The 112,056-nt window shown below is 59.8% G+C and carries 106 protein-coding genes, 2 tRNA genes and 1 pseudogene (2 of these 109 running past the window's edge); 44 read left to right on the plus strand and 65 right to left on the minus strand.

What is annotated here, in order from left to right; translation table 11 throughout:
• From queA to coaD, 4 genes are all read right to left on the minus strand, one after another.
• Positions 1-251, minus strand: the beginning of a protein-coding gene (gene queA / locus ACSQ9D_RS07335) for a tRNA preQ1(34) S-adenosylmethionine ribosyltransferase-isomerase QueA (RefSeq protein WP_436281685.1). Its footprint begins 832 nt before the window's first position; the window shows 251 of its 1,083 coding nt (coding positions 1-251); it begins with the start codon at positions 249-251; its stop codon lies beyond the left edge, outside the window.
• Positions 252-322: 71 nt separating this feature from the next.
• A complete protein-coding gene (locus ACSQ9D_RS07340; RefSeq protein WP_037121891.1) occupies positions 323-832 on the minus strand; it encodes a peptidylprolyl isomerase in 510 nt (169 codons plus the stop codon).
• Between the two features lie 26 nt (positions 833-858).
• A complete protein-coding gene (locus tag ACSQ9D_RS07345; protein ID WP_024314875.1) occupies positions 859-1,428 on the minus strand; it encodes a peptidylprolyl isomerase in 570 nt (189 codons plus the stop codon).
• Positions 1,429-1,457: 29 nt separating this feature from the next.
• Positions 1,458-1,952: a pantetheine-phosphate adenylyltransferase gene (gene coaD, locus ACSQ9D_RS07350; RefSeq protein ID WP_436281686.1), complete on the minus strand. Its 495-nt coding sequence runs from the start codon at positions 1,950-1,952 to the stop codon at positions 1,458-1,460.
• Positions 1,953-2,127: 175 nt separating this feature from the next.
• On the opposite strand from coaD, the gene ACSQ9D_RS07355 reads away from it, so the two are divergent.
• The 3 genes from ACSQ9D_RS07355 to ACSQ9D_RS07365 all read left to right on the plus strand — a co-directional run bounded on the left by ACSQ9D_RS07355 (position 2,128) and on the right by ACSQ9D_RS07365 (position 2,760).
• Positions 2,128-2,349: a hypothetical protein gene (locus ACSQ9D_RS07355; RefSeq protein ID WP_436281687.1), complete on the plus strand. Its 222-nt coding sequence runs from the start codon at positions 2,128-2,130 to the stop codon at positions 2,347-2,349.
• Between the two features lie 87 nt (positions 2,350-2,436).
• Entirely contained in the window at positions 2,437-2,592 is a 156-nt protein-coding gene (locus ACSQ9D_RS07360; RefSeq protein WP_167371564.1) for a hypothetical protein, read from the plus strand.
• Positions 2,593-2,625: 33 nt separating this feature from the next.
• Entirely contained in the window at positions 2,626-2,760 is a 135-nt protein-coding gene (locus ACSQ9D_RS07365) for a hypothetical protein (protein ID WP_258579707.1), read from the plus strand.
• Between the two features lie 119 nt (positions 2,761-2,879).
• On the opposite strand, the gene ACSQ9D_RS07370 is transcribed toward ACSQ9D_RS07365, so the two are convergent.
• Together ACSQ9D_RS07370 and gyrA are read right to left on the minus strand one after the other, a co-directional pair.
• The gene (locus ACSQ9D_RS07370; protein ID WP_436281688.1) at positions 2,880-3,383 is read right to left on the minus strand and encodes an N-acetyltransferase family protein; all 504 of its coding nucleotides are present in this window, start codon (positions 3,381-3,383) and stop codon (positions 2,880-2,882) included.
• A gap of 111 nt (positions 3,384-3,494) precedes the next feature.
• The gene (gene gyrA, locus ACSQ9D_RS07375) at positions 3,495-6,278 is read right to left on the minus strand and encodes a DNA gyrase subunit A (RefSeq protein ID WP_436281689.1); all 2,784 of its coding nucleotides are present in this window, start codon (positions 6,276-6,278) and stop codon (positions 3,495-3,497) included.
• A 225-nt stretch (positions 6,279-6,503) separates the two neighbouring features.
• Here gyrA and ACSQ9D_RS07380 point away from each other — a divergent pair, with 225 nt between their 5' ends.
• The gene (locus ACSQ9D_RS07380) at positions 6,504-7,145 is read left to right on the plus strand and encodes a MarC family protein (protein ID WP_436281690.1); all 642 of its coding nucleotides are present in this window, start codon (positions 6,504-6,506) and stop codon (positions 7,143-7,145) included.
• A gap of 262 nt (positions 7,146-7,407) precedes the next feature.
• On the opposite strand, the gene ACSQ9D_RS07385 is transcribed toward ACSQ9D_RS07380, so the two are convergent.
• Positions 7,408-7,926, minus strand: coding sequence for a single-stranded DNA-binding protein (locus ACSQ9D_RS07385; protein WP_368516074.1), 519 nt, complete (start codon positions 7,924-7,926; stop codon positions 7,408-7,410).
• Positions 7,927-8,175: 249 nt separating this feature from the next.
• On the opposite strand from ACSQ9D_RS07385, the gene uvrA reads away from it, so the two are divergent.
• The 3 genes from uvrA to ACSQ9D_RS07400 are packed head-to-tail and all read left to right on the plus strand — an operon-like array spanning position 8,176 to position 12,383.
• Positions 8,176-11,100, plus strand: a complete 2,925-nt coding sequence (gene uvrA / locus ACSQ9D_RS07390; protein ID WP_436281691.1) for an excinuclease ABC subunit UvrA — start codon at positions 8,176-8,178, stop codon at positions 11,098-11,100.
• The gene (locus ACSQ9D_RS07395) at positions 11,097-11,561 is read left to right on the plus strand and encodes a GNAT family N-acetyltransferase (protein ID WP_436281692.1); all 465 of its coding nucleotides are present in this window, start codon (positions 11,097-11,099) and stop codon (positions 11,559-11,561) included. Before uvrA ends, ACSQ9D_RS07395 begins: the two co-directional genes overlap by 4 nt.
• 15 nt (positions 11,562-11,576) lie before the next feature.
• Positions 11,577-12,383, plus strand: coding sequence for a DUF72 domain-containing protein (locus ACSQ9D_RS07400; protein ID WP_436281693.1), 807 nt, complete (start codon positions 11,577-11,579; stop codon positions 12,381-12,383).
• A gap of 8 nt (positions 12,384-12,391) precedes the next feature.
• Here the strand turns inward: ACSQ9D_RS07400 and ACSQ9D_RS07405 are convergent, their stop codons facing one another.
• Entirely contained in the window at positions 12,392-13,867 is a 1,476-nt protein-coding gene (locus ACSQ9D_RS07405) for an NAD(P)H-hydrate dehydratase (protein ID WP_436281694.1), read from the minus strand.
• 342 nt (positions 13,868-14,209) lie between these two features.
• On the opposite strand from ACSQ9D_RS07405, the gene ACSQ9D_RS07410 reads away from it, so the two are divergent.
• From ACSQ9D_RS07410 to hspQ, 3 genes are all read left to right on the plus strand, one after another.
• Positions 14,210-14,548, plus strand: a complete 339-nt coding sequence (locus ACSQ9D_RS07410; protein WP_003579240.1) for a P-II family nitrogen regulator — start codon at positions 14,210-14,212, stop codon at positions 14,546-14,548.
• A 57-nt stretch (positions 14,549-14,605) separates the two neighbouring features.
• Positions 14,606-16,015, plus strand: coding sequence for a type I glutamate--ammonia ligase (gene glnA / locus ACSQ9D_RS07415; RefSeq protein ID WP_436281695.1), 1,410 nt, complete (start codon positions 14,606-14,608; stop codon positions 16,013-16,015).
• A 155-nt stretch (positions 16,016-16,170) separates the two neighbouring features.
• Positions 16,171-16,500 (plus strand): heat shock protein HspQ, encoded by a 330-nt coding sequence (gene hspQ / locus ACSQ9D_RS07420; protein ID WP_037121913.1) that lies wholly within the window; start codon positions 16,171-16,173, stop codon positions 16,498-16,500.
• 112 nt (positions 16,501-16,612) lie between these two features.
• On the opposite strand, the gene ACSQ9D_RS07425 is transcribed toward hspQ, so the two are convergent.
• The gene (locus ACSQ9D_RS07425) at positions 16,613-17,272 is read right to left on the minus strand and encodes an invasion associated locus B family protein (protein WP_436281696.1); all 660 of its coding nucleotides are present in this window, start codon (positions 17,270-17,272) and stop codon (positions 16,613-16,615) included.
• 267 nt (positions 17,273-17,539) lie between these two features.
• Between ACSQ9D_RS07425 and ACSQ9D_RS07430 the strand changes: the two genes are divergently transcribed.
• Both ACSQ9D_RS07430 and ACSQ9D_RS07435 read left to right on the plus strand, forming a co-directional pair.
• The gene (locus ACSQ9D_RS07430) at positions 17,540-19,345 is read left to right on the plus strand and encodes an extracellular solute-binding protein (protein WP_436281697.1); all 1,806 of its coding nucleotides are present in this window, start codon (positions 17,540-17,542) and stop codon (positions 19,343-19,345) included.
• 87 nt (positions 19,346-19,432) lie between these two features.
• Entirely contained in the window at positions 19,433-20,104 is a 672-nt protein-coding gene (locus tag ACSQ9D_RS07435) for a DsbA family oxidoreductase (protein ID WP_436281698.1), read from the plus strand.
• Positions 20,105-20,110: 6 nt separating this feature from the next.
• Here ACSQ9D_RS07435 and mfd read toward each other — a convergent pair whose 3' ends face one another.
• The gene (gene mfd / locus ACSQ9D_RS07440) at positions 20,111-23,617 is read right to left on the minus strand and encodes a transcription-repair coupling factor (RefSeq protein ID WP_436281699.1); all 3,507 of its coding nucleotides are present in this window, start codon (positions 23,615-23,617) and stop codon (positions 20,111-20,113) included.
• Complete coding sequence (locus ACSQ9D_RS07445; RefSeq protein ID WP_436281700.1) at positions 23,617-23,931, minus strand: succinate dehydrogenase assembly factor 2; 315 nt, start codon at positions 23,929-23,931, stop codon at positions 23,617-23,619. Before ACSQ9D_RS07445 ends, mfd begins: the two co-directional genes overlap by 1 nt.
• A gap of 92 nt (positions 23,932-24,023) precedes the next feature.
• Here ACSQ9D_RS07445 and recG point away from each other — a divergent pair, with 92 nt between their 5' ends.
• Positions 24,024-26,129: an ATP-dependent DNA helicase RecG gene (recG, locus tag ACSQ9D_RS07450; RefSeq protein WP_436281701.1), complete on the plus strand. Its 2,106-nt coding sequence runs from the start codon at positions 24,024-24,026 to the stop codon at positions 26,127-26,129.
• 15 nt (positions 26,130-26,144) lie between these two features.
• Here the strand turns inward: recG and ACSQ9D_RS07455 are convergent, their stop codons facing one another.
• The 14 genes from ACSQ9D_RS07455 to pcsA form a co-directional block, all read right to left on the minus strand.
• A complete protein-coding gene (locus ACSQ9D_RS07455; RefSeq protein ID WP_436281702.1) occupies positions 26,145-26,849 on the minus strand; it encodes a DUF502 domain-containing protein in 705 nt (234 codons plus the stop codon).
• A gap of 122 nt (positions 26,850-26,971) precedes the next feature.
• The gene (gene glmS / locus ACSQ9D_RS07460) at positions 26,972-28,798 is read right to left on the minus strand and encodes a glutamine--fructose-6-phosphate transaminase (isomerizing) (protein WP_436281703.1); all 1,827 of its coding nucleotides are present in this window, start codon (positions 28,796-28,798) and stop codon (positions 26,972-26,974) included.
• A gap of 105 nt (positions 28,799-28,903) precedes the next feature.
• Entirely contained in the window at positions 28,904-30,265 is a 1,362-nt protein-coding gene (gene glmU / locus ACSQ9D_RS07465; protein ID WP_436281704.1) for a bifunctional UDP-N-acetylglucosamine diphosphorylase/glucosamine-1-phosphate N-acetyltransferase GlmU, read from the minus strand.
• Positions 30,266-30,345: 80 nt separating this feature from the next.
• Positions 30,346-31,098 (minus strand): FadR/GntR family transcriptional regulator, encoded by a 753-nt coding sequence (locus ACSQ9D_RS07470; protein ID WP_436281705.1) that lies wholly within the window; start codon positions 31,096-31,098, stop codon positions 30,346-30,348.
• Between the two features lie 15 nt (positions 31,099-31,113).
• Positions 31,114-32,082, minus strand: coding sequence for a galactofuranose ABC transporter, permease protein YjfF (gene yjfF / locus ACSQ9D_RS07475; protein ID WP_024314853.1), 969 nt, complete (start codon positions 32,080-32,082; stop codon positions 31,114-31,116).
• The gene (locus tag ACSQ9D_RS07480; protein ID WP_436281706.1) at positions 32,079-33,098 is read right to left on the minus strand and encodes an ABC transporter permease; all 1,020 of its coding nucleotides are present in this window, start codon (positions 33,096-33,098) and stop codon (positions 32,079-32,081) included. The genes yjfF and ACSQ9D_RS07480 overlap by 4 nt, the downstream gene beginning before the upstream one ends.
• Positions 33,095-34,618, minus strand: a complete 1,524-nt coding sequence (gene ytfR, locus ACSQ9D_RS07485) for a galactofuranose ABC transporter, ATP-binding protein YtfR (RefSeq protein ID WP_436281707.1) — start codon at positions 34,616-34,618, stop codon at positions 33,095-33,097. Before ytfR ends, ACSQ9D_RS07480 begins: the two co-directional genes overlap by 4 nt.
• 121 nt (positions 34,619-34,739) lie before the next feature.
• Entirely contained in the window at positions 34,740-35,702 is a 963-nt protein-coding gene (gene ytfQ, locus ACSQ9D_RS07490) for a galactofuranose ABC transporter, galactofuranose-binding protein YtfQ (protein ID WP_436281708.1), read from the minus strand.
• Positions 35,703-35,848: 146 nt separating this feature from the next.
• Positions 35,849-36,922: a BMP family ABC transporter substrate-binding protein gene (locus ACSQ9D_RS07495; protein WP_436281709.1), complete on the minus strand. Its 1,074-nt coding sequence runs from the start codon at positions 36,920-36,922 to the stop codon at positions 35,849-35,851.
• A gap of 50 nt (positions 36,923-36,972) precedes the next feature.
• On the minus strand, positions 36,973-37,893 hold the full coding sequence (locus ACSQ9D_RS07500; protein WP_037121942.1) for an ABC transporter permease: 921 nt from the start codon (positions 37,891-37,893) through the stop codon (positions 36,973-36,975).
• Positions 37,890-38,975 (minus strand): ABC transporter permease, encoded by a 1,086-nt coding sequence (locus ACSQ9D_RS07505; protein WP_436281710.1) that lies wholly within the window; start codon positions 38,973-38,975, stop codon positions 37,890-37,892. The genes ACSQ9D_RS07500 and ACSQ9D_RS07505 overlap by 4 nt, the downstream gene beginning before the upstream one ends.
• On the minus strand, positions 38,965-40,539 hold the full coding sequence (locus tag ACSQ9D_RS07510; protein ID WP_436281711.1) for an ABC transporter ATP-binding protein: 1,575 nt from the start codon (positions 40,537-40,539) through the stop codon (positions 38,965-38,967). The genes ACSQ9D_RS07505 and ACSQ9D_RS07510 overlap by 11 nt, the downstream gene beginning before the upstream one ends.
• Positions 40,540-40,581: 42 nt before the next feature.
• Entirely contained in the window at positions 40,582-41,562 is a 981-nt protein-coding gene (locus tag ACSQ9D_RS07515; protein ID WP_436281712.1) for a quinone oxidoreductase family protein, read from the minus strand.
• Positions 41,563-41,571: 9 nt separating this feature from the next.
• Positions 41,572-42,300 carry a phosphatidylcholine synthase gene (pcsA, locus tag ACSQ9D_RS07520; RefSeq protein ID WP_436281713.1) on the minus strand — a complete coding sequence of 243 codons (729 nt, stop codon included), beginning with the start codon at positions 42,298-42,300 and terminating at the stop codon, positions 41,572-41,574.
• Between the two features lie 246 nt (positions 42,301-42,546).
• Here pcsA and ACSQ9D_RS07525 point away from each other — a divergent pair, with 246 nt between their 5' ends.
• A complete protein-coding gene (locus tag ACSQ9D_RS07525; RefSeq protein ID WP_436281714.1) occupies positions 42,547-43,359 on the plus strand; it encodes a ferredoxin--NADP reductase in 813 nt (270 codons plus the stop codon).
• 46 nt (positions 43,360-43,405) lie between these two features.
• On the opposite strand, the gene ACSQ9D_RS07530 is transcribed toward ACSQ9D_RS07525, so the two are convergent.
• The 7 genes from ACSQ9D_RS07530 to ACSQ9D_RS07560 form a co-directional block, all read right to left on the minus strand.
• Positions 43,406-44,023 carry a GntR family transcriptional regulator gene (locus ACSQ9D_RS07530; protein ID WP_436281715.1) on the minus strand — a complete coding sequence of 206 codons (618 nt, stop codon included), beginning with the start codon at positions 44,021-44,023 and terminating at the stop codon, positions 43,406-43,408.
• Between the two features lie 217 nt (positions 44,024-44,240).
• A complete protein-coding gene (locus ACSQ9D_RS07535) occupies positions 44,241-45,596 on the minus strand; it encodes an IS110 family transposase (RefSeq protein ID WP_436281716.1) in 1,356 nt (451 codons plus the stop codon).
• 570 nt (positions 45,597-46,166) lie between these two features.
• Complete coding sequence (locus ACSQ9D_RS07540) at positions 46,167-47,375, minus strand: ABC transporter permease (RefSeq protein WP_436281717.1); 1,209 nt, start codon at positions 47,373-47,375, stop codon at positions 46,167-46,169.
• Positions 47,365-48,081, minus strand: coding sequence for an ABC transporter ATP-binding protein (locus ACSQ9D_RS07545; RefSeq protein WP_436281718.1), 717 nt, complete (start codon positions 48,079-48,081; stop codon positions 47,365-47,367). Before ACSQ9D_RS07545 ends, ACSQ9D_RS07540 begins: the two co-directional genes overlap by 11 nt.
• Before the next feature lie 12 nt (positions 48,082-48,093).
• Positions 48,094-49,389 (minus strand): efflux RND transporter periplasmic adaptor subunit, encoded by a 1,296-nt coding sequence (locus tag ACSQ9D_RS07550; RefSeq protein ID WP_436281719.1) that lies wholly within the window; start codon positions 49,387-49,389, stop codon positions 48,094-48,096.
• Between the two features lie 69 nt (positions 49,390-49,458).
• The gene (locus ACSQ9D_RS07555; RefSeq protein ID WP_436281720.1) at positions 49,459-49,935 is read right to left on the minus strand and encodes a GFA family protein; all 477 of its coding nucleotides are present in this window, start codon (positions 49,933-49,935) and stop codon (positions 49,459-49,461) included.
• Positions 49,935-50,126, minus strand: a complete 192-nt coding sequence (locus ACSQ9D_RS07560; RefSeq protein WP_024314839.1) for a hypothetical protein — start codon at positions 50,124-50,126, stop codon at positions 49,935-49,937. Before ACSQ9D_RS07560 ends, ACSQ9D_RS07555 begins: the two co-directional genes overlap by 1 nt.
• Positions 50,127-50,640: 514 nt before the next feature.
• Here ACSQ9D_RS07560 and ACSQ9D_RS07565 point away from each other — a divergent pair.
• Positions 50,641-50,716, plus strand: a tRNA-Lys gene (locus ACSQ9D_RS07565).
• 353 nt (positions 50,717-51,069) lie between these two features.
• On the opposite strand, the gene ACSQ9D_RS07570 is transcribed toward ACSQ9D_RS07565, so the two are convergent.
• Positions 51,070-51,861, minus strand: coding sequence for a putative nucleotide-diphospho-sugar transferase (locus ACSQ9D_RS07570; protein WP_436281721.1), 792 nt, complete (start codon positions 51,859-51,861; stop codon positions 51,070-51,072).
• Between the two features lie 482 nt (positions 51,862-52,343).
• Entirely contained in the window at positions 52,344-52,550 is a 207-nt protein-coding gene (locus tag ACSQ9D_RS07575; RefSeq protein ID WP_024314837.1) for a hypothetical protein, read from the minus strand.
• A gap of 825 nt (positions 52,551-53,375) precedes the next feature.
• On the opposite strand from ACSQ9D_RS07575, the gene ACSQ9D_RS07580 reads away from it, so the two are divergent.
• A complete protein-coding gene (locus ACSQ9D_RS07580; protein WP_037121968.1) occupies positions 53,376-53,627 on the plus strand; it encodes a GlsB/YeaQ/YmgE family stress response membrane protein in 252 nt (83 codons plus the stop codon).
• Between the two features lie 69 nt (positions 53,628-53,696).
• Here the strand turns inward: ACSQ9D_RS07580 and ACSQ9D_RS07585 are convergent, their stop codons facing one another.
• Positions 53,697-53,978, minus strand: a complete 282-nt coding sequence (locus tag ACSQ9D_RS07585) for a hypothetical protein (RefSeq protein WP_007793703.1) — start codon at positions 53,976-53,978, stop codon at positions 53,697-53,699.
• 217 nt (positions 53,979-54,195) lie between these two features.
• Between ACSQ9D_RS07585 and ACSQ9D_RS07590 the strand changes: the two genes are divergently transcribed.
• Genes ACSQ9D_RS07590 through ACSQ9D_RS07615 form a run of 6 tightly spaced genes read left to right on the plus strand, consistent with a single transcriptional unit; the run spans position 54,196 to position 60,149 of the window.
• Entirely contained in the window at positions 54,196-56,088 is a 1,893-nt protein-coding gene (locus ACSQ9D_RS07590) for a SurA N-terminal domain-containing protein (RefSeq protein ID WP_436281722.1), read from the plus strand.
• A gap of 16 nt (positions 56,089-56,104) precedes the next feature.
• Positions 56,105-57,121, plus strand: a complete 1,017-nt coding sequence (gene trpD / locus ACSQ9D_RS07595; protein WP_436281723.1) for an anthranilate phosphoribosyltransferase — start codon at positions 56,105-56,107, stop codon at positions 57,119-57,121.
• 9 nt (positions 57,122-57,130) lie between these two features.
• Positions 57,131-57,943 (plus strand): indole-3-glycerol phosphate synthase TrpC, encoded by an 813-nt coding sequence (trpC, locus tag ACSQ9D_RS07600; protein ID WP_047517018.1) that lies wholly within the window; start codon positions 57,131-57,133, stop codon positions 57,941-57,943.
• A 1-nt stretch (position 57,944) separates the two neighbouring features.
• Entirely contained in the window at positions 57,945-58,445 is a 501-nt protein-coding gene (gene moaC, locus ACSQ9D_RS07605; RefSeq protein WP_037121975.1) for a cyclic pyranopterin monophosphate synthase MoaC, read from the plus strand.
• A complete protein-coding gene (locus ACSQ9D_RS07610; RefSeq protein WP_436281724.1) occupies positions 58,442-59,674 on the plus strand; it encodes a molybdopterin molybdotransferase MoeA in 1,233 nt (410 codons plus the stop codon). The genes moaC and ACSQ9D_RS07610 overlap by 4 nt, the downstream gene beginning before the upstream one ends.
• 58 nt (positions 59,675-59,732) lie before the next feature.
• Positions 59,733-60,149: an ACT domain-containing protein gene (locus ACSQ9D_RS07615; RefSeq protein WP_436281725.1), complete on the plus strand. Its 417-nt coding sequence runs from the start codon at positions 59,733-59,735 to the stop codon at positions 60,147-60,149.
• Positions 60,150-60,162: 13 nt separating this feature from the next.
• On the opposite strand, the gene ACSQ9D_RS07620 is transcribed toward ACSQ9D_RS07615, so the two are convergent.
• The 6 genes from ACSQ9D_RS07620 to ACSQ9D_RS07645 all read right to left on the minus strand — a co-directional run bounded on the left by ACSQ9D_RS07620 (position 60,163) and on the right by ACSQ9D_RS07645 (position 66,980).
• Positions 60,163-60,858 carry a class I SAM-dependent methyltransferase gene (locus tag ACSQ9D_RS07620; RefSeq protein ID WP_436281726.1) on the minus strand — a complete coding sequence of 232 codons (696 nt, stop codon included), beginning with the start codon at positions 60,856-60,858 and terminating at the stop codon, positions 60,163-60,165.
• Positions 60,859-60,877: 19 nt separating this feature from the next.
• A complete protein-coding gene (locus ACSQ9D_RS07625) occupies positions 60,878-61,309 on the minus strand; it encodes a GNAT family N-acetyltransferase (protein ID WP_436281727.1) in 432 nt (143 codons plus the stop codon).
• A 54-nt stretch (positions 61,310-61,363) separates the two neighbouring features.
• Entirely contained in the window at positions 61,364-63,229 is a 1,866-nt protein-coding gene (locus tag ACSQ9D_RS07630; protein WP_436281728.1) for a DEAD/DEAH box helicase, read from the minus strand.
• A 98-nt stretch (positions 63,230-63,327) separates the two neighbouring features.
• Positions 63,328-65,187 (minus strand): CHASE2 domain-containing protein, encoded by a 1,860-nt coding sequence (locus ACSQ9D_RS07635; protein WP_436281729.1) that lies wholly within the window; start codon positions 65,185-65,187, stop codon positions 63,328-63,330.
• 5 nt (positions 65,188-65,192) lie between these two features.
• On the minus strand, positions 65,193-65,726 hold the full coding sequence (locus ACSQ9D_RS07640) for a FecR domain-containing protein (RefSeq protein WP_436281730.1): 534 nt from the start codon (positions 65,724-65,726) through the stop codon (positions 65,193-65,195).
• A 108-nt stretch (positions 65,727-65,834) separates the two neighbouring features.
• Positions 65,835-66,980 carry a citrate synthase family protein gene (locus ACSQ9D_RS07645; protein WP_436281731.1) on the minus strand — a complete coding sequence of 382 codons (1,146 nt, stop codon included), beginning with the start codon at positions 66,978-66,980 and terminating at the stop codon, positions 65,835-65,837.
• 213 nt (positions 66,981-67,193) lie between these two features.
• On the opposite strand from ACSQ9D_RS07645, the gene ACSQ9D_RS07650 reads away from it, so the two are divergent.
• Positions 67,194-68,261 carry an IS110 family transposase gene (locus ACSQ9D_RS07650; RefSeq protein ID WP_436283783.1) on the plus strand — a complete coding sequence of 356 codons (1,068 nt, stop codon included), beginning with the start codon at positions 67,194-67,196 and terminating at the stop codon, positions 68,259-68,261.
• A gap of 270 nt (positions 68,262-68,531) precedes the next feature.
• Positions 68,532-69,620 carry a citrate synthase/methylcitrate synthase gene (locus ACSQ9D_RS07655; RefSeq protein ID WP_436281732.1) on the plus strand — a complete coding sequence of 363 codons (1,089 nt, stop codon included), beginning with the start codon at positions 68,532-68,534 and terminating at the stop codon, positions 69,618-69,620.
• 44 nt (positions 69,621-69,664) lie between these two features.
• Here ACSQ9D_RS07655 and ACSQ9D_RS07660 read toward each other — a convergent pair whose 3' ends face one another.
• The 6 genes and pseudogenes from ACSQ9D_RS07660 to ACSQ9D_RS07685 form a co-directional block, all read right to left on the minus strand.
• Complete coding sequence (locus ACSQ9D_RS07660; RefSeq protein ID WP_436281733.1) at positions 69,665-71,503, minus strand: ABC transporter ATP-binding protein; 1,839 nt, start codon at positions 71,501-71,503, stop codon at positions 69,665-69,667.
• Positions 71,504-71,736: 233 nt separating this feature from the next.
• Positions 71,737-72,194: pseudogene (locus ACSQ9D_RS07665) on the minus strand (SRPBCC domain-containing protein).
• 73 nt (positions 72,195-72,267) lie between these two features.
• Complete coding sequence (locus ACSQ9D_RS07670; RefSeq protein ID WP_037121996.1) at positions 72,268-73,896, minus strand: CTP synthase; 1,629 nt, start codon at positions 73,894-73,896, stop codon at positions 72,268-72,270.
• Between the two features lie 140 nt (positions 73,897-74,036).
• Positions 74,037-74,549 carry a preprotein translocase subunit SecG gene (secG, locus tag ACSQ9D_RS07675; RefSeq protein ID WP_436281734.1) on the minus strand — a complete coding sequence of 171 codons (513 nt, stop codon included), beginning with the start codon at positions 74,547-74,549 and terminating at the stop codon, positions 74,037-74,039.
• A gap of 107 nt (positions 74,550-74,656) precedes the next feature.
• Entirely contained in the window at positions 74,657-75,427 is a 771-nt protein-coding gene (gene tpiA, locus ACSQ9D_RS07680) for a triose-phosphate isomerase (RefSeq protein WP_436281735.1), read from the minus strand.
• 192 nt (positions 75,428-75,619) lie between these two features.
• Entirely contained in the window at positions 75,620-76,504 is an 885-nt protein-coding gene (locus ACSQ9D_RS07685) for an alpha/beta hydrolase (RefSeq protein ID WP_436281736.1), read from the minus strand.
• Positions 76,505-76,721: 217 nt separating this feature from the next.
• On the opposite strand from ACSQ9D_RS07685, the gene parE reads away from it, so the two are divergent.
• Positions 76,722-78,794, plus strand: coding sequence for a DNA topoisomerase IV subunit B (gene parE, locus ACSQ9D_RS07690; RefSeq protein ID WP_436281737.1), 2,073 nt, complete (start codon positions 76,722-76,724; stop codon positions 78,792-78,794).
• A 5-nt stretch (positions 78,795-78,799) separates the two neighbouring features.
• Here the strand turns inward: parE and ACSQ9D_RS07695 are convergent, their stop codons facing one another.
• Both ACSQ9D_RS07695 and ACSQ9D_RS07700 read right to left on the minus strand, forming a co-directional pair.
• The gene (locus tag ACSQ9D_RS07695) at positions 78,800-79,255 is read right to left on the minus strand and encodes an OsmC family protein (protein ID WP_436281738.1); all 456 of its coding nucleotides are present in this window, start codon (positions 79,253-79,255) and stop codon (positions 78,800-78,802) included.
• Between the two features lie 4 nt (positions 79,256-79,259).
• Positions 79,260-79,877, minus strand: coding sequence for a GntR family transcriptional regulator (locus ACSQ9D_RS07700; protein ID WP_436281739.1), 618 nt, complete (start codon positions 79,875-79,877; stop codon positions 79,260-79,262).
• A 204-nt stretch (positions 79,878-80,081) separates the two neighbouring features.
• Here ACSQ9D_RS07700 and ACSQ9D_RS07705 point away from each other — a divergent pair, with 204 nt between their 5' ends.
• Positions 80,082-81,260 carry an AI-2E family transporter gene (locus tag ACSQ9D_RS07705; protein ID WP_436281740.1) on the plus strand — a complete coding sequence of 393 codons (1,179 nt, stop codon included), beginning with the start codon at positions 80,082-80,084 and terminating at the stop codon, positions 81,258-81,260.
• Here ACSQ9D_RS07705 and ACSQ9D_RS07710 read toward each other — a convergent pair whose 3' ends face one another.
• Positions 81,261-81,719, minus strand: coding sequence for a GNAT family N-acetyltransferase (locus tag ACSQ9D_RS07710; protein ID WP_436281741.1), 459 nt, complete (start codon positions 81,717-81,719; stop codon positions 81,261-81,263).
• Between the two features lie 119 nt (positions 81,720-81,838).
• Here ACSQ9D_RS07710 and ACSQ9D_RS07715 point away from each other — a divergent pair, with 119 nt between their 5' ends.
• Positions 81,839-82,249: a hypothetical protein gene (locus ACSQ9D_RS07715; RefSeq protein ID WP_436281742.1), complete on the plus strand. Its 411-nt coding sequence runs from the start codon at positions 81,839-81,841 to the stop codon at positions 82,247-82,249.
• Here the strand turns inward: ACSQ9D_RS07715 and ACSQ9D_RS07720 are convergent.
• From ACSQ9D_RS07720 to ACSQ9D_RS07730, 3 genes are all read right to left on the minus strand, one after another.
• Complete coding sequence (locus ACSQ9D_RS07720; protein ID WP_436281743.1) at positions 82,246-83,418, minus strand: DUF2336 domain-containing protein; 1,173 nt, start codon at positions 83,416-83,418, stop codon at positions 82,246-82,248. The genes ACSQ9D_RS07715 and ACSQ9D_RS07720 overlap by 4 nt on opposite strands.
• Positions 83,419-83,496: 78 nt before the next feature.
• Entirely contained in the window at positions 83,497-84,099 is a 603-nt protein-coding gene (locus ACSQ9D_RS07725; RefSeq protein WP_436281744.1) for a flavin reductase family protein, read from the minus strand.
• Positions 84,099-84,683: a nitroreductase family protein gene (locus tag ACSQ9D_RS07730; RefSeq protein WP_436281745.1), complete on the minus strand. Its 585-nt coding sequence runs from the start codon at positions 84,681-84,683 to the stop codon at positions 84,099-84,101. Before ACSQ9D_RS07730 ends, ACSQ9D_RS07725 begins: the two co-directional genes overlap by 1 nt.
• Positions 84,684-84,797: 114 nt before the next feature.
• Here ACSQ9D_RS07730 and ACSQ9D_RS07735 point away from each other — a divergent pair, with 114 nt between their 5' ends.
• Positions 84,798-85,889 (plus strand): hypothetical protein, encoded by a 1,092-nt coding sequence (locus ACSQ9D_RS07735; protein WP_436281746.1) that lies wholly within the window; start codon positions 84,798-84,800, stop codon positions 85,887-85,889.
• A gap of 85 nt (positions 85,890-85,974) precedes the next feature.
• Here the strand turns inward: ACSQ9D_RS07735 and thrS are convergent, their stop codons facing one another.
• The 4 genes from thrS to ACSQ9D_RS07755 form a co-directional block, all read right to left on the minus strand.
• Positions 85,975-87,960 (minus strand): threonine--tRNA ligase, encoded by a 1,986-nt coding sequence (thrS, locus tag ACSQ9D_RS07740; protein ID WP_436281747.1) that lies wholly within the window; start codon positions 87,958-87,960, stop codon positions 85,975-85,977.
• Between the two features lie 123 nt (positions 87,961-88,083).
• On the minus strand, positions 88,084-88,608 hold the full coding sequence (locus ACSQ9D_RS07745; protein WP_436281748.1) for a DUF1697 domain-containing protein: 525 nt from the start codon (positions 88,606-88,608) through the stop codon (positions 88,084-88,086).
• A gap of 130 nt (positions 88,609-88,738) precedes the next feature.
• Positions 88,739-89,143 (minus strand): membrane protein insertion efficiency factor YidD, encoded by a 405-nt coding sequence (gene yidD / locus ACSQ9D_RS07750; RefSeq protein WP_436281749.1) that lies wholly within the window; start codon positions 89,141-89,143, stop codon positions 88,739-88,741.
• Positions 89,144-89,155: 12 nt separating this feature from the next.
• A complete protein-coding gene (locus tag ACSQ9D_RS07755; RefSeq protein ID WP_436281750.1) occupies positions 89,156-89,602 on the minus strand; it encodes an iron-sulfur cluster assembly scaffold protein in 447 nt (148 codons plus the stop codon).
• A 307-nt stretch (positions 89,603-89,909) separates the two neighbouring features.
• Here ACSQ9D_RS07755 and folE point away from each other — a divergent pair, with 307 nt between their 5' ends.
• From folE to ACSQ9D_RS07770, 3 genes are all read left to right on the plus strand, one after another.
• Positions 89,910-90,530 (plus strand): GTP cyclohydrolase I FolE, encoded by a 621-nt coding sequence (gene folE / locus ACSQ9D_RS07760; RefSeq protein WP_436281751.1) that lies wholly within the window; start codon positions 89,910-89,912, stop codon positions 90,528-90,530.
• A gap of 26 nt (positions 90,531-90,556) precedes the next feature.
• Complete coding sequence (gene hisI / locus ACSQ9D_RS07765; RefSeq protein WP_436281752.1) at positions 90,557-91,015, plus strand: phosphoribosyl-AMP cyclohydrolase; 459 nt, start codon at positions 90,557-90,559, stop codon at positions 91,013-91,015.
• A 111-nt stretch (positions 91,016-91,126) separates the two neighbouring features.
• The gene (locus ACSQ9D_RS07770; protein ID WP_436281753.1) at positions 91,127-92,098 is read left to right on the plus strand and encodes a patatin-like phospholipase family protein; all 972 of its coding nucleotides are present in this window, start codon (positions 91,127-91,129) and stop codon (positions 92,096-92,098) included.
• A gap of 15 nt (positions 92,099-92,113) precedes the next feature.
• On the opposite strand, the gene ACSQ9D_RS07775 is transcribed toward ACSQ9D_RS07770, so the two are convergent.
• A complete protein-coding gene (locus ACSQ9D_RS07775) occupies positions 92,114-92,548 on the minus strand; it encodes a CBS domain-containing protein (protein WP_436281754.1) in 435 nt (144 codons plus the stop codon).
• Positions 92,549-92,651: 103 nt separating this feature from the next.
• Positions 92,652-93,419 (minus strand): rhomboid family intramembrane serine protease, encoded by a 768-nt coding sequence (locus ACSQ9D_RS07780; RefSeq protein ID WP_436281755.1) that lies wholly within the window; start codon positions 93,417-93,419, stop codon positions 92,652-92,654.
• A gap of 296 nt (positions 93,420-93,715) precedes the next feature.
• Here ACSQ9D_RS07780 and ACSQ9D_RS07785 point away from each other — a divergent pair, with 296 nt between their 5' ends.
• From ACSQ9D_RS07785 to ACSQ9D_RS07815, 7 genes are all read left to right on the plus strand, one after another.
• Complete coding sequence (locus ACSQ9D_RS07785) at positions 93,716-94,411, plus strand: PAS domain-containing protein (RefSeq protein WP_436281756.1); 696 nt, start codon at positions 93,716-93,718, stop codon at positions 94,409-94,411.
• Between the two features lie 36 nt (positions 94,412-94,447).
• Positions 94,448-95,059, plus strand: coding sequence for a PilZ domain-containing protein (locus ACSQ9D_RS07790; RefSeq protein WP_072376243.1), 612 nt, complete (start codon positions 94,448-94,450; stop codon positions 95,057-95,059).
• Between the two features lie 57 nt (positions 95,060-95,116).
• Positions 95,117-96,085, plus strand: a complete 969-nt coding sequence (gene pip, locus ACSQ9D_RS07795; RefSeq protein WP_436281757.1) for a prolyl aminopeptidase — start codon at positions 95,117-95,119, stop codon at positions 96,083-96,085.
• A 375-nt stretch (positions 96,086-96,460) separates the two neighbouring features.
• Positions 96,461-97,066 carry a transglutaminase-like cysteine peptidase gene (locus tag ACSQ9D_RS07800; protein ID WP_436281758.1) on the plus strand — a complete coding sequence of 202 codons (606 nt, stop codon included), beginning with the start codon at positions 96,461-96,463 and terminating at the stop codon, positions 97,064-97,066.
• 233 nt (positions 97,067-97,299) lie between these two features.
• A complete protein-coding gene (locus ACSQ9D_RS07805; RefSeq protein WP_436281759.1) occupies positions 97,300-98,052 on the plus strand; it encodes a hypothetical protein in 753 nt (250 codons plus the stop codon).
• A 119-nt stretch (positions 98,053-98,171) separates the two neighbouring features.
• Positions 98,172-99,641 carry a D-alanyl-D-alanine carboxypeptidase gene (locus tag ACSQ9D_RS07810; RefSeq protein WP_436283789.1) on the plus strand — a complete coding sequence of 490 codons (1,470 nt, stop codon included), beginning with the start codon at positions 98,172-98,174 and terminating at the stop codon, positions 99,639-99,641.
• 112 nt (positions 99,642-99,753) lie between these two features.
• The gene (locus tag ACSQ9D_RS07815) at positions 99,754-100,032 is read left to right on the plus strand and encodes a hypothetical protein (protein ID WP_436281760.1); all 279 of its coding nucleotides are present in this window, start codon (positions 99,754-99,756) and stop codon (positions 100,030-100,032) included.
• Here ACSQ9D_RS07815 and ACSQ9D_RS07820 read toward each other — a convergent pair whose 3' ends face one another.
• Entirely contained in the window at positions 100,033-100,470 is a 438-nt protein-coding gene (locus ACSQ9D_RS07820; protein WP_037122045.1) for a DUF1489 family protein, read from the minus strand.
• 59 nt (positions 100,471-100,529) lie between these two features.
• Positions 100,530-101,936: an L-serine ammonia-lyase gene (locus ACSQ9D_RS07825; RefSeq protein ID WP_436281761.1), complete on the minus strand. Its 1,407-nt coding sequence runs from the start codon at positions 101,934-101,936 to the stop codon at positions 100,530-100,532.
• 185 nt (positions 101,937-102,121) lie between these two features.
• Here ACSQ9D_RS07825 and ACSQ9D_RS07830 point away from each other — a divergent pair, with 185 nt between their 5' ends.
• Positions 102,122-102,886: a DUF599 domain-containing protein gene (locus ACSQ9D_RS07830; protein WP_072376404.1), complete on the plus strand. Its 765-nt coding sequence runs from the start codon at positions 102,122-102,124 to the stop codon at positions 102,884-102,886.
• A complete protein-coding gene (locus ACSQ9D_RS07835) occupies positions 102,887-103,873 on the plus strand; it encodes a heparan-alpha-glucosaminide N-acetyltransferase (protein ID WP_436281762.1) in 987 nt (328 codons plus the stop codon).
• Here the strand turns inward: ACSQ9D_RS07835 and ACSQ9D_RS07840 are convergent, their stop codons facing one another.
• Both ACSQ9D_RS07840 and mgtE read right to left on the minus strand, forming a co-directional pair.
• Positions 103,874-104,266, minus strand: coding sequence for a MerR family transcriptional regulator (locus ACSQ9D_RS07840; protein WP_007793852.1), 393 nt, complete (start codon positions 104,264-104,266; stop codon positions 103,874-103,876).
• A gap of 77 nt (positions 104,267-104,343) precedes the next feature.
• Positions 104,344-105,756: a magnesium transporter gene (mgtE, locus tag ACSQ9D_RS07845; protein WP_037122051.1), complete on the minus strand. Its 1,413-nt coding sequence runs from the start codon at positions 105,754-105,756 to the stop codon at positions 104,344-104,346.
• A 168-nt stretch (positions 105,757-105,924) separates the two neighbouring features.
• Between mgtE and ACSQ9D_RS07850 the strand changes: the two genes are divergently transcribed.
• Entirely contained in the window at positions 105,925-106,419 is a 495-nt protein-coding gene (locus ACSQ9D_RS07850) for a peptide deformylase (RefSeq protein ID WP_436281763.1), read from the plus strand.
• Between the two features lie 273 nt (positions 106,420-106,692).
• Positions 106,693-107,061, plus strand: a complete 369-nt coding sequence (locus ACSQ9D_RS07855) for a hypothetical protein (protein WP_436281764.1) — start codon at positions 106,693-106,695, stop codon at positions 107,059-107,061.
• 54 nt (positions 107,062-107,115) lie between these two features.
• Here ACSQ9D_RS07855 and lipB read toward each other — a convergent pair whose 3' ends face one another.
• A complete protein-coding gene (gene lipB / locus ACSQ9D_RS07860; RefSeq protein ID WP_436281765.1) occupies positions 107,116-107,835 on the minus strand; it encodes a lipoyl(octanoyl) transferase LipB in 720 nt (239 codons plus the stop codon).
• Between the two features lie 172 nt (positions 107,836-108,007).
• Here lipB and ACSQ9D_RS07865 point away from each other — a divergent pair.
• Together ACSQ9D_RS07865 and ACSQ9D_RS07870 are read left to right on the plus strand one after the other, a co-directional pair.
• Positions 108,008-108,092: transfer RNA gene (locus tag ACSQ9D_RS07865), tRNA-Leu, on the plus strand.
• A 747-nt stretch (positions 108,093-108,839) separates the two neighbouring features.
• Positions 108,840-109,391, plus strand: coding sequence for a hypothetical protein (locus ACSQ9D_RS07870; protein ID WP_436281766.1), 552 nt, complete (start codon positions 108,840-108,842; stop codon positions 109,389-109,391).
• Between the two features lie 637 nt (positions 109,392-110,028).
• On the opposite strand, the gene eutB is transcribed toward ACSQ9D_RS07870, so the two are convergent.
• Positions 110,029-112,056 carry the 3' portion of an ethanolamine ammonia-lyase subunit EutB gene (gene eutB, locus ACSQ9D_RS07875; protein ID WP_436281767.1) on the minus strand. 327 nt of this gene lie beyond the right edge of the window, so the window shows 2,028 of its 2,355 coding nt (coding positions 328-2,355); its start codon lies beyond the right edge, outside the window; its stop codon occupies positions 110,029-110,031.

The following is a 112,056-nucleotide window of genomic DNA, read 5'->3' on the forward strand; positions in this document are numbered from 1 at the left end:
GAAACCTGTTGACCGCCGGCGCCTTCGCGATGGCGGACGCCCTCGAGCTGTGCTGGGATCACCTTGGTGTCGTTGAAGACGAGCGCGTCCCCTACCCTCAGGAAATCGGGCAGATCGCTGATCCGATGGTCGGACAGCTGTACCTCGCCGGCCGGATCCACGACGAGCAGGCGCGCACTGTCGCGCGGGTCGGCAGGCCGCAGCGCAATCTGCTCATCCGGCAGGTCGAAATCAAAGAGGTCTACGCGCATCACTCAAATCCGGGCAAAGCGAAACCCGCCCCACGCTTTCGCGCAAGGGCGGGTTTCAGCAAAAATCACAATCAGACGTCAGCGGCAACCCGCATCGAGACAATCGAGTCCGGATCGACAACCGGCTCGCCCTTCTTGATCTTGTCGACGTTGTCCATGCCTTCGATCACCTGGCCCCAGACGGAGTACTGTTTGTTCAGCCACGGAGCGTCCGTGAAGCAGATGAAGAACTGCGAGTTTGCCGAGTTCGGATTCTGCGAACGTGCCATCGAGCACGTTCCGCGAACGTGGCTGACCGCCGAGAACTCCGCCTTGAGGTCGGGCTTCTCAGAACCGCCCATGCCGGCGCGGCTGGGGTTGAAGCTATCGCCGCCCTTCTTGCCGAACTTGACGTCGCCGGTCTGCGCCATGAAGTCGTTGATGACGCGATGGAAGACGACGCCGTCATAGGCCTTCTCGCGAGCGAGTTCCTTGATGCGGGCGACGTGTTCCGGTGCCACTTCCGGCAGCAGCTGGATGACAACGTTGCCCTTGGTGGTTTCCAGGATGATGGTGTTTTCGGGATCCTTGATCTCGGCCATTCTTCTTCTCCTATGTGCCTTGACGCTTATTTCTTGCCGACCGTGACCTTGATCATCCGGTCGGGATTGCTGACTTCGCCATTCTGGCCTTCGCCGCGCTTGATCTTGTCGACGTTCTCCATGCCGGAAACGACCTTACCGACGACCGTGTATTGGCCGTTGAGGAAAGAACCGTCAGCGAACATGATGAAGAACTGAGAATTTGCCGAGTTCGGATCCTGCGAACGGGCCATGCCGACCGTACCGCGAACGAAAGGCGTCTTCGAGAATTCGGCTGGCAGATCAGGCATATCGGACCCGCCGGTACCGGCGAGGCTTGCATCGAAGCCCTTTTCCATGTTGCCAAACTTCACGTCGCCGGTCTGGGCCATGAAGCCTTCGATGACGCGATGGAAGGCAACATTGTCATACTCGCCCTTCTTAGCAAGCGCCTCGATCTGGGCAACATGCTTCGGCGCGACCTCGGGCATAAGCTGGATTACGACCGGGCCATTCTTCAGCTGGATCGTCAGCGTATCGCCGGACTGTGCGAACGCGTCGCCGGCGAACGAGGCAAGATAAAGCACGCCTGCAAATGCGAGATAGAAAAGTTTCATGTTGGCTCCGTTGCGGCGACAAAGGTCGCCTAGGATTTGCGCTTGGATTGAAGGGCCTTCAAGACGGGCGCCGGCACGAATGCACTGACGTCGCCTCCCATTGCCGCGATTTGCCTGACTAATGTGGCGGTTATGGGCCGGGAGGCCGTTCCAGCCGGCAGGAAGATGGTCTGGATATCAGGCGCCATCTGCCGGTTCATGCCCGCCATCTGCATCTCGTAGTCGAGGTCGGTGCCGTCCCGCAGGCCGCGGATGAGTAGTGTCGCGCCGTGAAACCGCGCCGCGTCGACGACGAGATTGTCAAAGGCTACAACGGAGATATCGCCGGCTTTTTCAGGCAGTGCTTCCGTGAGCGAACGACGAATTAGCTCCGCCTTCTCGTCAAAGGAAAAGAGCGGCGTCTTGCCCGGATGAACGCCGATCGCAACGATAACCTTGGATGCAACGCTCAGCGCCTGAATAAGGACATCCAGATGTCCGTTGGTGATCGGATCGAAAGACCCCGGATAAAAAGCTGTCGTCATTGGCCTAGCCGTTTGTTTCGACGCCTTTTGTCATGGATAAAGCCTGCCCGCAAGTCATAGCCCATCACTGAACAGCCGATGAACGTAGCATTCAAGGCGGCTTCAGGTGAGCTCACTATAACGAAGAGCGTCAATACCGATGTCATTCCGGCATCGGCCCTCCCCGGAAACGCTCATGCTGATCATCCTCGTTGTTTTCGCTGTCCTCGTCTCGCTGCTCGCGGAATTTTTCTACGGGTACGTGCGAGATCTTCGGGATGCAAGTTGGGTTCGGCCAAGCGTGCGGGAACACTACACAATTGTGCGTGCGACAGGAAACGTGGCGTTTAAATCGATTAAGGATTCTGAACGCCAGATGAACGAGGTATTCAAAGTCGCTTCAGATCGGCCTTGGTAAACGACCGATCAATGCCCCGGAACCATTTTCGCACGCATGCGTTCACTCAACCAGCGTAACGCGATACGCCCGCACAAGGAAGAAGATATGCCCAACAAGATTACCATGATTAATGCTGTTTGGATGGTAATGATGACTGGTATGCTTGCAGCGACTGTCGCGCTCTACGATCACAAAGTGGATGCGTCCAAGGTATATGGCCCCTATGCGTCGGCACGCGCGGCGATAACGAGTCAATACTAAGGAACGTGAACGCAAAACCCAGGAGGATTGCTCATGTTCACGATATTGACTGTGCTCACCGCCCTTATCAGCATCATGTTTGTCGTGTCCGTGGCTTCCACCATCACCGCTCTTCGCCATGAAAGCGAAGAGACGAAGAAGATCGATGGAAAGCACAGCTGGTTCTAACCGCTGTCGCCCTTCTGGGATTGACATTGAAGGCCGGATGAACCGACTTCGTCCGGCCTTTTTCCTGCTCTAATGATGGTGCCAGCGATCCCCGTTCCACGATGTCCACGCGAGGCTTTCTAATCCTCGATGCGCCGCACCATGATGACGTCATCGATCTCTCTGTTGTCATGCATAAAACCGCCGGGAATACGTCCCGCCTCATGGAAGCCTTCGCGCTTATAAAACCGTATGGCCGCCATATTCTCACCGCTGACCGCGAGCTCCTGCTGTCGGATACCGTTCCCTCGCGCATAGTCCACCGTCGCATCCAACAGTGATTTGGCGCAGCCGCCGCCCCTTTCGCTGCGACACACATAGACCATGATCAGCGTTGCGCGGTGTGCCATCTTGCTGGCACGTTGCCGGCTCAGCCCCATAATGCCAACAGGATCATCATGCCTGAAGGCCACGAATACCGGCCCGTCGATCAGCCGTTTAAGCCATTCATCCTCCGTGAGCACCTCCCAGTCCTCGGCGCTGCTGGCAAAGGCCGCGGGCTCGGTCCGCAGCGCTTCCAGCCGAATACGCTGGAAAATGGCAACGTCGTCAATACCGAGAATCCGGATCAATCTGCTCTCCATTCGACTGCAGCGCTGCTAATCGAGATGGTAGCGGCAGCGCCTCCAGGGTTCAGACAAAAGAAAACCGGGCAGCGGAACTGCCCGGTTTTTCAAGGTCAGAATAACAGCACATCAAGCTTCTGTGTCAGGCGCGCTTTCCGGGGTCGCAGCGAATTCGTCACCGTTCTCGGCTACGTCTTCGGCCTCTTCTTCCGGCTCGCTGATGCGCTCGACCGATACGACCTTCTCATCCTTGGCAGTTGAGAAGATGGTAACGCCCTTCGTTGCCCGGCTCGCGACGCGGATACCGCCTACGGGAACGCGGATTAGCTGGCCGCCGTCCGATACCAGCATGATCTGGTCGCCGTCGTTGACCGGGAAGGCGGCCACAAGCTCGCCAATCTCGGTCGTCTTCGAGGTGTCGGTGGCGCGGATACCCTTGCCGCCGCGGCCGGAAATCCGGAAGTCGTAGGAGGAGGAGCGCTTTCCGAAGCCCTTTTCCGAAACTGTCAGGACGTACTGCTCGCGTGCTTTCAGTTCCTCATAGCGTTCGTCGCTCAGCTGACCTTCCTCGGTCACTTCTTCGCCGACCAGCGAGATTTCTTCGGCGTCACCTGTCGTGAGGCGTCGCTCGCTTGCGGCTCGTTTCAGATAGGCTGCGCGCTCCCAGGGCTCGGCATCCACGTGTCCGACAATCGTCATCGAGATGATGCGGTCGCTGTCACCGAGGTTGATGCCGCGAACGCCGATCGAGTTGCGGCCGGCGAAGACGCGGACGTCATCGACGGGGAAGCGAATGCACTGGCCGAGCGCGGTCGTCAGAAGGACGTCGTCATGCTCTGTGCAGGTCTCGACGGAGAGGATTTCGTCGCCCTCTTCCTCGAGCTTCATCGCGATCTTGCCGTTGCGGTTGACCTGGACGAAGTCGGAAAGCTTGTTGCGCCGAACAGTCCCGCGCGTCGTCGAGAACATGACGTCGAGCTTGTCCCAGCTGTCCTCGTCCTCCGGCAACGGCAGGATGGTGGTGATGCGCTCGCCGGACTCCAGCGGCAGCATGTTGATCAGCGCCTTGCCGCGCGAGGTCGGCGTGCCGATCGGCAAACGATAGACCTTCTCCTTGTAAACGATACCGCGCGAGGAGAAGAACAGAACCGGCGTATGCGTGTTGAGAACGAACAGCTGGCTAACAAAATCCGCATCGCGCGTTGTCATGCCGGAACGGCCCTTGCCGCCACGGCGCTGGGCGCGATAGGTCGTCAGTGGCACCCGCTTGATGTAGCCGAGATGCGAGACGGTCACGACCATGTCTTCGCGGGCGATGAGATCCTCATCGTCCATCTCAAGACCACCGTCCATGATCTCGGTGCGGCGCGGCGTGCCGAATTCGTCGCGAACGGCTGCAAGCTCGTCCTTAACGATCGTCTGGATACGGATCCGCGACGACAGAATCTCCAGGTAGTCCTTGATCTCTTCGCCGATTTTGTTGAGTTCGTCGCCGATTTCGTCGCGGCCGAGAGCGGTCAGACGGGCCAAACGCAACTCGAGGATGGCGCGCGCCTGCTCTTCCGAGAGGTTATACGTCATGTCCTCGTTGATGCGGTGACGCGGGTCATCGATCAGGCGGATCAGGCTTTCGACGTCGGATGCCGGCCAGCGGCGCGTCATCAACTGCTCGCGCGCGGTCTGCGGATCCGGCGCCTGCCGGATGACGCGGATGACTTCGTCGATGTTGGCAACGGCAATCGCCAAGCCGACCAAGACGTGGGCCCGTTCGCGCGCCTTGCGCAACAGGAACTTCGTTCTCCGGCTAACAACTTCCTCGCGGAAGGAGACGAAGGCACGCAGCATATCGAGCAGCGTCAACTGTTCGGGCTTGCCGCCGTTCAGCGCCACCACGTTGCAGCCAAACGAGGTTTGCAGCGGCGTGTAGCGGTAGAGCTGGTTCAGGATGACGTCGGCATTAGCATCGCGCTTCAGTTCGACGACGACGCGATAGCCCTGGCGGTCGGATTCATCGCGAAGGTCGGAGATGCCTTCGATGCGCTTGTCGCGCACCAGTTCGGCCATCTTCTCGATCATCGTTGACTTGTTCACCTGATACGGGATCTCGGTGATGATGATCTGTTCGCGATCGCCGCGCATCGGCTCGATCGCGGCAACGCCGCGCATGACCACCGAGCCGCGGCCAGTTTCATAAGCCGAGCGGATGCCGGCGCGGCCGAGGATCTTCGCGCCGGTCGGGAAGTCCGGACCCGGGATTATCTGCATGATCTCGGGCAGTTCAATCGCCGGATTGTCGATCAACGCGATACAGCCGTCGATGACTTCGACGAGATTGTGCGGCGGAATGTTCGTCGCCATGCCGACAGCGATGCCGCCTGCCCCGTTTACCAGAAGGTTCGGGAACTTCGCGGGAACGACAACAGGCTCGGAGAGCGTGCCGTCATAGTTGTCGCGGAAATCGACCGTTTCCTTGTCGAGGTCGTCGAGCAGCGAGTGCGCTGCCTTTTCCAGACGGCATTCGGTGTAGCGTTCGGCCGCCGGCGGATCGCCGTCGACGGAGCCGAAATTACCCTGGCCGTCGATCAACGGCAGGCGAAGAGACCAGTCCTGCGCCATGCGCGCCAGCGCGTCGTAAATCGCCGAGTTGCCGTGCGGATGGTATTTACCCATCACGTCCCCGGTAACGCGGGCGCACTTGACGTATTTCTTGTTCCAGTCGATGCCGAGTTCGGACATGCCGTAGAGGATGCGCCGGTGCACTGGCTTCAGGCCGTCGCGCACATCAGGCAGGGCGCGGCTCACGATAACGCTCATTGCGTAATCGAGATACGACCGCTGCATTTCCTCCATGATGGAGATGGGCTCGATGCCTGGCGGGAGCTTCCCGCCGCCGGGGGGTGTTTGCTCAGTCAAAACGGATCACGATCTCTTCTAGAATCACTTGAAGATTTATAGCGGAAAGGCTGTTCTTAAGCCAATTTTGGCGAGGGTTTTGAACAGACTTTTGCGGTGTTATGAGGGCAATCTGGTCTTATAACGCCGCCATTTACGCCATCCAGGCAGCGCCATTTGCCAAATTGATTTCTCCGCATCACAATCGCTCAAAACCAAGCGTTTATATGGGCTCATGGAGAGACAATGGCAAGCGCCGACCAACTGATCAACGCTTTTACGACGCTGCTTGTCACGATCGATCCGCCCGGCCTCGCACCAATCTTTCTCGGGCTCACCACCGGCATGAGCCGTACTCAGCGAAAGCAGGTGGCGCTGCGAGGCTCGATCATCGCCTTTGTCATTCTCGCCGTCTTCGCCCTGTTCGGGGCCAGCGTGCTCGGGGTGCTCGGCATATCGATCGGAGCCTTCCGCATCGCCGGTGGTCTTCTGTTGTTTTGGATCGCGTTTGAAATGGTGTTCGAGAAGCGACAGGACCGTAAGGAGAAAACGAGCACGGCGGCGATCACCGTCGATCACATCCATAATATTTCGGTCTTTCCGTTGGCGATTCCTCTGATCGCCGGACCTGGCGCCATTTCGGCAACGATCCTGATTGCCGGGTCGATGCAGGGCTCACTCGAGCGTGCGCAATTGATCATCGTCATTGCGTCGAGCTTGCTGCTGCTGTTTTTCGCGCTGCTCATCGCCGACAGGCTTGATCGCTTCCTCGGTGTTACAGGGCGCGCAATTCTGACGCGCCTTCTCGGCGTCATCCTGGCTGCGCTGGCCACGCAGTTCGTCGTCGATGGCTTGAAATCCACGCTGGGGACGATGCCTGCTGGCTAGAAAGCGGTTTGTTAGCTCATTCCGCTAAGCCGCAGAAAATGGGCCACTTTGTTGCAGCGAGCGGACGTGCAGTTGGGGCGCGGACATCTCGTTTGTGCCCGCCTAGTCCACTGCCGACAGCAATGACAATCTCTGCTGGCTTAAGCGTATCGGGCCTTCCAATGTGTGAAGAACCCGTGCGTCCCGCGGCTCTGAGATCAAAAGGCAGACGGCGCACCTTGCGGCACGTCGTCTAGCAGATGTCGTAAAGGATACTTTGCGATCAGAACGGGATATCGTCGTCGAGATCGCGCGAAAAGTTTCCACCGCTACCACCGCCGCTGCTGCGGCCAGACGATTGCGAGGGCGCACCGTAATCGTCGCCGCCGCCGAAATCGCCGCCGGCACTGCTGCCACGACCGCCGCCGAAGCCCGAGCCGCCGCCTTCACCACGACCGTCAAGCATTGTCAGGGTCGAGCCGAAGCCCTGCAGCACCACTTCCGTCGAATAACGGTCCTGGCCGTTCTGATCCTGCCACTTGCGGGTCTGCAGCGCCCCTTCGATGTAGAGCTTGGCGCCCTTCTTCACATACTGTTCGACGACCTTGCAGAGGCCCTCATTGAAGACCACGACCGTATGCCATTCCGTCTTCTCGCGGCGTTCCCCGGAGTTGCGGTCACGCCAGGTCTCGGACGTTGCGATGCGAAGGTTGGCGATCGGCCGGCCATCCTGGGTCCGCCGGATTTCGGGATCAGCGCCCACGTTTCCGATCAGAATTACCTTGTTTACGCTGCCAGCCATACTTTCACCTTACCTGCCGCCCTGCCCGGCGGCGCTTGAACCAATCGGTGCACCTTAAACCATAGAGCGCCGGCGATGGGCGTCCATCGCCGGTTCATCCACAAGGAATTTTGTTCTTTATTTGTTCTAGTTTATCCCTATGATCCTGTCAACCGAATCGAAAACCTTGCAGCGGACGGACATTCAGCCTCGACTCGCCAGCCGGCATCACTAAATAAGGGGCTTGTTCCAGCACAGAAGCAGAAGACGATGAGCGAACTGAAGACGATTTCCATCCGCGGCGCGCGTGAGCATAATTTGAAGGGGATCGATCTCGATCTTCCGCGAAACAAACTTATCGTCATGACCGGCCTTTCTGGTTCCGGCAAATCCTCCCTTGCCTTCGACACCATTTATGCCGAGGGACAGCGGCGTTATGTCGAGAGCCTTTCGGCCTATGCGCGCCAGTTCCTGGAAATGATGCAGAAGCCCGACGTCGACCAGATCGATGGCCTGTCGCCGGCGATTTCGATCGAGCAGAAGACGACCTCGCGCAATCCGCGCTCGACGGTCGGAACGGTGACCGAGATCTACGACTACATGCGCCTACTTTTTGCGCGCGTCGGCGTCCCTTACTCGCCGGCGACGGGCCTGCCGATCGAGAGCCAGACCGTCAGCCAGATGGTCGACCGCGTCCTTGATTTCGAAGAAGGCACGCGCCTTTATATTCTCGCACCGATCGTGCGCGGGCGTAAGGGCGAGTATAAGAAAGAGTTGGCAGACCTTATGAAAAAGGGCTTCCAGCGCGTCAAGGTCGATGGCCAGTTCTACGAGATCGCGGATGTGCCGGCTCTCGACAAGAAGTACAAGCACGACATCGACGTCGTGGTCGACCGCATCGTGGTGCGGCCGGATATGGCATCGCGGCTTGCCGACAGCTTCGAGACCTCCCTCAAGCTTGCCGACGGCCTGGCTGTTGCGGAATTCGCCGACAAGCCGCTGCCGCCGGAAGAAACGGCTGCCGGCGGCTCCGCCAACAAGTCGCTCAACGAAACGCATGAGCGAGTCCTCTTCTCGGAGAAGTTCGCCTGCCCGGTGTCGGGCTTCACCATTCCCGAAATCGAGCCCCGGCTCTTTTCATTCAACAATCCTGCCGGCGCCTGCCCGACCTGCGACGGTCTTGGCGCACAGCAGAAGATCGACGCCAACCTGATCGTGCCAGAGCCCGAGCGCACGCTGCGCGATGGCGCCGTCGCGCCCTGGGCCAAGTCGACGTCGCCTTACTACAACCAGACGCTCGAGGCTCTCGGCAAGCACTACGGCTTCAAGCTCGGCGCCCGTTGGAGCGATCTATCGGAAAGGGCCAAGGACGTCATTCTGAACGGCACAGACGAGAAGATCGAATTTCACTATGCCGATGGTGCTCGGTCCTACACGACGCACAAGAATTTCGAGGGCATCATCACCAATCTCGAGCGCCGCTGGAAAGAGACGGACTCCGCCTGGGCGCGCGAGGAGATCGAGCGTTATATGTCAGCAGCCCCCTGCCCGTCTTGCGGCGGTTTCCGCCTGAAGTCGGAGGCTCTCGCCGTCAAGATCAACACGCTGCATATCGGCCAGGTGACCGATATGTCGATCCGCGTCGCTCGTGACTGGTTCGAGGTCCTGCCGCAGTCGCTTAACGCCAAGCAGAATGAAATTGCTGTTCGCATTCTCAAGGAGATCCGCGACCGTCTACGCTTCCTCAATGATGTCGGCCTGGATTACCTGAGCCTGTCGCGAAACTCCGGCACTCTGTCGGGTGGCGAAAGCCAGCGTATCCGGTTGGCGTCGCAGATCGGTTCCGGGTTGACCGGTGTATTGTATGTCCTCGACGAACCGTCGATCGGTCTCCACCAGCGCGACAATGCCCGCCTGCTCGACACGCTGAAGCACCTTCGCGATATCGGCAATACCGTGATCGTGGTCGAGCATGACGAGGATGCGATCCTGACGGCCGATGACGTCGTTGACATTGGCCCGGCGGCCGGGATCCACGGCGGTCAGGTGATCGCCCACGGGACGCCGCAGGAGATCATGGCAAACCCGAAGTCGCTGACCGGTAAGTACCTTTCCGGCGAGCTTGGCGTGCCGGTTCCAGATGAACGCCGCAAGCCGAAGAAGGGCAAAGAGATCAAGGTAATCGGTGCCCGCGGCAACAATCTGAAGAACGTCACCGCCTCCATCCCGCTCGGCGTCTTTACGGCAGTCACCGGCGTGTCGGGGGGCGGAAAATCTACGTTTTTGGTCGAGACTCTCTACAAGTCGGCTGCCCGGCGCGTCATGGGTGCGCGCGAAATCCCGGCCGATCATGATCGCATCGACGGTTTCGAGCATATCGACAAGGTCATCGATATCGATCAATCGCCGATCGGCCGCACGCCGCGTTCTAACCCGGCGACTTATACGGGCGCGTTCACACCGATCCGTGACTGGTTTGCCGGTCTGCCGGAAGCGAAGGCGCGTGGCTATCAGCCCGGGCGCTTCTCGTTCAACGTCAAGGGTGGGCGCTGCGAAGCCTGCCAGGGCGACGGTGTCATCAAGATCGAGATGCATTTTCTGCCGGATGTCTATGTCACCTGCGATGTCTGCCATGGTAAGCGTTACAACAGGGAGACGCTCGACGTTACGTTCAAGCACAAGTCCATTGCCGACGTGCTCGACATGACCGTCGAGGAAGGCGTTGATTTCTTCGCCGCCGTGCCTGCTGTGCGGGACAAACTGCAGGCGTTGAAGGATGTCGGCCTCGGTTACATCAAGGTCGGTCAGCAGGCGAATACTCTGTCAGGCGGCGAGGCGCAGCGTGTCAAGCTCGCAAAGGAGCTGTCGAAACGGTCGACAGGACGCACGCTCTACATCCTGGACGAGCCGACAACCGGCCTGCATTTCCACGACGTTGCCAAGCTCTTGGAAATGCTGCAGGAACTGGTTAGTCAGGGTAATTCGGTGGTCGTCATCGAGCACAATCTCGAGGTCATCAAGACCGCGGACTGGATTCTTGATTTCGGTCCGGAAGGCGGCGATGGCGGCGGTGAGATCGTTGCCGTCGGCACGCCGGAAGCAATTGTCAAGGAGAAGCGGTCCTATACCGGACAGTTCCTGAAGGAGTTGCTTGAGCGGCGCCCTGCTCGAAAAGCCGTAGCGGCAGCCGAGTGATGCTGAGAGCGGCTTCGCTCGATGATCTGCAGGCGGTCGAAGCGCTGACCGCGGAGGCCTATGCGCCTTATACGCAGCTCCTTGGGCGTCCGCCGATCCCCGTCGACGAGGACTACGCGCCGCGCATCCGTCGTGGCGAAATCTGGCTTCGGGAGGTGCAAGGCGAGCTCGCGGGCCTCGCCGTTATCGAACGGCACCCCGACCATGTAATGCTCTTCAGCATTGCTGTCGCACCAAGATTTCAGGGGGCCGGCCATGGTCTTGCAATCCTGAGATGGATCGAGGAGACGGCGCGGGAATGGAGGCTTCCGGAAGTTCGTCTCTATACGAATGCACGGATGGAGCGGAATATTGCGCTTTATCTGGCGTTCGGTTTTCAGGAAACGGGTCGCCGCGAGCATCCGCATCGGCCAGGATGGGTGATCGTCGACATGGCAAAGCAAGTCGGCGGACAGGCATAATCAGAGGAGGAAGGAATGACGAAATCCGGCAACATTCGCGTCGGCATCGGCGGCTGGACGTTCGAGGCGTGGCGGGATCATTTCTACCCCGGAGACCTCAAGCAGAAAGATGAACTGCATTATGCAAGCCGCAAGCTGAAGGTCATTGAGGTCAACGGTACTTATTACAGCTCGCAGAAGCCGGAAACCTTCGCCAAATGGGCGGCGGACGTGCCGGATGGGTTCACATTTTCGCTCAAGGCCAGTCGGTTCGTGACCAATCGCCGGATATTGGCAGAAGCCGGCGAGTCGATGGAACGGTTTCTGACTCAGGGCCTGACAGAGCTCGGCCCTCACCTGGGTCCGATCCTCTGGCAATTCGCGCCGACGAAGAAGTTCGATGCTGACGACTTCGAAGGCTTTCTCAAGTTGTTGCCTGAGAAGCAGGATGGCTTGCCTTTGAAGCATGTTGTCGAAGTGCGCCATGACTCGTTCAAGGTGCCGGAATTCGTGGCGCTGCTTGCGAAGTATGGGGTTGCGCCTGTTTGCGCCGAGCATTTCGATTACCCGATGATCGCGGATGTGACGGCCGACTTCGTCTATGCCCGCCTCCAAAAGGGTTCGGACGACATCAGGACATGTTATTCGCCAAGCGATCTGAAGGCTTGGGCCAAGCGCCTCGAGACCTGGGCGGAGGGCAAGATGCCCGACGATCTGCCCTTGATCGACGGCAGTCGCAAGGTAGCAACCGAGCCGCGCGACGTCTTTGCCTTCATGATCCACGAAGGCAAGGTCAATGCGCCCTTCGGTGCAATGGCATTACAGGAAGAGATGGCACGATAGGGTAGTTTTCAGAGCGGGCGGACATGGGTTGCCAATTCTTCCGCCGTCAGCCCTTTGCCCGCCCGCACGCCAGCCTCTCCATGCATGTAGACGCCGGCAGCAGCCGCTTCGAAAGCCGGAAAGCCTTGGGCCAGCAGGGCTCCGATGATCCCGGCGAGGACATCACCGGAGCCGGCTGTCGCGAGCCACACCGGTGCGTTCGTGTTGATATAGGCTCTACCATCCGGCGAGGCGATGACGGTATCTGCGCCTTTGTAGACGATTGCGGCGTTGGCCCGTGCCGCCGCCGCCCGCGTCTTTTCGACCTTCCCCATGGCCGCGTCGGCGGCGATATCGGGAAACAGTCGGCCGAACTCGCCCTCATGTGGTGTCATGACTAGCCGTGGCTTGCCGGCGAACTGCGAAAAGAGCTCATCCGGAGCGTCTTTGAACGAAGTGAGCCCATCGGCGTCAAGCACCAGATGGCGCTTGGCAAGCGCTGCCACGAACCGGCGTGCCTTGACGCCGACGCCGAAGCCGGGGCCAAGAACGAATGTCTGTAACCGCTCGTCGCGCAGCCAATCGCGGAGCGCGACCTCGTCGTCGATCGCATGCAGCATGATCGCCGTAAGGTGTGCCGCATTGGTGCCCAGTGCGTCTTCCGGCGCGGCGATTGTCACAAGCCCTGCCCCGGCCTTCAAACCCGCTATCGCCGACATCCGCGCAGCGCCGGTCTTGCTCGCTTCGCCGGAGAAGACGACAAGGTGGCCACGCTTGTATTTGTGTGTTTCCAGTCCGCTCGATGGCAGCACATGGCGCCATCGTTCCGGCCTGTTCTCTGCAATCTGTTGCTTCTTCTCGGCGCGGATGATGCGGGCGGGTATGCCGATATCGAATACTTCCAGTTCGCCGCAGAGCTCTCGCCCCGGCATCAACAGGTGACCGGGTTTCCGCGTCATGAAGGTCACGGTCCGATCCGCCACAAAGGCTGCTCCTCGAACGGCTCCGGTGCGACCGTCGACGCCGGATGGCAGGTCGACGGCAATCACCGGCACCAGCGCCTCCTTCACCCGTTCAATCACGTCGCAGACGTTCTTCGGCACATCGCGGGCAAGGCCGGACCCGAACAGGGCGTCGATAACCACATCGCCGTTCCGCGGTTGATATGTCTCAAGGGGCTGTGCGGCCGTCGGCGCCAAACTGTCCCTTGCTCGGGCGGCATCTCCCTTGAGCCTCTCCGGTTCGCCCATCTGGAATATATCCACAGTAACGCCGCTCTCGGCCAGTCGACGTGCGGCAACATAGCCGTCGCCGCCGTTGTTGCCGGGTCCACACAGCACGGCCGCGCGAAGGGCGGCCGGAAAATCGCGCAGCAAAATGGCCGCTGCCGCGGCACCGGCCCGTTCCATAAGGGAATAGCTGTCGATACCCGACGCGGCTGCCGCCGCATCGACAGCTGTCATGTCTTCCGGGGTAAGGAGCAACTCGGAGATTCCGTCGGTCATCGCCGCATTCAAACAGAAATCGCCTAAATAACAACCGGCCGATTGATCATTGCGCAGATCAAAAAATATGCAATTGCACAACAGAAAGGCTGGCGCTGTACGTCGTCGGGAATTATTAGTACGGGCAAATATTCCAGAAATTGGCCCAGATTTGCCTCCAGTGCGTCGATTTTCGAATGTTTTTATCCAAAAGAACCCGAAAACTACTGATTTTGCGCACCTTTTCGCAGGGTTGGTGGTGTTTTTCGAAAAATCGGCTTCCCAACTGGCACGATAACTGCATCATGACGCAAAGCAGGTCTGAGCCTGCTTTTAACGGGAGAAGCGGAGAGTCATTTTCTCATGAAAAAGATCGAAGCGATCATTAAGCCCTTCAAGCTCGACGAAGTGAAGGAAGCCCTTCAGGAAGTTGGCCTGCAGGGTATTACAGTTACGGAAGCGAAGGGCTTCGGTCGCCAGAAGGGCCATACGGAACTCTACCGTGGCGCGGAGTATGTCGTCGACTTCCTGCCGAAGGTGAAGGTGGAAGTCGTCCTTGCGGACGAAAACGCGGAGGCCGTCATCGACGCGATCCGCAAGGCAGCCCAAACCGGCCGCATCGGCGACGGTAAGATTTTCGTGTCAAATATCGAAGAAGTCATCCGCATCCGCACCGGCGAAACCGGTATCGATGCCATCTAGTCTTTATCGCCTTCGGGCGAACCAAAGTATCGTCATCTCAAATAAAGGAACTATTTAATGGCGACCGCAAGCGAAATTCTTAAGCAAATCAAGGAAAACGACGTCAAGTTCGTCGACCTGCGCTTCACCGACCCGAAGGGCAAGCTGCAGCATGTCACGATGGACGTGGTCTGCGTCGACGAGGACATGTTCGCTGACGGCGTCATGTTCGACGGTTCCTCGATCGCTGGCTGGAAGGCCATTAACGAATCCGACATGGTACTGATGCCGGACCCGGAAACGGTTCACATGGACCCTTTCTTCGCCCAGTCCACCATGGTCATTCTCTGCGACATTCTCGATCCAGTTTCCGGCGAAGCCTACAACCGCGATCCCCGCGGCACTGCCAAGAAGGCTGAGGCTTACCTGAAGGCATCCGGCATCGGCGACACCGTCTTCGTTGGCCCGGAAGCAGAATTCTTCGTCTTCGACGACGTTCGCTACAAGGCTGATCCTTACAATACCGGTTTCAAGCTCGATTCCACGGAACTGCCGTCGAACGACGACACGGAATACGAAACCGGCAACCTCGGCCACCGTCCGCGCGTCAAGGGCGGCTACTTCCCGGTTCCGCCGATCGACAGCTGCCAGGACATGCGTTCGGAAATGCTGACGGTTCTGTCCGAAATGGGCGTCATCGTCGAGAAGCATCATCACGAAGTGGCGGCCGCCCAGCACGAGCTCGGCATCAAGTTCGATACGCTCGTGCGCAACGCCGACAAGATGCAGATCTACAAGTACGTCGTGCACCAGGTCGCCAACGCCTACGGCAAGACGGCCACCTTCATGCCGAAGCCGATCTTCGGCGACAACGGCTCGGGCATGCACGTTCACCAGTCGATCTGGAAGGGCGGCAAGCCGACCTTCGCCGGCGACGAATATGCAGGTCTTTCTGAAACATGCCTCTACTACATCGGTGGCATCATCAAGCATGCCAAGGCGATCAACGCGTTTACGAACCCGTCGACGAATTCCTACAAGCGTCTCGTCCCGGGCTATGAGGCACCGGTTCTGCTCGCCTACTCGGCTCGCAACCGCTCCGCCTCGTGCCGTATTCCGTTCGGTACCAACCCGAAGGCAAAGCGCGTCGAAGTCCGTTTCCCGGACCCAATGGCGAACCCCTACCTCGCCTTCGCCGCGATGCTGATGGCTGGTCTCGACGGCATCAAGAACAAGATCCATCCTGGCAAGGCCATGGACAAGGATCTCTACGACCTGCCGCCGAAGGAGCTGAAGAAGATCCCGACGGTCTGCGGCTCGCTGCGCGAAGCGCTCGAAAGCCTCGACAAAGACCGCAAGTTCCTGACGGCCGGCGGTGTCTTCGATGACGACCAGATCGACTCCTTCATCGAGTTGAAAATGGCCGAAGTGATGCGCTTCGAGATGACGCCGCATCCGGTCGAGTACGACATGTACTACTCGGCTTGATGATCAAGAAAGGGAAGCCCCGGCTAAGCCGGGGCTTCGCGTAGCGATGTCACGCGGCCAAGCGGTGGATGTGACACTCATGTGACGAGATCCTGCACAAATCTTGATTTGAGTAGGGCCAATCACCAAATCAGGTGATGAAAGGAAGTCGTACCATGAAAGAAAGAGTAGCAAAGTTCAGTATCGGCGAAGTGGTTCGGCACAAGGTATTTCCGTTCCGTGGCGTCATATTTGACGTAGATCCGGAATTTGCGAACACGGAAGAATGGTGGAACTCCATTCCCGCCGAAGTACGCCCCAGCAAGGACCAGCCCTTCTACCACTTGCTCGCCGAAAACGATGAAAACGAATACGTCGCCTACGTATCCGAGCAGAATCTGGTGAATGACGAAAGCGGCGTCCCGCTTCGCAACGAGCAGGTCTATCAGATTTTCGATATGGCGCCCTCGGGTCAGTTCAAGCCCAAGATGAACTTCACCCATTAAGGTTTGATGCCAACATGCGAAAGCCCCGTCCTCGACGGGGCTTTTCTTTGCGCTACAGCAACAAAAAACCCGGCTCAAGGCCGGGTTTTCGGTATTCTTTTGGCGCTCTGGCTTACTGAGCCTTTGCTGCCTTTTGTGCTTCTTCGAGCTTCTTGCGGGCTTCGTCAGCCTTCTTCTGCATGCTGTCCTGCAAGCTCTTCTGGCTTTCGGCCAACTTGGAAGCGGAAACCGGTTCGCCGTCGAATGCGCCGGTGAAGCCTTCAAGCGAGATCTTGATCGGGTTCGGCGCGCGGCGGAAGTTGATCGAGGTCAGAACCAGATCGGTGCCCTTCTTCAGGCTAGCGACCATGGCGTCGGTCAGCTGGATCTGGGCGACGCAGCGATCGGGCATACACATCAGGTAGTCGATCTTCTGGCCCTTGCCGCCGTCGATCTGCAGGGAAACGCCCGGCGGGATCAGACGAGCCGGCGGCACCGAAACCTGGAGGCTCTTGTTGTTGATCTTGCCGGAGACGGTGATAAGGCCGACGCCCGTAACGAGCTGGCCGCCGCCTGCGAGAACGACGTTCTGGACGACGCAGACGTCATTGTCTTCCTGCTTGCTGCAGGTCTTGTACCAGCCGAGACGCGGGGCGCCGGCAGCAGTGGCGGGAGCGTCGGCGGAGGCCGCTGCATCCTGCGCAAAGGACGATACCGGAGCCGCTGGAGCACCGAGCATCACTGCCAGAACGGACAGGGCTGCCCGCGTTTTGTTTTCAGCCTTGAACATCATAACGAATTCCGTCTCCTGAAATCCCTTAGGGACGACAACGTGCCATCCTCACCAACAGGGTTGTTCGCACTCCACCTCTTAAAACAATGAGGCAAATGCATGACCCCCGCCTTTCGGGTTCCCCTGTTACATTGCGTCGGGTCAGATATCCAGTATTTCTTTGACCTTTTCAGGGTCATCCGAAAGAATTCGGCGCGGATGGTGAACTGCGGTGGCTGCGTGATAGTCTTGCGCCGAATCGTGCCGTTCCCGGAAAGGACCTCAACGATGCTCCGGATCGTTCTTCCCGTCATCTTCACGCTGGTTGGCAGCGCAGCTCTCGCCGAGCCGGTGCATGGCATCGCAATGCATGGCGCACCGGCCCTGCCCGCCGATTTCAAGCATCTTCCCTACGTCAGTCCCGATGTGAAGAAGGGCGGGAAGATCAATTACGGGGTCGTCGGGACCTTTGACAGCCTCAATCCCTTTATCCTGAAAAGCATGCGCACGACGGCGCGCGGCATGTGGGATCCCGAATACGGGAACCTCGTCTTTGAGACGCTGATGCTTCGCTCACGCGACGAACCCTTCACGCTTTATGGCCTGCTTGCCCAGTCCGTCGAATGGGATGAGGATCGCACCTATATCCAGTTCAATCTCAATCCGGCCGCCAGGTGGTCGGACGGCCAGCCGGTGACGCCCGATGACGTGATCTTCACCTTCAACCTTCTGAAGGAAAAGGGCCGCGTTCCCTTCAGCACGCGACTGAACGCCGTGGCGAAGATGGAGAAGGTCGGAAACCACAGCGTTCGCTTCACCTTCAACGACAAGGCCGATCGCGAGTTTCCGCTGATTCTCGCTGGCTCCACGCCGATCCTGCCAAAGCACGCCATCGACCCCGAGACATTCGATCGGTCATCGCTCACGCCTCCTGTCGGGTCGGGTCCCTACAAGATCAAGTCGCTGAAGCCTGGCGAAAGCATCACCTTCGAACGCGATCCCAACTACTGGGGCAAGGATGTTCCTGCGAAAGTCGGCCTCGACAACTACGACCAGATCACGGTCCAGTATTTTCTGCAGGACACGACTCTCTTCGAGTCCTTCAAGAAGGGTGATATCGACATCTACCCGGACGGCAGTCCCGGCCATTGGGCGAGCGCTTACAATTTCCCGGCAGCAACATCCGGCAACGTCGTGAAGGACACGTTTGAACCAAAACTTCCGAGCGGCATGTTCGGCTTCGTCTTCAACACCCGGCGGCCGGTCTTCAACAACGCGAAGCTCCGCGAGGGGCTGTCGTTGATCTTCGATTTCGAATGGGCGAACAAGAACCTCTTCTCGAACGCCTACATCCGCACCCAGAGCTTCTGGCAGAACTCGGATCTGTCGAGCTCCGGCGTGCCTGCCGACGAGCGCGAGCTGAAGCTCCTCGGCCCCATCAAGGATCGCATCGATCCGGCGATTCTGAACGGCACTTACAAGCTTCCCGTAACGGATGGCTCAGGCCGCGATCGCAACGTCCTGAGGCAAGCGGCGGCGCTCCTCGAGGAAGCAGGCTATACGATCAAGAACGGCAAGATGAGCGACGCCAACGGCCGGCCGCTTGCCTTCGAGATCATGACGCAGAACACCGATCAGGAGAAGCTCGCAGTCTCCTACCAGCGTTCGCTACAGCTGCTCGGCATCGCCGCGACGATCCGCACGGTGGACGATTCGCAGTATCAGAGCCGCACGAATAGCTTCGACTACGATGTCATCGTGAAGTCCTACACGTCGTCTCTGTCTCCGGGCATCGAACAGCTGGGACGCTGGTCTTCCGCGGCCAAGGATCGTGAAGGCACCGACAATTTCGCCGGCGTCGCCGATGCCGATGTCGATACGCTGATCCAGCACATCCTCATGGCTCGTTCGGCCGAAGACTTTACAGCGGCGGTGCGCTCTCACGACCGTATGCTCTTGTCGGGACACTATGTTCTGCCGCTCTACCACGTCGATCAGCAATGGGTCGCGCGCAGCAAGCGGATCGGCCACCCCGAGACGGTGCCGCTCTACGGTTACCAGCTGCCGGCATGGTGGGATCAGAGCGTCCAATAGAGGGTTCCTTTTTCCTGCCTGGTTGAAGTCTCCCGCCGCAAGGCCTAGATGGCGGGAAAGTTTCGGTTTGAGGAAAAAGGAAAGCCCATGGAACGCATTACAATCGACGTTGTCTCTGACGTCGTCTGCCCGTGGTGCTATCTCGGCAAGGCGCGGCTCGAGCTTGCGATCGCAGAAGTCCAGGACGAGGTCGGTGTGGACATCAACTGGCGCCCGTACCGCCTCAACCCCGACTATCCGCCCGAAGGCGTCGACCAGAAGAAAGCGCTGGAGCAGAAGCTCGGCGGCGCCGAGCGTGTCGCTCAAGGGCACAAGATGCTGAGCGAGCTTGGTCGCGAAGTCGGCATCAACTTCGATTTCGACGCGATCAAGATCGGCCCGAACACGCTGGATGCACACCGCCTGATCCATTGGGCAATGGTCGAGGATCGCGAGAAGCAGGACCGTGTCGTCAATGCCCTCTTCAAGGCCAATTTCGAGGAAGGGCGCAACGTCGGCGACCATTCCGTTCTGCTCAATGTCGCACAGAACGCCGGTATGGACCGAGCGGTCGTCTCCTCCCTGCTTGAATCCGACGCGGACAAGGATCTCGTGATCGCCGAGATTGAGGCCGCGCAGAAGATGGGCGTCAACGGCGTGCCGTTCTTCATCTTCGACCAGCAGTATGCCGTCAGCGGCGCTCAGACACCGGATGTGTTGGCAAACGCCCTTCGCGATATCGCCAAGGCGAAGGCCGAAGCGCGCGCCGGCATGAACTGAGCGTGCTTACGCCTTCGCCATTTCCGCGAGCTGCGTCATGATAACCGCTGCACCCTGCAGCCGCTTTTCGGGGGTCGGCAGGTCGCGGGTGAGGAACACACTCTGGTCCGGCCGAATCTTCGCCATGGAGCCATGCTTGGCGATGTAGCCAACCAGGCTTGCGGGATTCGGAAACTCCTTGTTGCGGAACTGGATCACAACGCCCTTGGGGCCTGCATCCAGCTTCTCCACGTTTGCGACGCGGCAGAGCGATTTCACGTAGACGATCTTCAGGAGGTGCTGGACCTCGATCGGCATCGGGCCGAAGCGGTCGATCATTTCAGCGCCGAAGCCATCGATCTCCTTCAGTTCCGTGATCTCCCCGAGACGGCGATAGAGTGCCATGCGCAGGTGCAGATCGGGCACGTAGCCATCCGGGATCATCACCGAAGTTCCGACCGAGATCTGAGGCGACCAGCCGCTATCCTGGATCTCATCGACGCCCTTCACCTCGGCAACTGCCTCTTCCAGCATCTGCTGATAGAGCTCGAAGCCGACTTCCTTGATATGGCCGGACTGCTCCTCGCCAAGCAGATTGCCTGCTCCGCGAATGTCGAGATCGTGACTGGCAAGCTGGAAGCCCGCACCAAGCGTGTCGAGCGACTGCAGCACCTTGAGGCGACGTTCGGCCGTCGCCGTCAGCACCTTGTTGACCGGCAGCGTGAAGAGCGCAAAAGCGCGGACCTTCGAGCGTCCGACGCGGCCGCGTAGCTGATAAAGCTGAGCGAGGCCGAACATATCGGCGCGGTGGACGATCAGCGTATTGGCGGTCGGCACGTCAAGACCCGATTCCACGATCGTCGTCGACAGCAGCACGTCGTAGCGCCCGTCGTAGAAGGCATTCATGATGTCTTCGAGTTCGCCAGCCGGCATCTGACCGTGCGCGACAGCGACTTTCAGCTCCGGCACGTCGGACCGCAGGAACGCATGCACATCCTCGAGATCGGCAAGCCGCGGGCAGACATAGAAGCTTTGACCGCCGCGATAGTGCTCGCGCATCAGCGTTTCGCGGATGACGAGCGAATCGAACGGCGAAATGAAGGTGCGCACCGCCATGCGGTCGACCGGAGGCGTCGTGATCAGCGACAGCTCGCGCACACCCGTCATCGCGAGCTGGAGTGTGCGGGGGATCGGTGTTGCCGAAAGCGTCAGAACGTGTACGTCGCTCTTCAACTCCTTCAGACGCTCCTTGTGCTTGACGCCGAAGTGCTGTTCTTCGTCGATGATCAGCAGCCCGAGATTGGCGAACTGGATGCCCGCACCGAGAAGCGCGTGGGTACCGACGACGATGTCGGTCTTGCCCTCGGCCACTTCCTTCTTCGTCAGCGCCAGCTCCTTCGAACCGACGAGGCGCGAGGCCTGCTGGATGCGCACAGGCAGGCCGCGGAACCGCTCGGAGAAGGTCTTGAAGTGCTGGCGGGCCAGCAGCGTGGTCGGCACAACCACGGCAACTTGAATACCATTCATCGCCGCCACGAAGGCAGCACGAAGCGCCACCTCTGTCTTGCCGAAGCCGACGTCGCCGCAGACGAGACGATCCATCGGCCGGCCGGCCCCAAGATCGGAGCGCACGGCCTCGATGGCGTTGTCCTGGTCTTCCGTCTCGTCGTAGGGGAAGCGGGCGGAGAACTCATCATAGAGCCCTTCCGGCGTCGTCAGCACGGGCGCGTGTCGCGTCAGGCGTTCGGCGGCAATACGGATCAGCGCATCCGCCATATCGAGCAGTCGCTTCTTGAGCTTGGCCTTGCGCATCTGCCATGCGCCACCGCCGAGCTTGTCGAGCTGCGCTTCCGTCCCCTCGCCGCCGTAGCGCGACAGCAGGTCGATATTCTCGACTGGTAGGAAGAGCTTCGCATCGTCGGCATACTGCAGTTCAAGGCAGGCATGCGGCGCGCCCGCCGCTTCGATCGTGCGCAGGCCCACGAACCGGCCGATGCCGTGCTGCGCGTGGACGACGACCGAACCTTCGTCGAGACCGGCGACCTCGGAGATGAAATCCGCAGCGCGCTTGCGCCGCTTCGAGCGCCGCACCATGCGGTCGCCGAGAATGTCCTGCTCGCCGATGACCACCAGATTGCCGGCTTCAAATCCGGATTCGAGACAGAGCACAGCGGCTGCTGCCTCGCCTTTGGCAAGGCTGTCGATCTCCTTCAGGGCGCCGATCGGTTTCACGCGCTCCAGGCCGTGTTCGTTCAGCACCTGCAGCAGACGGTCCAGCGAACCTTCCGTCCAGGCGGTGATCAACACCTTGGCGCCGGATGAGCGCCGGTCTGCAATATGCTTCACGACGGCGTCGAAGACATTCACGCGTTCGGCATTGCCACCCCCCTCCGCGTTCGAGCGTGCCCACCGCTCGCCCTGTCGAGCATCGAGATTGATGACGCGCCGCGCCTCTCCCTCGTGCTCGTTGAAGGGCGAAATCCGCATCGCGTCGAACGCGTCGAGCGTGTTGGCGAAAGTCTTTCCGTCCAAATAGAGCTGGCCGGGCGTCACGGGCTTGTAGGGCGTTCCTTGCGCCATCTGACCTTTGCCGGGCTGTCCGGAATTCAGGCGCGCATCATAATAGTCGAAGACAAGCTTGGAGCGCTCCTCGGCAGCCTGGCGTACCGTGTGATCGGTCACCAGTCGGAAGCCTGTGAGATAGTCGAATACCGTCTCCAGCTTCTCGTAGAAAAGCGGCAGCCAATGCTCCATGCCCGGATAGCGCCGCCCCTCCGATATGGCGAGATAAAGCGCATCGTCGCGCGTTGCCGCGCCGAACGAGGAGAGGTAGTTCTTGCGGAAACGGCTGATGGTATCGGGGGTCAGCGTGACCTCGCTCATCGGGTTGAGGTCGAGCGAGCGGACCTGCCCTGTCGTGCGCTGGCTTGCCGGATCGAAGCTGCGGATGCTTTCCAGCGTGTCGCCGAAGAAATCGAGGCGAACAGGCTCCTCGGAACCGGGCACGAAGACATCCAGAATGCCGCCGCGCACCGCATATTCGCCGACCTCGCGCACCGTTGCGACGCGGTCGAAACCATTGCGTTCCAACCGCCCGGCAACGTTGTCCATGCGCACAGTGTTTCCCGGACGTGCGGAAAACGCCAGGCTCTCGATGACCTCCTGCGGGGCAACCTTCTGCAGCATCGCATTGACGGTCACCAGCACGATGGCCGCATGCGGTTTCTTACAATGCGCGATCAGGCCGCCCAGCGCCGCGAGCCGGCGTGCTGATGTATCCGCGCTCGGCGAAACGCGGTCGTAAGGAAGACAGTCCCAGGCCGGCAGGGTCAGAACCGGGATCTCGGGCGCAACGAAGCCGAGAATCTGCTCCAAGTCGGCCATCCGCTGGCCATCGGAAAGCACGTAAGCGACCGGCTCGCCGGCGCGTGCCAGATCGGCCAGCAACAAAGCCTCCACACCTGTGGGCACGTTGCCGATGGTCAGCGGCTCGGCGACGGCTGACAGCTTCTTTGCGTTAAAACCTGGGATCATTACGCGTTCCTGGGCAGGGCGTCGGCTGGATACTCGAAATCGGGCTTGTAGGCGGCAAGGCGCTCAAACATCGGCGTCTGAAAACGCTCGGGCACCGGCCATGTTCCCATGATCCAGCGCACAAGATCGTTGTCCTCTTCGGCCATGATGGTTTCGAACTCGCCGAGTTCGGTCTCTGACAAGGTGGCGATCTCCTTTTCGGCGAACTGCCCGAAGACCAGATCCATCTCGCGAATGCCGCGATGCCAGCAGCGAAAGAGGATTCGGCGGCGGCGCGGATCAAGATCGGCGCTCGAGAGTGACACACCCGTCATGGCGTTACCTTCCTGTTGATGCGCCTCTATAGACCCTCGAAAGCGGCTTGTCAGCCTTGCCAAGGCCGCATTGTTCATCGCATTTTGCCGCCATGCGCCCCGCTATTCTCGATCCGCTGTTTTCGCCCGTTTCCGCCCTGCCCGGCGTCGGCCCAAAGATCGCCGAGCTGCTGGTAAAGCTGCTTGGGCGCGAGACGCCTGACGATACGCGCGTCGTCGATCTGTTGTTTCATGCGCCGCATTCCCTGATCGACCGTCGAAACCAACCCGGTATCGCCCGCGCGCCGCAAGGCGCCATCGTCACCGTCACGGCTCGCGTGGATCGCCACCAGGTGCCGCCGCGCGGCAAAAGCAACATCCCTTACCGCGTTGTCCTGCATGACGAGACCGGTGAACTGACACTCGTTTTCTTCCGCGGCCAGGCGGCATGGCTGGAAAAGCAATTACCGCTCGACGAAGAGGTGACCGTCAGCGGCAAGATCGACTGGTTCAATGGCCGCGCTTCGATGGTGCATCCAGACTATATTGTGAAGGCCAGCGAGGCCGAGAATCTGCCCCTCGTCGAGCCGATTTACCCCCTCACCGCAGGTCTTTCGCCAAAGACACTGCGCAAGATCATCGAAGCCGCGCTGCCGCGCACACCCGAACTGCCGGAATGGATCGACCTGACCCTCGCGCAGAAACAGGGGCTGCCCTCGATAGCCGATGCTTTCCACGCGCTGCACGAACCATGTGATCGCGCGGATATCGATACGCAAGCCCCTGCCCGTCGCCGCCTCGCCTATGACGAATTCTTGGCGGGCCAGCTCTCCCTCAGTCTAGTGCGCCAGCGCCTGCGCAAGGTCGCCGGCCAACCGGTGCATGCCACCGGCATCATCAGCCGGCAAATCCTGCAGACCCTGCCGTTCTCTCCGACCGGCAGCCAGAACGCCGCGGTTGCAGATATCCTCAAGGATATGGCCGGCGAAGACCGCATGCTGCGGCTGCTTCAGGGCGATGTCGGCTCCGGCAAGACGCTGGTCGCACTGATAGCGATGGCCGCTGTCATCGAAAGCGGCGGCCAGGCCGTCCTGATGGCCCCCACGGAGATCCTCGCGCGTCAACACTACGCGACGATCTCGAAATTCGCCGCTTCGGCAGGTCTGCGCCTCGAAGTCCTCACAGGCCGTACCAAGGGTCGTGAGCGCGAAGACATCCTCGAAAGGATCGCGTCGGGAGAGGCGCAGATCGTTATCGGCACACACGCCCTGTTCCAGGACACCGTCAACTATCGCAACCTGATGCTGGCTGTCGTTGACGAGCAGCATCGTTTCGGCGTCCACCAGCGCCTGCGACTGACCGCCAAGGGCATCACGCCGCACATGCTTGTGATGACGGCGACGCCGATCCCGCGAACCCTGGTGCTTGCCGCCTTCGGCGACATGGACGTTTCGAAGCTGACTGAAAAGCCGGCCGGCCGAAAGCCGATCCAGACGATTACCGTGCCGACCGAACGCATTGGCGAGATCGTTGGACGGCTGAAGAGCGCAGTCGGAGAGGGCAAGAAGGCATATTGGATCTGCCCGCTCGTCGAGGAATCCGAGGAGAGCGATCTGATGTCGGTCGAAGAGCGCCATACAACGCTCGTCTCGTCGCTCGGCCCAGGAATCGGTTTGATCCACGGCCGCATGAGCGGCGCCGAAAAGGACGCCGTGATGATGGCGTTCAAGAACGGCGAAATCCGCCTGTTGGTCGCCACGACGGTGGTGGAAGTCGGCGTCGATATTCCTGATGCTACGATCATGGTGATCGAGCATGCCGAGCGCTTCGGCCTGTCGCAGTTGCATCAGCTTCGCGGCCGTGTCGGCCGCGGCGACGCGGCCTCGACCTGCATCCTGCTCTATAAGGGACCGCTTGGCGAGACCGGCCATGCGCGCCTGTCGATCATGCGTGAAACCGAGGACGGCTTCCGCATTGCAGAGGAAGACCTGAAACTGCGCGGAGAAGGTGAACTGCTCGGCACACGGCAATCGGGAACACCGGGCTTTCGTATCGCGAGCCTGGAGGCTCATGCGGATCTTCTGGAAACCGCCCGCCGCGATGCTGCGTATCTGATAGAGCGTGATCCGGACCTCATCAGCGACCGCGGCAAAGCCGTGCGCACCCTGCTCTACCTGTTCCGTCGCGATGAGGCGATTCGCTTCCTACATGCCGGCTGAGCCGCGCGGCCAAAACTACATCTCGATAGGCGCCGGCAGCGGCTTGCGCGTCCGTTCTTGTTTCGCGATGCGCCCGGCAAGCTCTTCGGGTGTGACCAGGCCGCCGGAGATCAAGAGCTTTGCGGCATCCTCCGGTGACATATCGAGCGGAACGATCTTCTCGCGCGGCGTAAAGATCAGAAATCCGGCCGTCGGCACCGGCGTCGGCGGCAGGAACACGCAGACCATGTCCTGGCCCATCGCTTTGAATTTCGACGCAATCTCCCCCTTGGCATCCGTCGAAATGAAGACGAGCGCCCAGAGACCGGGGCTGGGATATTCGATGAGGCCGACCTTCTTGAAGGAGTTGGTTTTGTCCTTCAGCACCGTCTCGAAAATCTGCTTTACGCTCTGATAGATACTGCGCACGAGCGGTACGCGCCGCACAAGCGATTCGCTGAAATGAACGATGCTCTGGCCGATCAGGTTTTTGCCGAGGAAGCCGATAAGCGTGATCGCGATAAGCGCGATCAGCAGGCCGGAACCGGGCACAGCGAAATTCAGATAGTTGTCCGGGTCATAGCGCGCCGGCAGGTACGGCTTCACCCAGCTGTCTGCCCATCGCACGACCGACCATGTCAGCCACAGCGTAATCGCAACGGGTGCGCAAATGATAAGGCCCGCCAGGAAGTTGTTCCTGATGCGAGTGGCTATCGGCAATCGAAGCAGTTTTTCCGTCATCGCGTGCTGATGAACTCCGTTGAGCAGACCGGCTATCGGCAATCAGCTCCCCCATGCTTTCCTGATTGAAAAGCTGCCAGAAATTGCCAAGTCGCACAAGTCTTCAGGGGGCGACCAGCCGGTCACTCCACCGTGACCGACTTTGCCAGATTGCGCGGCTGATCGACATCCGTGCCCATGAAGACAGCGGTGTGATACGCAAGCAGCTGGATCGGCAGTGAGAAGATCATCGGCGCTATGATTTCGTTGACATCAGGCAACACGATCGTCGCCATTGTCGGCAGCTTCGAGGCGGCCGCGCCTGCCTCGTCGGTGATAAAGATGATGCGGCCGCCACGCGCTGCAACCTCCTGCATGTTCGACACAGTCTTGTCGAAGAAACGATCAAACGGCGCGATCACGATGACAGGCATGTTTTCGTCGATCAATGCTATCGGCCCGTGCTTCAGTTCGCCCGCTGCGTAACCCTCGGCATGGATGTAAGAAATTTCCTTGAGCTTGAGGGCCCCTTCCATCGCAAGCGGGAAGCTCGTGCCACGACCGAGATAGAGAACATCGCGGCACTTCGACAATTCGCGCGACAGGCTTTCCATCTGCGGTTGGATGAGGTTCAGTACGCGGCTCATAATGCGCGGCATTTCAGCGAGATGGCGCACCAGCTCCCTTTCCTGCTCCGCGCTGATCGTTCCCCTCGCCTTGCCAGCGCCGAGTGCCAGCGATGCCAGGACGGCCAACTGGCAGGTAAATGCCTTGGTGGACGCAACGCCGATCTCTGGGCCCGCCATGATCGGGAAGATTGCATCCGACTCACGGGCGATCGTCGATTCCCTGACGTTGACCACAGCGCCGATCTTCAGCCCCTGATCCTTGCAGTAACGGAGCGACGCCAGCGTATCCGCGGTCTCCCCGGACTGCGAAATGAAAAGGGCGGCCTGCGAGGGCGACAGAGGCATTTCGCGATAGCGGAATTCGGATGCGACATCGATTTCGACAGGTAGACGCGCGTAGCGCTCGAACCAGTATTTGCCGACGAGGCCAGCGAGATATGCGGTTCCGCATGCGGAAATTGCCAGGCTGCTTGTAGCCTTGAAGTCGATCGCGTTGATGTTGTCATTGATCGTATTGCTGGCAAAGTCCATGTAGCGGCTGAGGGCATGCGAGATGACCTCCGGCTGCTCGTAAATCTCCTTTTCCATGAAGTGGCGGTGATTGCCCTTGTCCACTACATAGGCGGTCGTCTGCGATATCTGCCGAGGGCGATGCACCTCGTTGCCCGAAAAGTCGAGGATTGTCGCACCGTCTCGTGTCAGCACGGCCCAATCGCCGTCGACCAGGTAGGTGATCTCGTTGGTAAAGGGAGAAAGTGCGATGGCATCCGAGCCGAGGAACATTTCGCCCGAGCCGTAGCCCACCGCAAGTGGCGGTCCGGAGCGCGCCGCCATGATCATGCCTGGCTCGTTCTGGAGCATGATTGCAAGCGCATAGGCGCCGGTTACCCGGTTCAGCATCTTGAGCATCGCCGCACGCGGCTCGATGCCGTGACGAAGATACTTCGCCATAAGATGGGCGACGACTTCGGTATCCGTCTGCGTCTCGAAAACAGCGCCTTCGGCAATCAACTCGTCTCGCAGCTCGGAGAAGTTTTCGATGATGCCGTTGTGGACGACCGCAACCCCCTCGACAAAGTGCGGATGCGCGTTGATCTCGTTGGGAACGCCATGAGTAGCCCAGCGCGTGTGCGCAATGCCGATTGTTCCCGGCAGAGGTTCAGCGTCGAGGCGTTTTTCGAGATTGAAGAGCTTGCCCTCGGCGCGACGCCGAGCCATTTCGCCGTTATGTATCGTGGCGACTCCCGCCGAGTCATAGCCGCGGTACTCAAGCCGCTTCAGTGCGTCAACAAGACGCCCCGCAACCGGGCTGCTTCCTATGATTCCAACAATACCACACATGAAAGTCCCCAAAGCCTTCCGTTTCGAAGGCCACTCGTAACGATTCTGTCTTTTTTCTCAATGGCCTCGGCGGTCACTTTCGGTTTCCGCGCGTTACGCAGAGACCTATGCCTTGGACTTCTTTGCAGCCTTGATAGCCAGCGCGCGCTCGCGCAAGACGGCGGCTCTGCCCGGCTTCACTTCCTGGCGCGCACGGCCAAAGGCGAGCGCATCGGCGGGTACATCCGCGGTGATGACACTGCCGGAGGCAATATAGGCATTGTCGCCAATGCTGACCGGCGCTACGAGCGATGAGTTCGATCCGATGAAGGTGTTCGCCCCGATCAGCGTCTCGTGCTTGTTGACGCCGTCATAGTTGCAGGTAATCGTGCCTGCTCCAATGTTCGTCCCCGCTCCGACCTTCGCGTCGCCGATGTAGGTCAGGTGATTGACCTTGGCTCCCTCGCCGATCTTCGCGTTCTTGACCTCGCAGAAATTGCCGACTTTCGAGCCGGCGCCGAGATCGGCACCCGGCCGCAGGCGAGCAAACGGGCCGACGGCCGCGACGGTGCTGACATGCGCACCCTCAATGTGCGAGAATGCATGAATGATCGCGCCGCCATCGATTGTCGCACCGGGGCCGAACACGACGTTCGGTTCGATCAGGGCGTCCTGCCCAATCGCGGTATCGTAGGAAAGAAACACGGTCTCAGGAGCGATCATCGTGACCCCGGCGATCATCATCTCGTGGCGCCGGCGCTCTTGCCAGAGCCGCTCGATCACGGCGAGTTCTGCGCGATTGTTGCAGCCGGTCATTTCGATTTCGGGTGCGTCGACAGCCGTGACGCGGCCGCCGATGGAGCGGGCGATCTCCACTAGGTCCGTCAAATAGTACTCGCTTTTGGCATTGGCGTTGCCGATGCGCGATAGCAGATCGAGCGCCTTGCGGCCGTTGATCGCCATCAGGCCGCTGTTGCACCATTTCACGGCACGTTCGGCATCTGTCGCATCCCTTTCCTCGCGGATGGCGATCAGTTCGCCATCCTTGACGAGCAGGCGGCCGTAGCCGGTCGGCCTGTCGGTGTGGAAGCCGATGACGACCACATCGCTGCCCTCGGCAAGGCCCTGACGTGCGGCCTTGAGCGGTCCCTCGGTCTGCAACGGTACATCGCCGTAGGTCACGATGATATCGTCATATCCGCGCGCGATGGCTTCGCGTGCTGCCAGCACCGCATGACCTGTGCCAAGCCGCTCCTTCTGCAGATATGTTTCGATCTCGACGTTTCCGACTTGGGCAGCCTTCGCCACTTCGTCGGCGTCGCGCCCCACGACGAGCGCGACCGATGAAATGTCGCTCTTTGCCACGGCATCCACGACATGCGCGATCATCGGGCGGTTCGCGATCGGGTGCAGCACCTTCGATTTCGACGACTTCATTCGCGTGCTGTCCCCCGCAGCGAGAATGATGGCGAGGCAAGTCCGTTCCATGATGTGCTCCGAGAATCCATTGGGTGCAGCCTTGCTGCCTCATAGCAGCAAGACAAGGGCGGGACAAAGATCAAAATGGATCAGGCGGATGCCTTGGTTATCGCCGCATAGGCGTCGCGGACGTGATCGCGGCCATCGATGATCACGATCTCCATGGCCTTTCGGGCGCCATCGACGTCCCCGGCGACGATCGCCTCGACGATGCGCATATGCGTGTCGGCAATGTTGGAGAAGCCGTTCTGCGACGGCGGTGTACTAATGCGGAACATGCCCACCAGCGCGGCTTCGATCAGGCTGCCAAGCGTTCGCATGAAGGGGTTGTGAGATGCATCGGCTATTGCGAGATGAAAATGCAGGTCGGCCAGCGCAAGGCTTTCGCTGGTGTGGCCTAGAGCGGCCATTTCCGTTGCCAGTGCTCGCAGATGCTCGATGTCGTCGTTGCTCGCCCGCTCGGCGGCTAGGCCGGCGGCAAACGGCTCGAAGGCTAGCCGGATGTCGTAAAGCTGCAGCAGGAATTCTTCCGTCACGCCGCTGTCGAAATGCCAGGCTATGATCTCGCTGTCGAACATGTTCCAGAGGTTTTTCTCTGTCACGCGCGTGCCGACGCGGGCCTTGGCGACGATCATCCCTTTTGCGGCAAGCGTTTTCATCGTTTCGCGAAGGACGGTGCGTGAGACCTTGAAACGCTGTGCGAGGTCGGCGTCGCCCGGCAGGATGCTTCCGACAGGATAGGTTCCGGCAACAATCGCCCTGCCGAGCTCATCCACGACCTGTGCGTGGCTCGTTCGCGATTTGCGCGCTGTTTTTCCGGTCTCAAGCAATCTGTTACGCAACGAATACCTCCCCGCTCAGGCATACCTCTTATTCATACTGGAAAGGAAGAGAATAACCTTCTGCATTAGAATAAATGCAAAAAGCAACAGGCCGATCAAGATCTTCGTCCACCAACTCGAGAGCGTCCCGTCGAAGGTGATGTAGGTCTGAATGAGGCCCTGTATCAGGATACCGATGAAGGTGCCTGCCACGAATCCCGCCCCTCCGGTCAACAGCGTCCCCCCAATGACGACTGCTGCGATCGCATCCAGCTCGACGCCGACGGCTGCCAGAGAATAACCGGCCGACGTATAGAGTGAAAAAACGATTCCGGATAGACCAGCAAGAAAGCCGGATAAGGCATAGATCTGGATCGTGGTGCGCCCCACGGGAACGCCCATGAGCTGCGCCGTCTGTGGGCCGCCGCCGAGCGCGTAGACATTGGTACCGAAGCGCGTGCGATGCGCCAGGAATATGCCGGCGACAAAGACGAGAAGCATGACGCCGCCGATCAGCGTCAGCCGACCACCGCCCGGCATCCTGTAATAGAGGCTTGTCAGCGTCGTGTAGTAGTCGTGATTGATCGGAATGCTGTCGATCGACAGCACGAACGCCATTCCGCGTGCCAGGAACATGCCCGCGAGTGTCACGATGAAAGCCGGCATTTCCAGATAGTGAATGATCGCGCCCATTGCCGCACCGAAGGCGGTCGTGATGATCAGCACCAGGACAAACGCAACGAGCGGATGGATTGTGGTGTTCTGCAGGATGACGGCCAGGAAGACGCCGGTGAAAGCGATGATGGAGCCGATCGATAGGTCAATGCCGCCCGAGATGATGACAAACGTCATGCCGACCGCTGCGATGCCGAGAAAGGCATTGTCAGTCAATAGGTTGCCGATCACGCGGGTGGACAGGATGTTGGGATACTGCAACGTGCAGATTGCATAGGAGAGAACGAAGATCACGACCGTTGCCAGCAGCGGCAGATATTTCGAGTTCATTGGAACTGCCCTTCCCTGACATTGCTCGATCGCCGGCTTAGAACCACGGCTGCCGATTGAACTGCCGGCGACTGAATGACGAGGATCACGATGACGATCACCGCCTTGATGATCAGGTTGAACTCCGGCGGAAATCCTGAGAGCAGAATGCCGGTGTTCACAGCCTGGATGATCATTGCACCGATCAGTGAGCCGAGGATGCTGAAGCGTCCGCCCAGCAGAGAGTTGCCGCCCACGACGACGGCCAAAATCGCGTCGAGTTCCAACCAGAGCCCGGCATTGTTTGCATCGGCGCCCTTGATATCGGCTGCGACGATGATACCGGCGATCGAGGCGCAAAGGCTGCTCAACATATAAACGGCCATTAGCAGTACGGGCGTTCGCACGCCGGAAAGCATGCTTGCACGTCGATTAATGCCGGTTGCTTCGATCAGCATGCCAAGCGCCGTGCGCCTCACGAGCAGGATCACCAGGGTGCCCATGACCAGCCATATGATGACAGGCATGGGTAGGAATGCGAAGGAGCCGCTGCCGAGCGCGATCAGCCCTTCATCGTTGAAGGTCATGATGACACCCTCGGTGATGAGCTGAGCAATCCCGCGTCCGGCAACCATCAGCACAAGCGTGGCGATGATCGGCTGGATGTTGAGTATGGCGACCAGAAAGCCGTTCCATACGCCGCAAAGCAGCCCGACTCCCACCGTTATCAGCAGCGTCATGGCCAGCGAATGGCCGGACACGATGGATGAAGCGGCAACGGCGCCGCAGATCGCGATCACCGCGCCCACCGACAGATCGATCCCCTTGGTCGCAATCACGAGCGTCATGCCGACTGCCAATAAGGCCACCGGCGCACCGCGGTTTAGCACATCTATCAGGCTGCCATAAAACCGATCGTTCTGAACAACAACATTAAAAAACTGCGGGAACATAATAAAATTTAACGCGAGAATGACCGCAAGCGCGATGAGTTGCGGCGCCAGCCGGATCAGCAGTGCGTTGAACGACGACTTCATGCGTCCTCCGTCTTCTTTTGGGCGGCCGCGATGGCGTCGACGATGCGCGCGGTGTTGACATTGTCTCCCGTCAGTTCCGCGACATGCTCGCGATCGCGAAGGACCAAGATACGTGAGCTATAGGCGATAAGTTCTTCCAATTCCGAAGAAATAACGATCAGCGACATGCCCTTCGCGCAGAGATCTTCGATCAAGCGGATAATCTCGGCATGTGCGCCGACGTCGATCCCGCGGGTCGGCTCGTCGAGGATCAGGAAGTCCGGATTGGTGGCCAGCCAGCGCGCAAGGATCGCTTTCTGCTGATTGCCGCCTGACAGCAGACGCATCGGCTTCTCCCTGTCTGTCGTCCGGATGTCGAGCGCACTGATGTAGCGGTCGGCCAGGGCGTTTTGATCGGCGCGAGAAATCGGCCGGGCCCAGCCTCGCCGTGCTTGCAGCGCCAGGGCAATGTTCTCGCGAATGGAAAGGTCGCCGATGATCCCGTCGGTCTTGCGATCCTCCGGACAGAAACCGAAGCCGCTGCGGATGGCCGCACGCGGATTCGAGAGCGTGACCTGCTTACCGTCCACTTGTGCCGTTCCGCTGTCAGCCTGCTCGATCCCGAAAAGCAGCTCGGCAGTCTCCGTGCGGCCGGACCCGAGCAAGCCTGCAACGCCCACAACCTCGCCGACGCGGACCTCAAGGTTGAACGGCTTCACCTTGCCACGCTTGCCGTAGCCTTCGAACCTGTATTTGACCGGACCGGCTGTAACCGAATGGGCCCGCGCTGTTGCTTCGGCATTCGCCAATTCATGACCGAGCATCATCGAGATCAGACTCTGGCGAGACAGCTCGGATGTTTCGCGAGTGCCGACCAACTTGCCATTTCTCAGCACGGTGATGCGATCACTGACCTCGTAAACCTGCTCCAGGAAATGAGTAATAAAGACAATGCCAAGGCCGCGTTCTTTCAAGTCGCGAATGATGCGAAAGAGCATCGCGACCTCCTGCGTGTCAAGGCTTGCAGTCGGCTCGTCGAGAATGAGAACTTTGCCCGACAGATCGACCGCGCGCGCGATCGCCACGACCTGCTGTACTGCAACCGAAAACCGGTCGAGTTGCGCGGTCACATCGACGTCCATCCCGTATTGCTCAAGCAGTGCCCGCGCCTGCCGGTTCATCGCACGTACGTCGATCATGCCGAACCGCTTCGGCTGGCGCCCGAGGTATAGGTTCTCGGCGATGCTCAGATTGGGGAGGAGGTTGACCTCCTGATACACCGTGCCGATGCCGAGCTTCTGGGCCGCGAGCGTATCGGACGGATTGATTTCGGCGCCATCGAGAGCAAGCCTGCCCTGGTCGCGGTGATAGGCACCCGTAATGCATTTGATGAGCGTCGATTTTCCGGCACCGTTTTCGCCCAGAAGCGCATGCACTTCGCCCTTGCGCAGCGAGAAATCGACCTTGTCGAGCGCAATGGCGCCCGGGAAGAATTTCGATACCCCGGAGGCGGTTAGAACGTTCTCGAAATCGTGAATCATGAAAGCGGCTTTTCCTGATATGGACCGACAATGCCGCGCCGTGGACGGACATGACGTCCCAACTGGCATTCGGCAGTTCCGCACCGGCCCATGATGGACCGGTGCGGTTCCAGCGTCAAAATCAGTAGCCGAGGTTCTTCTTCGACTCGTAGACCTTCATCGGATCGTCAGCCGGCGTAAAGAGCTTCGATTCCGTCTGGATCCACTTCGGCGGGGCCTTCTTGTCTTTCAGGTATGCGTCGAGCACGTCGAATGCGGGACCTGCCATGTTCGGCGTCAGCTCCACGGTCGCGTTCGCCTCTCCGGCGGCCATGGCCTTGAAGATATCAGGAACCGCATCGATGGAGACGACGAGAATGTCCTTGCCCGGCTTCAGACCGGCTTCTTTGATCGCCTGAATGCCGCCCACGGCCATGTCGTCGTTGTGAGCGTACAGGGCGCAGATATCCTTGCCGCCATTCTCAGCTTTCAGGAAGCTTTCCATGACTTCCTTGCCCTTAGTGCGGGTGAAGTCGCCGGTCTGGCTGCGAACGATCTTGAAGTTTGCCTTGCCAGCGATGGCTTCCTCGAAGCCCTTCTTGCGGGCGATGGCCGGCGAAGAACCGGTCGTGCCCTGAAGCTCGACGATCTTGCAAGCCTTGTCGCCAACGGTCTTTACAAGCCAGTCGCCGGCAACCTTACCCTCATGAACCTGATCCGAGGTGACAGCGGTCAGGTAGAGGTCTTCAGGCGCCTTGATCGTTCGGTCGAGCAGGATCACCGGGATTTCGGATTCCTTTGCTTCTTTCAGAACGGCGTCCCAGCCGGTTTCTACGACCGGCGCCAGGAAGATGGCGTTGACGCCCTGCGCGATGAAGGAGCGTATCGCCTTGATCTGGTTTTCCTGCTTCTGCTGCGCGTCAGCAAACTTCAGGTCCACGCCACGCTTCTTGGCCTGTTCCTTCGTGACGGTGGTTTCGGCAGCGCGCCAGCCCGATTCGGAGCCGATCTGCGAAAAGCCCACAACGAGCTCTGCAGCCGATGCCGAGCCGAACATGCAGGCAGCCAGAACCGTGGCACCCAAGAGTGCAGTCTTCAATTTCATGATTTCCTCCCAAAGCCGCCTCTCGCGGCACACATGGGAAAAAATCATATAGTATTACTTTTGTAAATGCACTTTTTGGTATGCAATGCAGCAAAAAAGGCGCTCGAAACGAGCGCCTTTTCGCATTTGCTAATTGCTTGCCGAAATCACTTCGGCAGCTTGTCGTCTACGCCTTCGACGTAGAAGTTCATGCCAAGCAGCGTGCCGTCGTCAGCCTTCTCGCCGGCCTTGAGCCAGGGAGTACCGTCCTGCTTGTTGATCGGGCCGGTGAAGGGATGCAATTCGCCCGACTTGATCTTGGCTTCGGTTTCCTGAGCCATCTTCTTCACGTCATCAGGCATGTTGGTGTAGTCGGCCATCTTGAGGATGCCGTCCTTCAGGCCGTCCCAGCTCTGCTCGGACTTCCAAGTGCCATCAAGCAGCGCGTGAACGCGCTTGGAGTAGTAGTTGCCCCAGGTGTCGACAATTGCCGTCAGCTGAGCCTTCGGACCGGCTGCGATCATGTCGGAGGCCTGACCGAACGCATGAATGCCACGTTCCTCAGCAACCTGCATCGGAGCGGTGGTATCCGTGTGCTGCGTCAGTACGTCGACGCCCTGGTCGACCATGGCTTTGGCGGCATCGGCTTCCTTGCCCGGGTCGAACCAGGTATTCACCCAGATGACCTTCAGCTTGAAGTCGGGATCGATTGAGCGGGCGCCCTGCTCGAAGGCGTTGATGCCCATGACCACTTCCGGAATCGGGAAGGAGGCGATGTAGGCAGCGCCGTGATTTTTCGACGTCTTGGCTGCGATCTGACCGAGGATGTAACGGCCTTCATAGAAGCGCGAGTTGTAGGTCGCGAGATTCGGGCCGGATTTGTAGCCGGTACCATGCTCGAACTTCACGTTCGGGAACTTCGCTGCGACCTTTACGGTGGCGTCCATGAAGCCGAACGACGTCGTGAAGATCAGCTTGCAGCCCGAACGGGCGAGACGCTCGATGGCACGCTCAGCGTCGGGGCCTTCCGGCACGTTCTCAAGGTAAGGCGTGTCGATCTTGTCGCCGAATTCCTTCTGGATCTGCTGGCGACCGAGATCGTGAGCCTGCGAATAGCCGCCATCGGTGTGTGATCCGACATAGACGAAGCAGACTTTGGTCTTGTCCGCAGCCTGCGCCACGGAGCCGAGGCTCAGGACGGCGGCAGCCGATGCGGCAAGTGAAAGTGCTAGTTTTTTCATGATAACCCCTGTTGGTTTGAAGCTTCCGGAAACGCGTCTCATTCTTTTGTCTAGCGCTCCGGCACGAAAGGTTTCCCCAGCGACGCGGGCGTGTTGATCAACGTCGTGCGCCGATTATGAGAAATGATGACAAGAACCACAATAGTCGCTGCATAGGGCAGCATTGACAGGAACTGTGCCGGGATACCGACGCCGAAAGCCTGGGCGTGGAGCTGCAGGATCGTCACAGCGCCAAACAGATAGCCGCCGGCAAAAACCCGCCATGGACGCCAGGATGCGAAGACGACGAGTGCGAGTGTGATCCAACCGCGGCCGGAAGACATGTTCTCCACCCATTGCGGCGTATAGACGAGAGAAAGCTGCGCTCCCGCTAGTCCCGCGCAGGCGCCACCGAACATGACCGCGAGGTAGCGCGTACGGATAACACTGATTCCGAGAGCATGGGCCGAGCCGTGACTATCGCCGATTGCGCGCAGCTTCAGGCCGGTGCGGCTGCGGAACAGGAACCAGCTCACGCCAAACAGCAATGCGAGCGACAGATAAAAGGTCAGGTCCTGACGGAACAGCACAGATCCGATGAGCGGAATGTCGGAAAGGTAAGGGACGATGATTGGCGCTAGGCGAACGCCAGGTACGCTCACATAGCCTTCACCCAGCATTCCCGAAACGCCAAGTCCGAGGATGGTTAGCGCCAAGCCGGTTGCTACTTGGTTGGCAACCAGCGTCAGAGTGAGAAAGCCGAAGAGCAGCGAGAACAGCGCGCCGGCGACAATGCCGCCCAGCAGCCCGATATAGGGAGAGCCGGTCATTTGCGCGCTCGCGAAGGCTGCAACAGCCCCCATGATCATCATGCCTTCGACGCCGAGATTGAGAACGCCGGACCGCTCGGCGACGAGTTCGCCAAGCGCGGCAATGACCAGCGGCGTGGACGCAGTAATGACGGTCAGCAGAATCGCTTCGAAGATGCTCATGCGACGCCTCCCCGGACCCGCGACCAGATGATGCGGATCTTGTAATAGATGAGGGTGTCACACGAGAGCACGAAGAAGAGCAGCAATCCCTGGAAGACGCGGGTCACCTTATCGGACACGCCGAGCGACAGCTGCGCGGCCTCGCCGCCGAGGTAGGTCAGCGCGAGCACAAGGCCGGATGCGACGATACCGAGTGGATTCAGCCGTCCGAGAAACGCGACGATGATCGCCGTGAAGCCATAGCCGGGAGAAATCGCAGGCTGCAGATGTCCGATCGATCCTGAGACCTCCGAAATGCCGGCAAGTCCGGCAAGCGCCCCCGAGAATAGAAAGCTGAACCAGATCATCTTCTTCGACGAAAAGCCGGCGAAGCGTCCTGCCCGTTCGGACTGGCCGAGAACGACGATCTCGAACCCTCTCAGCGTATATTTGAGCATGAACCAAACGAGAAGCGCAGCGACAATCGCAAAAACGAAGGCCCAATGGGCGCGGCCGGATTCTTCCCAGATCGCCGGCAGCGTAGCTTCCGGCGGAAACGGCACGCTTTCTGGAAAGTTGAAGCCCTGAGGATTGCGCCAGGCGCCGCGGATCAGCCAATCGAGGAAGAGCTGTGCGATATAAACGAGCATCAGGCTCGTCAGGATTTCGTTGGTATTGAAATGCGCCTTCAGCAGCGCTGGAATGGCCGCAAACAAAGCGCCGCCGATCGCGCCCATGATGAGCATCAAGGGCAGCACCATCGGCGAATGCCACTCGGTAAACAGGATCGGCAGAACGGAGCCCGTGATCGCACCGATCGTAAACTGTCCCTCGGCGCCGATATTCCAGTTGTTGGAGCGATAGCAGACGGCCAGCCCGACGCCAATCATGATCAGCGGCGCTGCCTTCACCGCAAGTTCATGCAGCGACCAGACTTCCAGCAACGGCTCAAGGAAAAATGCGTCCAGTGCCTCGATCGGGTCCTTGCCTAGAATGGCAAACATGATCGCGCCGGCGAGCAGCGTCAGCAGCAATGCCAGCAAAGGCGACACGAAGCCATATAGCTTCGATGCTTGCGGCCGTTTTTCGAGTTCAATGCGCATTGGCGGTCTCCGACGCGGTCTTGCTTTCGTGCAGACCGCCCATCAAAAGACCAATCTTCTCACGTGACAGTTCTCCCGCCGGGAAAGGTTGTGAAAGCCGCCCCTCAGAAATCACGGCAATCTCCGTTGCGACTTCGAATATTTCGTCAAGGTCCTGGCTGATGACGACGACTGCCGAGCCGTTGCGCGCCAGATCGACTAGTGCCTGACGAATGCGGCTCGCCGCTCCCGCGTCGACGCCCCATGTCGGTTGATTGACGACGAGAACCGCCGGTTGGCGGTCAAGCTCGCGGCCAACGATGAACTTCTGCAGGTTTCCCCCGGAAAGCGAACCTGCCGCCGGGTCCTCGCCGCTCTTGCGCACATCCATCGCGTCGGCGATCCGCTTGGTCGCGGTTTTGACCGCGCCGCGGCGGATCACCTTGAGAAAAGCGCCGCCAAGAAAGGCTCTGCGGTCGGATTGGCTGCGTGCCAGCACGAGATTGTCGGAGAGCTTCATGGCCGAGACGGCCGCGTGGCCGTGGCGTTCTTCCGGCACAAAGCCGGCGCCAAGCAGGCGCCGAGCTGTGATGCCCTGGGTACCGACGGCTTTCTTGCGGATCGTGATCGCGTCCGGCGAACTCACTGGATACTCTCCCGAAAGAGCGTCGAAGAGTTCGCCCTGTCCATTACCGGCAACACCCGCGATCGCCAGGATCTCGCCGGAACGGACGGCCAGAGACACCTCCCTGAGCGGCATTGCGAAGGGAGTGCGTGCGGCAACGGAAAGATTGGTGACCGAAAGCTGCACATCGCCCTTGTTGCCGCGGTCGGGATGCGTAACCGTCGCGACGTCGCTGCCAACCATCATGCGGGCAAGAGAAGCCGGCGTCTCCTGACGCGGATCGCAGGCGCCCGTGACCCTGCCGTTGCGCAGCACGGTCGCGCGATCACAGATGCGCTGAACCTCCTCCAGCCGATGGCTGATGTAGAGGACCGATTTGCCCTCCGCCTTCAGCTTGAAAAGTGTTTCGAAAAGTCTGTCGGCCTCCTGCGGCGTCAGCACCGAAGTCGGCTCGTCAAGGATGATGAGCTTAGGATTTTGCAGCAGCGCGCGCACAATCTCGATGCGCTGGCGTTCGCCGACGGAAAGATCAGCGACGTGGGCATGGGGGTCGAGCGGCAGGCCATAGGCGTGCGAGAGCGCCCTTGCCTCTTCCGCGATCCTGCCGATCGGAATGCTGTCATCGAGCGAAAGCGCGATGTTTTCAGCGACCGTCAACGCCTCGAAGAGCGAGAAATGCTGAAAGACCATGCCGATGCCGAGCTTGCGGGCGTCGCCTGGCGAACCGATCGAAACCGGTTCGCCTTCCCACAGGATGTTGCCCTCGGTCGGCTCGAGCACGCCGAAGAGCATCTTGACGAGCGTCGATTTGCCGGCGCCGTTTTCACCAAGGAGAGCATGGATTTCGCCGGGGGCGATATCGAGGTCGATGTGGTTGCAGGCAGCAAAGCTGCCGAAGAGTTTCGTCAGTTGCTGGACCGACAGTAACGCACCGGAACCCGGCACATCAGATAACGACACGTTCCCCTCATTTCTCTCTGCCGACCGTGCCCGTTCGGGTCATTATGGGATCAGCAGCGTAGTTCCGGTAGTTTTTCTTGATTCCAGATCCATGTGAGCCCGCCCGACGTCACGTAACGGATAGGTTTGGTTGATATTGATACGCACTTTGTTGCTCGAAACAACATCAAATAACGCGTTTGCACAATTGGTTAGCTCTTCGCGTGTGGCGATGTATGTGAAAAGCGTGGGCCGCGTTGCAAAGAGCGATCCTTTCTGTGCGAGCATGGCGAGCGTGAAGTTCTCGATCGGCCCCGAGGACTGGCCGAATGAGACGAACATACCGAGCCGTCTCAGGCAATCCAGCGACTGCGGAAACGTGTCGCGGCCGATCGAGTCATAGACGACGTGGACGCCAGCGCCACCGGTGATTTCGCGCACACGCTCTGCGAAATTCTCGGTATTGTAGTTGATGACGTGATCGTAGCCATGCTCGAGTGCAAAACGCACCTTGCTGTCCGACCCCGCGGTGCCGATCACGGTTGCGCCGAGCGCTTTGGCCCATTGGCCGGCAATGAGACCGACGCCGCCGGCTGCCGCGTGGAATAGAACCGCAGTACCCGGTCCAACCTTGTACGTCCGGTTGAGCAGATATTGCGCGGTCATCCCCTTCAGCATCATCGAGGCTGCAGTTTCGAGGGGAATTCCGTCCGGGACCTTGACGAGGTGCTTCGTTTCGATGTTTCGCTCGACGCTGTAGGCGCCGTCCGAGCCCGCATAGGCGACGCGATCGCCAACCTTGAAATCTTCAACGCCAGGTCCGGCCGCGGTTACGGTGCCGGCCGCTTCCTTGCCCGTCACGAAAGGCAGATGCGGCGCCTTGTAGAGCCCGGTCCGGAAGTAGACATCGATGAAATTGAGGCCGATGGCAGCGTGTTTGATCTGGACTTCTCCTGCACCGGGCGGCGGCAGGTTGACATCGATGTATTCGAGAACTTCGGGTCCGCCGGTCTTGCTGAATGAGACCGCCTGCGTCTTTGCCATCGCCTTCTCCTAATCGCGGCGTCCAAGCGCCGGGAAGAACTGCAGCACGGCGCCGATGCAGTAGAGGTAGATACCGCTGACGATAAAGAGGGCAAGCGCCCATTGCGGGACGGCGAAATGCATCAGAAGCGCATACATTCCCAGTGCCGACCATACGAAGAAGACGCCGAGGTTGAGCGGCCGGAGGCGCTCGACCCGGACGGGGTGGAGAAAATTGATCGGAAGGAAGGTGAGGATGACGGATACGATGACGACGGCAAGTGCTGTAATCGCGCTGGCATCGATCACGAAGAGCGTAAAGACGATCATGTTCCAGACCACCGGGAAGCCCGAGAAGAAGTACTCGTCAGTCTTCATGCCGGTATCAGCGTAGTAGATTGCGCTCGATACGACGATCATGCCTGCCGCCACGAAGGACCATGGTTCGCCGATCATGCCGCTCTGATAGAGCGCAAAGGCTGGCAGTAGGACATAGGTCACATAGTCTATGATATTGTCGAGTGTATCGCCCGACCAGTTTGGCAGCACTTCCTTGACACTGACCTTGCGGGCGATCGGTCCATCAATGCCGTCAACGAGAAGTGCAAGGCCGAGCCACCAGAACATGTCGATGAAACGATGTTCGGCAGCAGCGACCACGCCGAGAAACGCTAGGAAGGAGCCGGACGCCGTCAGAATATGGACCGAAAATGCGCGCATCTCTGCATAAGGTACGCGCTTGTAATTGAAAATCTTCATGTTTCCCCGAGCAGCCTATGGCGTCCACGCCCGGCAGGCGCGGTTTTTGCCTAATATGCATCCTTTGCTTCGCTTCGCCAGCGCAAAAGCGACGAAGCGTCGCAAGGCACCGGAATCCTGATGATGACACGCATATTTCGTGCAAGTTGCTTGAGAAAGAATGGAATACCTTTAATCGCAGCGCTATTTGTAATATCGAGCTGGCATTGAAAACATTGTGCGACGAATACGGGACCCGATACCGAAATGAACGCCCCTGCAAAGACCGAAGACTTCGCCTCCCCGATTCCGGCCGGAGTCTATGCCGAAACCGTGCTTAGCGTGACGCATTATACGGATCGCTTGTTCCGGTTCACGATGACGCGCCCGCAGGGTTTCCGTTTCCGGTCCGGCGAATTCGCGATGATCGGCCTTATGGTTGAAGGTAAGCCGATTTTCCGTGCCTATTCGATCGCAAGCCCCGCCTGGGCCGAAGAGCTCGAATTCTTCTCAATCAAGGTGCCGGACGGCCCGCTGACCTCGCATCTGCAGGCGATCAAGCCTGGCGACCAGGTCCTGATGCGCAAGAAGCCCACGGGCACGCTGGTGCTCGACGCGCTCACACCCGGCCGTCGCCTCTATATGTTCTCGACCGGAACCGGAATCGCCCCCTTCGCGAGCCTGATCCGCGATCCCGAAACCTATGAGAAGTATGAGGAAGTCATCCTCACCCACACGACCCGCGACGTGGCCGAGCTGAAGTACGGCTTCGATCTCGTCGAGGAGATCAAGAGCGACGAACTTCTGCAGGAAGTCGTCGGCGACAAGCTTCGCCACTATGCGACGGTCACCCGCGAGGATTTCGATTATCGCGGCCGCATCACCGATCTTATTGCGTCAGGCAAGCTTTTCACGGATCTCGGTGTTCCGCCGCTCGATCCGTCAATCGATCGTGGCATGATCTGCGGTTCCTCTGCAATGCTGAAGGACACCAAGGATCTGTTGGAAAAAGCCGGCCTCAACGAGGGCGCAAACAGCAAGCCGGCGGAGTTCGTCATCGAACGTGCATTCGTCGGTTAAAGCCGCCACGACACACTTAATTTACGGCCCCTCAATGGGGCCGTTTTCAATTATGGCTGCTGAGATACTTGATCAGTGCGCTCATCGCTTGGCCGGCGTCCTTCGACTTGCCCTGCTGGATGGCCCGCATGACTGCCACGTGCAGCGAGATGGATTGATCCATTCGGTCGGGACTGGTGGACGCTGACCAGAGCCGACGCGAATGGGTCTGAACCGGTCCGAGGGCCGAAGTCATGAAGGCGTTGGGGCAGGCTTCTTCCAATATTTCGTCAAAGGCCTTGTCCGCGGCGAAGAATGCCGCCAGGTCGCCGGTTTCGGCGCATACTTCCATCGCCCGTGCGCATTCGCCCAGCTCCTTGCGCTGCTCTGATGTGGCAAAGTCGGCAGCCAGTGCGGCCGCGATCGGTTCGAGCTCTCGGCGAACCTGCATCACATTCTCATGGTCAGTCGACTTGATCTCGGCCACCTGCAACCCGACACGCGGCTTCACCACTATTAGCCCTTGCCACGCCAGCTTCTGGATTGCCTCGCGTACCGGCGTACGCCCGTGGCCCGCAAGGTCGATCAGGTGCTTCTCAGTGACCAAGGCGCCCGGCTGCAACGTCAGCGTCACGATCGCATGTTCCAGGGTGAGATAGGCAAGGTGACTAAGTGAATTCTGCATTCGCGTATCCGTGGCTTCGGAAAATGTCGGCGGGTCGCGAAGGCGACGGTAAAGTCGATGATATATCAGTGTGCTCTCGAACGGCAAGCTGGCGCCGAGCGTGGATCATTCGAGGGCGGTGGTTCTCCCGCTCAGGGCGTTCCAATCCTTCAGTCAACGGAAATGGTTTGGCTGCGCAGGAGCGGTCAGGCAATAACGCGCAATTCCTAAGAAACATTCAGCCGGATGTTGGCGCGGGCTGTAGGGTATACCCGAACGATTTTGCTCTTCGCTCGAGATTGGTGAGGACGCGTCGACGGTAATTCTCCTCGTAGTGGGAGGCTCCCGGATCGTTGTATTCCATACCGTGCCGCAGGGTATTGTAGAACAAGACGGCGATTTTGCGGGCCGTGGCAGTGACCGCCTTGGCCTTGCCGACGCGTGCCGACAGACGCCGATAGAATGCCCCCAACGCGGTCTGAGTGCGTCCAACCGCAACCGCGGCAAGTCGCAGTAGCGCCGCGGCCCGGCTACCAGATCGTCGGGTCCGTGACGACAACACTTTGCCGCCGGAGATTTTGTTGCTTGGGGAGAGGCACAGCCAGGAGGTGAAGTGCTTGGCATTCGGCCAGGCCGAGAGGTTGGTCCCGCACTCTCCGACCAATTTGAGCGTCAGATAAGGCCCGAGCCCGTGAATCTGAGTGACATCGCAGCCGAGCAAGCCGTACAGGGCGGCGCGAACATCGAAGGCTGGGTCATTGGATTGCTTCTGCGTTGTCCGCACGGTCGGCGGTTTTCCTACAGGGGTGGACGAGGCCTTCCGCAGCCGTTTCAACACAGCCTCGATGCGCACGTCGCAGAGCGCCACTTTGGCTTGGTAGACGTCGTACAACTCCAGCGCCTGGGTCAGGGCAAAGATGTGCTCTTCGCGATCATTGCCGACGAGCGCTTGACGGATCGTCTCCGCAGACGCATGGCAGCGTGGGTCGCGATAGGACGCCAGAACCATCGGGTCGCGCTCACCGGCCACAATCGCACGGATGATGGCCATGCCGGTGACACCGGTGATGTCTGCCACCACGTGGTGGAGCTGCAGATTCATTTGCGTCAGAGCTTTTTGCATGTGCTGGATGTGCGAGGCAGCGTAATCCAGCAAACGTTCACGCTGGCGTAGATAGGCGCGCATGACCGCAACTTCGCCCTTCAGCCGGAAGCTGGCCCTGAGCAATCCATATTCATGCAAACGCTGCAGCCATTGGGCGTCGCTAATATCGGTCTTGCGGCCTGGCACGTGCTTGGCATCACGGGCGTTGACCACTATGACCTCAAAGCCACGCTGATCGAGTATCTCGAAGACCGGAATCCAGTAGACCCCCGTGGACTCCATCGCGACCGTGCGCACGCCACACTTCGTGAGCCAGTCCGCCAACCGATGCAGATCGCCGGTGAAGGTTCCAAAACTGCGCACCGGCTCGGAAGCTTGGTCGGGGCCCACTGCGGCCACGTGCATCGTCGCCCCGATGTCGATTGCAGCAGCATTCAAGTGAGTAGGGGAAATATCCCGCTTGCTGCGAGACTTCTTTGTTCCAGCCATGGCAGGCTCTCCTATTCTCATGTCGAATGGAGAGGCTGGGCTGTGCCAAAGAATCAAATTCCTAAACGGGATCGCCGTAAACGGCGTCACCACTCTCAAGCGCGCAGCAGCCCATGGACCACGTTATGTATCGGGGTTAGACACCACCAAAATTCCGACGGCCTCTCCTCTCCAGCGCCCACTCTAGCACACCGTTTCTATCCGCCGCAGGCGGGACCCCGACCCGCGAATGGTTATGCAGCAAATTCCACCAAGTCTATTTTGATCATTCGCGAAGGTAACCTTTGCGCCACGAGCGGTCGTTACTACGAGAACGAAGAATCTTTGTTCCTGCAGCTTTTACCCGCGCATACTGAATTTCCGGGGCGTCGACAATTTGATGACGATCTCACGCGGCAAAAGTCCGCTTTGGGACACAGGGAGACCCAAGCCTAGTCTCCTTTGACCCCCCAAATTGCCATTGGTGGCGTTGCTAAATAACTCCGCAATAACGCGCCAACACCTCCCCTCCCTGCCCTACGATGCTCTTAGATCCGTTAAATGTCGGGAGCCTAGCCGCGAGGCGGCTGCTCACTCGTGTCTCAGGGCCTCGATCGGGTTGAGTTGTGCCGCGCGGCGTGCCGGGAAGTAGCCGAAGACCATACCGATCGCCGCAGAGAACGCGAACGCCACCGCGATCATCATGGGACTGACCACGAAAGGCACCTTGAGGACGGTCACTGCCCCATAGCCGAGGCCGACCCCCAGCAGGATCCCGGACACGCCACCGAATACCGATAGTGACACCGCCTCGACAAGGAACTGCATCAGGACCTGGTTTTCTAGCGCGCCGATCGCCAGGCGTATGCCGATCTCCCGGGTGCGCTCCGTCACTGACACCAGCATGATGTTCATGATCCCGATCCCGCCGACAAGCAGGCTGATCGCGGCGACCGCTCCCAGCAGGCTGGTCAGCAGCGTGGTGGTGCCCGTCATCGCCTCGGCAATCTGCGTCATGTCATTGACGCTGAAGTCATCTTCGCGGCCGGGGATGATCTTGCGCCGCTCACGGAGCAGGTTTTCGGTTTCGTCCTGAACTTTCGTCGTCGAGACACCGTCGCGCGCCGAAATCACGATCATCTGGACATTGGCGTTCGCTTTGCCGCCGACCCGGCGCTGATAAACCTTGACGGGCATGATGATGACGTCGTCCTGGTCGTTGCCCATTCCGGACTGGCCGCGCTTGGCAAGGACGCCGATGATGCTACACGAAACCTTGCCGACACGAATCTGCTGGCCGGTGGGGTCTGCGGCGCCGAAGAGATGCGAACGCACCGTCTCGCCGAGGATGCAGCGCGGGCGCCCACGTTCCTCTGCCGCGTCGAAGGTGCGACCGATTGCCATGTCCCAGTCCTGGGCGATGAAATAGTCGTTGGTCGTCCCCATCACGGTCGTCGAATGGCTTTGTCCGCCGTAGATCGCCGTTGCTGTCGTCTGATTGAGCGGCGCAGTGGCACGGAGTCCGTTAACCTGATCGCGGATGGCTTCGACGTCCTTGATTGTAAAGCGGCGCGCCTCCGAACTCGCGCGGCCGGGCCCAAACTGACCCGGACGCGCAAACAGCATGTTGGTGCCGAGCCGTGAAAGCTCCGCCGAGACCTGGGCGGTCGTGCCGTTGCCGATCGTTACCAACGCGATGACGGCCGCGACGCCGATGACGACGCCGAGCACGGTGAGGAACGACCGGAGCATGTTTCGGCTGATTGCGCGCAGCGCAAGTTTCAGCGTCTCAAAGAACATGGTCCGCCCTCCCGCGATGCTCGACTTCCGTCTCCAGCCTGCCGTCGATAAAGCGCAGCAGGCGCTGGGCACAGGCAGCAATATCAGGCTCATGCGTGACCATGACGATCGTAATGCCCTGTTCGCGATTCAATCGCGTCATCAAGTCCATGATCTCAACGCTGGTCTTGGTATCGAGATTGCCGGTTGGTTCGTCCGCCAGAAGTAGCGAGGGTTCCGTCACAATCGCCCGGGCAATGGCGACGCGTTGCTGCTGGCCGCCGGACAGCTCCTGCGTCTTGTGATGTTCGCGCCCTGAAAGACCCACAAGTCCGAGCGCCTCCTTGGCTTTGCGGTGACGCTCGCTCGCATGCATGCCGCGGTAGATCAGCGGCAGCTCGACATTTTCCAAAGCCGAGGTGCGCGACAGCAGGTTGAACCCCTGGAACACGAAACCGAGCATATGGCGGCGCAGCAACGTCAGTTGGCTGCGGTCGAAGCCCCGCGTTGACACGCCTTGGAAACTGTAATCGCCGGCGCTCGGCACATCGAGACAGCCAAGAATGTTCATCGCCGTCGATTTGCCCGAACCGGAGGGTCCCATGATGGCGACGAATTCATGCTCCCGGATCGCCAGATCAACCCGATCGAGGGCGCGGATTGCCGCCTCCCCCTGACCATAGATCTTGGAGACCTGCTTGAATTCGATGAGTGGCGGGCTCGTCATCTTGAGCCTCGCCTACTTCGCCTGCGAGGTTGCGTCGGTAATCACGGCATCGTTTTCCTTCAGGTCACCGGAAACGATCTGCGTGAATTGCCCGTCGGAGGACCCCACTTGGATGACCACCCCTGCCGGTTTGCCAGCCTTCAGCACCCATACGCGCCGCTTCGCTCCGGTCAGGGCTTCGCCCTGGTTGCCGGTCCGCGGCCCCATCCGCGGTGGTCTGAACAGGCCGAAGATGCCGCGGCCACGGGGAGATTCGGCAGCAGGGGGCGCATAGCGCAGCGCCGAATTGGGAAGCATCAGGGTATTCTTGACCGCCTCCACGGTGACATCGGCTGTGGCAGTCATGCCGGGACGCAACAACAAGTCGGCATTGTCGACGGAGAGAATCGCCTTGTAGGTTACGACGTTGTTCGTCGTCTCGGACGCAAATCGGATCTGCTTGATCTCAGCCGGAAAGGTCCGATTGGGATAGGCGTCGACCGTGAATGTCGCCTTCTGGCCGACCGCGATCTGGCCGACATCGGCCTCGTCGACGTCGACCTGTAGCTCCATCTTCCTCAAATCGCCAGCAATGACGAATAGCACCGGCGCCGAAAGCGACGCTGCGACCGTGGCGCCCGGCTCGACCGAACGCGTGAGAATCACGCCGTTGATCGGCGAGACGATCTTCGCCTTAGCGAGGTTGACCTCGGCGAGTTGTAGATCGGCTTCCGCCGAGAGCACTGCGGCGACGTTGATGTCCTTCGCGGCGACCGCGGAATCGAACTTGTAGCGCGCATCTTCGAGGCTCTGCTGCGTCGAAACGTTGCTTTGAACCAGGTTACGAAAGCGTTGGAAAGAACTCTGGGCCGACTCAAGGTCGGCCGTTGCCTTCACCACGTTCGCTTTGGCCGAATCGAGCTTCGCCCGCGAACTCTTTACGTCGGCCTCGAGCTTGTTCGTATCGAGAGCAGCAAGAACCTCGCCAGCCTTGACTTCGCTATTATAGTCGACGTTGACGTCGCGAACCGTGCCGGACAGCTCGCTTGATATATCCACCTGTTCTGTCGGCTGCACCGATCCCGTTGCCGTCACCAGCACGGTTAGATCGCCGCGCTTGATCGGCTGCGTGGCATAGCTGTAGGGGTTTTCTTCTCGCCGCGAATAAAAGTAGGCGGCAGCACCAGCGGCAAGAATCAGCAGAAGCAATACCAATAAGCGACCGCGCCAACGGCCTTTGGACTGTTTGCGTGAGGCCGCAAGAACGGCGGCCAGGTCGGCGCTCGCCTTTGTCGGCTTGGTTTCGTGCATATCCTTGAAGTCGTTCATTCCGGCCTCGACCAACATGCTGCCAATGCAGCCGTCAGCAAGATGAGCATGTCGAAGCTGAACGGCGGATTAGCATCGGCCCGGATTGGCACGAAATGGCGGTGGAATGAAATGAAATCTTGGTAATGAGAGTTCAGTTTTTCGTAGGATCCACGGCATCGAAGGCATCCGCTTCGTATTGCCCGGCGCGCCCTCTATTGGGTGCAGCCAGGTTTCGCGTCGCTTGATCCAAATCTCTTGAATCGGCTGGAGATCGCTCGGAGCGTCGTCCAGCGAACCAATTCGGACCTCTGCAAACCTATCGCTAAGGCAGAAGAGACGTCCGCCACATCGCGGACAAAAGCTGCGACCCGCGTAGGTGGATGTTTCGCCTGATTGACAGAACGATGATCTCGGCCAAACTGCAAAGGCGACGAAAACGGATCCGCTCGACTTGCGGCGGTCGCTATAGTGGCACAGTCCGACGCGGAGTGGTTCGCCTCTAACCGTGTAGCGCGCCGCGCCGCAAAGGCAGCCTCCACTGCGGATGCGCGTTGATAAAGTCATCAGTGAGCCGGCATGCGACGCTTGGCGGCCATCAGCAGATCGAGCTCTGTGGCAGATGGCCCGAATTTCTCATAGAGCCGCTTTGCTTCGGTTTCCTCCAGGCGATATTTCCTGGCAAACTCACCGAGACTATAAGGCCGCCCGCGCAACACTTTTCGGGTCGTCGGCGTCGATGTAGTCACGCTGGTCATTCGCATTCTCCTTGGTTGCACAAGGGGCTAGCTAGAGCGTCGCGTGACTTTGTGAAGTGTTGAACGGTCATCCGAAAGGCTTGATTCAATTAATTTTTTTTTGGGAACCTTCTGCCCCCTCGCGCATTTATAAAGCGAGATTGTGAGCCGCGCCAAGCGGACGCGGCGGCGTGAAAGAATGCCCGGATTTTTCCGCTTTCCCGGGTGGCCAACGAAATGGCACTCGAGCTTTCGCCCGTCCGGTTCATGATCTCGTTTCCCCCAACTTTGACAAAGCGCCTTCGGGCGCTTTTCTTTTATGGTCCTTGCAAAATGTTGGGCTCGCGCCATCAGGATGATAGCCGCAGCTTGGTCGATGGAAATGAAGCCTGCATAGGCTGGCGGGCTGCCTTTTCAGGCCCAGGCGCAAGAAATGTGCCTAATGCACAGGGAACGATGATTTTTTGGTTGACCGCAATGGGGCGCCTGCATATGTTCCGCGCACTTCCAGCCGGGCGAACAGCTCGGCAACAGGGAGAGCGTAGCTCAGCTGGTAGAGCAACTGACTTTTAATCAGTAGGTCTCGGGTTCGAACCCCGACGCTCTCACCAATAAAATCAATGGCTTATCAAATGTTTCGGGTTCGGCTTCCGTGTTGTGTCGCGACGCCGACGGTGAGATGGGTCGGTCTTTTTGCATTTGGCATTGGGTGAGAAAAGCCGCCGGAATTCGCGCCGACACCTGGCGTTAGTCCGGCGTCGAGACCCCTTCCCCTCCGCCGGGTCTGGTCCTCAGACGAAGGAAACTTTCTGCAGATTTTTGGGTTTTGTTGACGCAATCACTCTGACAGGTTGTTGCGCGTTGGCTTCATGCCCTCTCGGCGCCAGCACAAGAAGGCTCGAACGCTCCCAGCGCCGGGACCCTTTGCCATTGCTCGGTTTTTCTCGGAAACGTCCGGGGGGCATTATAGCTTCGGCCGTTCGTCGATATTCGCGTTCATCAAAGGCGCGAGGATCTTTTCGATCGTTTCGATGCGCTCCTTGCGCCGCTCGAGCCATTTATTGCGACCGCGCTTCTCGTGGGCCTTGGCCTGCCGGCTTGCCTGCAGTTGCTCGATGTAGACTGCATCGGTCTTTGCGTTTGAAAGCCGATCGAAGATCCAACAAAACGAAGGGGGAAGTTCGCCAACCTGATATTGCGGGCTCTCGCTTGCGCGATCCTCATCAAGAATTTCTTGGAGGACAATTTGATCCCATATCTCAGGATCCTGGTCGCACCGTTCTTTCCATACTTCCAATAGGCGCAGTGTCGCCGGCGTGTCATGCAGTAGGATAGTTGCTGAAATCAGCCGGTCCGCCTCGCGATAAACCGCTAGATCACAGCTGAATGTCGTCATAATCGGCCAAGGATCTCGATGAAAAACAGCGTCCACATCAACATAAAGCAATGGGCCGCGATGCTCCCGTCGCGCCTCTAGGAGAAACGTCGGCTTGAGCGCTGCGTTGCGCACCCAACTGCCGGTACTGTCCACGACAGTGGTGTGAACGAGCAACCCAAGGCGCTTGGCGGATGCTACCATCCGTGCGGCTTCATGCTCATAGAACGTATTGGAAGTATAAAATCCGACAATCTTCCCGTGGGCGTTCGGCGATATTATGATTTGCGAATCTATCGGGAACGGTACGACGTGATTACGATACTTAGATTCGGATGCGCTGAAGAAATCGAAGAATCGATAAAGTAACTTGGAGCTCATTTTTGTGCGGAAATCCATTAAACTCGGCGGGAAGGCACCTGTAATTTGCCCGCCTACCGTGATCGCGTGATGCCCGCAATCCAATTTTGCTTTGTCGAAGGAGCGCCGTAGATATTATATGTCGCTGTAGCGCCTTTACCACGTACCGCCTTTTTGCTGGGCGATCAGCCAGGGGGGGCGGCATTGGCTTCACCGGCCGGCGCGCGTCTGATGTAGGCAAATGGTGGGTCTATCGATAAATCCGCACTTCAAAGATGTGAAATGCGATGAAACGATCCTCACCTGATTTCAAGCCGTTCGAACCCGACGCTCCACGAAATCAAGCTCTTTCTGGCGCGTGCGAGCGCTATTCATCGCACCGGCCGTGGCGGCTGCAGGTATGGCAGTCTTCTCTGCGGGCACGTGCTGGTTTCCCTATAGCTACCTGTCCGCAGATTGCTTCGTGTCCTTGCCCCATTACCAATGTGACGTGTGACGCATTATCAATGTGACGTCGCCTTCCGGCTGGCCAACAACAGAATGTAGTCATCCGCCGCATCCGCTATTGCCATCGCCACTTCCGCAGGCGCCCACCCCTTTTGCTGCGCATCGCGGATGATCTGATGGAGTGCGGGTTCAACATCGGCACGGCAATCGAGCAGACGTTGATCATGGGTGGCGTCATCACGAACCGACTGTAGATTGATCATAGCTGGAACCCCTCTCATGTGAAGGAAGCTACCATGACATAGATTGCAGGTTGAGCAAGCAAATGCTTAAGGAAAGCCTCAAATTCGTTGAGAATGAGCTTTTTCGATTACATAAGCGGCGTCGGCAAAACGATTCACGGCATAATCAACCATCAAATCCATCACCAGAGCGTCTTTGATCTTGCGAGCCGCGTGCCGACGACAAGGCCCGGGCACTCGTCTTCGGGAACAAAACTGATCGCATATTGGTATTATTATTACACAGCTGATAAGGCACAAACTATGACAATTGGTATGCATGTCGACGTGATCGTTGAAATGTGATGGCCCTCTCGACGCAATATTCATCTCGCAAATGCAGTTGAAGATGTCTGCCTCACGAAATGTGTGCCCTGTGGAGGCATCGCATCCGTCCTACGGGAACTCTTCAGGGCTTCTCACGGCATACTCGACACAGCGTCGAGTGTTTTAAGAAAAACGCCCAGTAGTTGCATTTTTCGCTAGTGGACGGAGCGTCGTCGTCCGGCATCATTGGGGTGGGCGAAGTTTGAAGTGGACGTGAGGCAGGCTGGATTGGTTCGTCTGCCGTCGCGCTTGTTTTCGGGCGAACACATTTGCGTTGCGTAACCAAATGGATCGCCTATCTTTCTTGTGGGAGAATCGAGTCTGAGTGCCGGCATTGACATATACGCCACCATTTGCGCTGCGAACCTATCCTACATTGCCAAATCACATGTCTCTCCCGCGCACCGCCTGGCTATTATAGCAGGGCCTCAATTTCTGCCTCGAGCGCTGACTTCGTTGTTTCTCTGGAAGGAAAATCATATGGAAGACGCAGGCGTAGGTTGGGTAGCTGCTATCATAATCGGGGGCATTGCCGGGTGGCTCGCGGAAAAGTTCATGAACAGCAACATGGGGCTGTTGATGAATATCATTCTCGGCATCGTGGGCGCGATCGTCGCAAATGCCATACTCTCAGGATTGGGCATCGCGCTCGCTGGCTGGCTCGGCTATCTGATCGCCGGCTTTGTCGGCGCCTGCCTGCTCATCGCTGTTGGCCGGATCATTCGTCGCTAGGCAGTAACGCAAAATCAAAAGCCGGGCGTCAGCACGCCCGGCCCTCCTCTCGTCAAATGCCGATCGATTTTATCGACGGCTCATCAATCCGAAAAGATAAGCGACGCCGGCTGTCACGGCGAGCGCGAAGATAGGCTCCTCCCTTACCTTGTCGCGCAGGCGTTCCGTCATGACCGAAGCTTCATCGGCGACGGCGGTCTTGGCGCCGTGTCCAAGCGCCACAACGCTTTCGGACAGGCGTGCAAGGTCTTCGCGCAATGCTGCGACCTGTGCGGAAAGATCGTCTGCCGCGATCTCCGCCTTCACACGCGCGGTTGCGGACTGGGCGGAGGCGGTTTTCATATCGGCCATGGTCTGCTCCTCTTTTTCCGGATGCTGTTCAACGAATTAGCCCTGGGAAAGGTTCCGATATCCGGTGTCCTTTGCTGCGCAAGGCGCTTCTGTGTGGTTGCAGATATAGCGCAGATGTTTTCGCGCGATAACCCTTCATTTCCTGCCGGCTTTGTTCTAAGGAACGTCGAATGCTTTGCCCGCGAACGGGCGAATATAATGCGAGGTTTGCGTTTCGATGTTCGATCTTCTGAGAAGAGCTGCTCACACCTGGGTTGCTAAGCTCCTCATGCTGCTTCTGGTCGCCTCTTTCGGCATCTGGGGTGTGTCACGCTCGCTCATATCAGGCGGCAATAGCACGACGGTCGTCAGTGTCGGAGACCAGCACGTGGAGGTCAACGAATTCCGTTTGGCATACCAGCGGCAGGTCGCAAATCTCAGCCAGCAGTTCGGTATGCGGCTGACGCCCGATCAGGCCCGCGCCTTTGGTGTCGAACAGCAGGTATTGGCGCAGCTGGTTGCCGGCGCGTCGCTAGATCAGTTGGCCGAAGACATGAACCTCGGCCTATCGCAGGATCGGCTTGCGCAACTGATCGGCGACGATCCGGCCTTCAAGGCCGTCAACGGTCAGTTCGACCGCACCCTCTTTACGTCGCGACTGCGCAATGCCGGCATCCGCGAGGATGACTACATCAAGGAGCGCAGCAAGGTTGCCGTTCGCAGCCAGATCGTCGATGCTGTCTCGAACGGCTTCACCGCGCCGAAGACACTAGTCGATGCGCTCAAGCTCTATCGCCAGGAAAGCCGCGGCATCGACTACGTGTTGCTGACCAATGCCAATATCGAGCCGATCAAGGCGCCTGCCGAGGATGTGCTTACCAAGTGGTTCGAAGGTGCCAAGACGCGCTATCGCGCACCGGAATACCGCAAGGTCGCTTTCCTCAAGCTTCAGCCGGAGGATATCGCCGATGCTGCCTCCGTCACGGATGATCAGATCCGCGAGGACTTCGAAAAGCGGAAGGACAGCTTCCGCACACCAGAGACCCGCACGATCGAGCAACTGACCTTCCAGAACAAGGATCTCGCCAATGCCGCCGAGGCCGCGCTGAAAACCGGCACGACTTTCGATCAGCTGGTGACCGATCAGGGCAAGACGTCAACCGACGTATTCTTGGGCGAGTTCTCCAAGGACAAGGTTCCGGATCAAGCCGTTGCGGATGCGGCCTTTGCAGTCTCAAAAGACGGTGGAACGACGCCTGTTGTGGATGGCACTTTCGGCCCGGTTGTCCTGCGCGTCAGCAACATCAAACCCGAGAGTGTCAAGAGGCTTGACGATGTCAAGGACGAGATCCGCAAGCAGCTCGCCGTTTCCAACGCTTCGCAGGAACTCATTAACGTACACGATCAGATCGAGGATCTGCGCGGCTCCGGTTCGACGCTGGAACAGATTGCAGAGCAGCTCAAGCTCAAGGCTGTTGTGGTCGAGGCCGTCGATGCCACCGGTCTCGACAAGAACGGCAACGAGGTCAAGGATATTCCGGCCAAGCAGCAGGTTCTTGGCGCGGCCTTCAGGACGGATGCCGGCGCCGACGCTCCTTCCCTATCGATCGGTACTGACGGTTATCTCTGGTTCGACGTCCGCGACGTTACGCCGGAGCGCGACCGCCCCCTGAGCGAGGTCAAGGACAAGGCCGTCGCTGATTGGACTGCTGAGCAGCAGAAGCTTGAACTTGCCAAGAAGGCCGAAGAACTGAAGCAGCAAGCCCAGAAGGGAACATCGCTGGCTGATATCGCTGCGCCGCTTGGCATAACCGTCGAAAGCAAGACCGGCATTACCCGCGGGACCGATGATGCGGTTCTCGGTCGTGCCGGTGTTGCCGCTGCCTTCTCCGGTCCGATGGACACGGTTGCCAATGCCGTCGGCGGCGACCCGACGACCCAAATTCTTCTCAAGGTCACTGAAGTGAATACGGAACCGACGAGCGACGTGCTCAACAATCAGGACCAGCAGATCACAGCAACGGCAAACGCTGCCGGCGATGACATTCTCGATCAGATGGTCAACCTGCTGCAGACGCAGTACGGCGCATCGATCAATCAGTCTCTCGCCGATCAGGCGGCAGTCCGCTAAGGGGGAACATAAGCGCATGACAGATCTGAAGCCGCTTTTGGCGAAGGCTGCGAGCCGCGAGCCGCTGACACGTGAGGAGGCCCGCGAGGCCTTCGACATTCTGATGTCCGGTCAGGCGACGCCTTCGCAGATCGGCGGCTTCCTGATGGCGTTGCGCGTCCGTGGCGAAACGGTCGACGAGATTGTCGGCGCCGTGACGACGATGCGCTCCAAGATGCTGACCGTTGATGCGCCGGCCGACGCAATCGACATCGTCGGAACTGGTGGCGACGCGAGCGGGACCTACAATATCTCGACGCTGGCCGCCCTCATCGTCGCCGGTGCCGGCGTACCCGTGGCCAAGCATGGCAACCGGGCCTTGAGCTCGAAATCGGGTGCAGCAGATAGCCTCGCCGCTCTTGGTGTCAGGCTGGATGTAAGCCCTGAGGTGATCTCCCGCTGCATTCGCGAGGCTGGTGTGGGCTTCATGTTCGCCCAGCAGCATCACTCGGCAATGCGTCATGTGGGTCCGACCCGCGTCGAACTCGGCACGCGGACGATCTTCAATCTGCTTGGCCCGCTGTCCAATCCGGCCGGTGTGCGCCGCCAGTTGCTTGGCGTGTATGCGCCGCAGTGGGTCGTGCCGATTGCGGAGGTCATGCGCGATCTCGGTTCCGAAAGCGTATGGGTCGTCCACGGCAACGGCCTTGACGAGATCACGACCACCGGAAAGACGAGTGTTGCAGCACTCGAGGACGGCAAGATCCGCACGTTCGAACTGTCTCCCGCGGATTTCGGCGTCGAGCCCTGCCGGCTGGAGGCCATCAAAGGCGGAGACGGTGTGGTGAACGCCGCCGCTCTGCGCGACGTCTTGAGCGGCGCAAAGAACGCGTATCGCGATATCGCGCTTGCCAACGCAGCTGCGTCGTTGGTGATATCAGGCAAGACGGAGATGCTTCAGGACGGCATGCGGCTTGCTGCGCAGTCCCTGGACAGCGGTGCGACGGCCGCGGCCCTCGATAAACTCATCGCCGTGTCGAACGACATCGACTAGGATAGAGCCATGACCGACATCCTGAAGAAGATCGAACTCTACAAGCGGGAAGAAATCGCCGCGGCAAAGGCGAAGGTGTCGTTGGCCGATCTGAAGGCGATGCAGGCGGATCAATCGGCGCCGCGCGGCTTTCGCCGTTCGTTGGTTGCGAAGTCAGAGGCTGGCCAGTACGGCCTGATCGCCGAGATCAAGAAGGCCAGTCCGTCCAAGGGTCTGATCAGGCCCGATTTCGATCCGCCATCTCTGGCCAAGGCCTATGAACTCGGAGGTGCAGCATGCCTTTCGGTGTTGACCGACACGCCAAGCTTTCAGGGTGCGCCGGAATTTCTGATGACGGCGCGTGCGTCGTGTTCGCTGCCGGCACTGCGCAAGGATTTCATGTTCGAGACCTATCAGGTGCAGGAAGCGCGTGCCTGGGGTGCCGATTGCATCCTGCTGATCATGGCCTCACTTTCGGATGACGATGCAAAGCGCCTTGAAGATGAGGCCTTCGGCCTTGGTATGGATGTGCTGGTGGAAGTCCACGATGCCGAGGAGATGGAGCGGGCGCTGAAACTCGCGTCCCCGCTCGTTGGCATCAACAATCGCAACCTCCGGACATTCGAAGTCAGCCTTGAGGTCAGCGAGAAACTCGCGCCAATGGTTCCCGAGGATCGCCTGCTGGTAGGCGAAAGCGGCATCTTCACGAATGCTGATTGCAAGCGTCTCCAGGCGGTTGGCATCGACACCTTTCTGGTTGGTGAGAGCCTCATGCGCCAGGAAGACATTGCGGCAGCCACGCGTGCGCTGCTCTTCGGCGAAGCCGTGCTGGCGGCTGAGTGACATGAGCGGGGGCCAATCCGGATTGACCCACATTGATGCCTCCGGCGAGGCGCACATGGTCGATGTCGGCGACAAGGTCGAGACCACAAGGGCTGCTACAGCCGAAGGTTACGTGCGCATGGCAGCGGCGACACTCGATCTTATTCGCGCAGGCAATGCGAAGAAGGGCGATGTTATCGGCACAGCCCGCCTTGCCGGCATCATGGCGGCCAAGCAGACGAGCAATCTGATCCCGCTCTGCCATCCCCTCATGCTTACGAAGGTCTCGGTCGACATCACGGAGGATGCCGATCTACCCGGCCTGCGCGTCAGTGCGACCGCGAAGCTGACGGGCAAAACCGGGGTCGAAATGGAAGCGTTGACCGCCGTTTCCGTTGCCTGCCTGACGATATACGACATGGCCAAAGCTGCCGATAAGGCCATGGAAATCGGGGGAATCAGGCTGCTCGAAAAATCTGGCGGCAAGTCTGGAGACTTTCGTCATCCGGAGTACGGCAAATGAGCATGCTCCCCGTTGCCGAGGCGCAAGATCGTCTGCTGTCGCGCGCAAAGCCGGTTCAGACGAGAGAAACCGTTTCTCTGGCGGAGGCCGAGGGCCGTGTGCTGGCAGCTGACGTTCAGGCCAAGCTGACCCAGCCGCCTTTCGACGCGTCCGCGATGGATGGATATGCACTGCGCCGCGAGGATGTTCCAGAGCCCGGCGCCGAACTGAAGCTTATCGGCACATCGTCAGCCGGCCGCGGGTTCGACGGTGTCGTCGGCACGGGAGAGACGGTGCGCATCTTTACGGGAGCCCCCGTTCCATCAGGCGCGGACAGCGTGTTGCTCCAAGAGGATGCTGAGAAAATCGAAGGCGGCATCCGCGCGACATTTGCAGTTCGGCTTGGCCAGCACATCCGGCCCCGCGGCCAGGATTTTGTTGAAGGCGAAGCCGTGCTCAAGGCAGGCACTGCGCTTGACTTTTCCCGCCTGACCGTGGCCGCCGGCATGAACCATGCGGCGCTCGAGGTCTGGCGCAAGCCAGTCGTCGCGTTGCTCGCCACCGGTGACGAATTGCTGCCGCCCGGAAGCTCGCCTGCGCCCGCTCAGATCATTGCGTCGAGCACCTTCGGTATTGCCGCGCTGGCCCGCAAGGCTGGAGCCGAGGTTCTCGATCTCGGGATCGTGCCCGACGACAAAGCCGCGATTTCGGCGGCGGTCGAGCGCGCCCGGCAGGCCGAGGTCGATGTCATCGTGACGCTCGGCGGCGCGTCAGTGGGCGACCACGATCTGGTGCAGGCTACGCTGCTCGCGGCGGGCATGACTCTTGATTTCTGGCGGATTGCCATGCGCCCGGGCAAACCGTTAATGGTGGGCAGCCTCGGGGAGACGCACGTTATTGGTTTGCCCGGCAACCCGGTATCGAGTCTCGTCTGCGGGCTGCTGTTCCTGGAGCCATTGGTTCGCAAGCTTGCCTCACTTGCGCCGGTCAGACGCGACGCAAAGGTGGAGACGGCGGTAACGCTCCGTGCCAATGACCAGCGACAGGACTATGTGCGAGCCACGCTGTCGCGACTGCCGTCAGGTGCCCTGTCGGCAGAGCCGTTCGGCAAGCAGGACTCGTCGATGATGAAGATATTCGCTCGGGCCGACTGCCTGATCATTCGGCCACCCCATGCGCCCGAACTGCCCGCAGGAAGTCCCTGCCCTGTGATGATGCTAAGACCGACCTTCTTGGCTGAAACCGTCTAGTCTGCCGTTTCATTTGTGGTGCTGGGTATTTGCTCAACCAACTGAAAGCAGGATTGAGATGACGAAGGAGACCGTCCGGGACACGCATGCCATGCTGTCCGGCATGACGCCTACCCTCATGAATGGCGAGTTCGTATTCTGTGTGATGCCCGACGAGGATGTAGCTCGGCTTGCGGTTCCCGATACGCTGGCTTGGTTTCGCGAGCGCGAAGGAATCTCCCTGATCCTCTCGAAAAACCGGGCCGAGCAACTCGGCATCAATTGCGATATGCCGATGCGGCGTATCGTTCTCGACGTTCTTTCGTCGCTGGAAGGTGTCGGGCTGACGGCCGCGGTTGCCTCGGCGTTGGCGGCCCGCTCAATACCGTGCAACATTGTAGCGGCCTACCATCATGATCACGTCTTTGTTCCAGCAGCCATGGCGGAATTGGCGCTGGAGATTTTGCTGCAGCTGCAGGAAGCGTCGTCCAACTGAGCGTCGTCCTTGATCACCCGTCCGCCCCCAGGGTGAAGACGCCGCCAATCGCCGCCTGGCCGGTCGAACCATCGCCGAAATCGGGGACAGCATATTCAGCGATAAGCCTTAGAGCCGCGAGCGGCAGCGACCGTCTACGTGGATCCCCTATGAGGACGTCGATGCCTGCTTTGCGACAGGCAGTAAGGAACGGCAAGACTCTCGCTACCAGCTGTGCACTATAGAAGACGTCCCCCGCAAGAATGACATCCACGTCGGGTGGGGCGCTTGAGAGAACATCGGTGCTCGTTACTTCGACTGTCACACCGTTCGCTTCCGCGTTGAGACCGATTGCCGAGGTGGCGTTCCTGTCGATCTCCGCTGCGATCACCCGGGATGCTCCGCATTTTCGCGCCACGATCCCGACGACGCCGGAACCTGCGCCGAGATCGAGGACGCGGCGATCGCGAACGATATCTGGATGCTCCAGAATGTGTCTGGCAATCAGGGTTCCTCCGGCCCAGCTATAGGCCCAGTACGGCGGTGGATCCTCCGCGTCGTTGGCTCTGAGGCGCGAGAGCCCGCTGCCGGGATGAGCCGTATAGAGCAGTATCTCAGGCAAGCCTGATGCCGGCTTCAGATGCAGGTTTTCGACGATAAAGGTGCGAACGTCCGCCCCGCAAAGAGCGCGGGAATCTGGGCTGTCCTCACGACGGTGCACTCCGCTCATTCGCTTCCCGCTCGCCCGATCAATAGTTCTTCATCGCCAGATGCGGCATCCCGCCATCGGGAAATTCATCGCCGAAGGCGACGAATCCAAAGCGCTTGTAGAGAGCTATCTTGTCGCTTTGCGCGGTCAGATAAAATCGGTTCTCACGGACTGATCGGTGTTCATTCATCGCATAGGTCATCATGGCGCTTGCGACGCCATGACCGCGCCATGCGTTGCCGACGGCGACGCGGCCGATCTTCACATGCTCCTCGGCATGAATGATCCGCAGCGTTCCGCAGACCTCGCCGTCCGCTATGGCAACGACGTGGTGCGCGATGAGGTCGAAAGCATCGAACTCTTCATCGCCAGGGACGTTCTGCTCGACGATGAAGACCGCGCGCCGCAGCTTGAACGCTTCGTTGCAAAGAGTGCTGAAAACAGGAACCGTCAATACGACCGTATCTGCCATTGTCCTCTCCGCGATCTCTGCCGGCGATACAAAAGCTGTAGCACCGGCGAGATGTCATCCCTTCTTCTTCGAGAACTTGGGCTTCGGGTCACCACTGCCCTTGCCCTCGAACTTCGGCTTTCCGGGCTTCTTGCCCCAAGGCTTTGCATCGCGTCGCTCGTCATCGCTGCGGGCTTCCTTACGGAACTTATCCTTCGGGCGATCGTCGCTGAATTCACGGCGCTCGCCAAAGACTTTCTTGCCGGCATAGGGCTTCGAGGCAGCGGGCTTGTTGAAATCGGGCGTGCCGTTCAGAGGGGTGACGCGGATGCCGCGCTCCATCGTCTTGTTCTGACCGATCGCGTGCAGGAAGGTGTCGGCGCTGGCCGCTGAAATCTCGACGTAGGTCTCGTCGGTCTGCATCTTGATTGCGCCGATCTCCCGCTTCGTCAGATTGCCGTTTCGGCAAATCATCGGGATCAACCACCGTGGCTCTGCGTTCTGCTTCCGGCCGACGGAAATCGAAAACCAGACGCTAGGCCCGAAATCATCGCGCGGCCCTTTCTGATACGGTTCGCGTGGCCCGTCGGCGTGTTCGCGCTGCTTGCCGCCGCGGCTATCCTGGACCGAGACCGCGATCAGATCCTCCGGTGCAGACTGGTTGGAACGGTAGAGGTTGACGAAGGCGGCGGCGAGCTTTTCGGCCCCGTGCGCATCGAGAAGCCGCTTGACCAGGTCCTGAGCTTCCTCGCTCGGCGCTTCCTCGAAGATCGGGTCTGCAAGCAGACGCGCTTCGTCGCGTGCTGTGACCTCTTCGGCCGACGGCGGACGTGCCCACGCGGCGGAGATGCCTGCATTGGCTAGAAGGCGTTCGGCCTTCCGGCGAACGTTCAGCGGCACGATCAGTGCGCTGACACCCTTGCGGCCGGCCCGGCCCGTTCGGCCGCTGCGATGAAGCAGGGTCTCCGGATTGGTCGGCAGGTCGGCGTGGATGACGAGGTCGAGGCCCGGCAGGTCGATCCCGCGGGCTGCAACGTCCGTGGCGATGCAAACGCGGGCGCGTCCATCACGCATCGCCTGCAGCGCATGGCTACGTTCGTTCTGCGTCAGCTCGCCAGACAGCGCGACGACGTTGAAGTTGCGGTTGTGAAAGCGAGCAGTCAGATGATTGACCGCGGCGCGCGTTGAACAGAACACGATGGCGTTGGTCGCTTCATAGTAGCGCAGAACATTGATGATGGCGTTTTCGCGATCGCTCGGTGACACGACAAGAGCCCGATACTCGATGTCCCCGTGCTGCTTTTCTTCGGCTGCCGTCGCAATCCGGACCGCGTTCTTCTGATAGCTCTTCGCAAGTTTCGCGATGGCCGCCGGAACCGTCGCTGAGAACATCAGCGTCCGACGATCATCGGGCGAGGAATCGAGAATGAACTCGAGATCTTCTCGGAATCCGAGATCGAGCATTTCGTCGGCTTCATCAAGCACGACAGCCTTAAGCGCGGAAATATTGAGCGCGCCGCGGCGGATGTGATCGCAGAGGCGACCGGGCGTACCGACGACGATATGGGAGCCACGCTCCAGCGCGCGGCGCTCGCTGCGGATGTCCATGCCGCCGACGCAGCTGACAATCAGCGCGCCCGTTGCTTCGTAAAGCCATTCAAGTTCGCGCTTGACCTGAAGCGCGAGCTCTCGCGTCGGTGCGATCACGAGGGCCCGCGGTTCGGCTGCGGGCCCAAAACGGTCCCCGTTTTCAAGCAATGTGGGCGCCAGCGCGAGGCCGAAGGCGACGGTCTTGCCGGAGCCGGTCTGGGCCGAAACGAGGGCGTCCGACGCAGCAAGCGCCGGGTCGAGCATGGCCTTTTGGACTGGCGTCAGCTCGCTATAGCCGCGCTTCACCAACGCCTTGGCGATCGCCGGAACGACGCCGTTAAAATTTGTCATGTTGTCTATCTTTCGGAAGTCTCACGCGCATGTTGCGCTCTGGCCGGCAGTTGCCAGCAGAGAAGTTGGGCCGTTCCTACTTCGTCAGACGGCAAATGTCAAAGCGGATGTCCCTGCCAGAGCCATACATCGATGCCTTCACTTCGGCCTCGAATGCGCGCTTGTGCGGGGCCTTCGAGCCGGCCAGAGCGAAGCGGCACGCTATCCGCCCCAGCCGCTTTGATCAATGCCGCGCTCAAGGCCAGTTCAACGCCACGTGCTGCTGCCACCTCCATCAGGCGGCTCGCGACGTTCACGGTGTCACCGGTGGCGGTAATTTGCTGGCGATTGCCGCTCCCGAGCCGCGAGGCGACGACCGGACCGCAATGAGCCCCGACCTTGAAACCGGTGTTGCGGCCGCGAAGGGCCGGATTGGCGACGAGCCAGGGCCGCATCCGCTCACACAGGCTGACTGCGCAGGCGGCGGCCCGCGTAGCGTCGTCGTCGGCCGGTTGCGGCAAACCGAAGAGAATCATCGCACCATCGCCCATGAAGCTGGTGACCGCCCCGCCATGCGAGCGCGCCTCCGCGTCGACCAGCTCGAAGAAATCGCTGAGAACTTCGCGGACATTCGTCGCGCCGATTGCCTCGCTCAAGCCCGTGAAGCCGGAGAGGTCGATGAAGATGACCGCAGCGTCCTGCCGGATCGGTTTTGCGAGAAAGTTCGGATCGCGCGCGAGCCACTCGCCCAGGCCCGGTGCCTCGATGCGCTGCAGGAGATCGCTTTGCGCCGCGAAGTGCGCGGCCTGACGACGATCCATCCAGATCTCCGCGGCGCCGAAGAGCAGCACCGGCGGCAGGGCTGCTGCGATGGGCAGTGCTGCGCTGAACCAGTAGCCATGCGCGAAGGCGGCAATGTTCAAGGCGGCCCATGCGACCGCCGCGGAGGCAATGATGGCATAGCCAATGGCACTGCGCCGCCACGCAAGCAGGCTGATCAGAAGTAGTGGCAGAGCCACGGCTATGAGCGAATCGAGCAAACGCACATTGCGGTCTCTGACGATGCTGTCGCCGGCAATCAGATGTGTCGCTGCAGTCGCCATCACTTCCACGCCCGGCAATACCGGATCGAATGGCGTCGGGAAGACGTCGCCGCCGGCGGTCACCGTGGAGCCGATCACGACGATCCTGTCCTCGATCGCCTTGGCGGGAAGCTTGCCGGCCAGTGCGTCCACAGCGCTGAAGGTCGGAATGGTGCCGCGTGGGCCGTAGAAGGTAATGGGCAGTCTCTGCCCGTTGTCGGTCGGCAAATGCCGATCACCGAGCGCAAGCCCGCCGGGTGAGAACGCAGGATTGATACCGAGTGCCAGCGACGCGACCCGCAGCGGAAACGACGCATCGACACGCTCGATCCAGCGAGAGATCAGCGGAATGAAGCGCGGTGTGCCGGACTCATCGGTGGCGACGTTGACCACGCCGACGGCCGCAACGTCGGAAAAGCGGCTAAGTGGCAACAGCATCTGGCTGGCCGTCGGTATCGCCGCCAGCGGATCGTTGGCGTCGTGACTGACCACTTGTACGTCTTTTGGGAAAACGCCGGCGGCGGCGATGACACTGGGCGTCTGCTGCAGCGCCAAAGTCAGCGCCGCATCGCCCTCGTCCGATCCTGGATCAACCAGCAAGAGATCGAGTGCTATGACTTTCGGCTTCAAGGCGCTGACGGCGGCCACTACGCGGGCGAGCGTCGCCCGATTGAGCGGATAGCCGTTGTCGGCGGCGGTCTGATCGTCGATTGCGACGATGCTGGTGATCGGCGGAGGCACTCGCGCGCCGATAACAGTGCTTCGCAGATCAGTGAGCGAAGCCTCGAGGCGGTCGAGGAAACTCACACTGCCCGAAAGATGCATATAGCCGAGAAGCCCGCCCCAGAGTGCGGAGAGCAGCAGCGCGATCGTGATCAGGAGCCGTCTGCCCTGCATCGGCGCTATTGGCCAAGGCGGGCAAGCAGGGTCGCAGCGCGGGCCGGTGGCCAGCGGCGCACGGTCAGCGGGCCGCTGCCTCGCGTGACGTCAACACCCTCGCCCACATTCAACGTGACCCGCCGTCCCGCCGAGGGACGACCGACCGCGACGCGGCCGCGGACGACAAAGACGGACGTCGTGCCGCTCTTGACATCGACGGCCCAGCGCGTGCCGCGGACGGCCGCGATCGCCTGTGGCGTGACCACTTCGAATCCGTCTGGTCGCTTGGCGCGGTCGACATCCACGAGCACGGCCTTGTTGCGCAATGACACCGCGTCCGGTCGCCCATCGCGGTTACGGTCGATGACATTGAAGCGGGCCCCACCCTCGGCAATGATCGTCACACCATCCGCGCATCGCATGACTTGCCGCGAGGTCCCCGCCACGCGCTCCATGGTGCATCCGCTGGCTTGCGCAAACGCTGCATCCGAGGCGAACAGACAGGCAGCGCCAACCCACACGACCAGCGCCAAAAGCATTCTGGAGTTTACAAACATATCCGTCCCCTCTGCATGCACGATCGGACGACCCCCGGTGCGCGGCGGCCATCATACGCTGATTGCTGCAGCACGCATGCCGAAACGTCAACGGCTATCCGACATAGTCTATGCCTTGAGCGGTGTTTCGATTGCCGGACCAGTATAGCGCGCTCTTGGACGAATGAGATGGCCGCTCTCGACCTGCTCCATGGCATGAGCGAGCCACCCGACGGTTCGAGCGAGCGCGAAGATCACAAGTGGAGCATTGTCAGGAAGATTAAAAATAGCAGTCATCGCCGTTAGCGCGAAATCGATGTTGACGCATTCTCCGATGATTTCCTGCCCCACCGCCGCCAGCTTGGCGTAGCTCGGCGGTAAGGCGAACTGCGACATCAGCGCTTTTGCTCTGATGTCTCCGTCCGGATAGAGCGGGTGGCCGAACGCGGGGAGCGACCTTCCCTGCGTCAGCGCCTGTCGTACGGTCGCGCCGGCCCCGAGGGCGTCGACGTCTTCGATCAATGAGGCGACGCCCTGCCACGCGCCGCCGTGGAGTGGTCCGGTCAAGGTCGAGAGGCCCGACAGTACTGCGGCCGACAGCGTTGCGCCTGAAGAGGCTGCCACCCGTGTGGCGAAGGTCGATGCGTTGAGCTCGTGATCTGCGAGGAGCACAAGCGCGCGCCTGATGCAGTTGGCGGCTTCAGGCCTGCACCAACTCATGGCGAGGCGCAGATGCAATGGCGAAGTGGTGGTATCTGGTGCCAAGGCAGCAGCCACGGTCGACAGGATACTTTGCGCGTCGGCCTTCAGCACCTTCGGCGACCGTCCGAGGGTCGGCAGGTCGTGGGTAACGCGCTGCGCTAGCAGGACAAATGCCCGCTCCAGCGAGGGTGATGCTTCTAGAGCCTCACCCGGTGCCGCCGCAATCTGTCCAGAGTTCCACAGAAGCGCTGCGGTCTCCTCGAGCGTCGCATGTTCAGCCCAGGTCGCAGCATCCTGGCCACGATAGTAGAGCCGACTATCCAAAATGGCGGAAATGGCAGACGGCAATACCGGATCGCCCCATTGCATGGTGTCTGCCGCAACCGTCTCAGTCTTTCGGCGGCCCGCGTGTCGCTCGGCCAGCCGCATCACGTCTGCTGCGCTGTAAAGACTTCGCCGCGGATCGGTGGCATCGGGTTTTGCCCGGATGCGGCCGCGGCTCACATTGGCGTAAAGCGTTTGCGGCTTCGTACCGAGTTTCTCAAGCGCCTGCTCGGCGGTCAGCCAGGGCATCCTGTCCTCTTACATTGATCAATTACGTCAAGATTGACGTCAATCAACGTAGGCTCGATCCTGCTCTGCGTAAAGGAGGTGGCATGAAAGAGGCCGCGCCCGCTGAGAGAACGGATCACTGAGATGCAGGTGATGATCGAGGGACAGTCACACTTCCAGCCTTTCGGCTTACCTTATTGGGGTTTCGAAGATCTCAATAAGGGAGTTGGAAGCATGACTGCCTCTTATGAATACCATATCGGCGTCGACTACCACAAATCCTACAGCCATCTGGTGGTGCAGGATTCGGCGGGTAAAACGCTGCGCTCTGGCCGTGTGAAGAATGACCGTCAGTCGCTTGGCGGCTTTTTGGAGCGGTATCGGGAGAACTCGCATGCCGTGGTCGAGGCCACCCGCAACTGGATGGTGATGTATGACTGGCTCGACGACATTTGTGATGATGTCGTTCTCGCCCATCCGTGGAAGGTCAAGGCGATTGCCGACGCCAAGATCAAGACCGACAAGATCGATGCGACGGTGCTGGCGCATCTGCTTAGAGCCGACCTGGTGCCGGAGGCCTGGGCACCCGGCGAAAAATCTCGGGAGCTTCGCGTCGCGCTGCGCGAACGGATGTTTTACGTGCGGCTGCGCACAATGACGAAGAACCGCATCGTCACGGTGTTTGATCGCTATCCGGAGCAGACAGCCCAGCTCAAGAAGCTCGGCGATCTGTTCGGCAGGGCCGGCCGTGTCCAGCTAGCGCAGGTCAACGTCTCAGAGATCGACCGCATCCAGATCGACCGTGGCCTCGACTTCATCGGCGACATTGACATCAGGATCAAGCAGTCGGAAGCAACGATCCGGGCGATGACCAAGGCCAATGCCAACGTCAAGCTGTTGAAGACGATCCCCGGCATTGGCGAGTTCTTCGCCCGGCTGATCGATGCCGAGATCGACGACATATCGCGCTTCCGCAACCCGAAGAAGCTTGCCGCCTATGCCGGGCTCGTGCCCTCGACCTATTCCTCCGGCGGCAAGACCTTCCACGGCAAGATCATCAAGCAGGGCAACAAGTGGCTGCGCTGGGCCTTCGTCGAAGCCGTCACCCCCGCCATCGCCACCGATGCGCAGCTTCGCGCCCAGTATGAACAATTGAAGATCAGAGGAGTGAACAAGGCGCGAGTTGCCATCGCGCGCAAGCTTTTGACGATCGCCTTCCAGATTCTGCGTGACCAGCGCGCTTACGAGCCGCGCGGCACTGGCACCACGGAAGGCGCGTCGACGATATCCCGGCTGTCCTGATGGTGTTTTAGCGAGCCCGGCAGGATCTGGGCTGCGCTCCTCAAGGAGAATGGGAAGCCGGGAGCCGAACGCCACTCTGTGACCGAAGCCACAAGCATCAGGGTCACGCATTGGAGAATGGTTCGAGAACCGAAGGACGCAAACAACTGTCCGGCGGAGGGAAGAGATTTAGCCGATCGGCGAAAATGCCGGTCAAATAACAACAGAACCCAAGGAAAAGCCCGCAAATGCTGGTGTTTTACCCCTTGTGTTCTTTCATTGGAGAACACCATGAAGAACGGTTTGGAAGATGTCATCGCAGCTGAAACGCAGCTCTCCGATGTGGACGGCGAAGCGGGTCGTCTGATCATCCGCGGCGTGTCGCTCGATCATCTCGTTTCAACGGCAACCTATGAAAGTGTTGCAGCTCTATTGCTCGACGGATTGACGGAGCGGCATTTTGCTGCCGCAGAACTCCGCCCGTGGTTGGGCGAAATGCGGGAACGCCTGTTCGCTCACGTGACGGCGCTCGATTCGGAGCTGCTAGCATTGCCGCCTGTGGATGTCATGCGGGCTCTCATTGCTCGCCTGCCGGATGGTGAGGATTTCGAGGCCGCCCTTCGATTGCTGGCTGCGCCTGCCGTCTTCCTGCCGGCGATTCTCCGTCTGCAGGCTGGGAACGACCCGGTAGCGCCCGACGGCTCCCTTTCTCAGGCGACCGATATCCTGCACATGCTGACCGACGAGTTGCCGAGTGCGGAGCAGACAGCTGCACTCGACGCCTATCTTGTCACTATCTCCGACCATGGACTGAACGCCTCGACCTTCGCATCGCGCGTCATCGCCTCGACGCGAGCCGGGCTCACCTCATCGGTGCTCGCGGCGATAAGCGCCCTCAAGGGACCGCTGCATGGCGGTGCCCCCGGCCCTGTGCTCGATATGTTCGACGCGATCGGAACCGACGGGAATGCACGCGGCTGGCTCGGCCAGGCGCTGGACCGCGGCGAGCGCCTGATGGGCTTCGGCCATCGCATCTACCGGGTGCGTGATCCGCGCGCCGACGCCCTCAAGCAAGCCCTGCGACCGCTGGTTTCAGCCGGTCAGGTCGATCGCCATCGGATCGAACTTGCAGAGGCTGTCGAGCGTACGGCGCTCGCCATCCTCAAGGAGCGCAAGCCGGACCGTCCGCTTGATGTCAACGTCGAGTTCTACACCGCCTTGCTGCTCGATGCGCTGGGCTTTCCGCGCGAGTCCTTCACCGGCGTGTTCGCCATCGGAAGGACCGTGGGCTGGATCGCACATGCCCGCGAACAGGCGCTGGAGGGCCGGCTAATCCGGCCACGCTCGGTTTATGTCGGGCCGTTGCCAAGAGCGGCGTGACCATCGGCAGGTAGCCCGGCGGCAAGGGCCGCCGGGCTACCGCTTCAATCCCCGGCCTCGACACCGAGAAAGCCGCCGGATTGGCGAGCCCACAGCCGCGCATAGATGCCGTCCTCCCGTAGGAGGTCGTCATGGCGCCCCTCCTGCGCAATCCGGCCCCTGTCGAGCACGACGACCCGATCCATCCGTGCGATGGTTGAAAGGCGGTGGGCGATGGCGATGACGGTCTTGCCATCCATGAAGTCGTAGAGCGTGTCTTGGATGGCAGCTTCGACCTCGGAATCGAGGGCGGACGTCGCCTCGTCCAGGATCAGGATCGGTGCGTCTTTCAGGATGGCGCGGGCAAGCGCGATACGCTGGCGCTGGCCACCCGAAAGCTTCACGCCGCGTTCGCCCACATGTGCCTCATAGCCGATCCGCCCCTGCTGGTCGCGCAGGCCTGGAATGAAGCCGTCCGCATGGGCCTTGGCGGCGGCGGCCTCGATCATCGACAGCGGCAGGTCAACTCGGCCATAGGCGATGTTGTCTCGCACCGAGCGATGCAGCAGGGCGGCATTCTGCGCAACCATGCTGAAGTGGCCGCGAAGGCTTTCCTGTGTCACCGAGCGGAGGTCCTGACCGTCTACCAGGATCCGCCCTCCATCGGCTTCGAAGAAGCGCAGGGCGAGATTGACGAGAGTCGATTTGCCCGCGCCCGACCGACCGACCACTCCCACCTTCTCACCGGATTCAACGCGCAAGCTGACGCCATCAAGCCCACCGCTGCCCTTGCCGTAATGGTGGCAGACTTTCTCGAATGACACCGCGCCGCCATTGAGTTTCAGTTCGGTGGCATCGGGACGGTCCGGAATATCGATCGGCTGGGCGATAGTGCTGAGCTGGTCACGTGCCGCCCCGACATAGTTGAACAGCGCGGCGACCGCATCGAGCAGCCATTCGGCCATTGCGGTGATGCGGAAGCCAAGCGCAAGGGCGGCAGCGACCATTCCGAGCGGTGCTGCTCCCGATTGCCACAGGATGATCGAGTAGCCGATGAGGCTGACCATCAGAAGGCTGCTGAGGAAAACCATACTTATGTTGACCATGACCTCGAGTTTTTGCACCGAGATAAAAGCCCGGCGAGCGGTGTCGAGATGATCGCGGCTGTCCCGGTCCTCGTCCCGCTGGCGGGAAAAGAGCTTGATCGTGTCCATATTCGAGAAGGTGTCGACCAGCATTCCGGAGAGCGCCGAGTCGGCCTCCTGAAATCGCTGCGAGGCGTTCCTCACGCGCGCAACCACGAAGCCCATCAGCACGAAATACAACCCGACCCAAATGGCCATCGGAATAACCAGGCGCAGGTCTGCCGAGGCCATGAGCCAGATGGACCCGACGACATAGATTGCCACATAGGAGATGGTGTGAATGACCGAGTACGCAGCTCCCGTCGCGGTGTTGCCGAGTTCCTGCACGCGGTAGGCGACACGTCCGGAAAAGTCGTTCTGAAACCAGCCGACCGACTGGCGCTTTACATGGCGCAGTGCGCGCCAGCGGATCATCGCGACTGCATTCGGCCGAAAGGCGATGTCATCGAGCGACTCGCGCGCCGCAGCAACCAATGGCCGGACGACCAATAGCAGGAGCGCGGCAACAAGAAGCTCGGCGCCATGGCCCGCCCAAAGCTCGCCCGGGCGAGTGGCCGCAAGCGTATCGACGAGCCGACCTGAGAAGCCGATCAGCCAGACTTCGAGGATCGCGCCGACGGCGGTCAGCAAGAGGCTTGCCGCAACGACGCAACGCAGCGGCCTCAGCGCACTAAAGATAAATGGCCAGACCCGATCGGGCGGCGTGTTGCAGGTATAGGATTGGAATGGATCGATCAGCTTTTCGAAGCGACGAAACATGAAGGCCCTCCATGGGGCAGGACAATGTCATTTGATGATGGACCGAACAGGCAGCCCCTAACGGCACTACCGTTCAGCGGTGGTTTCCGGTGCCGTTGGTTCTCATCAAACGATCTCCCCATGGGTCGCTTTGCGCCGGCTCAATCCGGCGAATGGCCGATTTATTACCATTTTGGGCTGCGTGTGTGAACCCCTCGACGCCCTAGGGGCGAGTTTTGCATCTGCGCAGCCACCTATGCAGCGAGTTGCTCAAGCGTCTGTCGGCAATTCATTTTGTCGTCTTCCAGGCCTGTCCCGGCAGGAATATGCTTGGCAACCATGGTCACCTCTGTGCCGTCCGGGGTCGGCCGCAAATGTGTGCGGATCGTCATTTCAACGGCAAAAGCGGGATCGGCGGAATCGAATACAGTCGTCCAGACCACGAGGGATTTCGGGATGAGCCGGGCAATTTTCCCGAGGAAACCGGTCGGTCTTCTCCGAGGTCTTGCCCACCATGATGGTGTCTCTGTCAGAACAGACGAGCGACATGCTGAAGGCACCGCCTTCCCCGCCCTCAAATCCATGCACGATGCCGCACATGTCGCCTGGCGACAGCCATGTGGCAACGGCCTCCGCATTGAGGAAGGCGACATAGACCGCGCTTGGCGGTGTGACTGATGTGGGAGACAGTCGTGCTGCGGTTTTGGCTCATCCGACGAAAGATAGCGGCCGCGTACCGATGGAAAAGACCGCCGCGCCGATATGGCGAGGCGGCCCCTTGTTGGTCAGACTAGGCGGCTCTGCTCGGTCGCCGCTTCGATGAAGCTTGCGAACAGCGGATGCGGATCGAGGGGGCGGCTCTTAAGTTCCGGATGGTACTGGACGCCGATGAACCACGGATGATCCGGATATTCGATCGTCTCCGGCAATACACCATCCGGCGACATTCCCGAGAAGACGAGACCGCAGTTTTCCAAACGATCCTTGTAATCGACGTTGACTTCGTAGCGGTGGCGATGGCGCTCGGAAATATCGGTCGAGCCGTAGATCTCGGAGATCTTGGTGTCCTTCTTTAGCGCAGCCTTGTAGGCGCCAAGGCGCATCGTGCCGCCGAGATCGCCCGATGCCGTGCGCTTCTGCAGCTCGTTGCCTTTCACCCACTCCGTCATCAGGCCGACGACTGGATTCTTCGTCGGGCCGAACTCGGTCGACGAGGCGCTTTCCACGCCGGCAAGATTACGGGCTGCCTCGATGACGGCCATCTGCATGCCGAAGCAGATGCCGAAATACGGCACTTTGCGCTCGCGTGCGAAACGAGCCGCGTGGATCTTGCCTTCCGAGCCGCGCTCGCCGAAGCCGCCGGGAACGAGGATTCCGTGGACCTTCTCAAGGTACGGCGCCGGATCTTCCTTTTCGAAGACCTCGGATTCGATCCATTCGAGCTTGACCTTGACGCGATTGGCAATGCCGCCGTGATGCAGCGCTTCGATCAGCGACTTATACGCATCCTTGAGGCCGGTGTACTTGCCAACGATCGCAATCGTGACTTCGCCTTCCGGCGTGCGGATACGGTTGCAGACCTCTTCCCAGGGATCGAGGCGCGGCTTCGGCGCCGGCTCGATGCCGAAGGCTGCCAGCACTTCGTTGTCGAGGCCTTCCTTATGGTAGGCGATCGGCACGTCGTAGATGTTGGCGACGTCGAGCGCCTGGATGACAGCGGATGGACGGACGTTGCAGAAGAGCGAGAGCTTGCGGCGTTCGGCCTCCGGGATTTCGCGGTCGGCGCGAACGAGCAGGATGTCGGGATGAATGCCGAGCGCCTGCAGTTCCTTGACGGAGTGCTGCGTCGGCTTGGTCTTCAACTCGCCGGCTGCCGGAATATAGGGCATCAGCGTCAGGTGGACGTAGATCGCAGTGCCACGCGGCAAGTCGTTGCCGAGCTGACGGATCGCCTCCATGAAGGGCATCGCCTCGATATCGCCGACCGTCCCGCCGATCTCGCAGATGACGAAGTCGTAGTCGTCATTGCCCTCCGTCACGAAATCCTTGATCTCGTTGGTGACGTGCGGGATGACCTGTACGGTCGCGCCGAGATAGTCGCCGCGGCGTTCCTTGTCGATGATGTTCTTGTAGATGCGGCCGGTGGTGATGTTGTCGGTCTTGGTCGCCGAACGCCCGGTAAAGCGCTCGTAGTGGCCAAGATCGAGGTCGGTTTCGGCACCGTCGTCGGTGACGAAGACTTCGCCATGCTGGGTCGGGCTCATGGTGCCCGGGTCCACGTTGAGATAGGGGTCGAGTTTGCGAAGCCGCACCCGATAACCACGGGCCTGCAGCAACGCTCCGAGAGCCGCGGCCGCAATTCCTTTACCGAGAGAGGAAACCACGCCGCCAGTGATGAATACGTATCGCGCCATGGGAGTCACCGGATACCTTTTCAAAAACGATTCCACCAGCCCAAAAATTCATTTCCTGAACTTTTGGTGCCAGCGCGAAATCTGAACAAAAGAAAACCGGCAGACCCGAGGGCCTGCCGGCGGTTTATGCTGTGTGCCGCTTACTGTCCGCTTGGGACGGTTGCGGGCGCCGGAGCCTGTGGTGCTGCCGGAGCCGTTTGAGTAGACGCTGGTGCCGATGCAGCCGGGGCCGCGGGTACCGTTGCCGCCGGAGCGGTAGCGGCGGGCGCCGTTGCTGCTGGAGCGGACTCGCCGCTGGTCGGAACGCCGTTATTGCTCTGCGGGGCCGGTGCAGCCGGAGCGGAGTTACCATTCTGGCCGCCGAGCGAATCAAGAATACCGTTGCCCTGTCCGCTCGTCGCCGGAATACGGTTCAGAATATCCGTCGGACGGCTCTCATAGCGGTTGAGGATACCGAGACCGAGCGAGGTAATGAAGAACAGCGTCGCCAGGATCGCGGTCGTGCGGGTCAGCGCATTGGCCGTGCCGCGGGCGGACATGAAGCCCGAACCGCCGCCGATGCCAAGGCCGCCGCCTTCCGAGCGCTGGATGAGCACGACGCCGACAAGCGCCAGCACGATCATGAGATGGATGACAATCAAAACGGTCTGCATGGGTCCAGTCCTGCCCACACGCACGGCGGGCATAAAGTAAAATTCTGGCGCTCTTTACATGAGCTGATCCGCTATTCCAAGCCCTTCGGCTCGGAATATACACGGCTCTAAGCAAGCAACGCGTCGTATGCGCCGTAGATGGCGAGGAAATCGGTTGCTTTCAAGCTTGCGCCGCCGACCAGTGCGCCATCGACATTCGCGACGCCCATCAGTTCCTTCGCATTGCTTGGCTTGACCGAGCCGCCATAGAGGATGCGGATCTTCTTGCCGGCACCGCCAAAACGGGCAACGAGCTCGGAACGCATGAAGGCGTGCGCCTTCTCGACGTCTTCCACGGTCGGCGTGACACCGGTGCCGATCGCCCAGACGGGCTCGTAGGCAATGACCGCGTTCTCGGGCGTCGCGCTGTCCGGCACCGAGGCGGAAAGCTGACGCTTGATGACGTCGAGGGCCTGGCCAGCCTTGCGCTCGTCAGCCGTTTCACCGATGCAGACGATCGCCGTCAGTTCCGCTGCGAAGGCAGCCTCTGCCTTGGCGCGCACAAGATGGTCGGTCTCGGCATGGTCGGTGCGACGTTCCGAATGGCCGACGATGACGTAAGTGCCGAAGCAATCGGCAATCATCTCGGCCGAGATATCGCCGGTGTGGGCGCCCGATGGATTCTGGTGGCAATCCTGTGCGCCGATCGCAAGCGGGCTATCCGTGCAGAGCGCCGTAGCCACATAAAGTAGCGTCGCCGGAGGGCAGATCAGCGCCTCTACCTTGGCGGAAAGTGGCGTCTGAACACCTTCTGCGATCGCCTTGATCTGGTCGAGGGAGGCACGCGTGCCGTTCATTTTCCAGTTTCCCGCCACGAGCGGGCGCACGTCAGGTGTCATGCCAGCCTTCCAATCTTCCACGTATCCAGCGGCCTTAGCAAAAGCAGGGATCAATGAAAAGGTTTCGTCCCCTTACGTAAGGGAAATAACGGCTCTTTGTCGCGCAAATGCTTAAAATTTGGGGCCGATGTTGCTGAAAATCATAGACCGGAGCGCCATGCACGCTCTGGCCTTCTGTCTTACTGGCGATCGTCAGGAGCCCAATAGCCAGTTCAGGGTACGGCGCCAATCGATCATCCGGATTGGCGTTCCGTGGTTGCCGGTCTGGTAGAGCGTGAAATGCGTAGGGTAGCCCGTCTTCAGCAGCTTTTCGAACAGTGTCTGCTGGTCAGTCGCCGCATAGACCGGATCACGGCTGCCATGCGCGAACCAAAGCGGCAGCTTGGCCTTGAAGAACGAGCTCTTGGCAAAATCCGGATCGGCAACGCCGCTCAGGATCACCATCCCCTTGAGGCGTTTCACGCTGTCAGGATCGCGGCTCACGCCCCAGCAGAGCTGGCTGCCCATCGACGCACAGGTCAGGATGATCGGCTTGCCGGGCGATTGTTTGGAAACGTAACGGATCAGACCCTCAATCGCAGCCACTCCATCGCTGTCGAAGGCTTTGACCGACGGCGAGTAGTAGACGCCACCGTTGCCGGCCACGAGGTTCTTAAGGCGATTGAAGTTTCCGCCGAAGCTGTAGTCGTTGGCGCCGAGACGCCGGTCGCCGTTGCGTCCGTGAATGAAGATGACCGCAAATACGGCTCCCGAGCTTTGTCCCACCCGGGTGACATCGAGCCTTTGGGCGCCAAGCTGCAACGTCTCGTCAGACTGCTGCTTTCTAATGCCGAGAGACACATATTTTTGTTGAGCGCGTTTCTGCGGTATCTGATCGCGGCCGTTGATGTCGCGCATCTCGTCGTATTCGATGACGTCGAGCGCGCCTCTATCGCTTGTCTGCAGCACGTTTTGGGTGGAAAAGAGATCGTCTTTGTAGGGCGGCAGCCGCTCAGCGGCCTGGCCGCTTGCTGACGCCGCCAGGAAAAAGGCCGCAATTGCGGCGATAGTGGTGCAATGACTTGTGGACATTCGCATGCGCATGGTTCCCTGAGCCTTGTGACCGCTTGCCATTCCACGCCCATCAACGCAAACCATTTCCTGAGAAAGTCCGCCGGATCGGGCGGCGTCGCGTAACAAGGCACTTTCTGGCAGAATCTGCCTGATTCGCAAACGTGACATCAAATGCGGTGATTTTGGGTCAGGCTTGGCATAGGCCGCCTGCCCCCGACAGGATGAAGATCTGAACAGCCCCATGGACGATAGCAACGACCTCTTTTCCGGACTGCCCCTGACACCGAAGCAGGAGGAGGCCCCAAAGCCTGCCGAGCCGCCAAAGGCTGCGCCCGCCGAGGCTGCTGCTCCAGTCTCGCGTCCAGCGCCTGTAAGCTCGGCATCGGACGACTATGGCGCGTCCTCGATCCGCGTTCTCGAGGGGCTCGAGCCCGTTCGCATGCGTCCGGGCATGTATATCGGCGGCACCGACGAAAAGGCGCTGCACCATCTGTTCGCCGAGGTCATCGACAACTCGATGGACGAAGCGGTCGCCGGCCATGCCAACTTCATCGAGGTCTATCTCGACCGCGAAGGGTATCTGACGGTCAGCGACAACGGACGCGGGATACCCGTCGAAAACCATCCGCAGGTTCCAGGCAAGTCGACGCTCGAAGTCATCATGACCAAGCTGCACGCCGGCGGCAAGTTCGACGGCAAGGCATACGAGACATCCGGCGGCCTACATGGCGTTGGCGTTTCTGTCGTCAACGCGCTTTCCGATGTGCTGGAAGTTGAGGTTGCGCGTAATCGGAAGCTGTATCGCCAGCGCTTCTCCCGAGGTTTGCCGCAGGGCGAACTGGAGGAACTCGGCGACGTCCATAATCGTCGTGGCACGCGTGTCCGCTTTCACCCCGATCCGCAGATTTTTGGCGAGCACGCAAAGTTCGATGCGGGGCGCGTGTTCCGTATGGCTCGCTCCAAGGCTTACCTCTTTGGCGGCGTGGAAATCCGCTGGAGCTGCGAGGAAGGTGTGCTGCCGCAAGGCTCCGAGATACCTGACAAGGCGGTCTTCCACTTCCCCGGCGGTCTGAGGGATTACCTGCAGGCGACGATGGGCAAGGAATTCACCGTCACCCGCGAGATCTTCGCAGGCAAGACGGAGAAGACCAGCGGTCACGGCTCGCTGGAGTGGGCAATCACCTGGTACGGCGGCGATCCTCAGGTCCATTCCTACTGCAATACCATCCCGACACCCGAAGGCGGCACACACGAGGCAGGCCTGCGCATCGCGCTGACCAAGGGCCTGAAGAACTACGCTGATCTGACGCAGAACAAGCGCGCCGCCCAGATCACCACCGATGACGTGATGATCTCCGCAGTCGGCATGCTGTCGGTCTTCATTCGCGAGCCTGAATTCGTCGGCCAGACGAAGGACAAGCTTGCGACCGTCGAAGCCCAGCGCATCGTTGAAAACGCACTTCGCGACCCGTTCGACCACTATCTTGCCGACAATCCGAACGAAGCAGCCAAGCTGCTCGACTGGGTCATAGAGCGCGCGGAAGAGCGCCTGCGCCGTCGCAAGGAAAAGGAAGTCAACCGCAAGACGGCCGTGCGCAAGCTGCGTCTGCCGGGCAAACTCGCCGATTGCGCACAGAACACCGCCCAGGGTGCCGAACTCTTCATCGTCGAAGGTGACTCGGCAGGCGGCTCCGCCAAGCAGGCGCGTAACCGCGCCAACCAGGCCATCCTCCCTCTGCGCGGCAAGATCCTCAACGTCGCAAGCGCCGGTCGCGAGAAGCTTGGCGCCAACCAGCAGCTCGCTGATCTCGTCCAGGCGCTCGGCTGCGGCACACGCTCGAAGTATCGTGAGGAAGACCTTCGCTACGAACGCATCATCGTGATGACCGACGCCGACGTCGACGGCGCTCATATTGCGTCGTTGCTGATCACGTTCTTCTACCAGGAGATGCCCGAGCTGGTCCGTGGCGGTCACCTGTTCCTTGCCGTGCCGCCGCTTTACAAGATCACCCAGGGCGCGAAGTCGGCCTACGCCCGCGATGACGCGCACCGGGCCGAGCTGATGGAGACCGAGTTCAAGGGTAAGGCCAAAGTCGAAATCAGCCGCTTCAAAGGCCTCGGCGAAATGCTGCCGGCGCAGCTCAAGGAAACCACCATGGACCCAAGCAAGCGCACGCTGTTGCGCGTGGTCATTGACGAGGTGGATTTCGAGGGCACGCGCACGGCGGTCGACGACCTGATGGGAACGAAGCCGGAAGCTCGCTTCCGGTTCATTCAGGATCGTGCTGCCTTTGCGGAAAACCTCGATATCTGAAACGGTTAGTCGAGGCGCACTGTTATTTCCGTCTTCACGGAGTTGGCGAGGAAGCACAGTTCATGTGCCTCGTGATGTAGTCTCTGTTCGATCTCGGGGTTCGGTCTGTCGCCGGCATAGATGACCCGCGGACGAAGCTCTACGCGGCTAACCATTGTCTTGCCATCCACGGTTTCCATGAGGCCGGTCGCTGCATCGACATAGCTGTCGATCATGATGCGCTTCTTTGAAGCAAGCCAGAGGTAGAACAGCATGTGGCAGCTCGACAACGCCGCAACGTACGCCTCTTCCGGATCCACATTTTCAGCAAGCGCGTAGGGCAACGGCACATTATGCGGCGAAGCGGAGGCAGCAACGGAAGCACCGCCATCGAAGTTCCATGTATGTCCGCGGCTGTAGCGTCCGTCGATAAAGCTTGCCGCGCCCCGCTCCCACGCGACCTCTGCGGAAAACGTCGTCATCCTGTCATTCTCCTTCGCGCGTCAGGCGCGCTGTTGTCATCCGCAAATGGGCCGACAAGGTCTGCAGCGCCGCGGCTTCGTCGCGACGTGCGCAGGCTTCGATGATGGCGCAATGCTCGGCGTGGAGGTTGACGCGCTCATCGGAGCCCTTCGGCTGTCTCAGATAGGCGCGGCGCGATTCACGTCGCAGTTCATCGATCATGAAAAGCAGGCGGGCATTGCCGCATCGCCCATAGAGCGTTCGATGAAAAGCGACATCCAGCTCTTCCAGGGTAGCAGGGTCCTCCTCTTCAACCAGATCTTCGTTGAGACGGTGCGCCTTTCGCAGGTCGCTATCGCCGAGCATCGGCAGCGATCCACGCAGCGCCATGTTCTCCAACGCTGCGCGGATCTCGGCGAGCTCACGTGCCTGCTCTTCCGTCAAACCGGCGACAGCAAGGCTTCGGTCTGGCCGCCGGTCGAGCAGGCCCGAGGCCAGCAGCCGATCAAGGGCTTGGCGCACCGGCTGGCGGCTCACGCCAAATCGCTCCGCCAGAAGCTCCTGCTTCAATACTGTCCCCGGCAGCAGGTTGCCGCCTTCAATGTCGCGCCGGAGCGCCGCCGTGATCACATTTGTATCCATGGATCCAAAGTAACCGACCGAGTGAATTTTGGCAACGCTGTTGCAGGATTCCGTCATATTGATTGCGGAGAATGGGGTTAAGGAGCGTAGTGTAATCGCTGGGGATTTCGGATGCGCCTGTTGGCAGCATTAATCGGTCATTGTGCTTGCGCCCGAGTGATACATGGCCCATATCCATAGTCAAAATAGGGGGAAAAGAGCGACGTGAGCCTTCCGAACAGCAATATCCAGCGAGAGTCGCGATGGCTCGGCCCTTCGGGTCCTGCCCGCACGCCACTAATTCCCTCGATCTCTGCGGCGCGCTGGCTGCTGGTCCTTGTTGTCGCGGCTGGCGTCTACTTCTTCTATGGCTTTGCCGTCCCGGTGCTTGCGGCGCTTGTCATCGGTTTTGCAAGCTGGCCGCTTTACCGCCGGCTGCTCGAGCGTGTCGGCGGAAACACCACGATCGCTGCCACCGTCGCCATTGTGCTGATCGTCACGTTCCTGGTCTTACCGATCGTCTTCGCTGTCACCTATACGACAGGCGAAGTGCGAGAGTGGGTGGCCTGGGCGGTCCATGCAAACAGGTCGGGTGCGCCGACGCCGCAGTGGATCATCGCCCTGCCCTTTGCCGGGCCCTATCTCGACGAGTTGTGGACCAAATATATCGGCAGCCCCGGCTCCATGGGTGAGGTGATCCAGGCTGTCAGCGGCGCCAACATCGGCAACATCTATCGGGCGATCCTGGCAGCAGGCGGCGGCGCCTTCCACCTGCTGCTGACGCTGCTCTTCATGCTGATTGCGCTGTTCTTCGTTTACCGCGATGGTTCCGCTTTCTCACGGCAGATCGACATGCTCGGCGAGCGTATTCTCCCGAACCGCTGGGAGCGGATTTCGCGGGTCGTACCGGCAACCATCAGCTCAACTGTCATGGGCATGACGTTGATCGCGATCGGCGAAGGCATCGTGCTTGGCGTCGCCTATTGGATCGCCGGTGTCCCCTCGCCCGTGACGCTCGGCGTTCTCACCGGCATCATGGCCTTAGTACCGGGCGGTGCGCCGCTCTCCTTTACGCTGGTGTCCGTCTATTTGCTGGCTAGTGGCTCGCACATTGCCGGCGTCGGTCTTTTTGTTTGGGGAACGGTCGAGCTGTTCATTGTCGACAAGACGCTGCGCCCGAAGCTCGTCGGCGGTCCGATTAAATTGCCATTCCTGCCCACGTTCTTCGGCCTCGTGGGCGGCGTGAAGACCATGGGCTTCCTCGGCCTCTTCATCGGGCCGGTCCTGATGGCCCTCATCGTCGCGATCTGGCGAGAGTGGATGCACGAGGTTCGCGATGCGGAAACAGGCCCACAAGTCATGATCGACGAACAGGTCCCTCCGGGATCTCGCGCGGCTGAGTGATCAGGCGAGCCGCTTTTCCATGAACAGACTGAGCGGGTCCGGCAGGTAGTCGCCGAACGGTTCTATTTCGACATAGCCGTATTTGCGGTAGAGAGCGATTGCCTCGGGCTGGTAAATGCCGGTTTCGAGCCGAACGGCCCGGAGCTTCTTTTCACCGGCGGCCGCTTCGAGCGCGTTCATCAGCTTGCTTGCCACCTTCAAGCCGCGCGCGGCCGGGTCCACGAACAAGCGTTTGATCTCCGCCGTTCCGTCGCCAACCTCGACCAGCGCGCAGCAGCCGACGATGGCGCTGTCGTTGCGGGCGACAAAGAAGTTGACGGTCGGCTTTTCCAACGTTGAGACATCGACGAGGTGGTTGCTCTCCGGCGGATAGAGTGACTGCGCGTAGGTATCGGACATGTCGAGCAATCGGAGCACGCCTTCCTGGCGCGGTGGTTCTAGAGCAATCGTAATGGACACGAAATTTTCCTGTCTTGGATGCGCTCCCCCATGGCGAAAAAGTTAATCCTGGGGCGCCTTCATTCCGTTGGAATTACAGTCTCTAAGAGGCAGAGTTTCAATATTCACAAGGCGATATTATGCAAGCGGTATTGGTTGCAATGACCATCTTAGGGTGCAACGACTCGGTTACACAATGCAACTACATCGCCACGGTCGAGAGACAGTGGCAGAGCGTTGCGACGTGCGACGCCGACTCGGAAAGGCAGCTGAAGCACTTTACGAATGTAAGCTACCCGACAGTCATTGCCGTTTGCGAGCCACCGAAGCCTGCTACGCCCCCGGACGCACCAAAGGCTGGCGTAGAAAACGCGCCAATCCTGCCCGCGCCAGCTGAAACGCAAGGTCGTTTGTCAATTCTCGCTGACCGGGTGGCGGGCCAGGTTCGTGCACATTTACCATCAGGCAGCGATATGAAAACAGTGCTGGTTTCGCCCGTCCATTTCGTCTCGGGAAGCTATTCCTGGGTCGCGAAGCGGCTTCACCCCTAGGCCGCGGCGAGAGACGTTACCTGCGCGTACGCGCGCGCATGCTGCCGCTGTTCCGCAATGTGCAGCCTTTCGACCGTCTCGAGGAGTTCTTGGGCAGCACCGCGCGTTCCATGCCGACGGAACTTCTCAAGCAGCTTGTCGCAGACGTCGCCGAGCATCGTGGCGGCAAGGTTTTTCGATGCCTCCCGCCACAGCAGCGTTGCTTCGACGAAGATCACGCTGATGTCGCGGGCAAGGCCGGCCGATTCGTAGAGGGCGCGCACTGCGTGCATGCGCCCGGTCGCGAGGATGGAGCGAACGCGTCGCTCGTCACAACCCGTAAGGTTGACAATTGCAGCCGCAAAGAACTCCACCTTGCCCGAGCAGAGGGCATGCATCAGGAAGGACGGCGTCAGGTGGCCGCTTACCCGCAAATGTTCGACAAGGTCTGAAATCTCGTGCGGCGTAAGGTCGCCCGCAATCGAGACGACGGCGGCTTCGTTGGCTTCCCGGCTGATCCGATGCAAACGGCTCGGATCGATCGTCGCCTGCGCCAATGGCAGATTGACGAGGGCGATGCTGACATGCTGCGTCAACAACTGGCGTGCGTCTGCCGGCAGGTCCCAACGATTCAGCAGCAGATTGCGGATTTCGCAATGGTGGCCGAGACGCTCGGCAATTCTCTTGAGCGAATAAGGTGCGATCACCGCCCCGTTGTTTTCGAGAAGGCACAGGACGGTCTCGTCTTCGCCGATTTCGGCAAGCGCGGCAGAAACCGACCGTGAGATCGTGCCACGCGCTGCAATCAGCATTCGCGTAACGTCGCTGCCGCTGGCCGCCAGATCCACCAGATCGGCATCCGACAGCAAGGGCGAGCATGTGACGGCGTGGCACGCAATCTCCGGCTGGTCCGCTGCGAGCGAGAGAATAATGGCTCGCGGCGCGTTCGGCGACCACGAGATTGCTTCGGCAAGCGCCAGCCTCACTTTGGGGGATGGGTCGTCGAGCAGAAAAGTCAGGGCCATCTCGGCGGCTGCGTGTTCTGCTGCAGCCATCTCGGACTGCAGATAGGCTCTGCCCAGGGCATTGGCCGCGCGGGCCCTGTCTCCGGCCTTGGCGGTTTCCGCCCAACGAAGAAATGCTTCTACGATCACCCGTGTGCCCCATGCCCGAATGCGATTCTCTCGCATTCCAATCAGTGGGATTACGGTATGCGCAAAAAGTTTATGATTGGTTCACCATGTTTATGAAAGGCTTGGCCGGGAGCCTCAAACCTGCGGACGAAACATTTCGAAGACGTTGCTGTCTTCGCTGTAGTCCATGTAACCCATGCGCGCGATCGGCCTGGCGATCGCCATATCGAGGCGGCCGTCGCGAATGATCGTTTCGTCGATGCGGATGCCGATGACCTGGCCGAAGACCATGACGTTCTCGGAATCCTCGCCACTGACTGACTTCGGCACAAGGGTTTCCGTTACCTTGCATTCGAGCACGGCAAAGGCTTCGGCGACATAGGGCGCATCTACAAGCTCGCCTTTCCTCGCAGTCAGGCCGGCAAGCGCAAACTCGTCGACACCGTAGTCGACGGCAGCCGATGAGGTATTCATCTTCTCGACCAGGTTTCGGCTCACGAAGTTGCAGGTGAACTCGCCGGTCTCGACTGCATTCCTGTGACTGTGCTTGCGGCCGGCGGAAGAAAACATCACGAGTTTCGGGCGGTCGGAAATCGCATTGAAGAAGGAGTACGGCGCGAGATTGATCGAGCCGTCCCGTCCCTTGCTGCCGATCCAGCCGATCGGGCGCGGCGCGACGATTGCCTTGAAGGGATCATGCGCCAGACCGTGCCGGTTCGTATCGGTGGTGTAGAACATCAGTCCTCTCCGCCAAACCAGGTAACCGTCTCGGTCAACTCCGGACGCGGGCGCTCGACGGCAGGAAACGTCGTCGACCCCATGTGAATGAAGCCGGCGATCCTTTCGCCCGGCTTGACGCCGAGCAGCTCGTAGGCCCGCTCGTCGTAGGCGAACCATTCCGTCAGCCAGTTGGCGACCCATCCGTGGGCGTTGGCGGCAAAGATCATGTTGAGGCAGACTGCGCCGGCAGACATCAACTGCTCCCACTCGGGAATCTTCATATGCGGGCCGGACTTGCTGACGACGGCAACGACGACGGGGGCGCGGGTAAAGCGCGTCCGCTCCACCTGTATCATTTCGTCGGAAAGTTCTGGCTTGGCCTCGAGTGCGAGCTTCAAAAGCTCCTCGCTGATCCGGGCACGCTCTTCGCCGCGATAGACGATGAAGCGCCATGGCGCGAGCTTGCCGTGATCAGGCACGCGCGAAGCCAGGCGCAAAATCTCTTCGATCTCGGCCTTGTCAGGCCCCGGCTCGGACATCTGGAATGCAGGAATAGAACGGCGCACGCCGAGATAGTCGATCAGCTTGATATCGGATTTCATGCGGGAGAGACTTCCATTTTCATGAACTGCATTTGGGATGGGTCTTGAATTTGCCATCGCGTTGGTCTTGAAGTGGCCTCTGTGATTTCAGATGTCAATTGGTTCGTACGACACATGGTTGGCATTTCGCCATATGCACGCATAAGCCTGGCCTTCGCTTTGACTGCCCTGCTGCCTTTGGGCAGCCAGGCGCAGGAGGCCTTCCAGACCTTCAAGCAGATGGACACGACGGCGAAGATGCCGAAGCTGAACGCCTTCATCGCGCCGGGTACGGCGCCGCAGGGCTCGAAGCTGCACGAGGTCGCACTTGAGGCAAAGCTCACGGCCAATGGCGATGCGGTCCAGGACGGCCTTTCCTGGTATGTGTTCAGCCCCATGACGGGCTCCGACGGCAAGCTGCCGCTGATTGCATCGTCGCAGGGTGGCTCTGCGGACTTCCAGCTTGCACCCGGAGAGTATTTCGTCAACGTTTCCTTCGGTCGCGCCGGTGTTACCCGCAAACTGACGGTTCCCGAAGAGGGCAAGGTTGACAAGCAGACGATGGTCCTGGAGGCCGGTGGATTGCTGTTGAACGCCGTATCGGGCTCGGACGTCCGCATCCGGCCGGATCAGCTTAGCTTCTCGATCTACTCCGCCGAGGTGCGCGAAGACGGGGAGCGTGGTCTTGTCATGGCTGATGTGCCCCCCAACACCGTGGTTCGTCTGAATGCGGGGACGTACCACATCGTCTCCGAATACGGCGACACCAACGCTTCGATCCGCGCCGACATCCAGGTGGAGGCGGGCAAGCTCACAGAAGCAACGATCCAGCACAAAGCCGCGCAGATCACCTTCAAACTCGTGTCGGACGCCGGTGGAGAAGCGATTGCCGATACCGCCTGGTCGATCTTGACGGCCGCTGGCGACAGTGTCGGCGAGAGCGTCAGCGCCTTCCCGACCATGGTGCTTGCCGAAGGCGAATATTCAGCGGTTGCCCGAAACAAGGACAAAATCTACCAGCGCGATTTCAAGGTGGAGGCCGGCAAGAACACCGATGTCGAAGTCCTGATGAAGGACGTACAGCCCGAAGAGCCGACTGAGGCGGCAAAAACGGTGCAGGTTCAGCCGGATCAACAACCGCCAGCGGGTGACCCTGCGTCCCGGACGCAGGCGCCATTGCCCTCTTATGATCAACTGCAGAGCGGCACCGGCGACGACGCTGACTAATCTGCTTCAACGTGTTGCGAACAAAGAAAACCGCCCGGTCCTGTCCAGAGACCGGGCGGTTTTGTATTGAGGTCTGATTGGCGGTTCAGGCCGCCTTCGCCTTCCTGGCTTCCGCCTTGCGACGGACATCCGGCGGCGTGGCTTCGAGCCCGAGGCTTGCGATCGCCTCGTCAAGCGACATCGAGGTCTGCTCCTGGCTGCCGAGACGGCGGATATTGACCGTGCGCTCTTCCGCTTCCTTTTTGCCGCATACGATGATGACGGGAACTTTCGTAACGGAATGTTCGCGGATCTTGTAATTGATCTTCTCGTTACGGAAGTCGGTCTCGACCGTCAGGCCGGCGTCGCGCAGTGCTGCCGCAACTTCGGCGCCATAACCATCGGCCTCGGAGGTGATCGTCGCAACCACGACCTGCTGCGGCGATACCCACAGCGGCAGGTGTCCTGCGAAGTTCTCGATCAGGATGCCGAGGAAGCGCTCCATCGAGCCGCAGATGGCGCGGTGGATCATCACCGGCTGCGTCTTTTCCGAGTTGCTGTCGATGTAGAAGGCACCGAAGCGTTCCGGCAAGTTGAAGTCGACCTGCGTCGTGCCGCACTGCCATTCGCGGCCGATCGCGTCCTTCAGCGTATATTCGAACTTCGGACCGTAGAACGCGCCCTCGCCCGGCAGAATGCCGGTCTTGATGTTGTTCGACTGCTGCTGGATTGTCTCCAGCACATCGGTCATCACGCTTTCGGCGCGATCCCACAGGTCGTCCGAGCCGACGCGCTTTTCCGGGCGCGTTGAAAGCTTGATGGCAATCTCATCGAAGCCGAAGTCTTTGTAGACCGAAAGGATCAGATCGTTGATCTTCAGGCACTCGGCTGCCATCTGCTCGTCCGTGCAGAAGATGTGCGCATCGTCCTGCGTGAAGCCACGCACGCGCATCAGGCCATGCAGAGCGCCCGACGGCTCGTAGCGGTGGACGGTGCCAAATTCCGCAAGGCGAATTGGTAGTTCACGGTAAGACTTCAGACCGTGCTTGAAGATCTGAACGTGACCGGGGCAGTTCATCGGCTTCAGCGCGAAGACGCGGTCGTCATCCGTATCGTCGCCGGCAACGGTCACCTTGAACATGTTGTCGCGGTACCAGCCCCAGTGGCCGGACGTTTCCCAAAGCGACTTATCAAGCACCTGCGGCGCGTTGACCTCCTGATAGTCTTCATCGAGGCGGCGCCGCATATAGGCGACAAGCGTCTGGAACATCCGCCATCCCTTGCCGTGCCAGAAGACGACGCCCGGACCTTCTTCCTGGAAGTGGAAGAGATCCATTTCGCGGCCGAGCCGGCGATGATCGCGTTTCTCGGCCTCAGCAAGCACATGGAGGTAATTGTCGAGATCCGCCTGCTCGGCGAACGCGGTGCCGTAGATGCGGGTCAGCATTGGATTGTTGCTGTCGCCACGCCAGTACGCGCCGGCCACTTTCATCAGCTTGAAGGCCGTGCCGATCTGGCCGGTAGACGCCATATGCGGCCCGCGGCACAGGTCGAACCAGTCGCCCTGATAATAGATCTTCAGATCCTGGCCTTGGGGAATCGCATCGACGAGCTCGACCTTGTAGCTTTCGCCCTTCGCGGCAAAGACTTCCTTGGCCTTTTCTCGCGACCAGACTTCCTTGGTGAACGGCGCGTTGCGAGCGATGATTTCCTTCATCTTCTTTTCGATCTTTGGCAGATCGTCCGGTGTGAAGGGCTCGTTCTTGGCGAAGTCGTAGTAGAAACCGTTCTCGATGACCGGGCCGATCGTTACCTGCGTGCCGGGCCAGAGCTCCTGCACCGCTTCTGCCATGACATGGGCTGCGTCGTGCCGGATCAGCTCCAGCGCGCGGCCATCGGTGCGGGTGATGATTTCAATCGTGCCTGCCGTCACCGCATCGGAAAGGTCACGAACCTGACCGTCGATCGCGATCGCGACTGCCTTCTTGGCAAGCGACTTGGAAATGGATTCTGCGACATCCTTACCGGTTGCGCCAACATCGTAGTTGCGCACGGAACCATCGGGAAATGTCAGGGAAACGGATTGGGACATCTAGAATTCTCCTTGTCCAGTCCCGCCAACGAATGCGGGTGGTTGCAAATGAAGCGCTTCGTCCGCACGAATGCGCCGCCGCCTGATACCGAGATTTGCTGCTTGAGTAAAGAAAAAGGCAGCTCAGCCGATCATTTCGGCAAGGCCGCGAACGGTGTTCCAGTTTCGCAGCGTGCCGACGCCCATGCGCTTGGTTGTCAGTGCAGAAAGCAGCTTCCAGTCGCTCGGTTTGCCGGCAAAATCAATCCAGAGGTCGCCATCCGTGATCGCGAGGCGCTGCTGCGGATTGGCATAAGCTCGAAGCGTATCGATGGCCGTAGGGGTGAGTGGTCTTCGCATCACCCGTACGATGACTTGGCTGCCCTCGCCGTCCGGAAACGGATTCGAGCCCGCAAGCTTCAGCCAGTCGACACCTCTGCGCACAATGATATCGACCGGCTTGCCGTACCGTGCATTGAACGCTGCTTCCAGCCTTGCCTCGATATCGCAGAGTTGTGTTCCGTCTGCCTCAAAAACGATGTTGCCGGTTGAGACCAGCGTTCTCGGATTTCGGCAACCGACGTCAGTTGCCATGTCGCGAAGGTCAGACATCACGACCCGGCGGCCGGGCGCAAGCACGATACTGTGCAGCAGTGCAACGTAGATCATGCCTTCCAGAACTCCGCTGCTCCGTCCGGAAGGTTTGCAAGGACGCGTTCGAATGCAGTCGCATCGACACGCCTGGCCAAGGCATCGGCGACTTCATGGCGACGGCGAAATACCTGAAATGCGCCCGCCGTCATCTCTCAGCCCGCTTGCGCCCGAGCGCGAAATAGCGCCAGGGCGTCCACCAGTGCAACCGCGCACCGAGCTGGTCGGGGACCGGGTCGAGCCCGCTCGTGCCCCCCGGCCCGCAGCGTGCGACGCGAAACAATGTCATCCATCCACCGCTCCACAGCCCATGCCGCGCGACCGCCTCGTAGCCATATTCCGAGCAGGTCGGGATGTGCCGGCAGGAATTGCCGACAAAGCCGGAGAGCGTCAGCTGATAGAGGCGGATGAATCCCATACCGAGCAATCTGCCGGGCGTCTTGCGAAACGGGCCGGAATAGTTACGGGAGTGGAGGGTTGTTCGCTGGCGCGGTGCGGCGGCGCCACCTTCGTCTTCGTCATCATCTCGGCTTATGGAGCAGAACTCGCACATCGGTGTTGCCGCTCAGGCCTCGACGGTTTCGGCGCGTCTGGCTTCGATCTGGCCGATTGCATCGACGACGGCGTCGAAGGTCAGCATCGTGGAAGCATGTCGTGCCTTGTAATCTTTCACGGGGCGGAGATAGCGCATGTCCTCGAACCGGCCTTCCGGGCCCTCGCCGTCCGCCTTCAGCATCACCAGCATGTCCTCGCGCGCCTTGCGCAATTCCCTCGCGTTCGCGCCGACGACATGGCGCGCCATGATCGAAGAGGATGCCTGTCCAAGCGCGCAGGCTTTGACGTCATGCGCAAATCCGGTCACCGTCTCGCCATCCATCTTTAGCCAGATCTTGACCTTGGAGCCGCAGAGCTTGGAATGCGCCTGGGCGCTGGCGTCCGCATCCGGCAGGCTGCCGATCAGCGGAATGTTGCCCGCAAATTCGAGGATTTTGCTGTTGTAGATATCGTCCATCGTGGATTCCGCTCCAGAATTCATGCGGATCGGCGCCTCAAAACTCATTGTAGCACAAAAGAAAAACACAGCGTGTCGTGCCGGGAGACTTACATAAGGATGCCGTTTTCCTATATGTATGTCGTTCGAAGGCCAGTAAAATGCAATGGCCTCGGCTAAGTTTGATTGGGAAACCGTGCCGGAAGGGCAGCAATTCCAGCCCTGAAAGCCCCGGAGCCTGCCAAAGGTGCATGAATTCCCTTGAGTGGAATTGCCAGTGGCTAGTCCGAAAGACGGTCCGCAAAAGCGGACCAGGAGACTGTTACATATGGACGCCATCATCAAGAATTTTCCCCAGACGCCCTCCGATCTAGAAGCCGATCGGCCCAGCCAAAAAGAAGCTGAGGACGCGGTCCGCACGCTCTTGCGTTGGGCCGGCGACGATCCGTCGCGAGAAGGTCTGCTGGATACTCCGGCTCGCGTGGCCAAGGCCTATCGCGAACTTTTCGCCGGCTATGATATGGACCCGGAAGACGTGCTTGGCCGCACCTTCGAAGAGGTCGCCGGCTATGACGATATGGTCCTGGTGAGGGACATTCCCTTCTTCTCCCATTGCGAACACCACATGGTTCCGATCATCGGCAAGGCCCATGTCGCCTACATGCCCGACGGCAAGGTGCTCGGCCTTTCGAAGATCGCCCGCGTCGTCGAGATCTACGGCCGCCGCCTGCAAACTCAGGAAACTATGACCGCCCAGATTGCCAAGGCCATCGACGACACGCTGGCGCCGCGCGGCGTTGCAGTCATGATCGAGGCTGAACACATGTGCATGGCGATGCGCGGCGTGCAAAAGCAGGGCTCGACCACATTGACGACAACATTTACCGGAACGTTCAAAACTGAGCCGGCTGATCAAGCCCGATTCATGACCATGGTCCGGAGCCGCTGACTACGGCTTCGATTAAGAAAGCCGCGATGATGCCCTTTGCATTCAATGCACCGTCCGACGACAAATCCGAACTCGAGGACGCGGGCGACTTCACGCCGCGGTTCGACGATCGCGGCCTGATCACTGCGATCGTCACCGATGCCACCGATGGCGAGTTGCTGATGGTGGCGCATATGAATGCACAGGCCCTCGCCCTGACCATACAGACGGGGAAGGCTCACTACTTCAGCCGCTCGCGCGGCAAGCTGTGGATCAAGGGCGAAACGTCGGGCAACACCCAGATGGTCAAGGAAATCCGGACGGATTGCGATCAGGATGCCATCTGGCTGAAGGTCGAGGTAGCTGGCCACGATGCAACCTGTCACACCGGCCGCCGGTCCTGCTTCTATAGAACCGTCAACCTCGAAGACGGCAAGCCGATGCTCGAAATCGTCGATGACGAGCTCCAGTTCGACCCGAATGAAGTTTACGGAAAAGAGTCATAAGAACGGGCAATTGCCACTTATTGGGCCAAAAGCTACGCCTATATACGAATTGGAAAGGGAGACGGGACACTAATATACTCACTTGATTGTTTGCCGGGAGGGAGGCGAGCCATGCTAAATTGGGGTTTGTACCGCCAAAGCTCTGAGGCAGGCACGTCCAGCACCAGCACTCCCGCATCGCCAGATATGAGCGTCCCCGTCACTCCCGAGCCTACTCCCAAAAAAACCAAGCTTGCTCTCGCGCTCGGCGGCGGCGCCGCACGCGGTTGGGCCCATATAGGCGTTCTGCGCGCCTTGGATGAAGAAGGCATCGAGATCGGCATGGTCGCCGGAACCTCAATCGGCGCCCTCGTCGGTGGATGCTATCTGGCCGGCAAGCTCGACGAACTCGAAGGCTTCGCCCGTTCGCTGACGATGCGGCGCATTGCCAGCCTGCTTGACCTCACAATCGGCGGCAGTGGCTTGTTCGGCGGCATGCGGCTGACGAAACGCATGCAGGAGCATCTGGAAGGCCTGAATGTCGAAGATCTGGACCGGCCGTTCGTGGCTGTTGCCGCCGAGGTAAACACCGGGCATGAGGTCTGGATCGCCAACGGCTCATTGATCACGGCGCTTCGCGCCTCCTATGCCCTGCCCGGCATTTTCGAACCCATTCGCAGCAATCAACGGACGCTCGTCGACGGCGCGCTGGTCAACCCGGTTCCTGTTTCCGTCTGCCGCGCCTATGAGCAACCGCTCGTGGTCGCCGTCAACCTGAACTACGATCTTTATGGTCGCTCAGCCGTCGTCCGGCACAATGCCACCCTCTCGCCGTCTGAAGTGCATCGGCGCGAAGAGGTGCCCTATGCCAGGCTCGGCATGACCGGTGTGATGGTGCAGGCTTTCAACATCATCCAGGACAGGATAGCGCGTGCGCGCCTTGCGGGCGATCCGCCGGATTTATCGCTTCAACCGCGCCTCGGCGATATCGGCCTGTCGGAATTCCATCGCGCTGGAGAAGCGATCGAGCGCGGCTACGATGAAGCCAAGCTGAGGCTTCCTGAGCTGAAACGGATGCAGGAAATATTCGCCGGCTCCCTCTAGGCACCGGCGAAGCATTCAGCCGGCGATGTAGGCCTTGATCTGCTCGGCTTCCAGTTCGACTTCCGCGATACGCGTCTTCACGACGTCGCCAATCGAGATGATACCGGCGAGCTTGCCGTTCGTTTCAACCGGCACGTGGCGGAAGCGGCGGCTTGTCATCAGCCCCATCAGGTCGTTCACGGTTGAATCTTCATGGCACCGGTAGACCTTTGCGGTCATCATTGAGGCAACGGGCTGATCGAGACAGGCTGCTCCCGCCTTGGCGATCGCGTGCACGACATCGCGCTCCGTGAAAATCCCGGAAATCTTGTTCTCCATCCCGACGATGACGATAGCGCCGATCTTTTTCTTGCTGAGAATCACAGCCGCTTCGGAAACGGTCGTGTCAGGCCCGGCGGTTACGACATCCCTGCCCTTTGCGTCGAGTATGGCCTTGACTGAATTGGACATTTTGAACCTCCTATGTCGAAAGTGAAGCACTTCAACTGATCACAGGCATCCGCGGCGGTCTCTCCTCCCATCACGGATCAGTTCGAATGGTGCACTCCAATCCTCAAGATTGCAATATATCCGATGTCTCTGAAGTTAGCGGCTCCTCGGGCGGCTTCCGGTCAAAAAGACCGAAGAGAACGAAGCCGAAAATGAACCCTCCGATGTGGGCGTCCCAGGCGATTGCCTGTGACCCGTCGCCGATCAACGGGACGCCGACAGCAATCAGCAGATTGCCCACGAACCAGAAGAGAATGAATGCGACGACCGTGCGGCTGCGAAACGCTTCGAGCATCGAAAGACGCGCATTGAGATGGGCCGGCCGGGCAATCCGCTGTTGGGGTGGGAATGCAAAGCGGCAGGCGGCGCCCATCAGGCCGGACACCACGCCGGACGCGCCGATCAGCAGCGTGGCCTCTCCCCAATTCAAGGCCGCATGGAGAGCGGCCGACGCGATCGCGGATAGCACCCAGAAGGTGACAAATCGGAACGCGCCAATTCGGCGCGCCACCGGCGTGCCAAAGGCCATCAGCCATAGCCCGTTGAAAACGATATGCTCTGTGCTGCCGTGAAGGAGCGAATAGGTGATCGGCGTCCAGAGAAGTTGCGGGCCCTGCTCCGACAACGGCGTGATGTACCGCAACGGAATGAAGCCGAAATTGAAGAACAGCCAGTCGAGACCGTTGCCAGATAGAAACAGTGACTGGACGGCGTATATCAGCCCCAATAGCGCAAGTGCTGCAAGCACCGGGCCTGGAAGGTTGAAGATGGGCGACGGCGGCGGCGCCGGAGGCTCCATCGCCGCTTGCGGCTCGACCGAGTGCTCGTTCATCTTCGTCCTCGCTTGATTGCGGCACAGCCTTACAGGACGAAAGCTCAAAAAAAAAGCCGTCCGGCAAAGACCGGACGGCCTTCGAGCGTGTGGGGATAGACCCGCGCCCGACAGTCCGTGCTGAACTTCCCGAAGGCAGGAAGCGATGAGGAAACACTGCCACGGCACGGCTGGCGGCTCAATCGAAACCCTTCCTTAACCTTAACTGCCGCGAGTTGGCACGAAATACGCACGGCATCAGACTACACGGCCATGACGGCTGTGTTTTGATCCAAAGTGAAACAGCTGGTGCCGTAATGCGTCTCAAAACCACGATCGACCTATTCGAATATTGGAATCGCCTCCGCGGCCAGGACCTTGCGCCGCTGAGATCGCAGGTCGAGCCAACGGATTTGCGCCAAATTCTGTCGAGTGTGTTTCTCCTCGAAACAAGCGACTCGGGTCGCGTCGCGTTTCGTCTTGCCGGAACGCGCATTTGCGATCTCTTTGGTCGCGATCTCGGTGGCGCCCCGTTTTCCGAACTCTGGGCGCATGCGAACGACGATATCGAAAACACAGCGGCCGGCGTCATGACGCACGCGATCCCCGCATTGCTCAACGCCACCGGTTTCACTGCAGCCGGTCATCGTGCCTGCTTCGAAATTATCCTGCTGCCGCTACGCTCCGAGGACGGCGAATGCGACAAGCTGCTGGGCGCCATCGCTCCCGCCGCCGCGATAAGCTGGCTCGAAGTCGTGCCGCTCCAGTTCCTCGCTCTCGATCGCAGTCGATTGCTGCACGAACGGCTTGGCGGCGATGAGGAGCCTGATGACACGGAGTTCGACGACCAGCACACGCTGTACGCGCGCCCACCCTCGATCGCGGATACGATGCGACGCGTCATGTCTAGTCTATTTGTTGAAGCCGACGCTCCTGGTGTTCCGGTTCGACACAACCAATTGCGTACGCAGAGGACGAACCTGAACAACCTTCTGTTAAGGGATTGCGGGTAATGATCGGCCGGTTGTATTTTATGAAGAAGCCCTTTGATGCACGCGTTCCAGCAAGTTCAGACGCAACGGACTGCGCCTCGCCTCGAACAAGGTGCCTTTCAACGCGTACCCATTAACATGCAGGGCCGGCTGATGCTGGCGAACTACGAGGAATTTGAGTGCCTGGTGATCGACATGTCGCCGGGCGACATGTACGTGACTTGCCAGGGGCGTCCTCGCGCCAATGAGCGTGTCGTGGCCTACATCGACCACCTCGGACGCGTCGAAGGCTATGTGCAGACGGTCGACGGTCGTGGTTTCTCCATGTCGATCCACGCGACCGAACGTAAGCGCGAGAAGCTCGCGGCGCAGCTCACCTGGCTCGCAAACAAGCATGAGCTCGGCCTTCCGGAAGACCGCCGCCACGACCGCCTGACGCCGCGTGAGACCAAGACCGAAATCACCTTGGAAGACGGCGCCCGCTACAGCTGCCGCATCATGGACTTGTCGCTTTCCGGCGCCGCAGTCGATGTCGAGGTGCGTCCGCCGATTGGGACGCCTCTCCGTCTCGGCAATATGCGCGGCCGCGTTGTGCGCCATTTCGTGGAAGGTGTGGCGATCGAGTTCCTGTCGATCCAATCGCGGGAAACGCTGCGCGAATTTCTCTGATTGCTGTCACAGTCGCGTCGCGCGCCTAATGCATGAGGCTGCCCGAACAGGTGGCGTATGACGATTATCTATCCGGAAAAAGAACCTTACGAGCACGGGCTCCTTGATGTGGGCGACGGGCAGCAGGTCTATTGGGAAGCCTGCGGCAATCCCGATGGCCTGCCGGCACTGTATCTTCATGGAGGACCGGGTTCCGGCTGTTCAACATTTGCTCGCCGTTATTTTGACCCGTCTGTTTACCGCATCGTCCTCTTCGATCAGCGCAATTGCGGTCGCAGCCTGCCGAACGCTGCCGACATGGCGACCGACCTTGGGACCAATACGACCTGGCATCTCGTCGAAGACATCGAGAAACTGAGACGTCAGCTGCAGGTGACGAATTGGTTGCTGCTCGGCACCTCGTGGGGTTCGACGCTGGCGCTTGCCTACGCACAGACATATCCAGCGTGCATCCGCGAGCTCGTGCTTGCCGGCGTCACCACCACGCGCCCGTCGGAAATCGAGTGGCTCACACATGGAATGGCCAGCCTCTTTCCGATGGAACGGGACCATCTGCTGAACGCGCTTCCCGCCGATTTCAGGCAGCTCGGTGTCCTTGAGGGCTATCACCGTCTTCTCAACTCGCCCGACGTCGACATTCGCCTTGAGGCTGCTTGCAATTGGCACGATTGGGAGGCGGCTTCTATCCTCCTCGCTGATCCGATGGGGCTTCCTCGTCGCTGGCAAAATCCTCGCTACCTGCTGACACGGGCTCGGATCATCACGCACTACTTCCGCAATCTCGCCTGGCTGGACGACGGCGTCCTGCTACGCAATGCAGAAAGACTGGTGGGCATACCCGGCGTGCTCGTTCAGGGGCGGCTGGACCTCGAGGCGCCACTCGTGACGGCATGGGAATTGTCGAAAGCCTGGCCGCAAAGCAGGCTTGTTATCGTAGAGAATGCCGCCCATTCGGCGTCGCACGAGGGTTTGGCAGGCGCCATTGTCGATGCAATAGACGCTCTTCGCAAAATTCCTCAAAAATAATTCTGCTACCGCAGCCGAAACTGGCGTTCCAATCGGCCAATTTCACAGCCAGTTCCTCGGTTTCGATCGAAGCTAGCGCCGGCGTGGCGGCCAACTCGGATAGTAAATAAAGGCTTCCCAAAATTCCGGGCCTGGCCGCCCCGTTAATAACTTGTCCCAAAATGCTCCGACAACACGGCCGGAACGCCTTTCCGAGGAAGCAACAATTTTAATCAAAATTAGCGCGAAAGCGCTTCGAATTTTAGGTGCATTTGATTCTGTTTTTAGTCGATTTCTCTGCGTGTTTGAATCAACTAAGTCTTTAATTTAACTGCGTAATTTTGCGCCGAATAAAAACGTCTGTGTCAGGTTCTCCTCACAACGGGGAGACGATAAATGACGATAGCAACTTTCATCAAAGGCGGTCTGGCCGCCGGTGCGATGTTGATCGCGATGGTGGGTTCGGGACAAGCGACCCCCCTCAACATGACGGTTCTTGGCAACGCAAGCCCGCCGATCGGCGCCTATCAATTCTGCAAGGAACTGCCTACCGATTGCGCCAATGCAGCCGGCGATCAGGGCGAGCTCCTTCTGACCGAAGACCGCTGGAAGACGGTCCTCAAGGTCAATTACCAGGTCAACTCGACCATCACGCCACTCACCGACAAGGAAATCTACGGCGTCGAAGAGCGCTGGGCCTATCCGCGCACCGTTGGCGACTGTGAGGACTATGCGCTCTTGAAGCGGAAAATGCTGATCGATGCCGGTTTTTCACCTTCCGATCTGCTCATGACCGTCGTGTTGCAGCCGAACGGCGAAGGCCATGCTGTGCTGACCGTCCGCACTGACCGCGGCGATTTCATTCTCGACAACATGCGCAACAAAGTCATGCTTTGGGCCGATACCGAATACACGTTCCTGAAGCGCCAGTCCGCTGAAGATCCGACCCGCTGGGTCAAGCTGCAGGACGGTCGCGCAGTGGCAGTCGGCAGCGTCAAGTAAGCTGTCGCCGGATCGACCGGCGACAACGATACGGCTCCGGTCGTCCCCCGCATCCCCGTCCCAGACCGGCGCCATGGAGCCGCTCCCGCTGTCCCGGGAGCGGCTCGTTTTTCGGGCGCTTTAGCGCGAGGCTTAATTGTCCGTTAACCACTGCGGCCGGATCATCGGCACATTCACCATCGACACCGGCGACTCCTGTTCTCATCGCGGCGGTCTGACATCCGAAAGTCGCCATGAACCATACCGTGCAGACTGCCCACGAGATCCAGGAAACGCCTCTCCTTTCGACAGGTTTCGTCATCCGCCTTACGGTCATCATCGCTTGTCTTGCGGCGTTGACGCTCGTCATCAGTTTTGGCGGTCGCTGGTTCGGGGCGCGGATATCGCTCGCCGGCAATACGGCCTCAACGGCAGCGATAACCCTGACGATCGGCCGCGATACGCTGCGTCTTCCTGAAAACACGCTGCGGTTCCTCAGTCAGCGGAGAGACGGCATGTCGGAACGGGCGGACCTCTACCTCACCTGGCCTGAAATGCAGGGCTACAGCAAGGAGCATCGCGAGCGTTTCGACGATGTGGCCCAGTCGTCAGGACTGATCTTCCTCCAGATCGCGCAGAGCACGATGTCGCGGGATATGTCCGGGCGCCTCGAGCCGATCTATTCGCATCTGATGAAGGGCGACGGCGTGCCTTTCGCCAATGGAATGACGCTGCATCGCCTGCGCGCGGACGCAGGCTATGCCGACGAGGTTCTGTTGACCGCGCCACGCGCCGGTGCCCCTGATTACGTCGTGCGTTGCGCCTTTCCGTCGACACCGCAGACGGCGACTAGCGGCGATTGCCAGCGCGACATCAAAGTCGGCCGCGATTTAACTGTGCTTTACCGGTTCTCGAGCAGGCATCTGCCTGATTGGGACCATATTGATGCCGCTATTCGCCATTTCGTGGAGGCGCGACTTGTGAACGCTTCTGCGACACGTCGCTAGAATGATCCGATGTGGCGAAAGAAACGATTAATCATAAACGGATTGGTAACCCCGGACAGATAATTTGCCGAGAGAGAACGATCGTGCCGGGAGGGCGGGCGATCTCTCCAATGTCCGAAATGCAAGCGAAGAGTAGAATAGTGTCAAGGTCAGTCTCCTCCGTATTTTCATCGCTATCCCGCAGTTTTTTGGTAAAGGCGATCACGGCGCTTTCTTTGGCCGCCAGTATCGTCATGGTCGACTCGGTCAATGCCGACGCAGAGGCCGCCAACTCGAAATATGCGGGCATCGTCGTCGATACGAAGACCGGCAATGTTCTCTACAGTGAGAACGCGGATCGCCTGCAGTATCCGGCATCTCTCACGAAGATGATGACGCTCTACCTGACCTTCGAAGCCTTGGAACAGGGTCGCATCCGTCTCGATACGTCGGTTCCCTTCTCCGCACACGCTTCCGCCCAGGCGCCGACGAAGCTCGGTGTGCGTCCAGGCGGTACGATCACCGTCGAACAGGCGGTCCTCGGCCTTGTGACGCTTTCAGCCAACGACGCATCGACGGCTCTTGGTGAATTGCTTGCCGGCACGGAGGATCGCTTTGCGCAGGTGATGACGGCAAAGGCGCACGCGCTCGGCATGACGCGCACGACCTATCGCAATGCCAACGGCTTGCCGAATACCGCCCAGATGACGACCGCGCGCGATCAGGCCCGCCTCGGTATCGCACTTCGCCAGCATTTTCCGCAGTATTACGGCTATTTCTCCACGCAGAGCTTCAAGTTCGGCAACCGTGTCATCCGTAGCCACAATCGTCTCGTTGGTTCTGTGCGCGGCGTCGACGGCATCAAGACCGGCTATACGCGTGCGGCTGGTTTCAACCTGGTGAGCTCCGTTCAGGTCGATGGCAAGTCGATCGTCGGTGTTGTTCTCGGCGGCGCCTCGACCCCTGCCCGTGACAATCAGATGCGCAAGCTGATTGCAACCTATCTACCGAAAGCGTCTAGCCGTGGCGGCTCCTCCGATCTGATCGCCCAGACTGCGCCGCAAGCCGCAGCACCTGCCGCCGAAACGCGCGTCGCTTCAGCTGTGCCTGAAGTCAGCCCGCCGCGCCCCGCGCCGACCCCGGACACCCGTTATCAAACGGCCTCCGCGCAGGTCGCCTATGCCGATGTCGCCAAGTCGAAGTCCGACAATCCGCTGCTCCAGCAGGAAATGCCGGCGCCGACGAAGGTCAAGACGCAGGCTGTCAAACAGGCATCTGTCGCCACGCCGACGCCTGCACCCGTCTATATGCCGCCGGAACAGGGCGACACGTCTGTCGACGAACTGACGACCGCATCGACCAGGGAGCCGCAGCAAACTGGCTGGGCCGTCCAGATTGGTGTTTCCGGCAGCAAGGAAGGCGCAATGGATCTGCTCGACGGCGCCAAGAACAAGGCTGGCAAGGCTCTGCGCTCCGCGAAGCCTCTCGCGGTCGCAAACGCCGGAAGCTATCGTGCACGCTTCGGCGGCTTCGATGACCAGCGTGCTGCCGTGAACGCCTGCAACGCCCTGAAACGGGCTGGTGTGAAGTGCTGGGCCACCGCCCAGTGATCAGCGGGTCTGCCGCCCGATATGCGCGGGCGGCAGTCCAAAAACGTCGTGATCTGTGTGTTTGATCCGACGGAGTTCTGAGACTCGGTTTGTAATGCGTACGGGGATGAGAATGGCGATCAACGAGAATGTTCCGGAGTTTCCGCCACACGGCCGGGTGACCGGCAAGAATCCGCGAGCCGGTTTGCACCCGCTACACGAAGCGGCTTTGCGACTGGCAGAGGTAGGATTGCAGCGGCAGAAGCCAAAATCCGCAAAGACCAAAGACCTGATTAACCTGCTGCTGTGCCATGGCGCACGGGCGTGGCGCTGCTCGCAGGCCGAAACCAACATCCATCTTCACGTCACCTGCCCGGAAGGCCGGGCACCGGTGACACTCCGTCTACGCTGATCAGAGCAGGCCGAGTTCAGAAAGCTCGCGGCGAAGGTCCGCGGGCATTTCCGCAATTCCCTCGCCCAGGCTGTTCAGATCGCGCGGCACGTCGTCTTGCGGATAATAGCGCCAGCCCTGGAAAGGCCGCTTCGGCTGCACGGCAGTTTCGATGACCTCGGGCCCCAGGACAAGATGGCATCGCGAGATTCCTTCGCCATCGGTAAAGGTCTGGATGTCGAGCAGTTTCTGGCGCGCCTGAACCTGCCCCTTGATGACCCAATAAAGCGAACCGCCGTCGAGTAATTCCTCGACACGCTTCGGGACCATCCTCGTCGTATGCACGGAATGAGGCTCAAGCCCGGCCGCAATCGCCCGGAGAGCGCGCTCGGCGACCCATTCGCGCAGATCGTCGATCGAGTCCGCGCCTACGCACAATTTAATGAGATGCAATGCCATGCCGCCGTTGAAATCCTTTTATCGGGCAGCGTCAAGCGGCAAGTCGCATGTCCACAAAGTCAACATTCCACCACGTTGACAGCAAGCCCGCCGGTGGATGTCTCCTTGTACTTCTCGCTCATGTCGTTGCCGGTCTGCCGCATGGTCTCGATACAGGCATCCAAGGGAACGAAGTGCTTACCGTCTCCCTTGATCGCCAGCGATGCGGCCGTAACCGCCTTGACTGCGCCAAGAGCATTTCGTTCGATGCAGGGAACCTGCACGAGGCCCGCGACGGGGTCGCAGCTCATGCCAAGATGATGTTCCAGCGCGATTTCGGCGGCGTTCTCGATCTGCTCCGGCGTGCCGCCCATGACCGCGGCAAGGCCGGCAGCTGCCATGGCGGCCGCAGATCCCACCTCGCCCTGACAGCCGACCTCTGCGCCCGAAATAGAGGCATTGTGCTTGATGATCCCGCCGATGGCGCCGGCGGTGAGCAGATAGTCGCGGATACCGTTCTGGTCCCAATCGTCGTGAAAATGCTCGTAGTAGCGGATCGTTGCGGGGATGACCCCCGCGGCGCCATTCGTCGGGGCAGTCACGACGCGTCCACCGGCCGCATTCTCTTCGTTGACGGCCATGGCGTAGACGCTGAGCCAGTCGTTGGCGAGCAGCGGGTTGATACGGTTGCTGCGCCATTCCTCTTGCAGCTTGTCGTGGATCGCACGGGCGCGGCGGCGCACATTCAGCCCGCCCGGCATTATGCCGTCGACCTTGAGGCCACGTTCGATGCACGATCGCATCGCTTCCCAGATGCGATCGAGACCCGCGTCCAGTTCCTCGCGGCTGCGCTGCGTTTCCTCGTTTGCACGCTTCATCTGTGCGATCGAGAGGCCGGAGCGCGCAGCCATATCGAGCATCTGCTTGGCTGAGGCAAAAGGATACGGAACCTTGAGTGAATCGGAGGGCGTCTTCTTCTTCGCGCGCATCTGTTCAAGTTCGGTGTCAGTCACGACGAAGCCGCCGCCGACTGAATAGTAGATACGCTTGATAAGCATCCGACCGTCTTTATCGAAGGCGGAGAAGGACATACCGTTCGCGTGGCCGGGTAGCGGCTGCTTCTTGTCGAAGATCAGGTCGTTCTTGGGTTGAAAGGCATAGCTCGGGTGGCCTGGCGGCGTGATGCGGCCGGAGCGCTCCACCTGATCGATGATGCCGTCCATCACGTCCGGATCGACGCTGTCCGGCTGCTCTCCCATCAGCCCGAGAATGACGGCCCGGCCCGTTCCATGTCCGATCCCGGTATGCGCCAGCGAACCGTGCAGGCTAACCGTCATAGACGCGACCTGAGCGCCAGAGGTCGGGCGCGGCCAATCGTTGGACAGAATCAGATCGAGGAAGCGATTGGCCGCGGTCATCGGACCCATCGTGTGAGAGCTGGAAGGCCCGACGCCGATTTTGAATACGTCGAAAACGGAAAGGAACATGACTGCGTCCTGTAAAGTTGCTGCGCAAACCTACGCTACCGGCTCTCGCGATCCCTGCGATGGACCGACATGGCATTTCACGCGTGCGACATCTGTAAAACGAAGCGCGGCGGCTTGCCAGTCATTGCAGCATGCGTCGGCATCTGTAGAGTGGCGCGGCGACGGGAACCTGATTCAATATAATGATGACGACAGCGGATTACATTGCACTGGTGTTCTTTGCGGCGATCTGGTTTTGCTACGCGCGCCTGCTGCAAAGCTCGAGTTTCTTCGGCAGGACCAGCCTCACTCATGCCATGCGGGAGCGCCGGCGCGAGTGGATCTACAATTCGTTGCGGCGCGATTTGAAGATGATCGATACCCAGATCATGGCCGGCTTGCAGAACGGCACCGCATTCTTCGCCTCGACGTCGATCTTCGCCATAGGCAGTTGCTTTGCGCTGCTGGGCGCAACGGAGAAGGTTGACGCCGTCTTTGCCGATCTGCCTTTCGTCTTTCATAGCGGGCATGCCGTCTTCGAAATGAAGGTCGGCGGCCTTGCAGCGCTTTTCGGATATGCCTTTTTTAAGTTCGGGTGGTCGTATCGGCTCTTCAACTACTGCACCATCCTTTTCGGCTCGATCCCGATGATGCGTGACACCGAACAGGATGTGATTGCCGCAGAGCGGGCGGCGGAACGTGTCATCCGCATGAACATCATTGCGGCGGGTCATTTCAATGAAGGGCTGCGCGCCATCTTCCTCTCGATCGGCTACCTCGGTTGGTTCATCAATCCCTATGTCTTCATTCTGACGACGACGATCGTCATCGTCGTCCTGACGAGGCGGCAGTTCTTCTCTGAGGCGCGGCTGGCGATCATGGACGCCCATCCGCCATCAAATCTCCACCTTTCTCCTATTCCCCGCGCCAAGCCGTCGACCGATGGCAACGACTCATCCGAGGGATTGTGAATGACGGCGACGGCGACGGAAACATACGCGAGCGTCAAGCCGCCTCGCATCGGCTTGCTGGATACGGCGCGCGGTGTCGCTCTGCTGGCGATGGCGACCTATCATTTCACTTGGGATATGGAGTTCATGGGCTACCTTGCCCCAGGCACTGCTGAAACCGGCTGGCTGAAGCTCTATGCCCGCGCGATCGCATCGACATTCCTGTTTATCGTCGGAATCAGTCTGGTCCTCGCCAACAAGCCAGAGATTCGCTGGCAATCGTTCTGGAAACGGTTTGCGATGATCGCCGCGGCGGCCCTTGCGATCTCTGTGGTGACGCGCTTCGTCTTCCCTGGCGAATGGATTTTCTTCGGTATTCTGCATTGCATCGCTGTCCTCAGCCTGCTTGGCCTTGTCTTCCTGCGCCTGCCGTTGCCTGTGACCATCGCCGCGACCGCCGCTGTGACCGCCGCATGGGTTGTGGATACCTGGGTTGCGCCGAATCTGCTGCGCTCGCCGATCTTCAATCCGCGTTACCTCGCCTGGATCGGCCTAGCGGAAATGCCGCAACGATCGAACGACTACGTTCCAATCTTCCCCTGGGCGGCGCCTTTCCTGCTTGGCATGACGGCGACCCTGCTTGCCATGAGGACGCGGCTGCTCGAGAGGCTTGCAGCGCTTGGTACGGGCTCAAGCCTGCCGGCGAAAGCCGGGCGGCACAGCCTCGCCTTCTACCTGATTCACCAGCCGGTGCTGATCGCTATTGCCTACGGGCTGTCCGTGGTCGTTCCACCCGCGAAACCGGATCCCGTCGAAAGCTACCTGAAGCAATGCAATGCTTCGTGCATGATGCAGGAAGGCGAAGCGCTATGCCGCAGCTTCTGCCAATGCACGCTCGACAAGCTCCAGACGGAAAATCTCTTCACGGAATTCCAGTCTGGCGCCCTCAAGCCGGATGACGGGCGGATCATGGCGCTGGCGAGCGAGTGCAACGCCGACGCGCAATAATCAGGTGCCGACACCGATGTCGGCCAGACGACCGAGGCATGCCTCTTCGATGTTGTCGAGTTCGGTCAAAGTGTCGTCGATATCCTTGCGCTTCTGGCGCAGGTCCTCGCGCTTCTCATCGACGCGCTTCATCAGGAGCTTCAACTGGCCCAATTCGCCCGGAGGTTCCTTATAAACCTGGATGATCTCGCGGATTTCTGCGATCGTGAAGCCGATCCGCCGGCCACGCAGGATTTCCTGGATCAGCCGACGATCCGCGGGACGGAACAGCCGCGTGCGTCCACGCCGCTCGGGATGGATCAGTCCTTCGTCTTCGTAGAACCTGAGCGTACGCGTCGATACTCCAAACTCGCGCGTCAATTCGGTTATGCTATAGTATTTGCTGACCGGCATGGGTTCCCCACCATTGAAGGAGCCGATAATATTGACTTTTACGTAATAGTCAATTTCTGCAGGGAAATTCGAGCCGGCTAAATTCCGAACCACCATGTGGCGATACCGAGAAAGGCAAAGAAGCCCGTGCAATCGGTCACGGTGGTGACGAAAACAGACGACGCAATGGCGGGGTCCGCGCCAACCTTATCCAGCAGCAATGGCAGCAGAATTCCCGCAAGCGCGGCCGCAAAGAGGTTGATGATCATTGCCGAGCCGATCACGAAGCCCAGCTGATAATTGTGGAACCATGTTGCGGCAATCATGCCCATGATGACCGAGAAGAGTAGGCCGTTGGCAATACCGACCCCTGCCTCTCTGCGGATGATACGCCCGGCGTTGTAGATGTCGATGTCGCCCGTTGCCAACGCGCGGACAGTGACCGTCATCGTCTGTGTCCCCGCGTTGCCGCCCATGGACGCCACGATCGGCATCAGCACCGCGAGCGCGATCATCTTCTCGATCGATTCGTCGAATAGTCCAATGACGCTTGCAGACAGCAAAGCCGTTCCGAGATTGATCACCAGCCAGAGAAAGCGCGAGCGCACGGTCGAGAAGACATTGTCGGACAGCTCTTCGTCGCCGACGCCACCCAGGCGCTTGATGTCCTCGTCGGCTTCCTCGTGAATAACGTCGACGACATCATCGATCGTGAGCACGCCCACCAGCCTGTCGTTCTCGTCGACGACGGCGGCGGAGAGAAGGTCGTACTGCTCGAAAAGCTGAGCGGCCTCTTCCTGGTCCATCTCTGCGGGGATCGGATGGTTCGTCTCCCGCATGATGGATTCGATCTTGCTCTGCCGCTTTGTGCGCAGGATCTTGTCCAGATCGACGGCGCCTAGCAGCTTGAATGTCGGGTCGATGACGAAGATCTGCGAGAAGGAATATGGCAGGTCTTCCTCGTCGCGCATGTAGTCAATTGTCTGGCCGACCGTCCAGAACGGTGGCACCGCGACGAATTCCGTCTGCATGCGGCGTCCCGCCGAGCTTTCGGGATAATCGAGCGCACGCCGCAATCGCACGCGTTCGGTAAACGGAAGCTGCGCAAGGATCTCCTCGCGGTCCTCGCTGTCGAGATCCTCAAGGATGTAAACAGCGTCGTCCGAATCGAGTTCGCCGATTGCCGCGGCAATCTGCTCGTTCGGCAGCTGGTCGACGATCTCGCGGCGAATCGTTTCGTCGACCTCGGTCAGCGCCGTCATGTCGAATTCGTCGCCCATCAGGCGAACGAGCGCTAGGCGTTGGTCTGGCTGCAGCGACTCGAGAAGGTCGCCTATTTCGGATTCGTGCAGGCGGGCGACGTGCTGGCGCAGGAAAATCGTATCGCGATCGGCGATGGCTGCGCCCACCAGCGCGAGGAAATCGCCTCGGACGTTGCCGTTTTCGTCATAGATGTCGGCATCGCCGCTGTCTGACCGCGGGCGGACGAGCTCTTCTGCGTCGTTCGTCATGATTTGCCGCCCTCGCATCTCGTTTGAAGTTCAACGACTAAGCGCCGAAACATGTAGCTTCGTGCTAGCTGAAACCTCAAAGCCCGTCCAGCCGCAAACGCCTCGCGTGGATGACAATGCGCGTGCGCGGCGATAGTTTCCGCGCATCTGAAATCAGGAGCCTTGCCAGTGGCTGTTCGCCCCATATTGCGCTTCCCCGACGTTGGCCTCAGAACCGTCTGCGAGCCCGTCGACGTCTTTGACAAGAGGCTACGAGAACTCGCGGATGATTTGCTGGAGACGATGCGGGCCGCTCCCGGCGTCGGCATCACCGCCGCTCACATCGGCGTCTTCCTTCGCGTCGTCGTGATAGAGCTCAGCCGTGACGAAGGCGCACGCCATTACGTCAATCCGGAGATCATGTTTGCGTCCGACGAAACGGCTCGCCATGTCGAAGGAAGCGTCTCCATGCCCGGAGTGACCGACGAGGTCGTGAGGCCGAAGGCAATCCGGTTTCGATACAGTGATCTGAATGGCGTCGAGCACGAGGAAGAAGCGGAGGGCTTCCTCGCAGTCTGCATCCAGCACGAGATCGATCAGCTCGACGGTGTCTTTTGGATGCAGCGCCTGTCCAGGCTTAAGCGCGAGCGCCTGGTCAAACGCTGGGAGAAGTTGCGCGACTAACCATGGCTTGGAGCCTACGGAAACACCCAGTTTAGGCCATCAATGTCACGTATTTCGATTGTGGAAATGTTCCCACCACCCGCCTTGCGAACAGGGGGCAATGTTCCATCACAAACCTGTCAAATCCGGTCGCGGATGTGTGATTTCATTTGATAAAGCGGCAGTGCTTGCGTGATTTTTCGCCCACATTCTTGCCGCAATTCGAGCGCGAAGTCACTCTTGCCGAGGGTTTGGTATCGTTGTCATTGCAACGAAGAATTGAGGATATTTCCCATGCGCTTCAAATTTGCTGCCGCTGCTTCCGTTCTCGCCCTCGGCCTTGCAAGTGCGGCCTTCGCCCAACCGCAGTACTCGAATGACTACACTAACGACAGTGACGGGTTTTCGCCGGTCCAGATGGTACCGAAGAAGCCGGTTCACTATGCCAACCGCAAGGCACCGGAATACTCGTCCGACTACACGAATGACAGCGATGGATTCGCGCCGGCCCGGATGTCGTCGCCCGTCGACAGGACGACCACGGCCAGCATCAAGCCCCTGCCCGACTGCGACTACATGAAGACGAACTCCAAGGTGCATACGGCCGGCGGGGACAGCGGAGCTTCACATTCGGACGCTTGCCGCGACGTCGGCGATAAATAGCAATCGATTGCTGAGGGCCGGTCACCCGGCCCTTTTGCCTCGCGAGGTTTTGCGTCAACTGTCGCGGACGGTCTCGCCGAAGACCGATTCGAATGCCTGCCGAAGGAGAATATCGACATCAGCCATCATGACAGGCAGGCCGAGGTCGACCAGGCTTGTCACCCCGTAAGCCGAAATCCCGCACGGAATGATCCCGCTGAAGTGATCGAGATCCGGTTCGACGTTCAGCGACAGCCCGTGAAATGTCACCCATTTCCGCAGCCGGATACCCAGTGCTGCAATCTTGTCTTCAGCCATCGTGCCGTCGGGTAAAGCCGCTTTGTCCGGCCTGCGCACCCAGACGCCAACACGGTCCTCACGCCGTTCGCCGCGGATGTTCATCGAATCAAGCGTGCGAATGACCACCTCTTCGAGCGCGGCTACAAAGGCGCGCACGTCCTGGCGTCTGCGCTTCAGGTCCAGCATCACATAAGCGACGCGCTGGCCCGGCCCGTGATAGGTATATTCGCCGCCGCGTCCCGTCGCGAAGACTGGGAAGCGATCGGGTTGCACCAGATCCTTGGCATCGGCGCTGGTTCCAGCCGTATAGAGAGGCGGATGTTCCACGAGCCAGACGAGCTCGTCGCCGCCGTCGGCAATTGCCGCGACCTGGCGCTCCATGTTTTCCACGGCCTCCTCATAGGGCACGAAGCCATCGGCGATACGCCATCGGACCGGCCGCGAGCCTTCACGGGGCAACATTGAGAATTCAAGATCTGTGCGTAGCATGGCCATTCCTTGTCGCTGCTGCTCGGGAGACAGCAACGCGAAGGCGTATATGGCCCTGTTTCACGGGCTATTCAAATGCTGTGATTTGTTTTGAAAAAATCTGTCACATCGCCCTTGTGTACCCCAAACGCTTTTGCTACATGCTGCCCCGCCGGCACAAATCGGCACCTACCACGATGCGGTCGTGGCGGAATTGGTAGACGCGCAGCGTTGAGGTCGCTGTGGGGCAACCCGTGGAAGTTCGAGTCTTCTCGACCGCACCATCTCACTTCTAATAGTGAGACAATCCAAATAGTTATTGGTTTTCAGCGCCTTGTCGTCGCCCTATCGCTACAAAGGGTGCTACAAAATGGTTGCTATGACTTCTCGGACGCGCGCCAAGAATGGCGACTGGTTTGCCCGCAAGGGAATCCCCGCTGACATTAGGCAAGCTTACAAGCTGGCCCATGGCGTGTCCCGAGAGGAACGCTTCCGTAGGCCCTCCTCCCTAAGTCAGAATGCCGCCAAGGCTGAGCTGCGAGACTGGGACGCGACTATCTCCCAACGAATCGATTCCCTCAGGGCTTCAGTAGCCAACGAGAGCGTTCACCTCACCCCTCGGCAGATCGGCGCCCTAAGCGGCACATGGTATGGATGGTTCATCGCTCAGCACGATGACGACCCCGGCAAACCTGAGGACTGGGACTCCCGCATGGACAGCCTCGAGAGTGTCTATGATCGATTCGATGCAAGCCCCGTTCGAGATGAGAACGAGGCCCTGCCCCGACTGTCCGTCGCCATGTCACGGCTAAGCTGGCTGAGCTTGGAAAGGTCGAAACTTTCTTAGCTGAGGAACACCTGTCTCTGGATGGTGATAGCCGAAGCGCTCTCATGGACGCACTTGAGGTGGAGCTACCGGCAGCGTTCGGTTTGCTTCGTCGTCGTGCCGGCGGCGACTATTCTCCTGACCTCGCGTGGCTCGATTTGCGGCAAGCCCGTCTCTGGCGAATGGTGCGGTAAAGCCTGCGGGCATGGATACATGGCAGGCGTTTGAAGGTTGGGTGAAGGAGCGGCAGCCCGCACCGGCCACAGTAGGCAGATGGCGCAGCGTCTTCCTCGAACTCAACGCGTACCTTGAGAAGCGAGACGTGGCGTTCATTTCCGATGGGCAGGCTATCGCGTGGAAAGACACGCTGGTTACCGAGAGCAGGTCAGCCCGTGTCGTCAACGAGGTCTGGGTACGCGCGGCGGTTACCGTCTTTAACTGGCTGGTCAGCAATAAGAAGATCAAGACCAATCCCTTCGACGGCGTCAAAGTGGCGACTACGAAGAAGATCAAGAAGCGTGAGCGGGCATTCGAGCGGGACGAATGGAAGGCAATCCTCCAGGCATCGCTAGCAGCACCCCCAGAACGCCTTAAGCGTGAGAAGGCTGCCGCTCGTCGATGGGTGCCGTGGCTGTGCGCCTACACCGGTTCTAGGCCCGGGGAGATGACGCAGCTCAGCGGTTCCAGCGTTCGGCAGCAGGACGGCATATGGGTCATCGACATCACCCCAGATGATCGAACGGTCAAAGGCGCTTAATTCCGCAAAGCACCAATCCAGAACACCTAATCGAACTGGGCTTTCTCGACTTTGTGAAGGCGGTTGGAACTGGTCCGTTGTTCTACGATCCCAGTGACAAGCGGGCCGCCAGCGCTGACCCCACTAAGCCAGTACGCCCCCCGTATGTGATCGCTCGTCAAAAGCTCGCGGAATGGGTACGTGGTTCGGTCGGTGTCACTGACCCAGACATCAGCCCTAACCACGCATGGCGTCACACGTTCAAGCGGCAGGCAGCGAGAGCCGGAATGGAGCGGCGCTTCCGGTTCGCTTTCTGTGGCCACGAGAGTGGTGAAGTAGGTGACATCTAGGAGACGCCCACGCTTGAAGACATGGCTGAGGAGCTGAAGAAGTTCCCCCGCTACAGTCTGGACTGACGACACAAATTTCCGTCGACGTGTCGTCGCTGCAGCGCGTCCAGGGTGGGCAAGTCATCTTCTTTTGAGACTTCCTTGGTTCCTGTGATCACCAGCTAACGAGCGTTGTGATCAGTCAGAACATCCAAATGGGTAAGCGAACGCTGTCTTTTCAACGTCCAGGAATCGTGATCAAATCCACTTATTGGTGTGGGGGATAATCTGGACTTTGGTTTGATCTTCAGATCGTCTGGCCCTGGGTACTACCCATAGCGACGACTGCCGTTGACGTCCTTACCGACGACTTCCCGGATGATGGTCAGGGTTTCCCTGGCGGCTTCCCTGGGTGGCAGGGCCGTATCCGCGACATTGCTCACGAGCTTGGTGATGTCGTGGTCGATATCCTTCTCAGCCCATCGCTTGCCCTTGGCGACCGTGATGTAGACCGAGTAGGCGTGGTGGGTGGTTCCGGGCCGTTCGCCGATGATGTGGAGAATACCTCTGAAGCTATTGGGATCCGCGTTTGCGAAGAGGACTTCGCCGATCCTGTAGCCTGCCCGGACCCTTCCGCTGGTGACCATGATGTTCTTGTCGCTCATGGTGACGTCCGCCTCGGCAAGCAGCCTGCGCATTTCGTCGAGATACGGCTGAAGATGTCCGTCGTCCATGATGGCCTTTGCGTTCAGTCCGTCGGAGATGACTATCTGACCTTGAGGGATGTCCTTCCCCCAGGAATCCCTAAGGCGCTCAACATCCCTGATGGATTCCGGGCTCAGCATCTCACCCGTGACAGGGTGGGCGATATAGTCGTTGCGATCTTTCGACAGGGTGCGCACCGGAACGACGCCCGGCACCGCAGAGATGAACTCCGGGGTGAGCTCGGCCCAGAGGGAGACTTTCGCGTCGTCGTACAGTCCCTTGACCTTGACGGCGAGCGGTGGATTGAGATCCCAAATCTCTGTTCCATGACCGGTTGCCATGTCGACGCCGCGGTCGTCGATCTCCCGCATCGTTTGCCTGCCTTCCGCATAGACTTCGTCCATGGACCTAGTGTCCCCCTTGGCGAGGCGATACTGGAAATACACCCACAGAGGGTCGCCGAAGTGGGCGGTGTAGGCATCGTCGTTCCCGACAACGCCGATCCGTTTGTAGAAGTCCCACATGGCGTCATTGACCTTGAAGCCGAACTTCTTGCGCAGCCGGACGTGATCCTGAAACGAAGTGGTGAGGTAGCTCAGCATCGGGTCGTTCTTTGTCGGCAAGGCGATTAGATAGGCGGGGTTGGCCGGCATAATCCGCTCCTGGCACCAGTCGAGGTCCTCGAGGCTGACGGCCATGTGCAGGGTCGTGCAGACGTCCAGACCGATGGTAAGCCCGTGAAGCTTGCCCATGACCAAGTCCTCGAGACAGCATCTCACCAGTTGCTCGCGGCTCTTGAAGACCTCGGGGCCGATGAAGCCGGCGACGTCGTTGACATGAAGCCACGCCCCCTTGGGCTGCACCTTCGCCAACTCGAATCCTACAGCCCTGCTGAAGCCGTACTTCCTCGACTCGAGGATCATCATGTCGACGCCGTTGGCCGCACCGTTGGTGAATTCCGAACCCTGCCCGGTTTCGAAGTAGAGTCCATATCTTTCGCCATTCTTCGAACGGGCATACTTCATGATTTTGTCGATCGTGATGTCGAAGATCTTGTTGCAGTCGTCCGTTCCCGCGAGGCTCTGGAACATCGTGGCGACCGTCTTTGGGAAACTGTCGCTGACCTCCGCCTGCACGTCGATGTGTGCGAGCACGCACCACGGGATCACATCCTGTAGCTTGAACGTATCGACGACGTCTTTGAGCGTGCGTTCGACAATGGCGACGCTCGCCACGGTGCTGTCTACGGGGTTGGTGCCGATGACAATGTCGCCGGTCGCATAGGAGAACGCGTCGAAGACCTGGAACAAGATATCGTCGGGGTGGTCCGTTGGAGAATTGGGCTGGATTCGCGCGCCCATATACCCCTTCGCCCCTAACCTGGTTCCGGGCATCACGTTGAAGATCTTCCCACTTATCGAGACGAGCTCCGCATCGCTCATCAGTTTCGGGACGCAGCCGATCGTGTCGCTGGTCAGGCCGTTCATGATCCCCTTGATCCTGTCCTCCGGTTCTGCGAGGAGAAATTCCTTCAACTGGCCCATCGTCCAGTCCTTGACCTGTGCCTGTGCGTACTGGGCTTGATCCGTGCTCTGCCAGATCAGTTGTTGCAGATCGTCGTGGAACAGCGGTCTTCGGTAGAGGTCGCCGAT

Source organism: Rhizobium sp. LjRoot258 (assembly GCF_964254185.1).
Taxonomy (GTDB): domain Bacteria; phylum Pseudomonadota; class Alphaproteobacteria; order Rhizobiales; family Rhizobiaceae; genus Rhizobium.

Excerpts from the sequence above, each read along its gene's own strand:
- ACSQ9D_RS07435 (WP_436281698.1), top strand. The coding sequence starts at position 19,433 with ATGGAACGCATTACAATCGACGTTGTCTCTGACGTCGTCTGCCCGTGG.
- trpD (WP_436281723.1), top strand. The coding sequence starts at position 56,105 with ATGACAGATCTGAAGCCGCTTTTGGCGAAGGCTGCGAGCCGCGAGCCG.
- mfd (WP_436281699.1), bottom strand. The coding sequence starts at position 23,617 with ATGATCCCAGGTTTTAACGCAAAGAAGCTGTCAGCCGTCGCCGAGCCG.
- ACSQ9D_RS07385 (WP_368516074.1), bottom strand. The coding sequence starts at position 7,926 with ATGGCTGGCAGCGTAAACAAGGTAATTCTGATCGGAAACGTGGGCGCT.
- ACSQ9D_RS07825 (WP_436281761.1), bottom strand. The coding sequence starts at position 101,936 with ATGTTCCTTTCCGTTTTCGACGTATTCAAAATCGGCGTCGGGCCTTCC.
- tpiA (WP_436281735.1), bottom strand. The coding sequence starts at position 75,427 with ATGACACCTGACGTGCGCCCGCTCGTGGCGGGAAACTGGAAAATGAAC.
- ACSQ9D_RS07755 (WP_436281750.1), bottom strand. The coding sequence starts at position 89,602 with ATGGACGATATCTACAACAGCAAAATCCTCGAATTTGCGGGCAACATT.
- coaD (WP_436281686.1), bottom strand. The coding sequence starts at position 1,952 with ATGACGACAGCTTTTTATCCGGGGTCTTTCGATCCGATCACCAACGGA.
- ACSQ9D_RS07835 (WP_436281762.1), top strand. The coding sequence starts at position 102,887 with ATGACGGCGACGGCGACGGAAACATACGCGAGCGTCAAGCCGCCTCGC.
- ACSQ9D_RS07720 (WP_436281743.1), bottom strand. The coding sequence starts at position 83,418 with ATGCGAGAGAATCGCATTCGGGCATGGGGCACACGGGTGATCGTAGAA.
- ACSQ9D_RS07500 (WP_037121942.1), bottom strand. The coding sequence starts at position 37,893 with ATGAGCATCTTCGAAGCGATTCTGCTGACCGTCATTACTGCGTCCACG.
- ACSQ9D_RS07775 (WP_436281754.1), bottom strand. The coding sequence starts at position 92,548 with ATGTCCAATTCAGTCAAGGCCATACTCGACGCAAAGGGCAGGGATGTC.
- ACSQ9D_RS07780 (WP_436281755.1), bottom strand. The coding sequence starts at position 93,419 with ATGAACGAGCACTCGGTCGAGCCGCAAGCGGCGATGGAGCCTCCGGCG.
- ACSQ9D_RS07650 (WP_436283783.1), top strand. The coding sequence starts at position 67,194 with ATGACTGCCTCTTATGAATACCATATCGGCGTCGACTACCACAAATCC.
- ACSQ9D_RS07630 (WP_436281728.1), bottom strand. The coding sequence starts at position 63,229 with ATGACAAATTTTAACGGCGTCGTTCCGGCGATCGCCAAGGCGTTGGTG.
- recG (WP_436281701.1), top strand. The coding sequence starts at position 24,024 with ATGCGCCCCGCTATTCTCGATCCGCTGTTTTCGCCCGTTTCCGCCCTG.
- lipB (WP_436281765.1), bottom strand. The coding sequence starts at position 107,835 with ATGGCCATGCTACGCACAGATCTTGAATTCTCAATGTTGCCCCGTGAA.
- ACSQ9D_RS07590 (WP_436281722.1), top strand. The coding sequence starts at position 54,196 with ATGTTCGATCTTCTGAGAAGAGCTGCTCACACCTGGGTTGCTAAGCTC.
- parE (WP_436281737.1), top strand. The coding sequence starts at position 76,722 with ATGGACGATAGCAACGACCTCTTTTCCGGACTGCCCCTGACACCGAAG.
- ACSQ9D_RS07550 (WP_436281719.1), bottom strand. The coding sequence starts at position 49,389 with ATGAACGACTTCAAGGATATGCACGAAACCAAGCCGACAAAGGCGAGC.
- ACSQ9D_RS07660 (WP_436281733.1), bottom strand. The coding sequence starts at position 71,503 with ATGTTTCGTCGCTTCGAAAAGCTGATCGATCCATTCCAATCCTATACC.
- pip (WP_436281757.1), top strand. The coding sequence starts at position 95,117 with ATGACGATTATCTATCCGGAAAAAGAACCTTACGAGCACGGGCTCCTT.
- ACSQ9D_RS07365 (WP_258579707.1), top strand. The coding sequence starts at position 2,626 with ATGTTCACGATATTGACTGTGCTCACCGCCCTTATCAGCATCATGTTT.
- yidD (WP_436281749.1), bottom strand. The coding sequence starts at position 89,143 with ATGTGCGAGTTCTGCTCCATAAGCCGAGATGATGACGAAGACGAAGGT.
- hspQ (WP_037121913.1), top strand. The coding sequence starts at position 16,171 with ATGAAAGAAAGAGTAGCAAAGTTCAGTATCGGCGAAGTGGTTCGGCAC.
- ACSQ9D_RS07400 (WP_436281693.1), top strand. The coding sequence starts at position 11,577 with ATGACGAAATCCGGCAACATTCGCGTCGGCATCGGCGGCTGGACGTTC.
- ACSQ9D_RS07810 (WP_436283789.1), top strand. The coding sequence starts at position 98,172 with ATGCAAGCGAAGAGTAGAATAGTGTCAAGGTCAGTCTCCTCCGTATTT.
- ACSQ9D_RS07615 (WP_436281725.1), top strand. The coding sequence starts at position 59,733 with ATGACGAAGGAGACCGTCCGGGACACGCATGCCATGCTGTCCGGCATG.
- ACSQ9D_RS07670 (WP_037121996.1), bottom strand. The coding sequence starts at position 73,896 with ATGGCGCGATACGTATTCATCACTGGCGGCGTGGTTTCCTCTCTCGGT.
- pcsA (WP_436281713.1), bottom strand. The coding sequence starts at position 42,300 with ATGAAGATTTTCAATTACAAGCGCGTACCTTATGCAGAGATGCGCGCA.
- ACSQ9D_RS07790 (WP_072376243.1), top strand. The coding sequence starts at position 94,448 with ATGCACGCGTTCCAGCAAGTTCAGACGCAACGGACTGCGCCTCGCCTC.
- ACSQ9D_RS07725 (WP_436281744.1), bottom strand. The coding sequence starts at position 84,099 with ATGTTCTACACCACCGATACGAACCGGCACGGTCTGGCGCATGATCCC.
- ACSQ9D_RS07430 (WP_436281697.1), top strand. The coding sequence starts at position 17,540 with ATGCTCCGGATCGTTCTTCCCGTCATCTTCACGCTGGTTGGCAGCGCA.
- mgtE (WP_037122051.1), bottom strand. The coding sequence starts at position 105,756 with ATGACGAACGACGCAGAAGAGCTCGTCCGCCCGCGGTCAGACAGCGGC.
- ACSQ9D_RS07685 (WP_436281736.1), bottom strand. The coding sequence starts at position 76,504 with ATGCGAATGTCCACAAGTCATTGCACCACTATCGCCGCAATTGCGGCC.
- ACSQ9D_RS07730 (WP_436281745.1), bottom strand. The coding sequence starts at position 84,683 with ATGAAATCCGATATCAAGCTGATCGACTATCTCGGCGTGCGCCGTTCT.
- ACSQ9D_RS07800 (WP_436281758.1), top strand. The coding sequence starts at position 96,461 with ATGACGATAGCAACTTTCATCAAAGGCGGTCTGGCCGCCGGTGCGATG.
- ACSQ9D_RS07540 (WP_436281717.1), bottom strand. The coding sequence starts at position 47,375 with ATGTTCTTTGAGACGCTGAAACTTGCGCTGCGCGCAATCAGCCGAAAC.
- ACSQ9D_RS07445 (WP_436281700.1), bottom strand. The coding sequence starts at position 23,931 with ATGACGGGTGTGTCACTCTCGAGCGCCGATCTTGATCCGCGCCGCCGC.
- ACSQ9D_RS07570 (WP_436281721.1), bottom strand. The coding sequence starts at position 51,861 with ATGAGCTCCAAGTTACTTTATCGATTCTTCGATTTCTTCAGCGCATCC.
- ACSQ9D_RS07545 (WP_436281718.1), bottom strand. The coding sequence starts at position 48,081 with ATGACGAGCCCGCCACTCATCGAATTCAAGCAGGTCTCCAAGATCTAT.
- ACSQ9D_RS07610 (WP_436281724.1), top strand. The coding sequence starts at position 58,442 with ATGAGCATGCTCCCCGTTGCCGAGGCGCAAGATCGTCTGCTGTCGCGC.
- ACSQ9D_RS07580 (WP_037121968.1), top strand. The coding sequence starts at position 53,376 with ATGGAAGACGCAGGCGTAGGTTGGGTAGCTGCTATCATAATCGGGGGC.
- ACSQ9D_RS07805 (WP_436281759.1), top strand. The coding sequence starts at position 97,300 with ATGAACCATACCGTGCAGACTGCCCACGAGATCCAGGAAACGCCTCTC.
- ACSQ9D_RS07505 (WP_436281710.1), bottom strand. The coding sequence starts at position 38,975 with ATGCGCATTGAACTCGAAAAACGGCCGCAAGCATCGAAGCTATATGGC.
- ACSQ9D_RS07425 (WP_436281696.1), bottom strand. The coding sequence starts at position 17,272 with ATGATGTTCAAGGCTGAAAACAAAACGCGGGCAGCCCTGTCCGTTCTG.
- ACSQ9D_RS07380 (WP_436281690.1), top strand. The coding sequence starts at position 6,504 with ATGGCAAGCGCCGACCAACTGATCAACGCTTTTACGACGCTGCTTGTC.
- ACSQ9D_RS07575 (WP_024314837.1), bottom strand. The coding sequence starts at position 52,550 with ATGATCAATCTACAGTCGGTTCGTGATGACGCCACCCATGATCAACGT.
- ACSQ9D_RS07770 (WP_436281753.1), top strand. The coding sequence starts at position 91,127 with ATGCTAAATTGGGGTTTGTACCGCCAAAGCTCTGAGGCAGGCACGTCC.
- ACSQ9D_RS07535 (WP_436281716.1), bottom strand. The coding sequence starts at position 45,596 with ATGGCTGGAACAAAGAAGTCTCGCAGCAAGCGGGATATTTCCCCTACT.
- ACSQ9D_RS07585 (WP_007793703.1), bottom strand. The coding sequence starts at position 53,978 with ATGGCCGATATGAAAACCGCCTCCGCCCAGTCCGCAACCGCGCGTGTG.
- ACSQ9D_RS07560 (WP_024314839.1), bottom strand. The coding sequence starts at position 50,126 with ATGACCAGCGTGACTACATCGACGCCGACGACCCGAAAAGTGTTGCGC.
- ACSQ9D_RS07355 (WP_436281687.1), top strand. The coding sequence starts at position 2,128 with ATGCTGATCATCCTCGTTGTTTTCGCTGTCCTCGTCTCGCTGCTCGCG.
- ACSQ9D_RS07555 (WP_436281720.1), bottom strand. The coding sequence starts at position 49,935 with ATGACTTTATCAACGCGCATCCGCAGTGGAGGCTGCCTTTGCGGCGCG.
- ACSQ9D_RS07715 (WP_436281742.1), top strand. The coding sequence starts at position 81,839 with ATGCAAGCGGTATTGGTTGCAATGACCATCTTAGGGTGCAACGACTCG.
- ACSQ9D_RS07625 (WP_436281727.1), bottom strand. The coding sequence starts at position 61,309 with ATGGCAGATACGGTCGTATTGACGGTTCCTGTTTTCAGCACTCTTTGC.
- ytfR (WP_436281707.1), bottom strand. The coding sequence starts at position 34,618 with ATGATTCACGATTTCGAGAACGTTCTAACCGCCTCCGGGGTATCGAAA.
- hisI (WP_436281752.1), top strand. The coding sequence starts at position 90,557 with ATGATGCCCTTTGCATTCAATGCACCGTCCGACGACAAATCCGAACTC.
- secG (WP_436281734.1), bottom strand. The coding sequence starts at position 74,549 with ATGCAGACCGTTTTGATTGTCATCCATCTCATGATCGTGCTGGCGCTT.
- moaC (WP_037121975.1), top strand. The coding sequence starts at position 57,945 with ATGAGCGGGGGCCAATCCGGATTGACCCACATTGATGCCTCCGGCGAG.
- thrS (WP_436281747.1), bottom strand. The coding sequence starts at position 87,960 with ATGTCCCAATCCGTTTCCCTGACATTTCCCGATGGTTCCGTGCGCAAC.
- ACSQ9D_RS07645 (WP_436281731.1), bottom strand. The coding sequence starts at position 66,980 with ATGCCCTGGCTGACCGCCGAGCAGGCGCTTGAGAAACTCGGTACGAAG.
- ACSQ9D_RS07340 (WP_037121891.1), bottom strand. The coding sequence starts at position 832 with ATGGCCGAGATCAAGGATCCCGAAAACACCATCATCCTGGAAACCACC.
- ACSQ9D_RS07370 (WP_436281688.1), bottom strand. The coding sequence starts at position 3,383 with ATGGAGAGCAGATTGATCCGGATTCTCGGTATTGACGACGTTGCCATT.
- trpC (WP_047517018.1), top strand. The coding sequence starts at position 57,131 with ATGACCGACATCCTGAAGAAGATCGAACTCTACAAGCGGGAAGAAATC.
- ACSQ9D_RS07655 (WP_436281732.1), top strand. The coding sequence starts at position 68,532 with ATGAAGAACGGTTTGGAAGATGTCATCGCAGCTGAAACGCAGCTCTCC.
- ACSQ9D_RS07855 (WP_436281764.1), top strand. The coding sequence starts at position 106,693 with ATGCGCTTCAAATTTGCTGCCGCTGCTTCCGTTCTCGCCCTCGGCCTT.
- yjfF (WP_024314853.1), bottom strand. The coding sequence starts at position 32,082 with ATGAACTCGAAATATCTGCCGCTGCTGGCAACGGTCGTGATCTTCGTT.
- ACSQ9D_RS07455 (WP_436281702.1), bottom strand. The coding sequence starts at position 26,849 with ATGACGGAAAAACTGCTTCGATTGCCGATAGCCACTCGCATCAGGAAC.
- ytfQ (WP_436281708.1), bottom strand. The coding sequence starts at position 35,702 with ATGAAATTGAAGACTGCACTCTTGGGTGCCACGGTTCTGGCTGCCTGC.
- ACSQ9D_RS07870 (WP_436281766.1), top strand. The coding sequence starts at position 108,840 with ATGGATACATGGCAGGCGTTTGAAGGTTGGGTGAAGGAGCGGCAGCCC.
- glnA (WP_436281695.1), top strand. The coding sequence starts at position 14,606 with ATGGCGACCGCAAGCGAAATTCTTAAGCAAATCAAGGAAAACGACGTC.
- glmU (WP_436281704.1), bottom strand. The coding sequence starts at position 30,265 with ATGGAACGGACTTGCCTCGCCATCATTCTCGCTGCGGGGGACAGCACG.
- ACSQ9D_RS07820 (WP_037122045.1), bottom strand. The coding sequence starts at position 100,470 with ATGGCATTGCATCTCATTAAATTGTGCGTAGGCGCGGACTCGATCGAC.
- ACSQ9D_RS07745 (WP_436281748.1), bottom strand. The coding sequence starts at position 88,608 with ATGATCTACGTTGCACTGCTGCACAGTATCGTGCTTGCGCCCGGCCGC.
- ACSQ9D_RS07815 (WP_436281760.1), top strand. The coding sequence starts at position 99,754 with ATGGCGATCAACGAGAATGTTCCGGAGTTTCCGCCACACGGCCGGGTG.
- ACSQ9D_RS07530 (WP_436281715.1), bottom strand. The coding sequence starts at position 44,023 with ATGCAGAATTCACTTAGTCACCTTGCCTATCTCACCCTGGAACATGCG.
- ACSQ9D_RS07495 (WP_436281709.1), bottom strand. The coding sequence starts at position 36,922 with ATGAAAAAACTAGCACTTTCACTTGCCGCATCGGCTGCCGCCGTCCTG.
- ACSQ9D_RS07785 (WP_436281756.1), top strand. The coding sequence starts at position 93,716 with ATGCGTCTCAAAACCACGATCGACCTATTCGAATATTGGAATCGCCTC.
- ACSQ9D_RS07360 (WP_167371564.1), top strand. The coding sequence starts at position 2,437 with ATGCCCAACAAGATTACCATGATTAATGCTGTTTGGATGGTAATGATG.
- ACSQ9D_RS07830 (WP_072376404.1), top strand. The coding sequence starts at position 102,122 with ATGACGACAGCGGATTACATTGCACTGGTGTTCTTTGCGGCGATCTGG.
- uvrA (WP_436281691.1), top strand. The coding sequence starts at position 8,176 with ATGAGCGAACTGAAGACGATTTCCATCCGCGGCGCGCGTGAGCATAAT.
- ACSQ9D_RS07345 (WP_024314875.1), bottom strand. The coding sequence starts at position 1,428 with ATGAAACTTTTCTATCTCGCATTTGCAGGCGTGCTTTATCTTGCCTCG.
- folE (WP_436281751.1), top strand. The coding sequence starts at position 89,910 with ATGGACGCCATCATCAAGAATTTTCCCCAGACGCCCTCCGATCTAGAA.
- ACSQ9D_RS07840 (WP_007793852.1), bottom strand. The coding sequence starts at position 104,266 with ATGCCGGTCAGCAAATACTATAGCATAACCGAATTGACGCGCGAGTTT.
- ACSQ9D_RS07405 (WP_436281694.1), bottom strand. The coding sequence starts at position 13,867 with ATGACCGACGGAATCTCCGAGTTGCTCCTTACCCCGGAAGACATGACA.
- ACSQ9D_RS07735 (WP_436281746.1), top strand. The coding sequence starts at position 84,798 with ATGGTTGGCATTTCGCCATATGCACGCATAAGCCTGGCCTTCGCTTTG.
- ACSQ9D_RS07620 (WP_436281726.1), bottom strand. The coding sequence starts at position 60,858 with ATGAGCGGAGTGCACCGTCGTGAGGACAGCCCAGATTCCCGCGCTCTT.
- ACSQ9D_RS07695 (WP_436281738.1), bottom strand. The coding sequence starts at position 79,255 with ATGACGACGTTTTCCGCAGAGGTCGCGTGGGAGCGGGGCGCGGCAAGC.
- ACSQ9D_RS07515 (WP_436281712.1), bottom strand. The coding sequence starts at position 41,562 with ATGGCAAAGACGCAGGCGGTCTCATTCAGCAAGACCGGCGGACCCGAA.
- ACSQ9D_RS07635 (WP_436281729.1), bottom strand. The coding sequence starts at position 65,187 with ATGCAGGGCAGACGGCTCCTGATCACGATCGCGCTGCTGCTCTCCGCA.
- ACSQ9D_RS07640 (WP_436281730.1), bottom strand. The coding sequence starts at position 65,726 with ATGTTTGTAAACTCCAGAATGCTTTTGGCGCTGGTCGTGTGGGTTGGC.
- ACSQ9D_RS07410 (WP_003579240.1), top strand. The coding sequence starts at position 14,210 with ATGAAAAAGATCGAAGCGATCATTAAGCCCTTCAAGCTCGACGAAGTG.
- ACSQ9D_RS07525 (WP_436281714.1), top strand. The coding sequence starts at position 42,547 with ATGAACGCCCCTGCAAAGACCGAAGACTTCGCCTCCCCGATTCCGGCC.
- glmS (WP_436281703.1), bottom strand. The coding sequence starts at position 28,798 with ATGTGTGGTATTGTTGGAATCATAGGAAGCAGCCCGGTTGCGGGGCGT.
- ACSQ9D_RS07480 (WP_436281706.1), bottom strand. The coding sequence starts at position 33,098 with ATGAAGTCGTCGTTCAACGCACTGCTGATCCGGCTGGCGCCGCAACTC.
- ACSQ9D_RS07700 (WP_436281739.1), bottom strand. The coding sequence starts at position 79,877 with ATGGATACAAATGTGATCACGGCGGCGCTCCGGCGCGACATTGAAGGC.